At 73.6% G+C, this 113,132-nt stretch carries 93 protein-coding genes and 5 pseudogenes (2 of these 98 cut by a window edge); 47 read left to right on the plus strand and 51 right to left on the minus strand.

Annotation, left to right across the window (positions count from 1 at the left end; genetic code table 11):
- Both ACH4C6_RS18210 and ACH4C6_RS18215 read left to right on the plus strand, forming a co-directional pair.
- Positions 1-2,651, plus strand: the 3' portion of a protein-coding gene (locus ACH4C6_RS18210; RefSeq protein ID WP_398109580.1) for an AAA family ATPase. It extends 202 nt beyond the left edge of the window; 2,651 of the gene's 2,853 nt are visible here — the last part of the coding sequence; its start codon lies beyond the left edge, outside the window; it ends in the stop codon at positions 2,649-2,651.
- Positions 2,652-2,897: 246 nt separating this feature from the next.
- Positions 2,898-3,689 (plus strand): S1 family peptidase, encoded by a 792-nt coding sequence (locus tag ACH4C6_RS18215; protein ID WP_398109581.1) that lies wholly within the window; start codon positions 2,898-2,900, stop codon positions 3,687-3,689.
- Between the two features lie 143 nt (positions 3,690-3,832).
- On the opposite strand, the gene ACH4C6_RS18220 is transcribed toward ACH4C6_RS18215, so the two are convergent.
- Entirely contained in the window at positions 3,833-4,942 is a 1,110-nt protein-coding gene (locus ACH4C6_RS18220; protein ID WP_398109582.1) for a winged helix DNA-binding domain-containing protein, read from the minus strand.
- A gap of 145 nt (positions 4,943-5,087) precedes the next feature.
- Here ACH4C6_RS18220 and ACH4C6_RS18225 point away from each other — a divergent pair, with 145 nt between their 5' ends.
- From ACH4C6_RS18225 to ACH4C6_RS18235, 3 genes are all read left to right on the plus strand, one after another.
- Positions 5,088-6,287 (plus strand): CorA family divalent cation transporter, encoded by a 1,200-nt coding sequence (locus tag ACH4C6_RS18225; protein WP_398109583.1) that lies wholly within the window; start codon positions 5,088-5,090, stop codon positions 6,285-6,287.
- 120 nt (positions 6,288-6,407) lie between these two features.
- A complete protein-coding gene (locus tag ACH4C6_RS18230; RefSeq protein WP_398109584.1) occupies positions 6,408-7,472 on the plus strand; it encodes a Ku protein in 1,065 nt (354 codons plus the stop codon).
- Positions 7,473-7,893: 421 nt separating this feature from the next.
- Entirely contained in the window at positions 7,894-8,664 is a 771-nt protein-coding gene (locus ACH4C6_RS18235) for a phosphodiesterase (protein WP_398109585.1), read from the plus strand.
- A gap of 57 nt (positions 8,665-8,721) precedes the next feature.
- Here ACH4C6_RS18235 and ACH4C6_RS18240 read toward each other — a convergent pair whose 3' ends face one another.
- The 3 genes from ACH4C6_RS18240 to ACH4C6_RS18250 all read right to left on the minus strand — a co-directional run bounded on the left by ACH4C6_RS18240 (position 8,722) and on the right by ACH4C6_RS18250 (position 10,757).
- The gene (locus ACH4C6_RS18240) at positions 8,722-9,261 is read right to left on the minus strand and encodes a DUF1360 domain-containing protein (RefSeq protein WP_398109586.1); all 540 of its coding nucleotides are present in this window, start codon (positions 9,259-9,261) and stop codon (positions 8,722-8,724) included.
- 11 nt (positions 9,262-9,272) lie between these two features.
- Positions 9,273-10,223: a Rieske 2Fe-2S domain-containing protein gene (locus tag ACH4C6_RS18245; protein ID WP_398109587.1), complete on the minus strand. Its 951-nt coding sequence runs from the start codon at positions 10,221-10,223 to the stop codon at positions 9,273-9,275.
- A 75-nt stretch (positions 10,224-10,298) separates the two neighbouring features.
- Positions 10,299-10,757, minus strand: a complete 459-nt coding sequence (locus ACH4C6_RS18250; protein ID WP_398109588.1) for a DUF4383 domain-containing protein — start codon at positions 10,755-10,757, stop codon at positions 10,299-10,301.
- A 134-nt stretch (positions 10,758-10,891) separates the two neighbouring features.
- Here ACH4C6_RS18250 and ACH4C6_RS18255 point away from each other — a divergent pair, with 134 nt between their 5' ends.
- The 5 genes from ACH4C6_RS18255 to argG all read left to right on the plus strand — a co-directional run bounded on the left by ACH4C6_RS18255 (position 10,892) and on the right by argG (position 19,089).
- Entirely contained in the window at positions 10,892-12,163 is a 1,272-nt protein-coding gene (locus ACH4C6_RS18255) for a cytochrome P450 (RefSeq protein ID WP_398109589.1), read from the plus strand.
- Positions 12,164-12,561: 398 nt separating this feature from the next.
- Positions 12,562-14,373 carry a methylmalonyl-CoA mutase family protein gene (locus ACH4C6_RS18260; protein ID WP_398109590.1) on the plus strand — a complete coding sequence of 604 codons (1,812 nt, stop codon included), beginning with the start codon at positions 12,562-12,564 and terminating at the stop codon, positions 14,371-14,373.
- Positions 14,370-16,556, plus strand: a complete 2,187-nt coding sequence (gene scpA, locus ACH4C6_RS18265; protein ID WP_398109591.1) for a methylmalonyl-CoA mutase — start codon at positions 14,370-14,372, stop codon at positions 16,554-16,556. Before ACH4C6_RS18260 ends, scpA begins: the two co-directional genes overlap by 4 nt.
- On the plus strand, positions 16,553-17,548 hold the full coding sequence (meaB, locus tag ACH4C6_RS18270; protein ID WP_398109592.1) for a methylmalonyl Co-A mutase-associated GTPase MeaB: 996 nt from the start codon (positions 16,553-16,555) through the stop codon (positions 17,546-17,548). Before scpA ends, meaB begins: the two co-directional genes overlap by 4 nt.
- Before the next feature lie 86 nt (positions 17,549-17,634).
- Positions 17,635-19,089: an argininosuccinate synthase gene (gene argG, locus ACH4C6_RS18275; protein WP_398109593.1), complete on the plus strand. Its 1,455-nt coding sequence runs from the start codon at positions 17,635-17,637 to the stop codon at positions 19,087-19,089.
- 70 nt (positions 19,090-19,159) lie between these two features.
- Here the strand turns inward: argG and pntB are convergent, their stop codons facing one another.
- On the minus strand, positions 19,160-20,593 hold the full coding sequence (gene pntB, locus ACH4C6_RS18280; protein WP_398109594.1) for a Re/Si-specific NAD(P)(+) transhydrogenase subunit beta: 1,434 nt from the start codon (positions 20,591-20,593) through the stop codon (positions 19,160-19,162).
- 6 nt (positions 20,594-20,599) lie between these two features.
- Positions 20,600-22,156, minus strand: coding sequence for a Re/Si-specific NAD(P)(+) transhydrogenase subunit alpha (locus ACH4C6_RS18285; protein WP_398109927.1), 1,557 nt, complete (start codon positions 22,154-22,156; stop codon positions 20,600-20,602).
- Between the two features lie 295 nt (positions 22,157-22,451).
- Here ACH4C6_RS18285 and ACH4C6_RS18290 point away from each other — a divergent pair, with 295 nt between their 5' ends.
- A complete protein-coding gene (locus ACH4C6_RS18290; RefSeq protein ID WP_398109928.1) occupies positions 22,452-23,981 on the plus strand; it encodes an MFS transporter in 1,530 nt (509 codons plus the stop codon).
- Between the two features lie 39 nt (positions 23,982-24,020).
- Here the strand turns inward: ACH4C6_RS18290 and ACH4C6_RS18295 are convergent, their stop codons facing one another.
- The gene (locus ACH4C6_RS18295) at positions 24,021-24,476 is read right to left on the minus strand and encodes a VOC family protein (RefSeq protein WP_398109595.1); all 456 of its coding nucleotides are present in this window, start codon (positions 24,474-24,476) and stop codon (positions 24,021-24,023) included.
- A gap of 63 nt (positions 24,477-24,539) precedes the next feature.
- The gene (locus ACH4C6_RS18300; protein ID WP_398109596.1) at positions 24,540-25,379 is read right to left on the minus strand and encodes a helix-turn-helix domain-containing protein; all 840 of its coding nucleotides are present in this window, start codon (positions 25,377-25,379) and stop codon (positions 24,540-24,542) included.
- A 68-nt stretch (positions 25,380-25,447) separates the two neighbouring features.
- Between ACH4C6_RS18300 and ACH4C6_RS18305 the strand changes: the two genes are divergently transcribed.
- Positions 25,448-26,374 (plus strand): polysaccharide pyruvyl transferase family protein, encoded by a 927-nt coding sequence (locus ACH4C6_RS18305; RefSeq protein ID WP_398109597.1) that lies wholly within the window; start codon positions 25,448-25,450, stop codon positions 26,372-26,374.
- A 130-nt stretch (positions 26,375-26,504) separates the two neighbouring features.
- Positions 26,505-26,825, plus strand: coding sequence for a DUF3040 domain-containing protein (locus ACH4C6_RS18310; protein WP_398109598.1), 321 nt, complete (start codon positions 26,505-26,507; stop codon positions 26,823-26,825).
- A 49-nt stretch (positions 26,826-26,874) separates the two neighbouring features.
- Here ACH4C6_RS18310 and ACH4C6_RS18315 read toward each other — a convergent pair whose 3' ends face one another.
- Genes ACH4C6_RS18315 through ACH4C6_RS18325 form a run of 3 tightly spaced genes read right to left on the minus strand, consistent with a single transcriptional unit; the run spans position 26,875 to position 29,641 of the window.
- Complete coding sequence (locus ACH4C6_RS18315) at positions 26,875-27,771, minus strand: glycosyltransferase family 2 protein (protein ID WP_398109599.1); 897 nt, start codon at positions 27,769-27,771, stop codon at positions 26,875-26,877.
- Positions 27,768-28,646 (minus strand): glycosyltransferase family 2 protein, encoded by an 879-nt coding sequence (locus tag ACH4C6_RS18320; RefSeq protein WP_398109600.1) that lies wholly within the window; start codon positions 28,644-28,646, stop codon positions 27,768-27,770. The genes ACH4C6_RS18315 and ACH4C6_RS18320 overlap by 4 nt, the downstream gene beginning before the upstream one ends.
- Positions 28,643-29,641: a glycosyltransferase family 9 protein gene (locus ACH4C6_RS18325; RefSeq protein ID WP_398109601.1), complete on the minus strand. Its 999-nt coding sequence runs from the start codon at positions 29,639-29,641 to the stop codon at positions 28,643-28,645. Before ACH4C6_RS18325 ends, ACH4C6_RS18320 begins: the two co-directional genes overlap by 4 nt.
- Positions 29,642-29,781: 140 nt before the next feature.
- Here ACH4C6_RS18325 and ACH4C6_RS18330 point away from each other — a divergent pair, with 140 nt between their 5' ends.
- Together ACH4C6_RS18330 and ACH4C6_RS18335 are read left to right on the plus strand one after the other, a co-directional pair.
- A complete protein-coding gene (locus ACH4C6_RS18330) occupies positions 29,782-30,549 on the plus strand; it encodes a polysaccharide deacetylase family protein (RefSeq protein ID WP_398109929.1) in 768 nt (255 codons plus the stop codon).
- Between the two features lie 95 nt (positions 30,550-30,644).
- Positions 30,645-31,085 (plus strand): SRPBCC family protein, encoded by a 441-nt coding sequence (locus tag ACH4C6_RS18335; RefSeq protein WP_398109602.1) that lies wholly within the window; start codon positions 30,645-30,647, stop codon positions 31,083-31,085.
- Positions 31,086-31,112: 27 nt separating this feature from the next.
- Here the strand turns inward: ACH4C6_RS18335 and ACH4C6_RS18340 are convergent, their stop codons facing one another.
- The 5 genes from ACH4C6_RS18340 to ACH4C6_RS18360 form a co-directional block, all read right to left on the minus strand.
- Positions 31,113-32,264 carry an XdhC family protein gene (locus ACH4C6_RS18340; RefSeq protein ID WP_398109603.1) on the minus strand — a complete coding sequence of 384 codons (1,152 nt, stop codon included), beginning with the start codon at positions 32,262-32,264 and terminating at the stop codon, positions 31,113-31,115.
- 47 nt (positions 32,265-32,311) lie between these two features.
- Positions 32,312-33,769, minus strand: coding sequence for an NCS2 family permease (locus tag ACH4C6_RS18345; RefSeq protein WP_398109604.1), 1,458 nt, complete (start codon positions 33,767-33,769; stop codon positions 32,312-32,314).
- 203 nt (positions 33,770-33,972) lie between these two features.
- Positions 33,973-36,360 carry a xanthine dehydrogenase family protein molybdopterin-binding subunit gene (locus tag ACH4C6_RS18350; protein WP_398109605.1) on the minus strand — a complete coding sequence of 796 codons (2,388 nt, stop codon included), beginning with the start codon at positions 36,358-36,360 and terminating at the stop codon, positions 33,973-33,975.
- A gap of 2 nt (positions 36,361-36,362) precedes the next feature.
- Positions 36,363-36,944 (minus strand): (2Fe-2S)-binding protein, encoded by a 582-nt coding sequence (locus ACH4C6_RS18355; protein WP_398109606.1) that lies wholly within the window; start codon positions 36,942-36,944, stop codon positions 36,363-36,365.
- Entirely contained in the window at positions 36,944-37,834 is an 891-nt protein-coding gene (locus ACH4C6_RS18360; RefSeq protein WP_398109607.1) for an FAD binding domain-containing protein, read from the minus strand. The genes ACH4C6_RS18355 and ACH4C6_RS18360 overlap by 1 nt, the downstream gene beginning before the upstream one ends.
- Positions 37,835-38,213: 379 nt before the next feature.
- Between ACH4C6_RS18360 and ACH4C6_RS18365 the strand changes: the two genes are divergently transcribed.
- Positions 38,214-39,887, plus strand: coding sequence for a PucR family transcriptional regulator (locus ACH4C6_RS18365; protein ID WP_398109608.1), 1,674 nt, complete (start codon positions 38,214-38,216; stop codon positions 39,885-39,887).
- Positions 39,888-40,052: 165 nt separating this feature from the next.
- Positions 40,053-40,817: a hypothetical protein gene (locus ACH4C6_RS18370; protein WP_398109609.1), complete on the plus strand. Its 765-nt coding sequence runs from the start codon at positions 40,053-40,055 to the stop codon at positions 40,815-40,817.
- A 237-nt stretch (positions 40,818-41,054) separates the two neighbouring features.
- On the opposite strand, the gene ACH4C6_RS18375 is transcribed toward ACH4C6_RS18370, so the two are convergent.
- Positions 41,055-41,846 (minus strand): GntR family transcriptional regulator, encoded by a 792-nt coding sequence (locus ACH4C6_RS18375; protein ID WP_398109610.1) that lies wholly within the window; start codon positions 41,844-41,846, stop codon positions 41,055-41,057.
- Between the two features lie 190 nt (positions 41,847-42,036).
- Here ACH4C6_RS18375 and ACH4C6_RS18380 point away from each other — a divergent pair, with 190 nt between their 5' ends.
- Both ACH4C6_RS18380 and ACH4C6_RS18385 read left to right on the plus strand, forming a co-directional pair.
- Positions 42,037-42,888: a (2Fe-2S)-binding protein gene (locus ACH4C6_RS18380; protein WP_398109611.1), complete on the plus strand. Its 852-nt coding sequence runs from the start codon at positions 42,037-42,039 to the stop codon at positions 42,886-42,888.
- A 304-nt stretch (positions 42,889-43,192) separates the two neighbouring features.
- The gene (locus tag ACH4C6_RS18385) at positions 43,193-44,230 is read left to right on the plus strand and encodes a DUF2637 domain-containing protein (RefSeq protein WP_398109612.1); all 1,038 of its coding nucleotides are present in this window, start codon (positions 43,193-43,195) and stop codon (positions 44,228-44,230) included.
- 55 nt (positions 44,231-44,285) lie between these two features.
- On the opposite strand, the gene ACH4C6_RS18390 is transcribed toward ACH4C6_RS18385, so the two are convergent.
- Positions 44,286-44,780: an ATP-binding protein gene (locus ACH4C6_RS18390; protein ID WP_398109930.1), complete on the minus strand. Its 495-nt coding sequence runs from the start codon at positions 44,778-44,780 to the stop codon at positions 44,286-44,288.
- Positions 44,781-45,203: 423 nt separating this feature from the next.
- Positions 45,204-45,827, minus strand: a complete 624-nt coding sequence (locus tag ACH4C6_RS18395) for a hypothetical protein (protein ID WP_398109613.1) — start codon at positions 45,825-45,827, stop codon at positions 45,204-45,206.
- A 232-nt stretch (positions 45,828-46,059) separates the two neighbouring features.
- On the opposite strand from ACH4C6_RS18395, the gene ACH4C6_RS18400 reads away from it, so the two are divergent.
- Complete coding sequence (locus ACH4C6_RS18400) at positions 46,060-47,916, plus strand: helix-turn-helix domain-containing protein (protein ID WP_398109614.1); 1,857 nt, start codon at positions 46,060-46,062, stop codon at positions 47,914-47,916.
- Positions 47,917-47,930: 14 nt separating this feature from the next.
- On the opposite strand, the gene ACH4C6_RS18405 is transcribed toward ACH4C6_RS18400, so the two are convergent.
- Together ACH4C6_RS18405 and ACH4C6_RS18410 are read right to left on the minus strand one after the other, a co-directional pair.
- Positions 47,931-49,673 (minus strand): pyruvate dehydrogenase, encoded by a 1,743-nt coding sequence (locus tag ACH4C6_RS18405; RefSeq protein ID WP_398109615.1) that lies wholly within the window; start codon positions 49,671-49,673, stop codon positions 47,931-47,933.
- Between the two features lie 66 nt (positions 49,674-49,739).
- Complete coding sequence (locus tag ACH4C6_RS18410; RefSeq protein ID WP_398109616.1) at positions 49,740-50,972, minus strand: protein phosphatase 2C domain-containing protein; 1,233 nt, start codon at positions 50,970-50,972, stop codon at positions 49,740-49,742.
- A 1,109-nt stretch (positions 50,973-52,081) separates the two neighbouring features.
- On the opposite strand from ACH4C6_RS18410, the gene ACH4C6_RS18415 reads away from it, so the two are divergent.
- Positions 52,082-52,564: a DUF456 domain-containing protein gene (locus ACH4C6_RS18415; RefSeq protein ID WP_398109617.1), complete on the plus strand. Its 483-nt coding sequence runs from the start codon at positions 52,082-52,084 to the stop codon at positions 52,562-52,564.
- 25 nt (positions 52,565-52,589) lie between these two features.
- Here ACH4C6_RS18415 and ACH4C6_RS18420 read toward each other — a convergent pair whose 3' ends face one another.
- The 6 genes from ACH4C6_RS18420 to ACH4C6_RS18445 form a co-directional block, all read right to left on the minus strand.
- Positions 52,590-53,084, minus strand: coding sequence for a methylated-DNA--[protein]-cysteine S-methyltransferase (locus ACH4C6_RS18420; protein WP_398109618.1), 495 nt, complete (start codon positions 53,082-53,084; stop codon positions 52,590-52,592).
- Positions 53,081-54,493: a DNA-3-methyladenine glycosylase 2 family protein gene (locus ACH4C6_RS18425; RefSeq protein ID WP_398109619.1), complete on the minus strand. Its 1,413-nt coding sequence runs from the start codon at positions 54,491-54,493 to the stop codon at positions 53,081-53,083. The genes ACH4C6_RS18420 and ACH4C6_RS18425 overlap by 4 nt, the downstream gene beginning before the upstream one ends.
- 897 nt (positions 54,494-55,390) lie before the next feature.
- Positions 55,391-56,497 carry a ribosome small subunit-dependent GTPase A gene (gene rsgA, locus ACH4C6_RS18430; RefSeq protein WP_398109620.1) on the minus strand — a complete coding sequence of 369 codons (1,107 nt, stop codon included), beginning with the start codon at positions 56,495-56,497 and terminating at the stop codon, positions 55,391-55,393.
- A gap of 198 nt (positions 56,498-56,695) precedes the next feature.
- Positions 56,696-58,186: a cellulose binding domain-containing protein gene (locus tag ACH4C6_RS18435; RefSeq protein WP_398109621.1), complete on the minus strand. Its 1,491-nt coding sequence runs from the start codon at positions 58,184-58,186 to the stop codon at positions 56,696-56,698.
- A gap of 234 nt (positions 58,187-58,420) precedes the next feature.
- Positions 58,421-59,743 carry a radical SAM protein gene (locus tag ACH4C6_RS18440; protein WP_398109622.1) on the minus strand — a complete coding sequence of 441 codons (1,323 nt, stop codon included), beginning with the start codon at positions 59,741-59,743 and terminating at the stop codon, positions 58,421-58,423.
- 124 nt (positions 59,744-59,867) lie between these two features.
- Positions 59,868-60,875 (minus strand): hydroxyacid dehydrogenase, encoded by a 1,008-nt coding sequence (locus ACH4C6_RS18445; protein WP_398109623.1) that lies wholly within the window; start codon positions 60,873-60,875, stop codon positions 59,868-59,870.
- Positions 60,876-61,057: 182 nt separating this feature from the next.
- Between ACH4C6_RS18445 and ACH4C6_RS18450 the strand changes: the two genes are divergently transcribed.
- Entirely contained in the window at positions 61,058-62,314 is a 1,257-nt protein-coding gene (locus ACH4C6_RS18450) for a D-arabinono-1,4-lactone oxidase (protein WP_398109624.1), read from the plus strand.
- 40 nt (positions 62,315-62,354) lie between these two features.
- On the opposite strand, the gene ACH4C6_RS18455 is transcribed toward ACH4C6_RS18450, so the two are convergent.
- Positions 62,355-62,711 carry a helix-turn-helix transcriptional regulator gene (locus tag ACH4C6_RS18455; RefSeq protein WP_398109625.1) on the minus strand — a complete coding sequence of 119 codons (357 nt, stop codon included), beginning with the start codon at positions 62,709-62,711 and terminating at the stop codon, positions 62,355-62,357.
- A 130-nt stretch (positions 62,712-62,841) separates the two neighbouring features.
- Here ACH4C6_RS18455 and ACH4C6_RS18460 point away from each other — a divergent pair, with 130 nt between their 5' ends.
- The 3 genes from ACH4C6_RS18460 (at position 62,842) to ACH4C6_RS18470 (ending at position 65,418) form a co-directional block, all read left to right on the plus strand.
- Positions 62,842-63,351: an STAS domain-containing protein gene (locus ACH4C6_RS18460; RefSeq protein ID WP_398109626.1), complete on the plus strand. Its 510-nt coding sequence runs from the start codon at positions 62,842-62,844 to the stop codon at positions 63,349-63,351.
- Between the two features lie 124 nt (positions 63,352-63,475).
- The gene (locus ACH4C6_RS18465; protein ID WP_398109627.1) at positions 63,476-64,720 is read left to right on the plus strand and encodes an ROK family transcriptional regulator; all 1,245 of its coding nucleotides are present in this window, start codon (positions 63,476-63,478) and stop codon (positions 64,718-64,720) included.
- Between the two features lie 125 nt (positions 64,721-64,845).
- Positions 64,846-65,418, plus strand: coding sequence for a TetR/AcrR family transcriptional regulator (locus tag ACH4C6_RS18470; protein ID WP_398109628.1), 573 nt, complete (start codon positions 64,846-64,848; stop codon positions 65,416-65,418).
- A 161-nt stretch (positions 65,419-65,579) separates the two neighbouring features.
- Here the strand turns inward: ACH4C6_RS18470 and ACH4C6_RS18475 are convergent.
- Together ACH4C6_RS18475 and ACH4C6_RS18480 are read right to left on the minus strand one after the other, a co-directional pair.
- Positions 65,580-66,672 (minus strand): annotated as a pseudogene (locus ACH4C6_RS18475) (family 43 glycosylhydrolase).
- Positions 66,673-66,883: 211 nt separating this feature from the next.
- The gene (locus ACH4C6_RS18480; RefSeq protein ID WP_398109629.1) at positions 66,884-67,993 is read right to left on the minus strand and encodes an aminoglycoside phosphotransferase; all 1,110 of its coding nucleotides are present in this window, start codon (positions 67,991-67,993) and stop codon (positions 66,884-66,886) included.
- A gap of 66 nt (positions 67,994-68,059) precedes the next feature.
- Between ACH4C6_RS18480 and mmuM the strand changes: the two genes are divergently transcribed.
- Complete coding sequence (gene mmuM, locus ACH4C6_RS18485) at positions 68,060-68,974, plus strand: homocysteine S-methyltransferase (protein ID WP_398109630.1); 915 nt, start codon at positions 68,060-68,062, stop codon at positions 68,972-68,974.
- 172 nt (positions 68,975-69,146) lie between these two features.
- Entirely contained in the window at positions 69,147-70,169 is a 1,023-nt protein-coding gene (locus ACH4C6_RS18490) for a GNAT family N-acetyltransferase (protein WP_398109631.1), read from the plus strand.
- Here the strand turns inward: ACH4C6_RS18490 and ACH4C6_RS18495 are convergent.
- The 7 genes and pseudogenes from ACH4C6_RS18495 to ACH4C6_RS18525 all read right to left on the minus strand — a co-directional run bounded on the left by ACH4C6_RS18495 (position 70,092) and on the right by ACH4C6_RS18525 (position 78,696).
- Positions 70,092-71,699 carry a carboxylesterase/lipase family protein gene (locus ACH4C6_RS18495; protein ID WP_398109632.1) on the minus strand — a complete coding sequence of 536 codons (1,608 nt, stop codon included), beginning with the start codon at positions 71,697-71,699 and terminating at the stop codon, positions 70,092-70,094. The two genes, ACH4C6_RS18490 and ACH4C6_RS18495, sit on opposite strands and share 78 nt — an antisense overlap.
- Before the next feature lie 570 nt (positions 71,700-72,269).
- A pseudogene (locus tag ACH4C6_RS18500) lies at positions 72,270-72,513 on the minus strand (N-acetyltransferase); the annotation flags it as partial.
- Between the two features lie 120 nt (positions 72,514-72,633).
- Positions 72,634-73,182 (minus strand): annotated as a pseudogene (locus ACH4C6_RS18505) (transposase); the annotation flags it as partial.
- A gap of 98 nt (positions 73,183-73,280) precedes the next feature.
- Entirely contained in the window at positions 73,281-73,781 is a 501-nt protein-coding gene (locus tag ACH4C6_RS18510; RefSeq protein ID WP_398109633.1) for a hypothetical protein, read from the minus strand.
- A gap of 577 nt (positions 73,782-74,358) precedes the next feature.
- Positions 74,359-74,874, minus strand: a complete 516-nt coding sequence (locus ACH4C6_RS18515; protein WP_398109634.1) for a hypothetical protein — start codon at positions 74,872-74,874, stop codon at positions 74,359-74,361.
- Entirely contained in the window at positions 74,871-78,569 is a 3,699-nt protein-coding gene (locus ACH4C6_RS18520) for a polymorphic toxin-type HINT domain-containing protein (protein WP_398109635.1), read from the minus strand. The genes ACH4C6_RS18515 and ACH4C6_RS18520 overlap by 4 nt, the downstream gene beginning before the upstream one ends.
- The gene (locus tag ACH4C6_RS18525; protein ID WP_398109636.1) at positions 78,517-78,696 is read right to left on the minus strand and encodes an ALF repeat-containing protein; all 180 of its coding nucleotides are present in this window, start codon (positions 78,694-78,696) and stop codon (positions 78,517-78,519) included. The genes ACH4C6_RS18520 and ACH4C6_RS18525 overlap by 53 nt, the downstream gene beginning before the upstream one ends.
- A 446-nt stretch (positions 78,697-79,142) precedes the next feature.
- Here ACH4C6_RS18525 and ACH4C6_RS18530 point away from each other — a divergent pair, with 446 nt between their 5' ends.
- Together ACH4C6_RS18530 and ACH4C6_RS18535 are read left to right on the plus strand one after the other, a co-directional pair.
- Entirely contained in the window at positions 79,143-79,625 is a 483-nt protein-coding gene (locus ACH4C6_RS18530; RefSeq protein ID WP_398109637.1) for a hypothetical protein, read from the plus strand.
- A 73-nt stretch (positions 79,626-79,698) separates the two neighbouring features.
- Entirely contained in the window at positions 79,699-81,924 is a 2,226-nt protein-coding gene (locus ACH4C6_RS18535; RefSeq protein WP_398109638.1) for a trypsin-like serine protease, read from the plus strand.
- 150 nt (positions 81,925-82,074) lie between these two features.
- On the opposite strand, the gene ACH4C6_RS18540 is transcribed toward ACH4C6_RS18535, so the two are convergent.
- Positions 82,075-82,734 carry a ThuA domain-containing protein gene (locus ACH4C6_RS18540; protein WP_398109639.1) on the minus strand — a complete coding sequence of 220 codons (660 nt, stop codon included), beginning with the start codon at positions 82,732-82,734 and terminating at the stop codon, positions 82,075-82,077.
- A 118-nt stretch (positions 82,735-82,852) separates the two neighbouring features.
- Between ACH4C6_RS18540 and ACH4C6_RS18545 the strand changes: the two genes are divergently transcribed.
- Positions 82,853-83,266: a VOC family protein gene (locus tag ACH4C6_RS18545; protein WP_398109640.1), complete on the plus strand. Its 414-nt coding sequence runs from the start codon at positions 82,853-82,855 to the stop codon at positions 83,264-83,266.
- Here the strand turns inward: ACH4C6_RS18545 and ACH4C6_RS18550 are convergent.
- The 3 genes from ACH4C6_RS18550 to ACH4C6_RS18560 all read right to left on the minus strand — a co-directional run bounded on the left by ACH4C6_RS18550 (position 83,237) and on the right by ACH4C6_RS18560 (position 85,471).
- Positions 83,237-83,926, minus strand: coding sequence for a helix-turn-helix domain-containing protein (locus tag ACH4C6_RS18550; protein ID WP_398109641.1), 690 nt, complete (start codon positions 83,924-83,926; stop codon positions 83,237-83,239). The genes ACH4C6_RS18545 and ACH4C6_RS18550 overlap by 30 nt on opposite strands.
- Before the next feature lie 57 nt (positions 83,927-83,983).
- Positions 83,984-84,187, minus strand: coding sequence for a hypothetical protein (locus ACH4C6_RS18555; protein WP_398109642.1), 204 nt, complete (start codon positions 84,185-84,187; stop codon positions 83,984-83,986).
- Between the two features lie 132 nt (positions 84,188-84,319).
- The gene (locus ACH4C6_RS18560; RefSeq protein ID WP_398109643.1) at positions 84,320-85,471 is read right to left on the minus strand and encodes a YihY/virulence factor BrkB family protein; all 1,152 of its coding nucleotides are present in this window, start codon (positions 85,469-85,471) and stop codon (positions 84,320-84,322) included.
- A gap of 110 nt (positions 85,472-85,581) precedes the next feature.
- Here ACH4C6_RS18560 and ACH4C6_RS18565 point away from each other — a divergent pair, with 110 nt between their 5' ends.
- The 15 genes from ACH4C6_RS18565 to ACH4C6_RS18635 all read left to right on the plus strand — a co-directional run bounded on the left by ACH4C6_RS18565 (position 85,582) and on the right by ACH4C6_RS18635 (position 100,515).
- Positions 85,582-87,216, plus strand: a complete 1,635-nt coding sequence (locus ACH4C6_RS18565; RefSeq protein WP_398109644.1) for an acyl-CoA dehydrogenase family protein — start codon at positions 85,582-85,584, stop codon at positions 87,214-87,216.
- A 261-nt stretch (positions 87,217-87,477) separates the two neighbouring features.
- The gene (locus tag ACH4C6_RS18570) at positions 87,478-88,755 is read left to right on the plus strand and encodes a GAF domain-containing protein (protein ID WP_398109645.1); all 1,278 of its coding nucleotides are present in this window, start codon (positions 87,478-87,480) and stop codon (positions 88,753-88,755) included.
- A 174-nt stretch (positions 88,756-88,929) separates the two neighbouring features.
- Positions 88,930-90,249 (plus strand): hypothetical protein, encoded by a 1,320-nt coding sequence (locus ACH4C6_RS18575; protein ID WP_398109646.1) that lies wholly within the window; start codon positions 88,930-88,932, stop codon positions 90,247-90,249.
- A gap of 53 nt (positions 90,250-90,302) precedes the next feature.
- Positions 90,303-90,875: a GNAT family N-acetyltransferase gene (locus tag ACH4C6_RS18580; protein WP_398109647.1), complete on the plus strand. Its 573-nt coding sequence runs from the start codon at positions 90,303-90,305 to the stop codon at positions 90,873-90,875.
- Between the two features lie 126 nt (positions 90,876-91,001).
- Entirely contained in the window at positions 91,002-91,085 is an 84-nt protein-coding gene (locus ACH4C6_RS18585) for a putative leader peptide (protein ID WP_311241247.1), read from the plus strand.
- A gap of 127 nt (positions 91,086-91,212) precedes the next feature.
- Positions 91,213-92,913 (plus strand): nitrite/sulfite reductase, encoded by a 1,701-nt coding sequence (locus ACH4C6_RS18590; RefSeq protein WP_398109648.1) that lies wholly within the window; start codon positions 91,213-91,215, stop codon positions 92,911-92,913.
- On the plus strand, positions 92,910-93,089 hold the full coding sequence (locus tag ACH4C6_RS18595; RefSeq protein WP_398109649.1) for a hypothetical protein: 180 nt from the start codon (positions 92,910-92,912) through the stop codon (positions 93,087-93,089). The genes ACH4C6_RS18590 and ACH4C6_RS18595 overlap by 4 nt, the downstream gene beginning before the upstream one ends.
- Positions 93,086-93,796, plus strand: a complete 711-nt coding sequence (locus ACH4C6_RS18600) for a phosphoadenylyl-sulfate reductase (protein WP_398109650.1) — start codon at positions 93,086-93,088, stop codon at positions 93,794-93,796. Before ACH4C6_RS18595 ends, ACH4C6_RS18600 begins: the two co-directional genes overlap by 4 nt.
- Positions 93,793-94,380, plus strand: a complete 588-nt coding sequence (gene cysC, locus ACH4C6_RS18605) for an adenylyl-sulfate kinase (protein WP_398109651.1) — start codon at positions 93,793-93,795, stop codon at positions 94,378-94,380. Before ACH4C6_RS18600 ends, cysC begins: the two co-directional genes overlap by 4 nt.
- Before the next feature lie 91 nt (positions 94,381-94,471).
- Positions 94,472-95,407, plus strand: a complete 936-nt coding sequence (cysD, locus tag ACH4C6_RS18610; RefSeq protein WP_398109652.1) for a sulfate adenylyltransferase subunit CysD — start codon at positions 94,472-94,474, stop codon at positions 95,405-95,407.
- Positions 95,408-95,409: 2 nt separating this feature from the next.
- A complete protein-coding gene (locus ACH4C6_RS18615; protein WP_398109653.1) occupies positions 95,410-96,744 on the plus strand; it encodes a sulfate adenylyltransferase subunit 1 in 1,335 nt (444 codons plus the stop codon).
- Positions 96,745-96,961: 217 nt separating this feature from the next.
- Positions 96,962-98,065 (plus strand): aliphatic sulfonate ABC transporter substrate-binding protein, encoded by a 1,104-nt coding sequence (locus tag ACH4C6_RS18620; protein ID WP_398109654.1) that lies wholly within the window; start codon positions 96,962-96,964, stop codon positions 98,063-98,065.
- Positions 98,066-98,100: 35 nt separating this feature from the next.
- Positions 98,101-98,889, plus strand: coding sequence for an ABC transporter ATP-binding protein (locus ACH4C6_RS18625; RefSeq protein WP_398109655.1), 789 nt, complete (start codon positions 98,101-98,103; stop codon positions 98,887-98,889).
- Positions 98,876-99,769, plus strand: coding sequence for an ABC transporter permease (locus tag ACH4C6_RS18630; protein ID WP_398109656.1), 894 nt, complete (start codon positions 98,876-98,878; stop codon positions 99,767-99,769). The genes ACH4C6_RS18625 and ACH4C6_RS18630 overlap by 14 nt, the downstream gene beginning before the upstream one ends.
- Before the next feature lie 5 nt (positions 99,770-99,774).
- A complete protein-coding gene (locus tag ACH4C6_RS18635; protein ID WP_398109657.1) occupies positions 99,775-100,515 on the plus strand; it encodes a sirohydrochlorin chelatase in 741 nt (246 codons plus the stop codon).
- A 79-nt stretch (positions 100,516-100,594) separates the two neighbouring features.
- Here ACH4C6_RS18635 and ACH4C6_RS18640 read toward each other — a convergent pair whose 3' ends face one another.
- The 3 genes from ACH4C6_RS18640 to ACH4C6_RS18650 all read right to left on the minus strand — a co-directional run bounded on the left by ACH4C6_RS18640 (position 100,595) and on the right by ACH4C6_RS18650 (position 102,494).
- Positions 100,595-101,404: a GvpL/GvpF family gas vesicle protein gene (locus tag ACH4C6_RS18640; RefSeq protein ID WP_398109658.1), complete on the minus strand. Its 810-nt coding sequence runs from the start codon at positions 101,402-101,404 to the stop codon at positions 100,595-100,597.
- 174 nt (positions 101,405-101,578) lie between these two features.
- Complete coding sequence (locus ACH4C6_RS18645; protein WP_398109659.1) at positions 101,579-101,953, minus strand: DUF4440 domain-containing protein; 375 nt, start codon at positions 101,951-101,953, stop codon at positions 101,579-101,581.
- Positions 101,946-102,494 (minus strand): DUF1697 domain-containing protein, encoded by a 549-nt coding sequence (locus tag ACH4C6_RS18650; RefSeq protein WP_398109660.1) that lies wholly within the window; start codon positions 102,492-102,494, stop codon positions 101,946-101,948. Before ACH4C6_RS18650 ends, ACH4C6_RS18645 begins: the two co-directional genes overlap by 8 nt.
- Positions 102,495-102,910: 416 nt before the next feature.
- On the opposite strand from ACH4C6_RS18650, the gene ACH4C6_RS18655 reads away from it, so the two are divergent.
- The gene (locus ACH4C6_RS18655) at positions 102,911-105,160 is read left to right on the plus strand and encodes an MMPL family transporter (protein WP_398109661.1); all 2,250 of its coding nucleotides are present in this window, start codon (positions 102,911-102,913) and stop codon (positions 105,158-105,160) included.
- A gap of 93 nt (positions 105,161-105,253) precedes the next feature.
- Here ACH4C6_RS18655 and mgt read toward each other — a convergent pair whose 3' ends face one another.
- From mgt to ACH4C6_RS18680, 5 genes and pseudogenes are all read right to left on the minus strand, one after another.
- Entirely contained in the window at positions 105,254-106,456 is a 1,203-nt protein-coding gene (mgt, locus tag ACH4C6_RS18660; protein WP_398109662.1) for a macrolide-inactivating glycosyltransferase, read from the minus strand.
- Positions 106,457-106,505: 49 nt separating this feature from the next.
- On the minus strand, positions 106,506-107,288 hold the full coding sequence (gene erm / locus ACH4C6_RS18665) for an ErmE/ErmH/ErmO/ErmR family 23S rRNA (adenine(2058)-N(6))-methyltransferase (protein WP_398109663.1): 783 nt from the start codon (positions 107,286-107,288) through the stop codon (positions 106,506-106,508).
- 382 nt (positions 107,289-107,670) lie between these two features.
- Positions 107,671-108,738: pseudogene (locus ACH4C6_RS18670) on the minus strand (ABC transporter substrate-binding protein); the annotation flags it as partial.
- Positions 108,715-109,470 (minus strand): annotated as a pseudogene (locus ACH4C6_RS18675) (carbohydrate ABC transporter permease); the annotation flags it as partial. The pseudogenes ACH4C6_RS18670 and ACH4C6_RS18675, both read right to left, overlap by 24 nt.
- Positions 109,467-110,411: a carbohydrate ABC transporter permease gene (locus ACH4C6_RS18680; protein WP_398109664.1), complete on the minus strand. Its 945-nt coding sequence runs from the start codon at positions 110,409-110,411 to the stop codon at positions 109,467-109,469. The gene ACH4C6_RS18680 and the pseudogene ACH4C6_RS18675, both read right to left, overlap by 4 nt.
- Positions 110,412-110,571: 160 nt before the next feature.
- On the opposite strand from ACH4C6_RS18680, the gene ACH4C6_RS18685 reads away from it, so the two are divergent.
- Positions 110,572-111,435 carry a phosphotransferase enzyme family protein gene (locus ACH4C6_RS18685; protein WP_398109665.1) on the plus strand — a complete coding sequence of 288 codons (864 nt, stop codon included), beginning with the start codon at positions 110,572-110,574 and terminating at the stop codon, positions 111,433-111,435.
- A 17-nt stretch (positions 111,436-111,452) separates the two neighbouring features.
- Here the strand turns inward: ACH4C6_RS18685 and ACH4C6_RS18690 are convergent, their stop codons facing one another.
- Both ACH4C6_RS18690 and ACH4C6_RS18695 read right to left on the minus strand, forming a co-directional pair.
- Positions 111,453-112,175: a 3'-5' exonuclease gene (locus ACH4C6_RS18690; protein ID WP_398109666.1), complete on the minus strand. Its 723-nt coding sequence runs from the start codon at positions 112,173-112,175 to the stop codon at positions 111,453-111,455.
- A 127-nt stretch (positions 112,176-112,302) separates the two neighbouring features.
- On the minus strand, positions 112,303-113,132 hold the 3' portion of the coding sequence (locus ACH4C6_RS18695; RefSeq protein ID WP_398109667.1) for an SAV2148 family HEPN domain-containing protein. 412 nt of this gene lie beyond the right edge of the window; the window shows 830 of its 1,242 coding nt (coding positions 413-1,242); its start codon lies off the right edge, out of view; it ends in the stop codon at positions 112,303-112,305.

Genomic DNA, 113,132 nt, shown 5'->3' on the forward strand with positions numbered 1-113,132 from the left:
GCTGCTCGGCGACCGAGTCGGAATCGCATCTGCCCTTCCTGGCGCTGGCCGATCTGTTCGGGCTCGTGCTCGACGACGTCTCCGGGTCCCTGCCCGCCGCCCAGCGCACCGCCCTGGAGTCGGCGCTGACCGGCCGGGGCGAGTCCACGCTCCAGCGGGACGGGCTCGCGCTGCGCCTGGCCGTGCTGTCGGCGCTGCGGGCGCTGGCCGCCAGGGGCCCGGTGCTCGTGGTGGCCGACGACCTCCAGTGGCTGGACGCCGCCAGCGCGGAACTGCTGGGCTTCGCCGCCCGCCGCCTCGGTGACACACCGGTGCAGATGCTGTGCGCGGTGCGCACCGAGGGCGAGGAGTACGACCGCCACCTGCGCGCGTCCCCGCCCGACACGCTCGCCGTCCGGCTGGGACCGCTCACCCGTACCCAGGTCTCGGCGCTGCTGGACCACCGCGGCTACACCCCGCTGTCCCGTTCCACGGTCCGCGACATCCACCGCACCAGCGGCGGCAACCCCCTGTTCGCCTTGGAGCTGGGCCGTGCCCTGGCCGAGAGCACGGCACGGCCGCGGCCCGGTGAGCCGCTGCCGGTGCCGACCTCCCTGCGGGCGCTGGTGCTGAGCCGGCTGGAGATGCTGTCGGACGAGGCCCGCCGGACCCTGCTGGTGGCCAGTGCCGGTGCCCGTCCCTCGCTGGCGCTGCTGCACGCGGCGGGCCGGGAGCACGCCGAGGCGGAGACGGCCCAGGCGGCGGCCCTGGGGCTGCTGGCCACGGACTCCGAGGCGCCGGCGCTGCGGTTCGCGCACCCCCTGATCTCGGCCGCGCTGTACGCGGAGGCCCCCGCGCAGGAGCGGCGGGCGGTGCACGCGGCGCTGTCCACGGCCGCCTCCGACCCGATCGAGCGTGCCCGGCACCTGGCGCTGGCGACCACCGGCACCGACCCCGAGGTCGCGGCCCGGCTCGCCGAGGCGGCGGCCCTGGCCCGGGACCGCGGCGCGCCGTCGGTGGCGGCCTCGCTCGGACTGCTCGCGGCCCGGCACACCCCGGCCGACAGCACTCCGGGACCGGACGAGCGGCGGCTGCAGGCCGCCGAGGACGCCATCACCGCGGGCGAGGCCGATCTCGCCCGCGACATCGCCCGCGACGTACTGACGCGTGCCACCGTGCCCGCCGAGCGGGTACGGGCCTGGATGGTCGTCATCGAGGCGGCCGGGCAGGCCCTCGGGGACGTCGACGCCGTCTTCCCGCAGGTCCTGGCCGACGCGGGCGACGACCCGGGCCTGCTGGCGCTGGTCCACTACCAGCTGGCCTGGCGCGGCCTGGTGGTGGAGGGGGACTTCGCGGAGGCCCGGCAGGAGGCCGCGCACGCGGCGGAGCTGGCGGCCCGGGGCGGGGACCGGCGCACCGAGCTGATGGCGCTGTCCTTCCAGGCCTCCACCGAGACCCTGATGGGCCACCCGGACGCCCCGGTGACCGTCAAGCGGGCGCTGACGGAGCCGCAGGACCCGTATGTGGCCTGCCATCACAACGGCGCCGGTTCGGCCCGGTTCCGCTGGCTGATCATGAGCGACCAGCTGCCGGAGGCGCGGGCCACGATCACCGCGCTGCTGCGCGAGGTGCGCCGGCGCGGCATGGTCGAGAGCGAGGTGCACTTCCTGCGCTTCCTCGCCGACACCGAACTGCGCTCCGGGCACTGCGGCCGGGCCCTCGACCTGGCCCGCGAGAGTCTGCGGCTGGCCCGCGACTCCGGGATCGGCGAGGGCGCCTCGGCGATGCTCGCCTCCCTCGCGGAGGCCTCCGGCGGGGACGTCGACCGGGCGCTCGCCCTCGCCCGCGAGGCGGCCGACCACGCCGAGGTCGACGGCGACCAGATGTACCTGTCGCGGGCTTTGGCCGCGCTGGGTTACGCCCAGTTGGTGGCCGGGGACCCGGCGGCCGCGGTGCGCTCGCTGCGCCGGGTGCGTGAGCTGGAGCAGGGCCTGGGCATCAACGACCCCGGGCGCGGCCGCTGGCACGGCGACCTCGCCGAGGCGCTGGTGCGCGTCGGCGAACCGGGCGAGGCCCAGGACCTCGTCGACACCACCCGGGTGCACGCGATGCGGCTGGGCCGGCAGAGCGTGCTGGCCGTGCTGGACCGCGCCGAGGCGCTGGTGCGCGCGGCGCGGGGCGACCACGAGGGCGCGCTCGTACGGCTGGCGTCCGTGCAGGACCGGCTGGGCCGGCTCGGGTACGGGCTGGAGGAGGCCCGGGCCGCCTTCGCGCTGGCCCGCCTGCGGGCGCAGAGCACCGCCGCGCGCGGCTCGGCGCCCGCCACCCCGGCTCCGGCGCCCTACGACGAGGCGGCGCGGTTGTTCAGGCGCTGCCGGGCCCTGCCCTGGCTGCGGCAGGTGGACGCGGCCGCCACCGCCGGGTCGGCCGCACCGGTGGCCCCGGCCGCCTCGGCGCCGGCCGTCGCGCTCGACGCGCTGGAGGGACTCGCCTCGATGGAGCGTCAGGTGGCCTCGCTGGTGATGGAGGGGGCGACCAACCGGGAGATCGCGGCCCGTCTGTTCATCAGCGTCAAGACCGTCGAGGCGACCCTCACCCGGGTCTACCGCAAGCTGGGCATCCGCTCCCGGGTGGACATCGTCCGGCTGGCCGCCGGCCGCCGCACCACCTGAGCCGGGACCGCCGGAGCACCCGCACGGCGCCGGGCCATGCGGTCCGACCTGGGTTTACGCGGCCGGACCGAGGGTTTTCCCTGCCCCAACTCCCTTAGGGGGTTCCCTCATTGGGGGCCTCGCCGCACCGGCCCTAGCTTGGGGGCGTGCCGCTCGCCGGGCACACGGAGATCCGAACAACGACGTGAGGGTCACCGTGCACCACCACCCGCGCGACCCCCCACCGGCAACTCCCCGAGGAGACCCATGTTCGGGCTCAACGCTGCCAGAAAGGCCGCCGCCGTAGCCGCGGCGACCGCTGCCGCCGCCACCACCGCGCTGCTCGCCGCCCCCACGGCCGTCGCCGCGCCCCAGCCGATCGTCGGCGGCACCACGACCACCACGTCCGCGTACCCGTACGTCATGCAGATCACGGACGCCTCGCAGAACCAGTTCTGCGGCGGCACCCTGGTCTCGCCCACGAAGGTGGTCACCGCCGCGCACTGCATGGTCGGCGAGACGACGAGCAGCGTGCGCGTCGTCGGCGGCCGCACCTACCTCAACGGCACCAACGGCACCGTGGCCCGGGTCAGCAAAATATGGATCCACCCGAGCTACACCGACGCCACCAACGGCGACGACGTGGCCGTGCTCACGCTGTCGACGTCGATGCCGTACACCACGGCCAAGTACGTCTCCTCCTCCCAGACCTCGGTGTACGCGGCCGGCACCACCGCCCGCATCCTCGGCTGGGGCACCACCTCCGCGGGCGGCAGCTCCTCCAACCAGCTGCGCACCGCGACCGTTCCGACCGTGTCCGACTCCAGCTGCGCGAACTCCTACGGCTCGGACTTCGTGCGCAGCGACATGGTGTGCGCCGGCAGGACGACCGGCGGCGTGGACACCTGCCAGGGCGACAGCGGTGGTCCCCTGCTCATCGGGGGTGTCCTGGCAGGCATCACCTCCTGGGGCGAGGGCTGCGCCCAGGCCGGGTACCCGGGTGTCTACACCCGGCTGACCACCTTCTCCAGCCTCGTCACGGCCCAGGTCAACTCGTGATCTGAGCAGGTTTCCTGAGCGACCCTCAGGTGCGATACCAGGGGGGGGGGGGGGGGGCCCCCCCCGCCCCCCCCCCCCCCCCCCCTCTCCATGTCCGCGTGCCGAGGGCGGCCGCCCGGGGCGATAGGGGGGCGCCGCCCGCCTCACGTCCGTACGGCGCCGAAGCGGATGTCGTACGAGGTCCCCGGGTGCATGGTCCGCAGCATCCGCTCCCCCTCGGCGACGACCTCCTCCCGCGCGGCGCGGGCGAGCCGGCCGAAGGGCTCGATCACCAGGGCGTCCTCGTCCAGGCGCCACAGCCCGGCGAGGAACCCGTCGACGAGCAGGGTGCGGTGGGCGACGTTGCCCTGCCAGGAGCGGCCCCGGTGCTCGGGCGGGACGACCCGCGTGCGGTCGGCGTGCGAGAGCAGCAGGTTGTCGAACTCGGGCAGGAAGCGCGGCGGGGCGGGGGTGTCGGGGTCGGGGCGGGGGGCGTCCGGGAGGTCGAACAGCTCGGTGCCGCCGGCGTCCCGGAAGGTGACGAGCCCGGGGCGCAGCCGCTCGAACGCCGCACGCAGCCGGGTCAGCCCCGCCCAGGTCTGCATGTCCTTCACGGAGGCCGGGCCGAAGGCGGCCAGGTAGCGCAGGACGACCGCCTCCGGCGCGGGGGCCGGTTCCGCGGCACGGCCCAGCCAGTGCCCGGCGGTGGTCAGCCGGACCTGGCCGCTGCGCTCCCACAGCCCGCGCGGGGTCACCTGCACCAGCGGGAGCCGGCACCGGGCGGCGACGGCCAGGGCCTGGGGGTCGGCGTCGGGCCACTGCTGCGCCAGGGCTTCGCGCAGCTCGCCCATGGTGCGCGGTGCCTCCTCGACGAGGTCGCGGGCCAGGGCGGCGAGCCGGTCCAGGTCGACGCCGGCCAGGCCCTTGCGGAAGGCGACCAGTTCGCGGTCGCGTGCGGGCTGCACCAGGGGGCGCAGCGTGAGGCAGTCGTCCGCGGTGTGGGTGTGGATGGTGGAGCGCATGGTGACGATCCGGACGGCCGAGCGGTCGGCCATCAGCCGGGACAGCGCCTCGGGGGTGAAGGCGTCCAGGCGGGCGGCGAGCGCGTAGTAGGGCGGCTTGACGTTCTGCGCCTGGAGGCCGACCAGGTGCTCGACGGCCTCGGCGGCGGACATCCGCGCGGGGCGCAGCAGGAGCTGGCGGTCGAGCGTGGCCCGGTTGAGGGCGCGTGTGCCGAGGACGGGTGCCGTGGCGCTCCGCTTGGTGGTGGTCATGGAGGCACGGTAGCGAGGGTCGCGGACAGGTTCCGTCCGCGATGGCGGAGAGGTCCGCGGCGGATGCGGCCCGTATTCTGCTCGTGTCCCGCCCCCATGCTCCCCCGATCCCCGCGTACGCACCCTCGACCGACAGGCAGCCGCGATGCCCGAGCCACGCGCCGGCTCCGCCGGGAACGACCGGCCTGCCTCCGGGTCCGGGCGGACCGCCGGTTCCGCCCGGCCGGCGGGCCGCGGTGCGCGCAAGTCGGTGTGGCGCCGCGCCGGGCCGCCGGCGCAGCCGCCCGCCGACGGCCCGGCGCAGGCGGAGCGGCCCGCCGAGTCGGCCAGTGTGGTCGAGGCGGCCCTCTACCGCGACGGCGTCCGCGTCTCCTCCCCCGCGACCCTGGCGGACACCTTCCGCGCCCTGCGCGAGCAGCCGGCCGGCATGGCGTGGATCGGGCTCGCCCGCCCCACGGACGAGGAACTGCATGCGCTGGCAGCGGAGTTCGACCTGCACCCGCTCGCCGTCGAGGACGCGATCAAGGCGCATCAGCGGCCGAAGCTGGAGCGTTACGGCGAGACGCTGTTCGTGGTGCTGCGGGCCGCGCTCTACCTGGACGCGCCGGAGGAGGTCGACTTCGGCGAACTGCACGTGTTCGTCGGCCCGGACTTCGTGATCACGGTTCGCCACGGCGCGGCACCGGACCTGTCGGCGGTGCGCCGCCGCATGGAGGCGACGCCCGAACTGCTGCGGCTGGGGCCCGAGGCGGTGCTGTACGCCATCCTCGACGCGGTCGTCGACGGCTACGTGCCGGTGGTGGCGGGCGTGCAGAACGACATCGACGAGATCGAGACCGAGGTGTTCCGCGGCGACCCCGAGGTGTCCCGGCGCATCTACGAACTCTCCCGGGAGATGGTCGAGTTCCAGCGCGCCACCCGCCCTCTGGGCGCCATGCTGCGCGCGCTGACGGCGGGCTTCGCCAAGTACGGGACCGACGAGGAACTGCAGCGCTACCTGCGGGACGTGGCCGACCACGTCACGCACATCAGCGAGCGCGTCGACACCTTCCGCCAGGCCCTCACCGAGATCCTCACGGTGAACGCCACGCTCGTCACGCAGCAGCAGAACGCCGAGATGCGCGCCCTGGCGGAGGCCGGCTTCGAGCAGAACGAGGAGATCAAGAAGATCTCGGCGTGGGCGGCGATCACGTTCGCGCCGACGCTGGTGGGCACGGTGTACGGCATGAACTTCGACCACATGCCGGAGCTGGGCTGGGGCTTCGGGTACCCCTTCGCGATCGCCGCGATGGGCCTGGTCTGCGTCGGGCTGTACGTGGTCTTCAAGCGCCGGGACTGGCTCTGAGGGGACGCCGTTCGGGTGCCCCGCCGGCCGCCCGGCGGGCGGGCCGTCCCGCTCGGTGCGAGCGTGGAGGGGACACCGCGGCGGACGGGCACGCCGGGGACGGACGGGACGGAGCGCGGCATGGCTCGGGCGATCTGGACAGGCGTGATCACCTTCGGCCTGGTCATGGTGCCGGTCGGGCTGTTCACCGCGACCGAGGACCACACCGTCCACTTCCACCAGCTCCAGCGCGGCACCGGGGACCGCATCCGCAACCGGCGTGTCAACGAGCGCACCGGCGAGGAGGTCTCCACGTCCGACATCGTCAAGGGCTACGAGGTGGGCGAGGGCGAGTACGTGATCGTCGAACCGGACGAGCTGGACGAGATCGCGCCGGGCCGGTCCAAGACCATCGAGATCTCCGACTTCGTCGACCTGGACCGGATCGAGCCGGTGTACTTCGCCCGCACCTACTACGTCGCCCCGCGGGGCGAGGAGTACCTCCAGGTCTACGAGTTGCTGCGGGCGGCGCTGGAGAAGACCGGCAAGGCGGGCGTGGCCACGTTCGTCATGCGGAACAAGCAGTATCTGACGGCGCTGCGGGCCGAGGACAAGCTCCTGGTGCTGCAGACCCTGCACTGGGCCGACGAGGTGCGCGACCCGGGCACCGAACTGCCCGACCTGCCCTCCCGCCGGGCCGGGCGCGGCAAGGAACTGGACATGGCGCTGCGGCTGGTGGACGCCCTCAGCGGCCCCTGGGACCCGCACCGGTACCACGACACGTACCAGGAGAAGGTCCGCGAGCTGGTGAAGGCGAAGGCCGAGGGCCAGGAGGTCGCCGTGGCCGAGGGGCCGCCCGAGGCCACCGGCGTCGTCGACCTGATGGCGGTGCTGGAGAACAGCCTCGCCCAGGCCGGCGCCTCCGGCGGCGGCAAGCGCAGCGGGTCCCGGCGGTCCGGGTCCGCCGGGAAGGACTCCCGCCGGGCCGCGTCCGGGTCCTCGCGGTCCTCGCGCCCGGAGCGGGCGCGCGCGCCGAAGGGCCGTGAGCGGAGTGCGAGCCGCAGCGAGCTGCGGCAGTTGACCAAGGCCGAGCTGTACGAGCGGGCCGGCGAACAGGGCGTCGAGGGCCGGTCGAAGATGACCCGCGACCAGCTGGTCGACGCCCTGGCCCGCCCTGGCCGCCGTCGCGCCGGGAGCGCGGCCTGACCACGGGTGACGAAGCCCGCGGCGGGTACCCGGCAGCCCTCTGAGGAGGGAGGCCCCCATTGGGCAGGAGCCCGGTCCCCATGCGCGGCCGTGAGCATCACCGCCGCGCACGGCGTCATGAAACACGCAGGGAGCGGACCGCCGGCGACCCGCCCGCCTCCGCGTCCTGGCCGGTTGCCCTGGTCGAGGACGCGTTTCGCGCGAGCGCCCTACCCGTACGCGGCCGTGAAGAGCGCCGTCACGCACCGCGTCATGAAACACGCGCGGTGAGGACCCCCGGCCACCCGCCCGCCTCCGCATCCCGGCCGGTCGCCCTGGTCCAGGACGCGTTTCGCGCGAGCCCCTCTCCCGGGCGCGGCCGCGAGAACCGCCGCCGCGCACCGCGTCGTGACGGACACCCGCGAGGACGGAGGACCATGTCGTGAGCGTGCGTGACGGGGCCACACCCGGGACCCGGGCCGCCGGCGACCCGCCCGCGTCCGTGTCCCGGCCGGTCGCCCTGGTCGAGGGTGCCTTTCGGGCGCTGGCCCGGGTGCGGCGGGCCCCGGCCCTGCACCCGCGCGGGCTGACCTGCGCGGGTGAGCTGGAGGTGCCGGACGACGGGGCCGGGCCGTGGGGCGTGCCGTGGCTGGACTCGCCCCGGCGGCTGCCGGCGACGGTCCGCCTGTCGCGTGCGGGCGGCCTGCCCCGGCGGCTGCCGGACGGGCTGGGCCTGGCCGTCCGGGTGACGGACGCCGACGGCCCGGGCCGCACCCTCGACCTGCTGATGACCAGCAGCGGCCGCGGCCGCGTCTCCCGGCATCTGCCGCTGCCTCGCGCCGACGCGCTGCGCGGCCCGTACTCCAGCCTGCTGCCCTACCGGGTGGCCGGCCGGTCGTCCCTCCTGGCCGCCTTCCCGCGCCGGACCCGGCAGGCGCCGGTGCCGGGCGGCCCGGAGGGCATCGCCGCCGCGCTGGCCGTCGGGCCGCTGGTGTACGACCTGTGCGCGCAGGGGCGTGCGGGGTCCTGGCGGCGGTTCGCGGTGCTCACGGTGCGGGACGTCCTGCCCGTGGACCCCGGGGACACCGTCGACTTCGACCCCTACCGGCACAGCGTGCGCGCGTTCGCGCCGGGTCCCGCCCTGGCCGCGACGCGCCGTGCCGCGTACCGGGGCTCCCGGCGGGGGCGGGGTGCCCGCGGCGAGGTTCCCTAGCCCGCCACCGGCGGCCGGCGGTCGCCGGTCGGCCCCGGTCCGGCCGCCGGACGCCGGTCAGTCGCCCGTCGTCCTGCCGACCAGTGCGCCGTACGCCAGTTGCAGCGTGTCGGCCCCGGCCAGCGCGGTGAGCGTGCCCATGGCGGTGCGGGTGGCCCGGGGCCAGAGCAGCTGACCGGCCGTGAGCGCCGAGGCGATCCAGACGCTCATGCAGAAGGGGCAGGTCGCCAGCTCGCCGACCGTGTGCCGACCGTCGGGCTGCGCCTCCTCCTCCAGTTCGGCCGGCCCCTGCGGGCCCACGTACCGGGTGAAGGGGGCCCGCAGGGGGCTGGTCACCGAGGCCTTGCTCAGCAGGCGGCTGAGGCGGAACGTGGCGACCGCGGTCAGGGCGACGTCCCACGGCTCGGGGCGCGCCGGGACGGGGCGTCCGCTCAGCCGGACGGCGGTCGCCCAGGCCGTGGTGAACACCGCGAATCCCGCCATGGCGGCGGTGTAGCCGCCGAGCGGCCGGTCGTGGCCGCCGGAGTAGCCCGCATGGGTGCGGCGCAGCAACCCGCGCAGCCTCCGTGCCGGGCGGCTCCCCGCCACTGACGTCATGTTCACGTTCATTACCTGTTCGAGCTGCGCTTTCCTTGTTCGGTGAGGGCACGGTCCGGTGCGGTGTGCCGGCCGCCGTTCTGGTGCCGCAGGCGCACCTCGACCCGGTTGCCGGTGATCCGGGTCTCGAAGGAGGGCTGGGGGGCGGTGGCGGGGCCTGCCACGTTCCAGCCGTCGGAGAGGCGGAAGACGCTGCCGTGCCAGGGGCAGCGCACGCAGCCGTCGGCGACGGTGCCCTCGGCGAGGGGTCCGGCCAGGTGGCTGCACCGTTCGGCCAGGGCGTGGATCTGCCCGCCGGTCTCGCGCACGACCAGCACCGGCACGTCGTCGACCGTGCGCCGCACCGGCTCGCCGGCGGGGAACTCCTCGACGGCGCCGACCGGGTGCCAGCCCTCGGATACGACGTGCGGGACCTCCTCGGCGTGATTGGCGCCGGCGGCCTGCCGGTAGGCCATGTGGCCGCCCAGCAGGCCGCCGACGCCGACCACCGTCAGTCCGAGGAACCCGTAGGTCCGGCCCGCCGTCTCCCGGCCCGTGGCGCGGCAGGCGAGGGAGGTCGCGTACAGCCCGACGGCCGCGATGTTGGACAGGGCGTGCGCCAGGCCGACGCGCTGCTGCTGGCGGTGCAGTTCCGCCCAGTCGACCCAGCCGGCCAGGGCCGCCGGGGCCGCGGCCCCGAGCCCGACGCCGATCAGCAGCCGGGCCTCCCGGGAGCGGCCCGGACGCAGGTCCAGGACCGCCGCCGAGAGCCAGCTGCCGATCGGCACCTGCACCATCAGCGGGTGCACGGGGTGACCCATCCACCGGCCGTGCAGCAGGTCGCGGCCGCGTCCCAGCGGCAGCGCCCGCACGCCCTTGCGGAGGGTGTCGATCACCGCGTCGGCCCCGGACTCGCGCTCCAGGCGGTCCAGCAGCCACAGCATCCGGTTCTGCCGCAGCAGGCGGCGTCGCTTGGTGGTCATGCCCGGCCGGGTCCCCACCGGCCGGGGCGGCAAACAGGGACGCGGGCGCCCGCGCGGAGGCAGCCGCCGCCCATGTCACGCCCTCCGCGTGCCGGTGGCCGGGCCGCGGGTGAGCAGGGCGCCCAGGGCGATCATGCCGATGCCGAGGAAGAAGTGCAGCCAGTCGTCGGCCGTGTTCAGCGGGACGAAGTTGGCGGCGCTGTCGTGGCCGATGATCAGGCCGTACAGCCACAGCACGAGGTAGACGGCGCCGCCGGCCAGCAGGTAGGTGCGGGCGGCCGCGGCGCTGCGGGACATGGCCAGGCCGGCCACGCCGAACGCGAGGTGGACCAGGTTGTGCAGGACGGAGATCTGGAAGACGCCGAGCAGTTCGGCACCGGAGTCGTGCGAGGCGAACTCCATCGAGTCGTATCCGGTGGTGATCCCCGGTATGAAGCCCAGGATGCCGACCAGCAGGAACACTGCTCCCACCAGCAGTGCCGCCGTCTGGACGGGCGTGCGGGCACCGGTCGTCGGCTGCGTTCGTGAGCTCATGGCGGTGGCCTTCCGGCGTGAGGGGCGCGTCACGTCGAGCGCCCGGTGCGCCGCGAGTACCCCCGCTGCACCACCCAACCTCCCCGGTTTCCGGGGGCGTTTCCCGGTGTGGCCCGGGGGGCACTCGCGGCGCCATGGATCGAAGCCGTCGCCCCGTGCTCGCCGACAGTTCGCTCGCCCTGCTGGTCAAGGGCTACACCTGGCTGCCCGACCGCAGGCGCCGCACGGACGCCCCTCTGGTGCGCACCCGCCTCATGGGCCGGCACGCCGTGGCCCTGCACGGCCCGCAGGCGGTGCGCTTCTTCTACGACGAGCGGCACGTCGAGCGCGGTTCGGCCCTGCCCGGCCCGGTGCTGAGCACTCTGTTCGGGCACGGGGCCGTGCACACGCTGGACGGCCCCCTGCACCGCGGCCGCAAGGGCATGTTCCTCTCCCTGCTCACCGGGCCGCGGGCGGTTGCCGGGGTGGTGGACGCCGTCACCGCGGACTGGGACGAGACGGTGCGCTCCTGGCCCGGCCGCCGGATCGTGCTGTTCGACGAGGCGAGCCGCGTGCTCACCCGGGGCGTGTGCCGCTGGGCCGGGATCCCGCTCGAGGACGGTGACGCGGTCGCGGCGGACCTGGTGTCCCTGGTCGACGGTTTCGCCACGGCGGGTCCGCGCCACTGGCGTGCCCGCCGGGCCCGGGCCCGCCTGGAGGGCCGGCTGGGCGCCCTGGTCGGGAGTGTGCGCGCCGGTGGGGCGACCGCCCCGGACGGGTCCGTCCTGGACGTGGTGGCCCGGCACCGGGATGCCGACGGGCGGCTCCTCGACCCGCGCACCGCCGCGGTCGAACTGCTCAACGTCGTCCGCCCCACCGTCGCGGTGTGCTGGTTCGTCGCCTACGCCGGTCACGCGCTGCGCCGCCCGGACGTCCGCGAGGAACTGCGCGGCGGCGACCCGGCCTACGCCGTGGCCTTCGCCCACGAACTGCGGCGCTTCTACCCCTTCGCCCCGTTCGTGGGCGGCCTGGCCGTCACCGACCTGGACTGGCACGGCGAGCCGATCCCCGAGGGCGCGATGGTCCTGCTCGACCTGTACGGGCAGAACCACGACCCGGAACTCTGGGACGAGCCCCACGCCTTCGCGCCGCAGCGCTTCCTCGGGCACCCGCCCGCCCGGGACGAGCTGATCCCCCAGGGCGGCGGCGATCCCGCCACGGGCCACCGCTGCCCCGGCGAGGACATCACGATCGCCCTGCTGGCGGCCCTCGCCCCGCGGCTCGCCGGGCTGGAGTACGAGGTGCCGGAGCAGGACCTGAGGATCCCGCTGAACCGTCTGCCGGCCCGGATCCGCAGCGGCTTCGTCATGGAGTCCGTGCGCGTCCCGGTGCCCACCGGGCAGGCGGCGCCCGTGCACACCGCGTGAGAACCGGCGAGAAGGCCCGCCCCCGGCACGGGGACGGGCACGACCGCTTCCCGCGGGGGCCCCACCGTCTCCCGCCGGGCTTCGCCCGTCGGGCGCGGGACAACCGCCGCCCACTGCCCCGTCCCGGGGGCCGGGACGTGCAGGGCACCGTGGCCGGCGGGGGGCCTCCCCTTGGTGGCCCGGGTGACCCGTGTCGATCTGCCGGGCCATGGCCCGCCCCGCGAGCGCCCGAGTCGTCCGGGCCGCCGGGACCGCGGCACCGGCCTCCGGCCCGCCCCCGGCCGGGTCCACCGGCGTCCCCGCCGGGGGCGGGGAGAGCGGGGTCACAATCTGAGCGAGGGGAAGGTCACAGGCGTCCCCTCTGCTGCCCGTTCGTGTCCGTGACCTAGCATCCGAGCATGACGGTCCTGCCTGACGACGGGCTTGAGCTGGCCGGCGAGTTCCCTGACGTGCCCCACGAGCAGTGGCAGCGCCTAGTGGCGGGTGTGCTGCGCAAGTCGGGCAAGGACGTCGGGGGCGCCGAGGCCGAGGAAGCCCTGTCCACCGCGCTGGAGGACGGGTTGCGCACCCGTCCCCTGTACACCGCCCGCGACGCCGCACCCGAACCGGGGCTGCCCGGCTTCGCCCCGTTCGTGCGGGGTGGCCGCGCCGAGGGCAACACGGTCGGTGGCTGGGACGTACGGCAGCGGCACGCGGCGGCCGACCGCGACGCGCTGCTCGCCGACCTGGAGAACGGCGTCACCTCGCTGTGGCTGACCGTCGGCGACGGCGGTGTCCCGGTGCCCTCCCTGGGCGCGGTCCTCGACGGGGTCTACCTCGACCTGGCCGGGGTGGTGCTCGACGCCGGGCGCGACACGGAGTCCGCCGCGCGGGAGTTGTTCCGGCTGTACGAGGAGCGGGGCGTCGCGCCGGAGGCCGCCCGCGGCAACCTGGGCGCCGACCCGCTCGGGTTCGAGGCCCGTACCGGTGAGCGGCAGGACTTCACGGCGGCGGCCGAGCTGGCGCGACGGTGCGCCGGGGAGTACCCGCAACTGCGGGCGCTGACCGTGGACGCGCTGCCGTACCACGAGGCCGGCGGGTCGGCCGCGCAGGAGCTGGGGGCCTCGCTGGCCACGGCGGTGGCGTACCTGCGGGAGCTGACCGGTGCCGGGCTGAGCGTCGAACAGGCCTGCGGGCAACTGGAGTTCCGGTACGCGGCGACCGCCGACCAGTTCCTGACGATCGCCAAGCTGCGGGCCGCGCGCCGGCTGTGGGCGCGGGTCGCCGAGGTCTGCGGCGCCCCGGCCGCCGGGGCGCAGCGCCAGCACGCGGTCACGTCGCCGGTGATGATGACGCGCCGCGACCCCTGGGTGAACATGCTGCGCACCACCATCGCCACCCTGGCGGCCGGAGCCGGTGGGGCCGACGCGGTCACGGTGCTGCCCTTCGACGACGCACTCGGCCTGCCGGACGCGTTCGCCCGGCGCATCGCCCGCAACACCTCGACCATCCTCATCGAGGAGTCACACCTGGCCAGGGTGATCGACCCGGCGGGCGGCTCCTGGTACGTGGAGCGGCTCACGGACGAACTCGCCCACGCGGGCTGGGAGTTCTTCCAGCGGATCGAACGGCTCGGCGGCATGGCGGCCGCCCTGCGGTCCGGTGACGTCGAGCGGGACCTCGCCGAGACCTGGCGGGAGCGCACCGGACGGCTGGCCGAGCGGCGCGAACCGGTCACCGGTGTCAGCGAGTTCCCGTTCCTGGCGGAGAAGCCGGTGGTGCGCGAGCCCGCGCCCGGGCGGCCGTCGGGCGGGCTGCCGCGGGTGCGCCGCGACGAGGCCTTCGAGGCGCTGCGCGCCCGTTCGGACGCACACCTGGCCGCGACCGGCTCCCGGCCGCGGATCTTCCTCGCCGCGCTCGGCCCGGCCGCCGCCCACACCGCGCGCCTCACCTTCGCCTCCAACCTGTTCCAGGCGGGCGGCATCGAGCCGGTCGCCGAGGGCGACTTCGCGGACAGCGGCGCGCGTGAGGCCGTGCTGTGCTCCAGCGACGCCCTGTACGAGGAGCAGGCGGCGGCCCGGGCCGCGCAGCTCAAGGAGGCCGGTGCCTCGCACGTGTTCCTCGCCGGGCGGCCCGGGGAGTACCCCGGTGTCGACGGCTACGTCTTCGCGGGCTGCGACGCCGTGGCCGTGCTGTCCGCGACCCTCGACCGCATGGGAGTTGCCCGATGACCGCCCCCCGTGGCATCCCCGACTTCTCCGGGATCGAGCTGGGCACCCCGGCCGCCGACGGCACGCCCGACGAGTGGCGCGCGGCGGTCAAGAACGCCTCCGGCGGGGACGACCTGCTGTGGGAGACCCCGGAGGGCATCTCCGTCAAGCCGCTGTACACCGGCCGTGACCTGGAGGGCCTGGACTTCCTGGACACGTACCCGGGAGCGGCGCCGTACCTGCGCGGCCCGTACCCGACGATGTACGTCAACCAGCCCTGGACGATCCGCCAGTACGCGGGGTTCTCCACGGCCGAGGAGTCCAACGCCTTCTACCGGCGCAACCTCGCGGCGGGGCAGAAGGGCCTGTCGGTCGCCTTCGACCTGCCCACGCACCGCGGCTACGACAGCGACCACCCGCGCGTGACGGGCGACGTCGGCATGGCGGGCGTGGCCATCGACTCGATCCTCGACATGCGGCAGCTGTTCGACGGGATCCCGCTGGACCGGATGACCGTGTCGATGACGATGAACGGCGCGGTGCTGCCCGTGCTGGCGCTGTACATCGTGGCGGCGGAGGAGCAGGGCGTACCGCCCGAGAAGCTGGCCGGAACCATTCAGAACGACATTCTGAAGGAGTTCATGGTCCGCAACACCTACATCTACCCGCCGAAGCCGTCGATGCGGATCATCTCCGACATCTTCGCGTACACCTCGCAGCGGATGCCGCGCTACAACTCCATCTCCATCTCCGGCTACCACATCCAGGAGGCGGGTGCGACGGCCGACCTGGAGCTGGCGTACACCCTCGCGGACGGCGTGGAGTACATCCGGGCGGGCCGTGAAGCCGGCCTGGACGTGGACGCGTTCGCGCCGCGTCTGTCGTTCTTCTGGGCGATCGGCATGAACTTCTTCATGGAGGTCGCCAAGCTGCGCGCGGCGCGCCTGCTGTGGGCGAAGCTGGTCAAGCAGTTCGATCCGCAGAACGCCAAGTCCTTGTCGCTGCGCACCCATTCGCAGACCTCCGGCTGGTCGCTGACCGCGCAGGACGTGTTCAACAACGTCACGCGCACCTGCGTCGAGGCGATGGCGGCCACCCAGGGGCACACGCAGTCGCTGCACACCAACGCCCTGGACGAGGCGCTCGCCCTGCCGACCGACTTCTCGGCGCGCATCGCCCGCAACACGCAGCTGCTGCTCCAGCAGGAGTCCGGGACCACGCGGGTCATCGACCCGTGGGGCGGCAGCGCGTACGTGGAGAAGCTGACGTACGACCTGGCGCGGCGGGCCTGGCAGCACATCCAGGAGGTGGAGGCCGCGGGCGGCATGGCCAAGGCCATCGACGCGGGCATCCCGAAGCTGCGCATCGAGGAGGCCGCGGCCCGCACCCAGGCCCGGATCGACTCGGGCCGGCAGCCGGTCATCGGTGTCAACAAGTACCGGGTGGAGACCGACGAGCAGATCGAGGTCCTGAAGGTCGACAACTCCTCGGTGCGCGCCCAGCAGATCGAGAAGCTGCGGCGGCTGCGCGCGGAGCGCGACGAGCAGGCCTGCCGGGACGCGCTGGAGGCGCTGACCAGGGCCGCCGACGGCGAGGGCAACCTGCTGGAGCTGGCCGTGCACGCGGCCCGCGCCAAGGCCACGGTCGGGGAGATCTCCGACGCCCTGGAGAAGGTGTACGGACGGCACGCGAGTCAGATCCGTACGATCACCGGCGTGTACCGCAACGAGACGGGAGAGTCCCCGAGCGTGGACCGCACCCGCACCCTGGTGTCCGCCTTCGAGGAGGCCGAGGGGCGCCGCCCGCGCATCCTGGTCGCCAAGATGGGCCAGGACGGCCACGACCGCGGCCAGAAGGTGATCGCCACCGCCTTCGCCGACCTCGGTTTCGACGTGGACGTCGGCCCGCTGTTCCAGACGCCCGCCGAGGTGGCCCGGCAGGCCGTCGAGGCGGACGTGCACATCGTCGGCGTCTCGTCGCTGGCGGCCGGTCACCTCACCCTCGTCCCGGCGCTGCGCGAGGCGCTGGCGGAGGAGGGGCGCGAGGACATCATGGTCGTCGTCGGCGGGGTCATCCCGCCGCAGGACGTGCCGACGCTGCTGGAGATGGGGGCGGCGGCCGTCTTCCCGCCCGGGACGGTGATCCCGGACGCGGCGTACGACCTGGTGCGGCGGCTGTCGGACGGTCTCGGGCACGAGCTGTGATCGATGTCGACGCGTATGTGAAGGGCGTGCTCGACGGGAAGCGGGCGATCGTCGCGCGCGCCATCACGCTCGTCGAGTCGACCCGCCCCCAGCACCGGGCGCTGGCCCAGGAGCTGCTGACCGCGCTGCTGCCGCACAGCGGCCGGGCCCGGCGGATCGGCGTCAGCGGGGTGCCCGGCGTCGGCAAGTCGACGTTCATCGACGCCTTCGGCACGCTGCTGACCTCGCTCGGGCACCGGGTGGCGGTGCTGGCCGTCGACCCGTCCTCCAGCCGTACGGGCGGCTCCATCCTGGGCGACAAGACCCGGATGGAGCGGCTGGCCGTGGACCCGGCGGCGTTCGTGCGCCCCTCCCCCACGGCGGGCACCCTCGGCGGGGTCGCCAAGGCCACCCGCGAGTCGATCGTGGTGATGGAGGCGGCCGGCTACGACGTGATCCTGGTGGAGACGGTGGGCGTCGGCCAGTCCGAGACGGCCGTGGCGAACATGGTCGACACCTTCCTGCTGCTCACCCTCGCCCGCACCGGCGACCAGCTCCAGGGCATCAAGAAGGGTGTGCTGGAGCTGGCCGACGTGATCGCCGTCAACAAGGCCGACGGACCGCACGAGCGCGACGCCCGGGCCGCCGCGCGGGAACTGGCGGGCGCGCTCAGGCTGATGCACGGCAAGGACGCGTTCTGGACGCCGCCGGTGCTGCACTGCAGCGCCCGCGAGTCGACGGGGCTGGACACGGTGTGGGAGCGCCTGGAGCAGCACCGCACGCTGCTGGACTCCACCGGCCGCCTCACCGCCAAGCGCCGCGACCAGCAGGTCGACTGGACCTGGAGCATGGTCCGCGACGAGCTCCTCGGCCGTCTCCAGGCCGATCCCGCGGTACGGGCGCTGGCGCCCGTGCTGGAGGAGCGGGTCCGGGGCGGCGAACTGACCCCGACCCTGGCCGCCGAACGGATCCTCGGCGCGCTCGGCGGCGGTACCGAGGCCGCGGGAACCTGAGCCGGAAGCAACCGGAACGAGCAACCGGAACGGGGAATGCGCACGCCCGGCTTGCATGACTATGCAAAGTGATACATACTCTTTCTATGTCCAAGGTCCTCACCTCCCTGCCCGCCGGCGAACGCGTCGGCATCGCCTTCTCGGGCGGTCTCGACACCTCCGTCGCGGTCGCGTGGATGCGCGACAAGGGCGCGATCCCCTGCACCTACACCGCCGACATCGGCCAGTACGACGAGCCCGACATCGCCTCGGTGCCCGGCCGTGCCCAGACCTACGGCGCCGAGATCGCGCGCCTGGTCGACTGCCGAGCTGCGCTGGTCGAGGAGGGCCTGGCCGCGCTGACCTGCGGCGCGTTCCACATCCGCTCGGGCGGGCGGGCGTACTTCAACACCACCCCGCTCGGCCGGGCCGTCACCGGCACGCTGCTGGTGCGGGCGATGCTGGAGGACGACGTCCAGATCTGGGGCGACGGCTCGACCTTCAAGGGCAACGACATCGAGCGGTTCTACCGCTACGGTCTCCTCGCCAACCCGCACCTGCGCATCTACAAGCCCTGGCTGGACGCGGCGTTCGTGACCGAGCTCGGCGGCCGCAAGGAGATGTCGGAGTGGCTGCTCGCCCACGGCCTCCCCTACCGCGACAGCACCGAGAAGGCGTACTCCACCGACGCCAACATCTGGGGCGCCACGCACGAGGCCAAGACGCTGGAGCACCTGGACACCGGCATCGAGACGGTCGAGCCCATCATGGGCGTGAAGTTCTGGGACCCGACGGTCGAGATCGCCCCCGAGGACGTGACGATCGGCTTCGACCAGGGCCGCCCGGTGTCGATCAACGGCAAGGAGTTCCCCTCCGCCGTCGACCTGGTGATGGAGGCCAACGCCATCGGCGGCCGGCACGGGCTCGGCATGTCGGACCAGATCGAGAACCGCATCATCGAGGCCAAGAGCCGCGGCATCTACGAGGCCCCGGGCATGGCCCTGCTGCACGCCGCCTACGAGCGCCTCGTCAACGCGATCCACAACGAGGACACCCTCGCCCAGTACCACACCGAGGGCCGGCGCCTCGGCCGGCTGATGTACGAGGGCCGCTGGCTGGACCCGCAGGCCCTGATGATCCGCGAGTCGCTCCAGCGCTGGGTCGGCGCGGCCGTCACCGGCGAGGTGACGCTGCGGCTGCGGCGCGGCGAGGACTACTCGATCCTCGACACGACCGGCCCGGCGTTCAGCTACCACCCGGACAAGTTGTCCATGGAGCGCACCGAGGACTCGGCCTTCGGCCCGGTGGACCGGATCGGCCAGCTCACCATGCGCAACCTGGACATCGCCGACTCGCGCGCCAAGCTGGAGCAGTACGCCGGCATCGGCCTGATCGGCACCGGCAGCCCCACGATCGGCGCCTCCCAGGCCGCCGCGACCGGGTTGATCGGCACCATGCCGGAGCTGCCGCAGGGCGGCGCCGAGGCCATCGCCTCCCGCGGCGAGGTCTCGGAGGAGGACGCCTGGCTGGACCGCGCGGCGATGGAGTCCGGCACGGACTGACCGCACGGAACAACGCGAGGGCCGGCTCGACGGTGTCGAGCCGGCCCTCGTGCGCGAGGTGCCCGTCGGCTCAGCCCGACGTGCCGGCCATCTCGCGGACCGGGCTGTCCAGGGCGTCCAGCCCACGCAGAATGTCCTCGACGCGCTGCTTGGCGTCGCCGAAGAGCATCTGGGTGTTCTCGCGGAAGAACAGCGGGTTCTGCACGCCCGCGTAGCCGGCGGCCATGGACCGCTTGAAGACCACCACGTTCGCCGCCTCCCACACATGCAGCACCGGCATGCCCGCGATGGGGCTCGACGGGTTGTCGGTGGCGGCCGGGTTGACCGTGTCGTTGGCGCCGATGACCAGGACGACCGAGGTGGCGGCGAAGTCGTCGTTGATCTCGTCCATCTCCAGGACGATGTCGTAGGGCACGTTGGCCTCGGCGAGCAGCACGTTCATGTGCCCGGGCAGCCGGCCGGCGACCGGGTGGATGCCGAAGCGGACCTCGACGCCCCGCTCGCGCAGCTTGCGCGCCAGTTCGGCGACCGGGTACTGCGCCTGGGCGACGGCCATGCCGTACCCCGGCGTGATGATCACCGAGGAGGCGTCGCGCAGGAGTTCCGCGGTCTCCTCGGCGCCGATCTCCCGGTGCTCGCCCTGCTCGCCCTCCTCGGCCGCCGCGGCCGGGGTGCCGAAGCCGCCGGCGATCACCGAGATGAAGGACCGGTTCATCGCCTTGCACATGATGTACGACAGGTAGGCACCGGAGGAGCCCACCAGCGCGCCGGTGACGATGAGCAGGTTGTTGGCGAGCAGGAAGCCCGAGGCGGCCGCCGCCCAGCCCGAGTAGCTGTTCAGCATGGAGACCACCACCGGCATGTCACCACCGCCGATGGAGGCGACCAGGTGCGCGCCGAGCGCCAGGGCGACCACGGTGACCGCGATGAGCAGACCCATGTTCGGCCGGGCCACGAACGCGATGGTCAGCCCCACGAAGGCGACCAGCGCGCCGATGTTCAGCACGTGCTTGCCCGGCAGCGTCAGCGGACGGGAGGCGATGCGCGCGGACAGCTTCAGGTAGGCGACGACGGAACCCGTGAAGGTGACGGCGCCGATGAACACCCCGATGAACACCTCGGCGTGGTGGATGCCCAGCAGCGAGCCGGACAGGTCGGCGTCGACGTCGAGGTAGCCGTTCCAGCCGACCAGGGTGGCGGCCAGACCGACGAGGCTGTGCATGATGGCGATCAGCTCGGGCATGCCGGTCATCTCGACGACCCGGGCCCGCCACAGGCCGATGCCGGCCCCGGCCGCCGTGGCGACGGCGATCAGCACCAGCCCGGTGGCGGTGATGCTGCGCGAGGCGAGTCCGACGGTCGCGGCGAGTGCGACGACCATGCCCGCGATGCCCCAGACGACGCCGGAACGCGAGGTCCGGTGCTGGGAGAGTCCGGCGAGGCTGAGGATGAACAGCAGCGCCGCGACGACGTAGGCGGCCTGGGCGGCCGTGTCTGTGGTCATCCCTGATCAGCCCTTCGAGAACATGCCGAGCATGCGGCGGGTCACGGCGAATCCGCCGAAGATGTTGATGCTCGCCAGCAGGATCGCGGCGAACGACAGCACGGTGACGGCGGTGTCCCCCTGCCCGATCTGCAGCAGCGCGCCGACCACGACGATGCCGGAGATGGCGTTGGTGACCGACATCAGCGGGGTGTGCAGCGCGTGGTGCACGTTGCCGATGACGTAGAAGCCGATGACGATCGCCAGGACGAACACCGTGAAGTGGCCGAGGAGTTCGCTCGGGGAGAAGGCCGTCACGAGGAACAGCGCGAGCGCGCCGGCGGCGACGAGGGCGTAGGAGGCCCACGCGGGCCGGGCGGGCTTGGCCGCCGCCTCGGGGGCCGGGGCGGCGGCGTCCTTCGCGGCGGCGGGGGCCGGGGCGGCGGACACCTGCACCGGGGGCGGCGGCCAGGTCTTCTCGCCGTCGCGGACCACGGTCATCGACCGCTGCACCACGTCGTCGAAGTCCAGGACGAGGCGGCCGTCCTTGCCCGGCGTGAGCAGCTTCATCAGGTTGACGAGATTGGTGCCGTACAGCTGCGAGGCCTGGGCCGGGAGCCTGCCGGGCAGGTCGGTGTAGCCGATGATCGTCACGTCGTTGTCGGTGACGACGGCCTTGCCCGCGACCGTGCCCTCGACGTTGCCGCCCTGGGCGGCGGCCATGTCGACGATGACGCTGCCGGGCTTCATGCGCGCGACGTCCTCGGCGGTGATCAGCCGCGGCGCCGGGCGGCCCGGGATGAGGGCGGTGGTGATGATGATGTCGACGTCGGCGGCCTGCTCGGCGTACAGCTGCGCGGCGAGCCGGTCGTAGTCCTCCGAGGTGGCCTTGGCGTAGCCGTCGGTGCTCACCTCCTGCTCGGTGGAGACGGCGAGGAACTCCCCGCCCAGGGAGCGCACCTGCTCGGCGACCTCGGGCCGGGGGTCGGTGGCGCGGACCACGGCGCCGAGGCTGCGGGCGGCGCCGATGGCGGCGAGGCCGGCGACTCCGGCGCCGGCGACCAGGACCTTGGCGGGCGGCACCTTGCCGGCGGCGGTCACCTGGCCGGTGAAGAACCGGCCGAAGGCGTGCGCGGCCTCGACCACGGCCCGGTAGCCGGCGATGTTCGCCATCGAGCTGAGGACGTCCAGGGACTGGGCGCGCGAGATGCGCGGCACGGCGTCCATGGCGAGCACGGTGACGGGCCGCCGGGCCAGCTCCTCGACCAGCTCGGGGTTGAGCGCGGGGCTGATCAGGGCGACCAGGGTCGCCCCGTCGCGCAGCCGGCCGATCTCCTCGTCGGAGGGGCCGTTGACCTTGAGCACGATCTCCGCCTGCCACGGGTCGCCCAGGCGGGCCCCCGCCTCCTCGTAGGCCGGGTCGGAGAAGCGGGACGCGGCTCCCGCTCCCGGTTCGACCACCACGTCGTACCCGAGCGCGACGAGTCTGCCCACGGTGGCCGGTGTGGCCGCCACCCTGGTCTCGCCCGCAGTGGATTCGGCCGGAATGCCGATCCTCTGGGGTTCAGCTTCCGCTGGAACCATCGTCTGCCTCTCCTCGTCCTGGTGCTTGTCCTCCTTGGTGCCCGCATCCTGCACGGTCGACGCGGTATCCGTGGCGGACCACGGTCACATGGCCGGGGAGGCCGTCCTCACACGACCGAGGTATTGCCGTGAGGTCCGTTCAGCGGTATTGCCGTTACGCAAGAGGCGGAAGATGCCCCGTGATGCGGCATGTTTCCGGCGCGCGCAGACTGGACGTGTGACCCATGTGCGCCCGGGGCGCGGGACCGCGTCCCCCTCCCGAACCGTGTCGCAGCAGACTCTGGCGCTGGCGGCGATGATGTTCGCCGTCGCCATGACCTTCATCGACCAGACCATCGTGTCGATCGCGGCTCCGGACATCGTCCGGGAGCTGGGCCTGTCGTCCTCCGGGATGCAGTGGGTGGTCAACGCCTATCTGCTGTCCCTCGCGGCGTTCTTCGCGCTCGGCGGGCGGCTCGCGGACCTGTACGGCCCGCGCCGGGTCGTCGTCATCGGCACGCTGGTCTTCGTCGTCTCGTCGGTGCTGTGCGGCTGCGTCCCCGCGGGCGGCGCCGCGCAGGCCTGGCTGATCGTCTTCCGGGCCACGCAGGGGCTCGGGGCCGCGCTGTTGTTCCCCGCGGCCCTGGCCGTGGTGGTGGCCGTCTTCCCGCTCGAGCGGCGCGGCCGCGCCCTCGCCCTGTTCTTCGGGGTCACCGGCGCGCTGACCGCCATCGGGCCGCTCCTGGGCGGCTGGCTGACCAACTGGACCTGGCGGGCGGTGTTCTGGGTCAACGTTCCGGTGGCGATCGTGGCGCTGGTGCTGACGGCCCTGGCGCACATCTCCGACCGGCGGCGCTCCGGCACGCTGGACGTGCCCGGTGCCGTCCTCATCGCCCTCGGGATGGGTCTGAGCGTGCTCGGCTTCCAGCAGGCGTTCTCCTGGGGCTGGGACAGCTGGGCGACCTGGCTGTGCATCGTGGGCGGCCTCGCGGTGCTGGCCGGGTTCGTCCGCTACGAGCGCGGGGTGGAGCATCCGCTGATCGACCTGCGGGTCTTCCGGGACAAGGCGTTCAGCGTGGACGCGCTGGTGCTGTTCTTCGCGATGCTGGCGTTCGTCCCGCTGTTCTTCTTCGCGTCGGTGTACGCGCAGGTGTCGCTGAGCGCCTCGCCGAACCAGGCCGCGCTGTTCCTGCTGTACTTCTTCGTGGGCTTCGCGATCGCCTCCCAGTGGGGCGGCCGGATCCTCGACAAGAAGGGCGCGCGGCCGGCGCTGAAACTGGGCGGCGTGGTGGGTGCCGTCGGGTTCGCGCTCTGGGCGGGCGAACTGACCAATCTGACCATGCACGACCAGTGGCTCTACGCGGCGCTGGCCGGGGCGGGTGTCGGCTTCATCCTGGCGCCGGCCTCGACGGACGCCGTGAACCGGGCCATCGGCACCTCCTACGGCGAGGTCACCGGCATCACCCAGACGGTGCGCAACTTCGCGGCCAGTGTGGGCATGGCGGTCTACGGCACGATGCTGACGCACGTCACGACGGACAAGGTGACGGACTCCCTGGAGTCGCAGGGCGTGCCCGCCGGAACGGCCGGGAGCGTCGCACGGGACGTCACCGAGTCGGTCACGGGCAACGGCGACGCCCGGCCGCCCACCGGCACCGGCCAGGCCGCCGAGGCGACCCGGGACGCGATGTCCGCGATCCGCATGGACTTCGCCGAGGCCAACCAGTGGGTCTTCTACGGCATGGCCGTCGCCCTGGGCATCGCCTTCCTGTGCGCCCTGCGCCACCCGGGCGGCAAGGTGGACGGGCAAGCCCCGGTCGAGGAGCCGGTCGCGGGCCGCACCTGAGGCGCCGCCGGGGCGGGTGCCGCCGGGGCGGGCGCCGCCTCAGGAGGGGTACAACTCGTCGGTGCGCCGCTGGATCTGATCATGCGTCAGGTCCTCGAGGGGCTGGGAGATCATCCACTGGTGCCCGAACGGGTCGGCCAGCCGTCCGCCGCGCTGCCCGTAGTGCTGGTCGGCCACCGGGTGCACGACGCTCGCCCCGGCGCGCAGCATGGCGACGGCGACGGCGTCGGCGTCGGACACGTCGAGGGCCATGATGACCGGGGTGCCGCCGAGGTCGGGGGGCGCCGGGTCGCCGTCGGCGGCGTCCTTGACGGCGAGGACCGCGTCGCCGAGCCGCAGCATGGCGTGGACGATCCGGCCCTCGGGGCCGGTGTACCGCTCGATCTCCTCGGCGCCCAGCGCGGTGCAGTAGAAGTCGACGGCCCGGGGCCCGTCGGAGACCACGAGCCGGGCGTGGAGCCGGGTGAGGGCGGGCCTGCCGCCTGCGTTCGTCATGCCCCCACGATGACGGGCGGGCGGCGGCCGCGGATTGTAGAGAACCGCCGCCCCGGCGCACCCTCACCCGGGGAGCGGCACGTGGTTGCCCTCACGCGGCGAACGCGGGGCGTACGCACCCGGGGTGATGCCGGCGTGCGCGCGGAACTCGTGGATCAGGTGGGCCTGGTCGTGGTAGCCGCAGTCCACCGCGAGCGCCGCCCAGTCCGGCGGCGGCTGCCCTGCGTTCACCCGTCGCAGCAGCCGCTGGAAGCGCCGCACCCGTGCGTAGCGCTTGGGCGGGACGCCGAGTTCGCCGGCGCAGCGCCGGGCCAGGCGCCGCGGCGTCCCGCCGAGCCGGTCCGCGACCTCGGCGACGGGCACGCCCCGGTCGAGCAGCAGGGCGACGCGGCGGATCGCCGGGTCGGGCGCCGGCGGGGTCCGGGCCCGCTCCAGCAGGACCGTCTCCAGCGTGCGCAGTGCGGCGCGGGGGCCACCGGCGGCCACGGCCTCCAGCAGCCGTTCGCGCAGCACCGCGCCGTCGGCGCCCCACAGGTCGCCGAGCCCGGCCAGTTCGTCGCGCACCTCGCCGACGGGCACGGGCAGGAAGGGGCCCGGCCCCGCGGGACGGAACGCCACCCAGACGACGGCGGCCTGCTGCGCCGGGTCGATCACGGCCGGCCCGGTGAAGGGCCCGAGCACGGCCGCGCCGGGGGTGCTGCGCCGGGCGCAGCGGAGCGGTGTGGAGGTGAGGGCGTCCCGGTCGAGGTTCACCAGCAGCTGGGCCCCGCCCGTCGGCAGAGCCAGTTCGGCGGTGTGCGCGAACCGGGTCGCGGCGTACCCCATCGCCCCGATCAGCAGAGCCAGGGCGGGCGCCGACGGCCGGACCGTGAGGGAGAGCGGCGGCTGCGTCGGGGGGCGCATGGGTCCAGCGTACGACGGTGTGCTTTTTGCCCTGATTGTTCCGGTCTCGGGCGGGGCACTCAGGGCGTGTGCAGACACACGAGGGCATACGACCGCGCAGGGTGCTGCTGACCGGGTGGTTCAGTTTCCCCGACGGGGAGGCGACCGCCGGGGACGTCCTGGCCCTGCGTCGGGTGGAGGACGTCCTGCGGGGCACGGGCATCCCGTACGACATCGCCTGGAGCCCGGGGTTCCGGCCGGAGGCCCTGCATCTGGACCGGCTGCGGCCCGCCGACTACACGCACCTGGTGTTCGTCTGCGGTCCGCTGCACGGACCGCAGGTGGAGGAGCTGCACCGGCGCTTCGCGCACTGTGTGCGGATCGCGGTGGGCACCTCGGTCATCGACCCCGGCAGCCCGGCGGTGACCGGCTTCCACCGGGTGCTCCCGCGGGACGCGCCGGACCGGGAGCCGGTGGAGGACCTGGCGGCCCGCGCCCCGCAGGTGCCGGCGCGGCCGGTGGTCGGCGTGATTCTCACCCACGGCCAGCACGAGTACGGGGCGCTGCGGCGGCACGGCCAGGTCGCCGAGGAGGTGACGCGCTGGCTGGCCGCGAAGGACTGCGCCCGGCTCGAGCTGGAGACCCGGCTCGACACCCACGACTGGCACCTGAGCGCGACACCCGCCCAACTGCAGTCCGTCCTGGCCCGGCTGGACCTCGTCGTCACCGACCGGCTGCACGGGCTGGTCATCGCCCTGCGGGTCGGCACACCGGTGCTGGCCGTGGACCCGGTGCGGGGCGGCGCCAAACTCGGCGCGCAGGCCCGGGCCTGCGGCTGGCCCGCGCTGGTGCCCGCCGAGGCGCTGGGCGTACGGCAGTTGGACCGCTGGTGGGACTGGTGCCTGACCGGCGGGCGGGTGGCCGCGCGGCAGATCCGGGACGGGTTCCGGGAGGGCGCCGCGCCGGACAGCGCGGACCGGCTCGTCGAGGCACTGGCCCGGCCCGTACCCGGTTAGTCCCCGGGACTGCCGGGGCACCCGCTGTACGTCCCCCGTCGCACGCCCGCGCCTGCACGTCCCCGCCTGCCCGTCCCCGCGGCACGTTCCCCGGGAGGCGACGGTCCGGCCGTCCGGAAGGAGAAAGCGCGTGTCCATCGGCCGACTTCCCGAGAACGAGCAGCGCATCCTCGACGAGATGGAACGCGTGCTGCGCCGCGACCGCCGCCTGAACCGCCGGATGCGCACCGGCCGGCTGAACCGCCGTCCCGACGCGACCCGGTTCGTCGCCCGCGTCGGCGCCTACCGCCCCCGCGGGTGGACCGTCCTGCTGCTGCTCGCGGTGTCGGTCACCCTCATGGTGGCCGGGCTCGTCACCGCCGAGCCGGGCGTGATCTGGGCTTTCGCCGCGCTGTGGCCGCTGACGCTGTTCGCCGCCTTCCGGCTCATGTGCCGCTGGTGCGGCGGCTGACGGACCGCGCCGCACGACCGGGAGGGGCCCGCACCCGGCCGGTGCGGGCTCAGCCCGTGTAGCGGCGGGCCTTGGATGCGCGCTGGGCGGGTTCCAGCAGGCGCAGCCGGGACTCGACCTCCTGGGGCAGGACCCGGCGCTCGCGCAGCACCCAGGGCAGGGCCGCGGCGGCCTCGGCGAAGGCGCGCAGCGAGGCCGCGTCCCGCGGCACCGTGCGGGCCAGGTGCACCGTCCGGCGCAGGGCGGGGCCGGCCGGGCGGCGCAGCCAGGTGAACCACAGGGTGTTGCGAATGCCGTGGGTGCGGCGCAGGGTCGCGTCGCGCATCACCGAGGGGTGGTGGTGCACCGTCAGGTGGTCGGCGTACGTCAGCCACCACCCCGCGGCCGCCAGGTCCGCGGCGAGCAGCTCCTCCTCGCCGCCCAGCCACAGTCGCGGGTGGAAGCCGCCCGCGGCGCGGAAGGCGTCGGTGCGCAGCACGGTCGCGGCGGCCAGGAACGAGCCGAGGGCCGGTCCGGGCAGCCAGGGCGGCCCGGTGAGGGGCGAGCGGCGCAGTTCCTCGACGACGGGGTCGTCGACGCCGTCCGGTTCGACGACGATGCGGGCCGTGACCGTGCCGAGGCCCGGATGCTCGTCGAGCAGGTCGGCGGCTCCGGCCAGGGAGCCGGGCGCCCACCAGGAGTCGTCGTCGCAGAAGGCGACGTAGGGCGTGTCGACCTGGCGGACGGCCAGGTTGCGGCCGACGGCGCCGAGGTTGCGGCCCGGCCGCAGCAGCCGGACCTGCGGGTGGTGGCGCGCCACCGCCTCGGCGGTGCCGTCCGCCGAGCCGTTGTCGGTGACGATCACCGGGGGGCGCTCGGGCAGCCGGGCGAGGTGGTCCAGGGTCCGCAGCAGTTCGCGGCGCCGGTTGTGGGTGATGACGACGACGGTCGTCCGGGGGCGGGTCATGCGGCCTCTTCCAGCAGCCGCGCGGCCCGTTCGACGTGCGGCGGCAGGGGCCGCCGTTCGCGCAGGGCGGCCGGCAGCCGGACGAGCGTGGCGCGCAGGGCCTGCCGGGCGTGCTCGTCGTGGCGGGCCTCGGCGGCCAGGGCGCGGGTGCGGGCGAGCGCGTAGGGCACCGGGCGGCGCAGCCAGGCGGTGAGGACCTCGTTGCGCCGCTGGACGACCGGGCGGCCGGTGCGGGGCCCGGTCGCCGGGTGGTGGTGGGCGACGATGTCGGGGCAGTGGGTGACGCCCCAGCCGCGGGCCGCCAGGTCGTAGGCGAGGAGGGTCTCCTCGCCGCCGAAGAACAGCAACCGGTGGAAGCCGCCCGCGTCGAGGTAGGCGCTGCGCCGGACGACGGAGGCGCAGGCGAGGAAGCCCAGGACCTGGGTGCCGGGCAGGTCGGCGGCCGGGCCGAGGGGCGAGCCGGCCAGGACCTCGTTGAGCGGGTCGGGGTGCGCGGCGGGGCCGACGAGCGTGCGGGCGGCGATCAGGCCGAGCCGCGGGTGCGTGTCCATCAGCCGGGCCGCCCGGGGCAGCGCGCCCGGCGCCCACCAGGAGTCGTCGTCGCTGAAGGCCACGTAGGGGGTGTCCAGGGCCCGGGCGCCGTGGGTGCGGGCGAGGGCCCCGTGGTTGAGCGGCAGGGCCAGCAGGTGCACCTCGGGGAAGTCCCGGGCGAGCATGGTGCGCGTGTCGTCGGTGGAGGCGTTGTCCACCACGAGGATCGGGGGCCGCTCGGGCAGGGCGAGCAGCTGGGCGAGGCTCCCGGCGAGGGCGGCGGAGCGGTTGCGCGTGGCGATGACGATGCCCACCCGGCACGCGTCCGGGTCCTGGAGGTTCACGGGTGCCGGGTTCCCTTCCGCCCGGACCGGATTCCGGGCAGTTCGCCGGCGGCCCGCAGCACCTCGTCGGGGGTGATGCGCAGCAGGGCGGGGTCGGGGCGGCGGCCGTGCGGGTCGCCCTCCGGGCCGTGCCAGAGCGCCAGGTGGCGGGGGCCGGGCGGCGGGCCCCAACGGCTGGGCGCGACGGGCCCGAACAGGGTGACGGACGGCGTGCGGTGGGCGACCGCGAGGTGGGCGATGCCGGTGTCGCCGCTGATGACGCAGGACGCGTCGGCGACCAGGGCGGACAGCCGGCCGAAGGGCAGCCCGCCGCCGAACACGTCCGTGTCGGCGAGGTCCGCCTCCTTGGCGAGCCGCGCCACCAGGTCGCCCTCGTCGGCGCCCCCCGTGACGACGACCCGCAGGCCCCCGGCGCGCAGCCCGGCCGCGACGGCCGCGTAGCGCTCGACGGGCCAGCAGCGGGCGGGCGACCCGGCGCCGGGATGCAGGAGGGCCGCGCCGGGCGCCGGGGAGGCGGTGCGCGGCGGGGGCAGCCGCAGGTCGCCGGGGTCGGCGTCGACGCCGTACCACCGCAGCAGCCGGCACCAGCGGTCGCGTTCGTGTTCCTCGGCGTACCAGGGGGGTCCGTCGATCTCCGGTGTGTCCGGGTGGGCGAAGGCGAGCAGCTTCGCCGGGTGCAGGTGCGTCAGCAGCCGGTGGCTGAGCGGTCCGTTGCCGTGCAGGTCGACGGCGATGTCCGGGGGCGGGCCGCTCCAGTCGAGCGACGCGGGCACCTCCCGCCCCGGCGCGGACGCGGGCAGCAGCCGGTCCACGGCTCCCGTCGCCCGTGCGACCGGCGCCAGCCCGGCGGGGGCCGCGAGCACCAGTTCGTGGTGCGGGTGGGCCCGGCGCAGGGCCCGCAGGGCGGGGACGCCGGCGAGGAGGTCGCCGAGGCCCAGGGCGCGCAGGACGAGGAGGCGGGGTGGCGTCGGTGCGGCTGCCGGGTCCGGTGTCATGCCAGCAGCCTGCCGTGCGTCCCGGCGATACGCCTGCGCAGGCGGCCGGAGGGCGCCCGAAACCGCTATACATGCCGTGTATACACCGCATGTATAGTCCCGGCATGCCTTCACCGACCAAGAAGATTCCGACCGGCAAGATGCAGAACACGGGGGCGGGGTTCCGGACGTTCGGGATGCTCGCGGCGACCGCGGCCCTGGCCGCCGTCCTGAGCGGCTGCTCCGGGTCGGACACCACGGCGCCCAGCGCCGTCCGCGCCCAGGGAGCCGCGGGCACCCAGGCGGCCCGCATCGGCGTCGCGGACTGCCGCGAGGTCAAGTGCATCGCCCTGACGTTCGACGCCGGGCCGAGCGAGCACTCGGCCCGGCTGCTGGACATCCTGAAGGAGAAGCAGGTCCCCGCGACCTTCTTCCTCCTCGGCGAGCGGCACATCGAGAAGTACCCGGAGCTGGTGCGGCGCATGGCCGACGAGGGCCACGAGGTGGCCAGCCACACCTGGGACCACAAGATACTGACCGAGCTGAGCCCCGAGCGGATACGCGAGGAACTGCGCCGCCCCAACGAGGAGATAGAGCGCCTCACCGGACGGCGTCCGACCCTGATGCGCCCGCCGCAGGGCCGCACGAACGAGACCGTGCACGAGATCAGCCGCGAACTCGGCCTGTCCGAGGTGCTGTGGAGCGTGACGGCGAAGGACTACACGACGACCGACCCGGCCCTGATCACCCGTCGCGTCCTGGCCCAGTCGTCCCGGGACGGCATCATCCTGCTCCACGACCTCTACGACGGCACGGTGCCGGCCGTGCCGGGGATCATCGACGCCCTGAAGGAACGGGGCTATGTGTTCGTGACGGTCCCCCACCTGCTGGCCCCGGGGAAGGCGGAGCCGGGCGAGGTGTACCGGTGACGGGCGGCCGGACCCGGCGGGCCGGTGGCTGAGCCGACCGGGTGACGGGGGCGCGACCGGCGCGGTGGACGGCGCCGGTTCCCTACGATCGGGGTGTGGCCAACTTCCTGCTCGAGCGCACGGTCCCGCTCCCCCTCGACGAGGCGTGGCGGCGGATCACGCGATGGGAGCGGCACGGCGAGACCGTGCCGCTGACCGTCGTCCGGGTGGTCCCGCCGGGACCGACGCGCGAGGGCACGCGTGTCGTGGCCCGCTCGGGCGCCGGTCCGCTCGGCTTCGACGATCCGATGGAGGTCACGGTGTGGGAGCCGCCCGCGGACGGCGGCCCGGGGAGGTGCCGGCTGGTCAAGCGCGGCCGGGTGGTGCTCGGCTGGGCCGAGCTCGAGGTGCGGCCGGGGCCCGGCGGGCGCACGCGGGTGCTGTGGCGCGAGGAGATCCGCGTCCGGTTCGTGCCGGCCCTGTTCGACGGCGTCCTGCGGCGTTCCGCGCGCCGGGTCTTCGGGCGGACCGTCAACCACCTGCTCCGGCTGCCCTGACGGCACCGGCGCGATCCCCGCCGGGTGTCAGGCCACCGAGCCGATCCGGCCCACCGTGCCCGACTCCGGCGGATGGTGGATCGGGGTGTGCGCCCCGGTCAGCGGCACGCCGCTCCCGCCGCGCCGCCCGGCGACGATCTCGGCCGCGATCGACAGGGCCGTCTCCTCGGGCGTACGGGCGCCGAGGTCCAGCCCGATCGGCGAGTGCAGGCGGCTCAACTCCATTTCGGTGACGCCGACTTCGCGCAGGCGCGCGGTGCGGTCCAGGTGGGTGCGCCGGGAGCCCATGGCCCCGACGTACGCCACCGGCAGGCGCAGTGCCCGTTGCAGCAGGGGCACGTCGAACTTGGCGTCGTGGGTCAGGACGCACAGCACCGTGCGGGCGTCGACCTCCGTGTTCTCCAGGTAGCGGTGGGGCCAGTCGACGACGATCTCGTCGGCCTCGGGGAAGCGGGTGCGGGTGGCGAAGACGGGGCGGGCGTCGCACACCGTGACGTGGTAGCCGAGGAACCTGCCGACGCGGACCAGGGCGGAGGCGAAGTCGATCGCGCCGAAGACGATCATGCGCGGGGCGGGGACCGAGGACTCGACCAGGACCGTGAGCGGTGCCCCGCAGCGCGAGCCCTGCTCCCCGATCTCCAGGGTGCCGGTGCGGCCGGCGTCCAGGAAGGCGGCCGCCTCGGCGGCGACCGTGCGGTCCAGTTCCGGATGGGCGCCGAAGCCCCCGGCGGTCGAGCCGTCGGGGCGGACCAGCAGCGCCCGACCCGTCAGCTCGGCCGGGCCGGAGACGATCCGCGCCACCGCCGCCGCCTCCCCTCCGGCGGCGGCGGTGAGCGCGGCCGCGACCACCGGCCGGACCGGGTCGGCGGCCCGTACCGGGGTGACCAGGACGTCGATGACGCCACCGCAGGTCAGGCCCACGGCGAAGGCGTCGTCGTCGCTGTAGCCGAAGCGCTCCAGGACGGTCTCGCCGTCCCGCAGCGCCTGCTCGCACAGTTCGTAGACCGCGCCTTCCACACAGCCCCCGGAGACCGAGCCGATCGCCGTGCCGTCGGTGTCCACCGCGAGCGCGGCGCCGGGCTGGCGGGGCGCGCTGCCGCCCACGGCCACCACGGTGGCCACGGCGAAGTCACGGCCCTGCTCGACCCACCGGTTCAGCTCCTCGGCGATGTCCAGCATGTGTCTCGGTCTCCTTCGGGCTGTCGTATCGGTGCGGGGGCGGGGCGTCAGTGGACGCCGAGCCAGCTCTCGATCGGGTGGAGGGCGAAGTACACGAGGAACACCGCCGTGAGGATCCACATGAAGGCGCCGATCTCGCGCCACTTGCCCTGGGCGGTCTTGATGGCGACGTAGGAGATGACACCCGCGGCGACACCGGTGGTGATGGTGTACGTGAAGGGCATCAGCACCACCGTCAGGAACACCGGGACGGCGGTGGCCCGGTCGGCCCAGTCCACGTGCCGGGCGTTCATCAGCATCATCGCGCCGATGACCACGAGCGCCGCGGAGGCGACTTCCTGCGGCACGATCGCGGTGAGCGGGGTGAAGAACAGGCAGGCCGCGAAGAACAGGCCGGTGACCACGGAGGCGAGACCCGTGCGGGCGCCCTCGCCGACGCCGGTGGCGGACTCGATGAACACCGTCTGGCCGGAGCCGCCCGCGACACCGCCGATCGCGCCGCCGGCGCCGTCGATGAACAGCGCCTTGGACAGGCCCGGCATCCGGCCCTTGGCGTCGGCGAGCTTGGCCTCGGTGCCGACGCCGATGATGGTGGCCATCGCGTCGAAGAACCCGGCCAGCACCAGCGTGAAGACGATCATGCCGACGGTCATCGCGCCGACCTCGCCCCAGCCGCCGAACTCGACGTCGCCGAAGAGCGAGAAGTCGGGCATGGACACGGCGCTGCCGTGCAGTTCGGGAGCGCCGCCCGCCCACTGCTTGGGGTCGACGACCCCGGCGGCGTTCAGGATCGCGGCGACCACCGTGCCGCTGACGATGCCGATCAGGATGGCGCCCGGCACGTTGCGCGCCTGGAGCATGAAGATCAGCAGCAGCGTGCCGGCGAAGAGCAGCACGGGCCAGCCGGCCAGCTCGCCCGCCGGGCCGAGGGTGACGGGGGTGGCCTCACCCTGGTGCACGAAGCCGGACTTGTAGAAACCGATGAGCGCGATGAACAGGCCGATGCCCATGGTGATGCCGTGCTTGAGGGCGAGGGGGATCGCGTTCATGATCATCTCGCGCAGGCCGGTGACCACCAGCAGCATGATGACGACGCCGTACATGACGCACATGCCCATGGCCTGCGGCCAGGTCATCTCGGGTGCGACCTGGGAGGCGAGGACCCCGGAGACGGAGAGGCCGGCGGCGAGGGCGAGGGGCACCTTGCCGATGAAGCCCATCAGCAGGGTGGTCAGCGCCGCGGCGAACGCGGTCGCGGTGATCAGGGCCTGCTGCCCGAGCGTGCCCCCGGCCGCGTCCTTGCCGGACAGGATCAGGGGGTTGAGCAGGAGGATGTACGCCATCGCCATGAAGGTCGTGATGCCGCCGCGCACTTCGCGGGCGACGGTCGACCCTCTGAGGGATATGTGGAAGTACCGGTCGAGCCAGGACCGGCCGGCCGGGACGCGGGTGCCTTCGCCCGCGTCGTCGGCTGTGGTCCTCGGCTCTACTGACTGCTGGGTCATGTGGGCCTACTCCCAAGGTTCAAAGGGGCACCCGCGGCTCGTCGCGACGACGTACGGGATTTGGGAAGGTGCTTCGGCCGCACGACCCGGGGGACGGCCCGAGACGAACGATCAGACGGGTCCCGGGGACCGCGAGCGGTGCGGTTCCCGGATCTCCGGGCGGCGCGGAAGTGTGACGTTCCGGTGCGCCGCCCGGAGAGCTCTCACGCGGTGCCGGTCAGGTGCTCGGGGCGGACCGGCGTCCTGTTCAGCTCCAGCCCGGTCGCGGCGCGGATCGCCGCGAGCACGGCCGGGGTGGACGACAGGGTGGGTGCCTCGCCGATGCCGCGCAGGCCGTACGGGGCGTGCTCGTCGGCGAGTTCGAGGACGTCGACCGGGATGGTCGGCGTGTCGAGGATGGTCGGGATCAGGTAGTCGGTGAAGGAGGGGTTCTTGACCTTCGCCGTCTTCGGGTCGACGACGATCTCCTCCATCACCGCCACGCCCAGGCCCTGCGTCGTGCCGCCCTGGATCTGGCCGATCACCGACAGCGGGTTGAGGGCCTTGCCGACGTCCTGGGCGCAGGCCAGTTCGACGACCTTCACCAGGCCCAGCTCGGTGTCCACCTCGACGACGGCGCGGTGGGCGGCGAAGGAGTACTGCACGTGCCCGTTGCCCTGCCCGGTGCGCAGGTCGAAGGGCTCGGTCGGCCGGTGCCGCCACTCCGCCTCGATCTCCACGCTCTCGCCCTCCAGCACGTCGACCAGGTCGGCGAGGACCTCGCCGCCGTCGGTGACGACCTTGCCGCCCTCCAGGACCAGTTCGGCCGTCGCCCAGGCCGGGTGGTAGGAGCCGAACTTGCGGCGGCCGATCTCCAGCACCTTCTCGCGGACGAGTTCGCAGGAGTTCTTGACCGCGCCGCCGGTGACGTACGTCTGCCGGGAGGCGGACGTCGAACCGGCGCTGCCCACCTGGGTGTCGGCCGGGTGGATGGTCACCTGGGTGACGCCCAGCTCGGTCCGGGCGATCTGGGCGTGCACGGTGACGCCGCCCTGGCCGACCTCCGCCATGGCGGTGTGCACGGTCGCCACCGGCTCCCCGGCGATGACCTCCATGCGGACCTTGGCGGTGGAGTAGTCGTCGAACCCCTCGGAGAAGCCGACGTTCTTGATGCCGACGGCGTAGCCGACACCGCGGACGACGCCCTCGCCGTGCGTGGTGTTGGACAGGCCGCCCGGCAACTGCCGCACGTCGGCGCCCTCGCTGGACTCCCACTGGCGCTCCGGCGGCATCGGCATGGCCTTGACGCGGCGCAGCAGGTCGGCCACCGGGGCCGGGGAGTCGACGGGCTGGCCCGTCGGCATCAGCGTGCCCTGCTCCATGGCGTTGAGCCGGCGGAACTCCACCGGGTCCATGCCGAGTTTCGCGGCGAGCTTGTCCATCTGCGCCTCGTAGGCGAAGCACGCCTGCACCGCGCCGAAGCCGCGCATGGCGCCGCAGGGCGGGTTGTTGGTGTAGAGGGCGATGGCCTCGATGTCCACGTCGTCGACGACGTACGGGCCGGCCGACAGGGAGGAGGCGTTGCCGACGACCGCCGGGGACGCGGAGGCGTAGGCGCCGCCGTCCAGGACGATCCGGCACTTCATGTGGGTGAGCTTGCCGTCCTTGGTGGCCCCGTGCTCGTAGTACAGCTTGGCGGGGTGGCGGTGGACGTGCCCGAAGAAGGACTCGAAGCGGTTGTAGACGATCTTGACGGGCTTGCCGGTGCGCAGGGCGAGCAGGCAGGCGTGGATCTGCATCGACAGGTCCTCGCGGCCTCCGAAGGCGCCGCCGACGCCGGACAGCGTCATGCGCACCTTGTCCTCGGGCAGGCCGAGCACGGGCGCCATCTGGCGCAGGTCGCTGTGCAGCCACTGGGTGGCGATGTAGAGGTGGACGCCGCCGTCCTCCTCGGGCACGGCGAGGCCGGACTCGGGGCCGAGGAACGCCTGGTCCTGCATGCCGAAGGTGTACTCGCCCTCGACGATCACGTCGGCCCGCTCCCGGGCGGCCGTGACGTCACCGCGGACGATCGGCTGGCGGTGCACGATGTTGGGGTGCGGGACGTGACCGCTGTGGTGGTCGTCGCGGTTCTCGTGGACGAGGATCGCGTCGGGTGCGGTGGCCGAGGCCTCGTCCGTGACGACGGGCAGTTCCCGGTACTCCACCTTGATCTTCGCGGCGGCGCGGCGCGCGGTCTCCGGGTGGTCGGCGGCGACGAGCGCGACCGGCTCGCCGTGGTGGCGGACCTTGCCGTGGGCGAGGACGGGGGTGTCCTGGATCTCCAGGCCGTAGTTCTTCACCTCGGTGGGCAGGTCGTCGTACGTCAGCACGGCGTACACACCGGGGGTGGCCAGGGCCTCGCCGGTGTCGATCGAGACGATCTCGGCGTGGGCGACCGTGGAGCGCAGGATCTGGCCCCAGAGCATGTCCTCGTGCCACATGTCGGACGAGTACGCGAACTCGCCGGTGACCTTGAGGGTGCCGTCGGGGCGCAGCGTGGACTCGCCGATGCCGCCCTTGGTCGGGGTGCCCTGGGTGAGCTTCGTGGGGGTTCCGCTGGGGGATGACACGATCAGACCGCCTCCGACTGCCGGGCGGCCGCCAGGCGGACCGCGTCCATGATCTTCTCGTAGCCGGTGCAGCGGCACAGGTTGCCCGACAGCGCCTCGCGGATGTCCGCGTCGGTCGGGTTGGGGTTGCGCTCCAGCATCTCGTCGGCGGCGACCAGCAGCCCCGGGGTGCAGAAGCCGCACTGGACGGCGCCGGCGTCGATGAACGCCTGCTGGATGGGGGCCAGTTCGCCGCCCTCGCCGGTCTGCGAGTCGGTGCCCCGGGCCTGCCAGCCCTGGGCGTCCTGGAGCGACGTGCCACAGGCGCCGGAGGCGCAGCCGCCCTCGGCGCGCTGCCTGGCGTGGTCGGCGAGGCCCTCGACGGTGACGACCTCGCGGCCCTCCACCTGCCCGGCGGCGACCAGGCACGAGCACACCGGCACGCCGTCCAGGCGGACCGTGCACGAACCGCACTCGCCCTGCTCGCAGGCGTTCTTCGAGCCCGGCAGGCCGAGCCGCTCCCTCAGCACGTACAGCAGGGACTCGCCCTCCCACACGTCGTCGGCTTCCTGCGGACGGCCGTTGACCGTGAAGTTGACGCGCATCACGCAGCTCCCTCGGTGAGGCGGCGTTCGCCGCGGTAGGACTCCCAGGTCCAGGTCAGCGTGCGGCGGGCCATGACGCCGACCGCGTGGCGGCGGTAGCTCGCGGTGCCCCGGACGTCGTCGATGGGGTTGCAGGCGCCCGAGCACAGGTCCGCGAACTGCTTGGCGACCGACGGAGTGATGATCTTGCCGTTGTCCCAGAAGCCGCCCTCCTCCAGCGCGGCGTTCAGGAACTCCTCGGCGGCCTTGGCCCGAACGGGGGTCGGCGCGGCGGAGCCGATGCCGGTGCGCACGGTCCGGGTGGCCGGGTGCAGCGCGAATCCGAAGGCGCACACGGCGATGACCATGGCGTTGCGGGTGCCGACCTTGGAGAACTGCTGCGGCCCGTCCGCCTTCTTGACGTGCACCGCGCGGATCAGCTCGTCGGGCTCCAGCGCGTTGCGCTTCACACCCTTGTAGAACGCGTCGATCGGGATGAGGCGCGTGCCGCGCACCGACTCGACCTCCACCTCGGCGCCCGCGGCCAGCAGGGCCGGGTGGGCGTCCCCGGCCGGGGACGCGGTGCCGAGGTTGCCGCCGACGCCGCCGCGGTTGCGGATCTGCGGGGAGGCCACGGTGTGCGAGGCGAGGGCGAGACCCGGCAGCTCGGCGCGCAGGTTCTCCATGATCTTCGTGTACGGCACGGAGGCGCCCAGGCGCACGCTCTCCTCGCCGACCTCCCACTCGGAGAGGTCGTCGACGCGGTTCAGGTCGAGGAGGTACTCGGGCCGGCGGTGGTCGAAGTTGATCTCGACCATCACGTCGGTGCCACCCGCAATCGGCACAGCGGTGGGATGCTCGGCCTTCGCGGCGAGCGCCTCCTCCCAGCTGGCGGGGCGAAGGAAGTCCATGACCGGCTCTCTTCTTCGTCTTCTCGTGGGGCGTGCAGATTGAGCCAATCCGTGTGCGGCGGTCCCGGCTCGTTCATGTGCTGTTTACGCGTAGTGGGCTCAGTACACAGGCCCGTGCTCCGACGGGGTCAGTCACGGAAACCATGAAGGAGTTGGCTGGCCACGGCAGGCATCTTGTAGATTCGTATGAACGGAGGTCATCCGAAACCTCCTCGTTCTCCTGTGGAAACGCGCGACACCACCGCGTGACCTGGGACACAACCGGGACACGGTTCCCAGGCGGCGAGCCCTGCTCATCCACCCGCCGAACAGGCGTTCTTCGGAGGCGCCTCTTCTGGATCCACCATAGTTTTCGAGACAAAGAACGGCGGCGACGAGAATGCGGCTGCGCGCACTGCTGGAGACGGACGCGCTGGGCCTCAGGCTGCTCGGCGGCCGGGACGAGCTGGACCGCACGGTGCAAGGCGTGATGACCACCGACCTGCGTGACCCCAGCCGCTACCTCTCGGGCGGCGAACTGGTGCTCACCGGTCTGGCCTGGCGCCGGAACGCCGGTGACTCGGAGCCGTTCGTCCGGCTCCTGGTCCAGGCCGGCGTGACGGCCCTGGCCGCCGGCGAGGCCGAGCTCGGGGACGTGCCGGAGGACCTGGTCGCCGCGTGCGCCCGGCACCGCCTGCCGCTCCTGGCCGTCCACGAGTCGGTGGCCTTCGCGACGATCACCGAGCACGTGGTGCGGCAGGTCTCCGGCGAGCGCGCCGGAGACCTGGCGGCGGTGGTCGACCGCCACCGCAGGATGATGACGTCCGGCCCGGCGGGCGGCGGCCCCGACGTGGTCCTGGACCTGCTGGGCTCCGACCTCGACCTGCGTGCCTGGGTCCTCTCCCCCACCGGCCGCCTGATGGCGGGCTCCAAGACCGCCGGGGCCGCCCTGCCGGCCGAGGTGTGCGCCCGGCTCGCGGGCGAGCACCTCACCGCCACCCGCTCCGGCCGCCGCGGTCCCCACCGGGTCGTCCTCGGTGCCACCACCTACTCCCTGTTCCCCGTGCGGTCCACGGGCCGTCCCCCGCAGCCGGTCCGGGACGCCCGCGAGAGCGCGCTGTCCGACTGGCTGCTGGCCGTCGAGGCGGACGCCGGCGACTGGGCCGAGGAGCGCCTGGACCTGCTGCACGGCGTCACCCAGCTGATCGCCGTCGAGCGGGACCGCCGCGACGCGGCCCGGACCGTCCGCCGCCGCCTCGCCCAGGAGGTGCTGGAGCTGGTGCAGACGGGCGCCGCGCCCGGTGAGATCGCCGCCCGGCTGCGCGTGGCCGCCCCCGTGCTGCTGCCCGGCCTGGGAGCGGCGCCGCACTGGCAGGTGGTGGTGGCCCGGGTCGACTGGGACGGCGAGGAGACCGGGACCGGCCCGGTGGCGCAGGCCCTGCTGGAGGAGATCCTCGCCGACCCCGCGGCGGGCGGCCCGGACCCCTCCGACCGCATCGCCGTCGCCCACACGGGCGAGGAGGCCATCGCCCTGGTCCCCCTCCCGGCCGTCACGGCGGAGCACGACGGGCCGGAGACGGGCGTCCTCGCCGACGCCCTCCTGGAGTCGGTCCGCGACCCGCTGACGGCGGGGCTCGACGGCGACGGCCGGCTCACCCTCGGGGTCAGCGCGGCCGTCCACTCGGCGGAGGGCCTGCGCGGCGCACTGGAGGAGGCCCGGCACGCCCGCCGGGTGGCCGCCGCGCGGCCGGGCCGGGTCTGTGCGGCGGGCCACCAGGAACTGGCCTCCCACGTCCTGCTGCTCCCCTTCGTCCCCGACGACGTCCGCCGCGCCTTCACCGCCCGCCTCCTGGATCCCCTGCGCGACTACGACCGCCGCCACCGGGCCGAGCTGATCCCCACCCTGGAGGCGTTCCTCGACTGCGACGGCTCCTGGACCCGCTGTGCCACCCGTCTGCACCTGCACGTCAACACGCTGCGCTACCGCGTCGGCCGGATCGAGCAGTTGACGGGTCGTGACCTTTCCCGGCTGGAGGACAAGCTCGACTTCTTCCTGGCACTGCGGATGAGCTGAGACAAGGGCGCGCACGGCCCGTCCCCCGGGCCCGCGCCGCGTCCCACGACTTTGTGAAATCCTTCACCCGCCCTCTTGGCCCGGCCCGCCGATTCGTGCTGAGATGCCGCCACCACTCAACAGCTCGATGGCGTGCTCGGGGAGGGCAACGTGGCGCATACCGCCATGTCTGGTAACGGAACGACCGCCGGTGACGATCCCCTCCAGACCGCGGTATGGCGGCTGCGCTCGCGCGGGTGCTGGGCCGACGCGGCCGCACTGCTGCCGCCGGCCACCCCGGGGGCGGCGCTGCAGCGCGCGGCGCTGCTGGTCGAACGGTGCCTGTACACCGAGCAGGGCTGGGAGGACGCCGAGGACGCGCTGCGCACGGCCGAGGCGCTGGCCCACGGCGACGAGGAGCGGGGCGCGGCCGCTTGTGAACGCGGGTACTTGGCCTACGCGGCGACGGTGCTCGCGGTGCGCGACCGGGCCGACGAGGCCCGTGCCGCGCTCGGCCGGGCCGCGGCGCTGGTGCCTCCGGGGGCCCCGCAGCGGGCCCTGCTCGACTTCCGCCGCGGACTGGTGGCGGAGAACCTGACCAGCTCGCCCCAGGCCGCACGCGCCGCCTACCGCCGCGCCCACGCCGGGGCGACGGCCCTGGCCGACCCGCTGCTGCTGTCGTTCACCTGGCGCCACATGGCCGGACTGGCCCTGCGCGAGGGCGAGTTGGCGGAGGCCCGGCACGGCTTCGCGGAGTCGCTGCGGATCCGTGAGGAACTGGGCTACCTGGTGGGGACGGCACCCGCGCTGGTGTCCCTGGCCGAGACCGAGACCGAGCCGGAGGCGTCGCGCCTGCGCGAGGAGGCCCGCCGCCTGTTCCGCCTGCTCGGCGGCGTCCCCACCTGGCTGGCCCGCCACCTGACGCCGTTGCCTCCGGCGGCGACGGCCTGACAGGCCCGACACCGCCCTCGGGGCGCGGCCTCCGCGGGCACCGGGCCCTGACCGGCCGGTCGGCACCACCGCAGGGTGCCCCCCCGAGAGGACCCGTCATCCCGTGCCGGGCGCGGGACCCGGCAGCCCGCGGATGAGGCCCGCCATCCCCTGCCGGGCGCGGGGCCCGGCAGCCCGCCGAGAGGACCCGTCATCCTGTGCCGGGCGCGGGACCCGGCAGCCCGCCGAGAGGACCCGTCATCCCGTGCCGGCGGCCCCCGAGAAGTGCTCACTCGCCAGCGCCCGCACGACCTCCAGGTCCCGGGCGATCAGCGCGTCCAGCAGCGCCGTGTGCTCGTGCGCGTCCGCCACCAGGTCGGCCCGGCCCCGCATCCCCGGCCCGCCCCCGACCAGCGGCCACTGCGCCCTGCGGTGCAGGTCCTCCGCGATCTGGACGAGCTGGCGGTTGCCGGCGAGGGACAGCACGGCCCGGTGGAACCCCCGGTCGGACTCCGCGTACGTCGCCCGGCAGCCCGAGGACGCCGCCCGGACCGTCGCCTCGGCGAGGGGACGCAGCTCCGCCCAGCGCTCGGCGGGGACGGTGCGTGCCAGGCGCAGCAGCACCGGCACCTCGATCAGCGCCCGCACCTCGGCCAGTTCCGCCAGTTCCCGGGCCCCGCGCTCGACCACCCGGAAACCGCGGTTGGGCACGACCTCCACGGCTCCTTCCAGGGCCAGCTGCTGCATGGCCTCGCGCACGGGTGTGGCGGAGACCCCGAACCGCTCCCCCAGCACGGGCGCCGAGTACACCTCACCGGGCCGCAGGTCCCCGGCCACCAGCGCGGCGCGCAGCGCGTCGAGGATCTGCCCGCGCACCGAGGTCCGCTGCACGACCGGCCGCTCCCGCGCGGCTTCCGGGGCGGGCGGCTCACTGTGCGTGTGCTCACCGCGCGCCGTCCCGGCCTGGCGCGGCACCCGGGCCTCCCCGGCGGCGGCCGGTCGCGTCCGGGGCAGTCCGGTCCCGGAAGAGCCCTGCGTGCCCTGCTTCACAAGGTCCTCCTCGGGACGTGTCGGTGACGTATCGGTACTTGGGGTCATTACGGCGGGTTGTCACTCAGCCGTCAAGCACCATAAGCGCATCGGCCGCTCGTTCCCCTCCACGGTTCCCTTTCCCGCGATCTTCGGTAAGGTAAGGCTTACCTTCAGGAAGCCTGTTCGACCCAGACGGATCGGTGATCACATGCCCGCGCCCCGCTCGGCCGTCTCCGGCGCCTACGCCCGTCTGGCCGACGTCCTCCCGGGGCTCGCGGTCACGGAGCTCGCGCCCGGGGACGCGCTGCCACGGGGCGCCGGCTGGGCCGCCGCAGCCGACCTCGCGGCGGCCGGCTCCGCGCTCGACGCGTTCCTGGCCTGGGACGAGGACCAGATCCAGCGGGACTACGGACAGCGCGCCCGCCCCGACGTCGTCGCGAGCTTCGGTCTGCACCGCTACGCCTGGCCCGCCTGCCTGCTGATCACCGTCCCCTGGTTCCTCGAGCGCAGGGTCCCCTCCTACCCGGTGACGCACGTCGCGTACGACCGCACCGCCGCGGGCCACCCCCTCGGGCATCTGGCCGTCCGCCCCGCGGGCTTCGCCTGCCTGCCCGGCGACGAGGCGGCCGTCCTGCCCGGGGCCCGTGTCGTGCCCGACGAGGAGGCGCTGCGCGCGGAGGTGCGCTCGGCCGTGGCCGCGCACATGGAACCGGTCCTGGCCGGGTTCGGACCCCGGATGCGGCGCCGCGGCCGGGCCCTGTGGGGCATGGCGACGGACGAGATCGTCGAGGGCGTCTGGTACGTCGCGCAGCAGTTCGGCGAGATCGAGGAGCGGCGGGCGATGCGCGAGCTGGAGATGCTGCTGCCCGGCGCGGTCAAGCCGTACGTCGGCACACCGGCCTTCCGGGAGCTGACCGGGCCGGGCGGCGAGCCCCTGCGCACCCGGGAACGGGCGAGCTGCTGCATGTTCTACACCCTGCGCCCGGAGGACACCTGCGCCACCTGCCCCCGCACCTGCGAGGCGGACCGGGTCGGCAAGCTGCTGGCCACAGCGGGGTGACACGGCGCCGGGCGGGATCACCCCCCGGCGACCCGTAAGATCATCACCACACCGGCCCCCCGCATGCCTCCAGGCGGATCACCGTCTCCTCACGCGTGGCGGGAACTTTCCGGAGAACCACTCGTACGGGTAGTCTTGTTCGAACTCAACTCCCGCCCCTCAAGCGGCAGTTCGAGCAGAACGCCGCCCTGGGCATCCCCTTGCACTTCCTTGGCGGCCTCTTGCCCCGAAACCCCCTGAGGGCTGACGGGATTGGGCCACTATGGCGGGCGTTACGCCCTATCCCACTGCAAGGGACCCCCGAATGAGACTGACCGACATATCGCTGAACTGGCTGCTTCCCGGCGCCGTGCTCCTGCTGGGCATGCTGGCGGCGGTGGCGGTGCTCGCGCGCGGCAAGCGCTCCTCGGTCAAGGACACGAGCGCGGACGACTCCTGGGAGCGCAGCGAGGAGCGCCGCAGGCGCAAGGAAGCGGTCTACGGCACCGTTTCCTACGTCCTGCTCTTCTGCTGCGCGGCCGTCGCCGCCGCGCTCTCCTTCCACGGCCTGGTCGGCTTCGGCGAGCAGAACCTCGGCCTGACGGGCGGCTGGCAGTACCTCGTCCCGTTCGGCCTGGACGGCGCGGCGATGTTCTGCTCGGTGCTGGCGGTGCGCGAGGCCAGCCACGGTGACGCCGCGCTCGGCTCCCGGATACTGGTCTGGACGTTCGCGTTCGCCGCTGCCTGGTTCAACTGGGTGCACGCGCCCCGGGGCGTCGGCCACGCGGGCGCCCCGCACTTCTTCGCCGGCATGTCGCTGTCCGCCGCCGTCCTCTTCGACCGCGCGCTGAAGCAGACCCGCCGCGCCGCCCTGCGCGAGCAGGGCCTGGTGCCGCGCCCGCTGCCGCAGATCCGCATCGTGCGCTGGCTGCGCGCACCCCGGGAGACGTACGGCGCCTGGTCGCTGATGCTGCTGGAAGGCGTGCGCAGCCTCGACGAGGCGGTGGACGAGGTCCGTGACGACAAGCGCAAGAAGGACGAGGCCCGTCAGCGGCGGCGCGACCAGCAGCGCGTGGAGCGCGCGCAGTTGAAGGCGATCAGCCGCGGCAACCGCGGGCACTTCGGCCGCGGTGGCGGCCGGCAGGTGGAGGTGCAGGTGGAGCGCGCCTCCTCGCAGGCCTCCGCGGAGCCTGCCATAGCGCCGGATCCGCTGCCCGTCCGCTCGCGTCCCTCCCTGCAGCCGGTCCGCCAGGGGACTGACCCGGTGACCGTCGACCTGACGGCGGAGGACGACACGCAGGCGCTGCCGCGTCTGGACTCCCTGGAGCGCAAGCTCAAGGACCTGGAGCAGCAGTTCGGCTGACGCAGCGGCACCGAAAAGGGGGCGCGGTCCGGGGGGACCGCGCCCCCTTCGGCGTTCACGCCGCGCGGGCCTGGAGCTCGAACCAGACCGACTTGCCCACCTCGTGCGGCCGTACCCCCCAGTCGTCCGCGAGGGACTCCACCAGGAACAGGCCGCGCCCGCCTGTGCCCTCGTCGGGGACCGGTGTGCGCACCCGGGGCCTGCGGGCCACGAAGTCCCGCACCTCCACGCGCAGTCCGCGGGGTCCGACGGTGGCCGTGAGGACCGCGTCGTGGTCGGTGTGGACGATCGCGTTGGTGACGAGTTCGCTGGTGAGCAGTTCCGCGATGTCGGGGAGGTCGGAGCGTCCGGGCGGCCTGCCCCAGCGCCCGAGCAGTTCCCTCAGGGCCCTGCGGGCTTCCGGGACGGCCCGCAGGTCCGCCCGCCCGAGTCTGCGGCGCAGTTGCGGCTCCGCCTCCCGCTCCGCGACCTCGTCCGTCCCGTCCCCCGCCGTGTCCACCGAGAAGGCCCCCGTCGCCGTGGGACCGCCTCCCCGTGCCTGCCTCTCCATGGCCCCCGCCCGCGCGCCGATGTCGGTTCCCCCTTGCTCGAACACGTTCACGGGGATCCATGCCCCACCGGGCACGCGCCAGTCATGCCCGCTCGCCGACGGCCGGGTGTTCGGCCACGGGAACGGGCACCCGGGCCCGGTGGCGCCCCGCCGGGCGGTACACCGGCCGGGGGCAGGGGGTCAAGGGGATGGCCGGTCAGGGTCTCCGTACGGTTGCTGACCGCCGGAGATCGGACGACGAGCCGTGTGTCGGCTGTCGCCGGACGCGTGCGCGGGGACGGGAGGAGAGGACCGGCCCGCGAAGGGGGCGCTCGCCGGAAGTTGGCCGAAGTACGACGGTTTCCGTCGCCGCGTGCGGCCGGTGCGGGGCCGTCCTCCTCACCCCCGTGGCGGAGGACGGCCCTTGCGCCGGTGACCGCCCGGTCAGTAGAGCTTGTTGACGGCGGTGGTCGTCGTCTTCTTGAAGGCGCTCACCGGGGCGTCGCCGAAGTCGCCCATCTGACCCCACTGCACGACGGTGACGGTCCTGCCGTCACGTCCCACCGACATCAGCGAGACGTCGTTGGCACCCCACGAGGTCTCGGTGTGCAGGCCCCGCACCTGGGCGCCCTCCTCGACCGCCAGCTTGCCGTAGTAGCGGCCCTCTGCCTCGGTGTCGGGGTAGGCCTGCTCGATGCGCTCGCCACAGGTGCGGATCAGGTCGTCGTAGTGCTTCGCCAGCGCCTTGGCCAGGGTGGCCGTGTCCGCCACGACGGTCATCTGCACGGCACTGGTGTCCAGGTCGGTCCGGAACTCGCGGTACCGGTAGTCGTAGGACGGCACGCCCTCCGTGCTGACGCAGGTGCCGAGTCCCTCCGGGAACCCTTCGGTGACCGGGCCGGCCGTCCAGGTGGAGCTCGGGTGCGGCGGCAGCTGGGACGCCGACAGGAACTTCGGTGTGACGGCCTTCGTCGCGGCACCGGCGGCCGGTGCCGTGAGGACCGTGCCCGCCGCGAGGGCCGCGACGGTGAGTGCGGTGAGCGCGCTTGCTCGGATGTGCCTGGGCATGGGTGTTCCCCCGTTGATGTGTACGTGGATGGTCGGTGCCGCCGCGCGGCCGGCCGGTCGGGCAGGACCTGCTCGGTGCGGCACCAGAAGCATCAGCCGTCCCACCGGACGGATGCAACAGCCCGCGCCCGATCCAGCACGGTGGAACCATCCCAGCCCGTCTGACGTGCAGGTACATGGGGTGCCTGGGATGCCGTTCCGGGCCCGGTCGGACCACGAGGACGGGGGAACGGTGTCGGCACGCAAGGACGTGGACGGCGTCGGGGAGTTCGCGGCGCTGCTGAGGGCCCTGAAGGAGCGCACGGACCGCAGCTACGGTTCGCTGGCCCGCCGCCTGGCCATGAACACCTCGACATTGCACCGGTATTGCGCCGGCGACGCGGTCCCGGTCGACTTCGCGCCCGTGGAGCGCTTCGCGGCCCTGTGCGGGGCCACCGCCGACGAGCGCCTGGAACTGCACCGCCGCTGGCTCGTCGCGGTGGCGGCACGGCAACGGCCTCGCGGCGGCACGGGGGGAGGCAGTGCGGCCGCGGGCGGATCGGTGCAGGGCGCGGGCTCCACGGTCGCCGCCGGTGCGGGGCAGGCCGCGGGTGCGGCGGAAGGGCAGCCCGCGGGTGCGGCGGAAGGCGCAGGCGGCCCGAATGGGGTGACGACCGCGGAGGGTGACGGACCGTCAGCGGGCGGGGGCCGGGCGGATGCCGGGGAACCGGCAACCGTAGGCGACAGGGCGGAGGCCGGAGAGCCGGCAGCCGCCGACCATAGGGCGGAGGCCGGAGAGCCGGCAGCCGCCGACCATAGGGCAGAAGCCGGGGAGCCGGCAGCCCCGGGCGACAGGGCAGAAGCCGGGGAGCCGGCAGCCCCGGGCGACAGGGCAGAAGCTGGGGAGCCGGTCGTGGCCGGGGACGCCGGGCCGGATGGGCACGCGGCGCCGGGCCGGGGCGCCCCGCAGGGCGCACACGCGGTGCGGGTCGCCGAAGCGGCGCGGGGCGCGGGCGCGCACCAGGAGGCGGGCGCCCCGTCGAGCGGGCGCGCGGCGGACGCCCCGGCCGGGCCGGACGGGACGTCACGAGAGGCGGACGCCCCGGCGGAAGCGGACCCGGTGACCCTCCCTGCCCCGCACGCCGCCCGTCCCCGCCGCCCCTGGCACCGTCACCGGCGGCTCCTGATCGGTCTCGCCGCCGCCTGCGCGCTGCTGGCGACCCTGGGAGGTCTCGCCGCTCTGCCCGACGGACGGCGGGCAGCCGCCGGCGGCCCCGCCCGTACCGTCGCCCCGGCCGACCCCGGGGCGGACCCGGCCGGACGGCCGGGACGGCACGGCTCCTCCGCGCCGAGTGACTCGCCGACCCCGGAGCCGTCGTCCTCCACCGCCACGGAGAAGGCAAAGGGAGGGAAGAAGGGGAGGAAGCACGGCACGGCCGGCCCCTCGCCGTCCGCCCGGACCGCCGCTCCCCCGCGGGACGGCACGTCCGCCGCCGCACCCCTGACCTGGTCCGCCGACTCCCAGGCGTGGAAGCTGGGTTGCGGACACGACTACGTGATCAGCAAGCCCCCGGGCCGGGTTCCCCCGCCGCCCGTGCCGCAGGACGCGGGCACCTGGGCCGCGACCCAGGGCGCGGTGCACGCGGGCGAGACGCTCGTACGGCTTTCGGTGCAGGGGCGGACCGACACGGCCGTCGTACTGGAGGACCTGCGCGTGCGCGTGGTGGGGCGCACGGCCCCCGTCGAGGGCAACGCCTACGCGATGGACCAGGGCTGCGGCGGTGCCGTCACCCCGCGGTACTTCGAGGTGGACCTGGACAAGGACCGGCCCCTCGCCCGCGCGGTCGCCGGGAACGACGCCGGGACGCCGATACCGGCGGTGCGCATGCCCTACCGGGTCTCCGCGCGAGAGCCCGAGGTGCTGCTTGTGACGGCGGGCACCCGGTCGTGCGACTGCCGGTGGTACCTGGAGCTGGACTGGTCCTCGCAGGGCCGCAGGGGCACGGTCCGGATCGACGACCGGGGCCGGCCCTTCCGCACCAGCGCCCTGGAGGGCCTGCCCCGCTATCGGTACGACACCTCCTCGCGCCGGTGGACGCCGTACGGCTAGACGCCGCGGAACGGCTACGGCCGGGGCATGTTGCGCAGGTTGGAGCGGGCCATCTGCACCATGCGGCCGACGCCGCCGTCCAGCACGATCTTCGAGGCCGACAGGGCGAACCCGGTCACCATCTCGGCCTTGATCTTCGGCGGGATGGACAGCGCGTTGGGGTCGGTGACGACGTCGACGAGGGCCGGGCCCTTGTGCTTGAAGGCGTCCTTCAGGGCCCCCCGAAGGTCCTTGGGCTTCTCGACCCGCACCCCGTAGGCACCGCAGGCACGGGCGACGGCCGCGAAGTCCGGGTTCTTGTTGGCGGTGCCGTGGGACGGCAGGCCGGCGACCAGCATCTCCAACTCGACCATGCCGAGCGAGGAGTTGTTGAAGAGGACGACCTTCACCGGGAGGTCGTACTGCACCAGCGTGAGGAAGTCGCCCATCAGCATGGAGAAGCCGCCGTCGCCGGACATCGACACGACCTGCCGTGTGCGGTCGGTGAACTGCGCGCCGATCGCCATGGGCAGGGCGTTGGCCATCGAGCCGTGCGAGAAGGAACCGATGACGCGGCGGCGGCCGTTGGGCGAGATGTACCGGGCGGCCCAGACGTTGCACATGCCGGTGTCGACGGTGAACACGGCGTCGTCGGAAGCGACTTCGTCGAGCACGGACGCCACGTACTCGGGGTGGATCGGCGTGTGCTTCTCGACGTTTCGGGTGTAGGCCTTCACCACCCCCTCCAGCGCGTCGGCGTGCTTCTTGAGCATCCGGTCCAGGAAACGGCGGTTCTTCTTCTCCTTCACCCGCGGGACGAGGCAGCGCAGCGTCTCCCGTACGTCGCCCCACACCGCGAGGTCCAGCTTCGAGCGGCGGCCGAGGTGCTCGGGCCGCACGTCCACCTGGACGATCTTCACGTCGTCGGGGAGGAACGCGTTGTAGGGGAAGTCGGTGCCGAGCAGGATCAGCAGATCGCACTCGTGGGTGGCCTCGTACGCGGCGCCGTACCCGAGCAGTCCGCTCATGCCGACGTCGAAGGGGTTGTCGTACTGGATCCACTCCTTGCCGCGCAGGGCGTGCCCGACCGGGGCCTTGATCTTCCCGGCGAACTCCATGACCTCCGCGTGCGCTCCGGCCGTGCCGCTGCCGCAGAACAGGGTGACCTTGCCCGCCTCGTCGATCATCTCGACCAGCCGGTCGATCTCGGCGTCGCCGGGGCGCACGCTGGGCCGTGAGGTGACGAGGGCCGTCTCGGCGGCCTGTTCCGGGGCGGGCCGGTCGGCGATGTCCCCGGGCAGGGTGACGACGCTGACGCCGCTGCGTCCGACGGCGTTCTGGATGGCGGTCTGCAGCAGCCGCGGCATCTGCTGCGGGCTGGAGATCATCTCGCTGTAGTGGCTGCACTCGGTGAACAGCCGGTCGGGGTGGGTCTCCTGGAAGTAGCCGAGGCCGATCTCGCTGGAGGGGATGTGCGAGGCCAGGGCGAGGACCGGCGCCATGGAGCGGTGGGCGTCGTAGAGGCCGTTGATGAGGTGGAGGTTGCCGGGACCGCAGGATCCGGCGCACGCGGCGAGCGAACCGGTGATCTGGGCCTCGGCACTGGCGGCGAAGGCGGCGGTCTCCTCGTGCCGTACGTGGATCCAGTCGATGGCGGAGTTGCGGCGGACGGCGTCGACGACGGGGTTGAGACTGTCGCCGACGACCCCGTAGAGGCGCTTCACCCCGGCGCGGGTGAGGATGTCGACGAACTGTTCCGCGACGTTCTGTTTGGCCATGGTTCTCGTCTGCCCCTTCGGTCTGCCGGGATCCCTCCGGGTTCCATCACCTCACAGGCCGCGTGCTCACGCCTCCCACACCGCCGCGGCCGTACGGTCGTCCGCGTACCCCTTGACCCGGACCTGGGAGTCCGCGAGGAACGCGGCCAGGCCGGGTGCCTCCGGGAGGGACCACCGCTCGGCGAGGTACTCGCCCAGCTCGGGTTCGCCCCGCAGCGGGTCGGCGAGACCGCTGCTGCACATCAGGAGCGTGTCACCCGGGCGGGCGACGGAGGTGCGGAAGCGGAAGGGCTCGCGGGGCGGCTCCGGGGCCGGTTCGTAGGGGCTCGGCGGGGCGGGGATGCCGAGGTCCATGGTGAGCCGGTCGCCCTCGGGGGTCTCGGAGGGCGGCGACCCGAAGCCGAGGACCGCCTCGCCCCGGACGTCCGCCACCCGGGGCTCGATGTCCTGCCACTCCCCCTCCCGCAGCCGGAACAGCCCGCCGGGGCCGACGCCGAAGAACACGCGGGTCCGGCAGGCCGGGTCGGCGGGCAGCAGCAGGCAGCGCAGGCTCGCCGCGTACTCCTGCGGGGTGATGCCCTGTTCGCTCGCGCTGGCCCGGAGCCTGCCGAGACTGCGGTCGGTGAGCCGGTGCAGCCCGGACTTGAGGTCGCCCCGGCGGCCGCCCCTGATGTCCTCCACCAGGCGTGCGTGGCTGCGCCCCACCGCACGGCCGATCCAGTGACACGCCTCGGCGGCGGCCCGGTGCGCGCCCGGCGTGGCGCGGGCCCCGGTCGCCATCGCCACCAGCAGCAGCGCCCGTTCGCCCGTCCCGAATCGCGCGGTGAGCAGGGAGTCGCGCCGCGGCTCACCCCGGTACCGGGCCGAGTCGCCCCGCACGGACACGGCCCGCAGGGTGCAGGACCCGTACCGGGCGCCGTCGAGGACCGTGTCCGCGACGAGGTCGCCGAGGTCGTCCGGATCGGCGGCGGGCAGGGCGGTGGGTTCGGCGTCGTAGGTGGGCGGCCGGGAGCCGACGTGGCCCCGGGGCCCCGGTTCCCCGGCGGGCCGCTCGATCCGGGACGCGGGCTGCTCCACCACCGGTTCCGGCGGCGGCCCGGCGGGCAGCGGCGGCACGGCGACGGTCCCGACCGCGTGGTGGGGCTCCGCCGGGGAGCCGGACCCCGGACTCTCCGGCTGCGCCGACGGTGGATCGACGGGCGGGGGCGGGGCGGAGGGCACCTCCGCCCCGGCCGGCGTGCGGCCGGCCCCGCCCGGCCAGGACGGGGGCGAGACCGGGGGCGGCGGCACGGAGGGCATCCCCGGGACGGGAGGCGCGACCGCGGGGGGATGCTCCGGGGGTGCGGGGGATCTCGGGGCCGGGGGTACGGGTCCCGTTCCGGGTGCGGGCGCCGTTGGCGGTGCGGGGGCGGGTTCCGTTCCCGGCGCGGGCTCGGGCGCGTGTCCGGAGGCAGGGGCGGGCGCCGGTCCGGCCTCGGCCGGGAACCCGGGTCCGGAGGCCGGTCCGGGTGCGGGCCCGGGCGTGGGCGTGGGCTGTGTTCCCGGCGCGGGCTCGGGCGCGGGTCCGGGGGCAGGTACCGACCCGGGCTCGGGCGCGGGTCCGGCCTCGGGCGGCCATCCAGGTCCGCACGCCGGTCCGGGTGCCGGGGTGGGCTGCGTTTCCGGCAGGGTCCCGGGCGCGGCTCCGGGAGCAGGTACCGACCCGGGCTCGGGAGCGGGTCCGGGGACGGGTCCGGCCTCGGGTGCAGGGCCGGGCGCGGGCGCAGAATCCTGTCCCGGCGCGCGCCCCGGTGCGGGCTCCGCTGCGGGCGCACGCCCCGGTGCGGGCTCGGGTGGGAGGGGGCCCGGGCGGTGGTCCGGGGCCGGCCGTGCGGTCCGGGGGTGGTCGTCTGCGGGGGCGTCGGGTCCCTGTCCGGTGGGATCCTGAGGCTGTCTCGCCGCCGGGAAGGTGACCGGGCCGGGCGGACGGGACGGCGGTGGCTCCCACGGGGCCCGCGGCGGCGGAGCCGGGAGGTCGTCGGCGCCCGCCCGGGGCGACGGTACAACGGGCCGCCCGGTCACCGTCCCCGCCGCCGAGGCGAAGCGGTCGTCCAGGGAATCGGGGGCCGGTGCCGGGCCCGTGTCGTCGGTGGAGTCCTCGTACAACTGCCTCCACCAGTCGTCCTCGTGACCGGTGGGCCTTCCCCCCTGCTGGCTCATGCCCCCGATTGTCACCGCACGAGCCGGATGAAAACGGGGCTTGTGGAAAAAACCGGCCCGCCACCCCGCGGTGATCGACACGTCGGGTGACCCCTGGAACAGCCGTGCGATCCTGGGCGACGGTGCCGCCCGGGCGGCTGACCTGCGGGTGTGGCCCACCGTCGCCCTGCTGACCTGCGCGTTCTCCCGGCTTCCGGCAGTCTGGTCAGATGGGAGTGTGGGACCTCCTGCTGGTCGGGCTGGTCATCCTGCTCGGACTGTGCGGCGTGCTGCTGCCCGCCATGCCCGGCTCGTGGCTGGTGTGGGCCGCGGTCCTGTGGTGGGCGCTGAAGGACCCGCAGCCGGTCGCCTGGTGGGTCCTGGTGGGGGCGACGGGCCTGCTCCTGCTCTCCCAGGCGGTGCGCTGGACGCTGCCGCCCCGCCGGCTGCGCTCCGACGCCACCACCCGCCGCATGCTGGCCTACGCCGGCACCGGCTCCCTCCTCGGTTTCGTCCTCGTCCCGGTCCTGGGCGCGATCCCCGGCTTCCTCGCCGGGATCTACCTCTTCGAACGCCGCAGGCTCGGCCGGCACGCCGACGCGGTCGCCGCCGTGCGCACGGTGCTGCGCTCGGGCGGCTCCGCCGTCCTGGCCGAGCTGTTCACCTGCCAGCTCATCGCCGCGGCCTGGGTGGGCGCGGTGGTCTGGGGCTGAACCGGCGCGCCGCCCAGGAGGGCGGTCAGGCCGGGAGGACTCCCTCGTGCGTCAGCAGCCGCACCTTGCGGTCCAGGCCGCCCGCGTACCCGGTCAGCGCGCCGCCCGCCCCGATCACCCGGTGGCAGGGCCGCACGACGAGCAGCGGGTTGGCGCCGATCGCCCCGCCCACGGCACGGACCGCGGCCCGGGGCGCCCCGATGCGCGCGGCGATCTCCCCGTAGGTGACGGTGGCGCCGTAGGGGATGGCGTCCAGCGCGGCCCAGACCTTCTCCCGGAACGGTGAGCCCTCGGTGCGCAGGGGCAGGCTGAACTCCTTCAGGTCCCCGGCGAAGTAGGCCGCGAGCTGCTCCTCGGCCTCGCGGAAGGGCCCGGCGTCACGCCGCCAGTCGTCACGCACCTCCCGGCCGCCCTTCTGCCCGGGCACGGACAGCGAGGTCAGCTCGCCGGAGGGGGCGGCGGTCAGGAGCAGCGGCCCGAGCGGGCTCGCCACGCTCGTCCAGTAGGCCAACGGGTTCATCGGATCTCCCACTCCCCTGCTGCGCGCAGGTGGTTCAGGGCGTACGAGCGCCAGGGGCGCCAGGTGTCGGGGACGTCGAGCCCGGGCGGGGCGGCGTCGGGGTCGCCGAGGGCGCGGGCGCGGATCTCGGCGAGGGTACGGGCGTCCAGTCCGGGCACGGCCCGCAGGGCGTCCTGCGCGGCGTCCCGGTCGGCGCCCGGGTCGAGGCGTACGGCGTGGTCGGCGAGGGCCGCGGTGAGGGCGCCGAGGGTACCGCCGGGTTCCGCCCCGGCGAGGACCGGGGGTTCGGGGAAGAGGTGGGTGAGACTCCCGCAGGGGGCGTCGAGGGCCTTGCCGTACCGCCGGACCAGCCGTTCCGCCTCCGCGCGCCCCACCAGTGCGCGTACCGCGAGTTCCTCGGGGTCGGCTGCACCCGGGGACCGCAGGCCGGGCCGTGCGGCGACCAGGGGGGCGAGCCGCGGGTCGGCGCCGAGGCGGCCGTCGACGGCGTAGGGGTCGGCGTCCAGGTCGAACAGCCGCCGCAGCCGCTGGACGGCGGTGGTCAGGTCGCGGAGGTCGGTGAGGTGCAGCCGGGCCTCGAGCCAGCCGCCGGGGTGGGCGCCGGAGGTGGTCCGGGCGGCACCGGTGCGTTCGGTGACGGCGACGATGCCGGTGCCGTACGGCAGGCGGAGGGTGCGCCGGTAGGTGCGGGCACCGGGCGCGCCGCAGATCTCCTCGATGCCGGGCACGGCCTCGTATTGCAGCAGGTCGAAGACCGGGCCGGACTGGTACGGGCCGCGGTGGGCCAGGCGCAGCGGGATGCCGGCGTCGGGGGCGGCGGTGCTCCGGCCGTGGCCGCCGCGCGGAGCTGCTGCGCGCAGGTCGCTCGGGGTCGTGGCGTACACGGCCCGGATCGTGTCGTTGAACTGGCGCACGCTGGAGAAGCCGGCGGCGAACGCGATCTCGGTGATCGGCAGTCCGGTCGTCTGCACCAGCACGCGCGCGGTGTGGGCCCGCTGGGCCCGGGCCAGGGCGACGGGGCCGGCGCCGAGTTCGGCGGTGAGCTGGCGCTGCACCTGCCGTGGGCTGTAGCCGAGGCGGGCGGCGAGTCCGGTGACGCCCTCCCGGTCCACCACCCCGTCCGCGATCAGCCGCACGGCCCGGGCCACGACGTCCGCGCGTACGTTCCATTCGGCGGAGCCGGGCACGGCGTCCGGGCGGCAGCGCCGGCAGGCACGGAATCCGGAGCCCTGCGCGGCGGCGGCGGTGGCGAAGAACCGCACGTTCGCCCGCTTCGGGGTGACGGCCGGGCAGCTCGGCCGGCAGTAGATGCCGGTCGTCTCGACGGCGAAGAAGAACACGCCGTCGAACCGCGCGTCACGGCTGCGCACGGCCGCGTACCTGGTGTCCTCGTCCGTCCTCTGGTCCATCACCCGTCCAGTCTCCGCCGCCGCGCCACCCGCCGCTGGCGGAAATCGGACATGACACCGGCTTCCGGGCCGCACCGGGTCCGGGGTGACTTCCGGGCCACACCGGGTCCGGGGTGAGCGGTGCACGCCCAGCCCGACGGCTACCGAACGGCGGCCGCCGGGGCCGGGCCCGGCCCGACGGCCGGGCATGCCGGGCGGGTGGTCGGCCGCGCCGGGTCGGGGGCGAACGGTGCGCGCCCGGCCCGGCAGCTGCCGAACGGCGGCCGCAGGGGCCGGGCCCGGCCCGACGGCCGGGCGTGCGGGGCCGGTTGGTCAGCCGAGCCAGCGCGGGTCTGCACCGGCTCCCGGGCCGAGCCGGGGCCGGGGCGAGCGGTGCACAGCCCGCCCGACGGCTACCGAACAGCGGCCGCCGGGCCAGGCGCGGCGGGCCGGGCGTGCAGGGCGGACAGGCATGCGGGGGCCCGGCCTGCGGGCCGGTGGTCAGCCAGGCCATTGCGGCCCACACCGGCTTCCGGGCCGCGCCGAGTCCGGGCGAGCGGTGTACTCCCAGCCCCACGGCTACCGAACGGCGGCCGCCGGGCCAGGCCCGGCGCGGCGAGCCGGGCCTGCGGGGTAGGCCCGGCGGGCGGGGTGGCTGGTCGGCCGCGCCAGCCCGCACCGGCTCCGGGGCCACACCGGGCCCGGGGCGAGCGGTGCACGCCCCGGCACGGCGGGCCTGGACGAGCGGGGGCGAGCCCGGCCTGCGGGGCCGGTGGTCAGCCGAGCCAGCGCGGGCCCGCACCGACTCCCCGGCCATACCGGCCCCGGGGCAAGCGGTACACACCCCGCCCGACGGCTACCGAACAGCAGCCGCCGGGCCAGACCTACCCGGGGGGACCCGGCCCACAAGGCCGGTGGTCAGCCGCGCCAGTGAGGGCCGCGCTTGGCCTCCATCGCCGCCTTGCCCATCGCCCCCTTCCGCTTCCAGTCCTTGCGGATCTCGGCCCGCAGCCGGGCGTCGGTCTTGGCGACGATGCGCTGGTTCTCCCGCAGCAGCTTGCAGTAGCTGTGCAGGCGCCGTTCGGGCAGGTCGCCGTCGTCCACGGCGGCCAGCACCGCGCAGCCCGGCTCCGCCTCGTGGGCACAGTCGTGGAAGCGGCACCGTTCGGCCAGTTCCTCGATCTCGGAGAAGACCTGCCCGACCCCCGTCCCGGCGTCCCAGAGGCCGACGCCCCGCAGTCCGGGGGTGTCGATGAGGACGCCTCCGCCGGGCATGACCAGCAGGTTGCGGGTCGTGGTGGTGTGCCGGCCCTTGCCGTCGACGTCGCGCGTGGCCTGGACGGCCATGACGTCGGCGCCGAGCAGCGCGTTGGCGAGGGTGGACTTGCCGGCGCCGGACTGGCCGAGCAGCACGGACGTGCCGCCGCCGACCAGGGCGGCGACGACGTCGAGCCCTTCGCCGTCCAGGGCGCTGACGGGCACCACGGGCACGCCGGGCGCGCTGGTCTCGACGTCCTGCACGAGGTGGGACAGCGTGACGGGGTCGGGCACGAGGTCGGCCTTGGTGAGGACGACGACGGGCTGGGCGCCCGACTCCCAGGCGAGTGCGAGGAAGCGCTCGATGCGGCCGAGGTCGAGCTCGACCGCGAGGGACACGGCGACGATGGCGTGGTCGACGTTGGCCGCGAGGATCTGGCCCTCGGACCGCTTGGAGGAGGTGGAGCGGACGAACGCGGTGCGCCGCTCCAGGAGTGTGCGGACGTAGCGCGGGTTGCCGCCGGGTTCGACGGCGACCCAGTCACCGGTGCACACGACGCGCAGCGGGTCGTGCGGGGTGACGAACGCGGTGTCGGCGCGCAGCACACCGCCGGAGGTGACGACGTCGCACTGCCCGCGGTCGACGCGGATCACGCGTCCGGGCAGCAGCCCTTCGGCGGCGTGGGGGGCGAACTCGTCCGCCCACGCGTCGTCCCAGCCGTAGGGGGCGAGCGCGGAGGAAACGGAGGAGGCGGAGCTGGAAGTCAAGGGTGACCCTTTCGAGGCCGGCCCCGGCGCGACGGATGGGTCGGATCAGCCGGTGGCCGTGGAGGTGGACGTGACGAACTGGATGCGGGCAGCGCTCATCGCAATGACAGCCATCGGTCGACACCTCCTCGTTCCTCGATCGGTCGTGCGCCTGCGGCAGCGACCGGCGTCACCGTATCCCGTGCCGGCCCGGCCGCGTCAACCGCTTTTCGCGCAGGCGTGGCCGTTCAGCGTGAAGCCGTACGGCGGGGAGTTGGTGCCGGTCCAGGAGGCGAGGAAGCCGAAGCTCAGCTCGCCGCCCGCGGGCACGGACTTGTTGTAGTCGGCGGCGGTGGCGGTGACGCGGTTCCCGGCCTGGGAGACGGAGGCGTCCCACATCTGGCCGGCCTGCTGGCCGTCGCGGAAGGACCAGGACACCCGCCAATTGTCCAGGGGCCGGCTGCTGGTGACGGTGACGGTGGCCTGGAAGCCGTCGGGCCACTGGTTGACCAGGTCGTACTCCACCCGGCAGGCGGGGGCGGCGCTCCGCCCGGGCCGGGGTTCGGCGCGCTCGGTGGGCGAGGCGGTGCCCTGCGGCCCGGTGTGCCGGTCGCGGCTCTTCGACGAGCGGGGCGTCGCCGGCTCGCGCGTGCGCTCGGTGGCCGGGCCGGACGGCCGGCCGGTCGCGGGTGGCGACGGCGAGGGGGCGGAGGGCAGGGACGGACGGGGGTCCGCCACCGGCTCGCGCCCGCCGTCGCCCCGGGCGGTGAGGTCGTCGCCGGAGCCGCCGAACGGCATCAGCGTCACCCCGAGTGCCAGGGCGGACACCAGGACGGCGGCGACGAGCAGCCCGTTGCGCGCGACCCGCGCCTTCTGCGCCCCGTCCTGCGGGTCGGTGTCGGGCAGAGTGGGGCGGCCGGCCCCGAGGCGCACCTCGGCCGCGCGGCGGCGGCGTTCCAGGTAGGCGAGGCCGCCCCAGCCGATCACCCCGCCGGCCAGTGCCCCGGGCAGCCCTCCGCCGTGCAGGCGCAGGCAGGCGGCGGCCTCGGCGCACTGCACGCAGGTGGCCAGGTGCCGGGAGAGGTCGCCGGGGGTCTCGGCGCCGGAGCGGGTGACGGCGTCCAGCAGCCGGGCGTAGCTGCGGCAGCGGGCGTCCATCGGGGTGTCGAGGTGGTTGCGGTGGCAGCGGTCCCGGAAGAGGGTGCGCACCTGCTGGAGTTCCTCGGCGGCGGAGGCCGGGTCGAGGTCGAGGCGGCGGGCCGCCGTGGGCAGCGGGAGCGCCTCCGCCTCGGCGAGCCACAGCAGTTCGGCGTCCGCCTGCTGGAGGTCGCGCAGGGCACGCAGGGCGAGCGGGCGTTGCAGGGGCGGTCCGGTGTAGCGGGCCGCCTTGTCGGAGTTCAGCCACAGCCGCAGGTCGGGATCGAGCTTGTGGCCCTGCCCGGCCTGCTCCCAGGCCGCGGCGGTGGTGCGGACGGCGGTCAGCAGCAGGGGGATGCGGGGCAGCCGGGCGTGGCGGCGGCCGGTGCCGCGGGCCGGTCCGGCTTCGGCCTCCCGGGCCTCGCGGATGCCCAGCGCGAACGCCTCCCGGGCCAGTTGCGCGGCGGCGGTGGAGCCGGACGTGCACAGGTCGGCGTAGGCGAGGACCGCGTCCCAGCACTCGGAGAACCACGCGGCCTCGGTCGCGTCCTGAGGGGTCGGCAGGTCGGGCATGTGTCTCCTGCATCCACAAGCGAGAACAACTCACCACGTCGGCAGAGGAGTTGGGGGAACCCTCGCGGCAGGGCCCGAGCTTTTCACGCGCCCCGCACAACTGACAAGCGCCCTGTTCAGATGTGAGAACAGGGCGGCCGCGCCCCCACGGCTCCGTCTCGAAGATGCCGTACGTGCGCGTCCGCCCTGTCGACTCACCGCCGCCTCGCCCGGAGGGGCGGCGTCACCGAAGTGTCAGGGAACGGCGGTCGGTTCGTCCGCCGGGAGGCTGTCCATGAAGGAGCTGACCGAGAACACCGCGTTGCCGGCGCCGGGCGGGCCGTAGCCGGGGGGCGAGGAGAGCCCGAAGTCCTCCATGGTCTGCCGGTACGCCTGGAGCAGCCGGATGTGGTACTCCAGCGGCGCTCCTTGCGGGTTGGCCTTGCCGAGCGGGGTCGTGGGCTCGGGGCACCAGGTGGTGAAGCGGGGCGTGATGCCCTGCGACATGAAGAAGCGCAGGCCCTCGGTGGTGGAGGCGATGGCCTCGTCGACCGTCTTGAAGCCGAAGGGCTCGGCCATCTCCACGCCGGCCACGAAGTTGGGGATGACGTTGCGCGCGCCGAAGATCTCCGCCGAGTCCAGGATGCGCTTGTGCCACTCGTCGCGGCCGACGTAGCGCTCCTTGCCGGGGCAGTACATCTTGAACAGGTACTCGTCCCACACCTCGTAGTTGGGGTGGTAGATCTGCACACCGTAGTCCTTGAAGCGCTGGACGTCGTCGCGCGGCAGCGCCTGGGCCACGACCTTGCCGATCCAGCGGCCGGGGAAGCGCTCCTCGATGGCCTTGGCGTAGTGGCCGTAGAAGTCGGCCTCGTCGCGGCCGGAGACCGTCTTGGTGATGGCGCCGCCGGTGAGGGTGTAGGCGGTGGACTGCTTCGCGGTGTCGTACCGGTCGATGATCTCCAGCGCCTCCAGCACCTCCTCGACGTCCTTCACGCCCGTGTAGGGGCGGCCGGCCGCCTTGTGCTGGCGCCAGTTGTGGTTGATGTCGCAGTACTGGCACTCCTCCTTGGCGCCGAAGTACTGGCAGACGCGGAAGACGGTCAGATAGATGAGGTAGCCCCACTGGATGGTGGGGGCGACCTCCATGACGGACTTCCCGTTGGATAGCTTGTGCCGGTAGTACTCGGGCATCGGCGGCACGCCGACGTCGGAGATGCGCCTGCCGTCGAGGTAGAGGCCGAGCACGCCGTCCTCGCTCGCCGCGACGCGGTAGGGCGAGGCGGGGTTCACCCGCACCGAGACGACCGTGCGGCGCAGGTCGTACGGGCCGCCGGTGAGGATGATCTCCTCGGGCGGGCGGCGCAGCGCGGCCTCGCCCAGCTCGGGCAGGGTTCCGTGGTCGAAGGAGAAGATGAAGTACGACTTCGGCTTCACCTCGCCGCCCTCGTTGTCGCTGAGCGCGGAGGGGTCGAAGGCCACACCGCCGCGCAGCAGGTCCTCCTTGAAGACGGCTTCCCGCGGCACGTGCGGGAACCGCTCCATCAGATCCTCGACCAGCGCGGTTCGGCTGCCCATCCCGTCTCTCCTCCCGGTGCGGACGTACGACTCCTCACGGTATGCCCCTCGGTGCGCGGGCCCGGTACCGGGTCCCCCCGAACCGGGCGGATGCCCTTTTCATCCGTTTTGCACGTGGGCTGCGTCAGGCCTCGCGTTCCAGTGTCGCCCAGTCGACCGCGTACGCCGGCTTCTCCCCGGCCGCCAGCCGTTCGGCCTCCTCGGCGACCACCCGGCCGAGCCGGGCCAGCTCGTTGCCCTGGGAGCCGGCGAGGTGCGGGGTGACGAAGACTCCGGGCAGGTCGTACAGGGGCGAGTCGGCGGGGAGCGGCTCGGGGTCGGTGACGTCGAGGACCGCGGTCAGGCGTCCGGCACGCACCCGCTCCACCAGGGCGTCGTGGTCGACCAGCGCCCCGCGCGCGGTGTTGATCAGGACGGCCCCGTCGGGCATCAGGTCCAGCTCGCGGCGGCCGAGCATGCGGTGGGTCTCGGGGGTGGCCGGGGCGTGCACGGTGACGATGGCGCAGGTGCGCAGCAGCTCGTCCAGCGGCAGCAGGGGCACGCCGAGCGCGGCGGCCTCCTCCTCGCCGACGTAGGGGTCGGTCAGGGCCGGCCGCAGATCGAAGGGGCGCAGCAGGTCCAGGACGCGGCGGCCGGTGCGCGAGGCGCCGATGACCCCGACGCGGCGGCCGTGGTTGCCGATGCCGGGCACCACGCCCCCGCCCGAGGAGGGACGGTCCGTCCGCAGGCGCTCACGGGCGGCGAGGGCGCCCTTCCCGGCGAGCAGGATCATCGCCAGGGTGTACTCGGCCACGGGCACCGCGTTGGCGGCGGCGGCCGTGGAGACACTGATGCCGCGCTCGCCCAGGCCCGGGGTGACGAGGGCCTTCACCGAGCCGGCGGCGTGCAGCACCGCGCGCAGCCGGGGGGCGGCGGCGAGGACCTCCTCGTCGAGCGGGGGGCAGCCCCAGCCGGTGACGAGGATCTCGGTCCGCGCCAGCACCTCCCGCACCCGCGTGCCGGTGAAGTCCCGTGCGACGAGGGCCGGGTCGACGTCGACGGCCGCCCGCAGCCGCGCCAGCACCTCGGGCGGGAAGAGCAGCGGCACGTTCTGCGGCGTCATGGCGAACAGTGCCTGGGCGCGCTCGTGCACGGGCCTGACCTTCCGGCTCGGGGGCGTCGCGTCCGCGGCCGTCCGGGAGCCGGGGCGGAAACCGCTTCCTGCGGGGTGACCACGGTAGGGCCGGCCGGGGGCGGCGGCAATCGGACGCGCGTCCGGGGTAGGTTCCGGCGGGGGCTTCCCGGCCCCCTGCTGCCTCGGGGAAGGACGACGCGATGAACGGGACCGTGACCAACTGGGCGGGCAACATCACCTACGCGGCGCAGGAGCTGCACCGGCCGGGGTCGCTCGACGCGCTGCGGGCGCTGGTCGCGGACAGCGACCGGGTGCGGGTGCTGGGCAGCGGGCACTCGTTCAACCGGATCGCCGAGCCGGGCGCCGACGGCGTGCTGCTGTCGCTCGCCGCCCTGCCGCCGGAGGTGGACGTCGACACCGCGGCCCGCACCGTCCGCGTCGGCGGCGGCGTGCGCTACGCCGAACTGGCCCGTCGCGTGCACGGGCACGGACTCGCCCTGCCCAACATGGCGTCCCTGCCGCACATCTCCGTGGCCGGGTCGGTCGCCACCGGCACCCACGGCTCGGGGGTGCTCAACGGCCCGCTCTCCGCGCCCGTGCGGGAGGTGGAGCTGGTCACCGCCGACGGCTCGGCGGTGACCATAGGCCGGGACGAGGAGCGCTTCGGCGGCGCGGTCACCTCACTGGGGGCGCTCGGGGTCGTCACCGCGCTCACCCTGGACCTGGAACCGGCCTACGAGGTGGAGCAGCACGTCTTCACCGAACTGCCGTTCCGGGGCATGGACGCGGGCACCTTCGAGACGGTGATGGCGACGGGGTACAGCGTCAGCCTCTTCACCGACTGGCGGGAGCCGGGCTTTCGCCAGGTGTGGCTCAAGCGGCGCACCGACCAGCCGCTGCCCGCGTTCCCGTGGGCCGCGCCCGCGACCGCGAAGATGCACCCGGTGCCGGGCATGCCGGCGGTCAACTGCACCGAGCAGTTCGGCACGCCGGGGCCGTGGCACGAGCGACTGCCGCACTTCCGGGCCGAGTTCATGCCGAGCAGCGGGGCGGAGCTGCAGTCGGAGTACCTGCTGCCGCGCGGGCACGCCGTGGAGATGCTGCACGCGCTCGACGCGATCCGGGAGGGCGTCGCGCCGGTGCTGCAGACCTGCGAGGTGCGCACGGTCGCCGGGGACGACCAGTGGCTGAGCCCCTCCCACGGCCGGGACACGGTGGCGGTCCACTTCACCTGGGTCGACGACAACCCGGCGGTGCTGCCGGTGGTGCGGCGCGTGGAGGAGGCGCTGGCCCCCTTCGCGGCGCGGCCGCACTGGGGGAAGGTGTTCACCCTTCCCACGTCCGCCCTGAGCGGGCTGTACCCGCGGATGGCCGACTTCCGGGCCCTGGCCCACGAGCTGGACCCGCGGGGGACGTTCGCCAACGCCTTCGTACGGGAGGTGCTCGCCGGGGACTAGAACCCCGCGGTCCGAGCGAGGCCGGCCGTGGGGCTCCGGCTCAGGCGGTGGCGTGCGGGCGGTCGCCGGAGGCCGGGACCGTGCCGCGGTCGGCCTCGTCCTGGACCAGCAGGGACAGCAGCGAGGCCACGGTCACGCCCAGGCCCGCCTCGGCCGGGTGGCGCAGCCTCTTGGCGGGGTCGATCCGGTACGTGTTGGTGCGCCCCTCCCGGGTGTGGGAGAGGTATCCGTCCTGTTCCAGGTCGGCGATGATCTTCTGCACGGCCCGCTCGGTGAGTCGGCAATGGGCCGCTATGTCCCGGATGCGGGCGCTGTGGTTGTCGGCGATGGCCGCCAGCACACGCGCATGGTTGGTGAGGAACGTCCATCCGGTGTGAGGCTCGGGCACTCCATCCATGCTCCTACTCTAGCGACCGGACATTCACGCACTCAAAAACACGCACTGCGTTTCATGTATTGGTTGACGCATGTGCCGCGACGGGGCACCCTGTCGGCGGAGACGAGGCGAGCGGAAGGGAGAACGGGCCATGCCGGAACCTGCGTACGCCGTGCGACCCCCTACCCGGCCGGCCGTCGCGGAGGCGGCGGACGCCGGCGCGCGGGCGACCCTCCCCGCCTGCGCGGCGGACCTGGCCGTCACCGTGGACGGCGACCGGACGACCGTGAGCCTGCGCGGCGAGCTGGACCTGGGCGCCCACCGGCTCCTGCCCGAGCTGACCGGCGTGCTCGACGTCTCGGGCAGCGGAATCGACCTGCGGCTGGAGGCCGTCGGGTTCATCGACTGCGCCGGGCTGTACGTGCTCCAGGTCCTGCGCGAGCGCGCGCGGGAACAGGGCCGGACGGTGACCGTCCGCTCCAGCAGCCCCGCGGTCGAGCGACTGCTCACCCTGACGGGCACCCGCCCCCTGTTCGCCGGCCCGGAGCGGGACGCGGACCGCCCCGCACCCCTGCCGCGGATCGTCCGGCCGGCGGACGGCGCCCTGCGGCCGGCGCAGCCGGTGCGGTCCGCCGGCGAGCTGACCGCGACCTCCGCCTGACCTCCGGCCCGACTTCGTCAAGCCTCTTTCCGAAGCCCTTGTCGAACGTCATCGCACGCCCATAGCCTTGCGCCGCGCCGGTGCCGATCCGACCCGCCCGGCCCGGAGGGGGTGGGGCAACCCGGTGAAGCGCACGTCACGCGACATCCGCACCGCGAACCGCTGCGAAGTGCTGCGCCGGATCATCGCCGACTCGCCCACCTCCCGCCAGGAGCTGGCCGCCGTCACGGGGCTGAGCCTGGCCACGGTCGCCACCCTCGTCGGCGAGCTGCTCGACCTCCGCATGATCACCGAGGTCGGGTTCGAGGACTCGGCGGGCGGCCGCCCCCGGGGCCTGGTCGCGGTCGACACCTCGGGCGGGGCGCTCGTCGGCGTCGACGTCGCCGAGACGTACGTCCGCGTCGAGCTGTTCGACCTGGGACTGAACGTGCTGGCCCGGGCCGAGGAGGACGTCCGGCCCGGTGAGACCCGGCCCGAGCAGGTGGTCGCCCGGATGGCCGCCGCCGTCGGCTCGGTGGTCGCCCGGGCCGGGGTGGAGGACACCCGCGTGCTCGGGGCCGGGGTGAGCGTCCCGGGGCAGGTGGACCCGGCCACCGGCGTCTGCGGGTACGCGCCCGACTGGGACTGGCACGACGTACCGCTGCGCGACCTGCTCTCCGAGCGCCTGGCGTACCCGCTCCACCTGGACAACCCGCTGCGGGCCGGCGCGGTGGCCGAACTGTGGTCCGGGGCCGCACGCGGACGCGGGAACGCCGTGGTGGTCGGTCTCGGTACCGGCGTGGGCGCGGGTCTCGTCCTGGGCGGCGGGCTGCACCGGGGCGTGAGCAACAGCGCCGGCGAGTGGGGCCACACCACGATGGTCCTGGACGGGCGCCGGTGCCGGTGCGGCGACCGCGGCTGCGTCGAGGCGTACGTGGGCGCCCGGGGCATCATGCTGCACCTGCGCGAACTCGCCCCGGACAGCCCGCTGCTGCACCCCGGGGACCAGACCGCGACCATCGACGCGCTGGCCCGCGGACTCGCCTCGGGCGATCCGGTGGCACTCCGGGTCGTCGCGGAGACCGCCCGCTACCTGGGCGCCGGAGTCGCCGATCTGGTGAACCTGTTCAACCCGGAGGTCGTCGTGCTGAGCAGCTGGGTGGCCCGCACGCTGGGCGAACCGCTGCTGCACGCGGTGCGCGAGGCGGTGACCCGGCACGCGCTGCCGCGGCCGCTGGCGTCCACCAGGATCGTCCTCTCCCCGATCCCGACGGACCCGGTGTGCCTGGGCGCGGCGACGTTCGCCCTCGAAGGGGCGCTGGAGACGGCGGGGCAGCGGCACCACCGCCGGTCGCTTCCCGGTAGCCGCAGCGCCGCCCCGTCACCGTAGAGGCGTCGGCGGCGCCCGGGGGGCGGCCGCCCGCCCGCCGAGCGCGCCGGCCGCGTACTACGCTCGTCCCCCGGCTGCGCCCGCAGCCGCCGAGGACCGCCCCGAGAGGTCATCCCGACACGCCCATGCCCAGAGCCGGCCTCACCCCCGACCGCCTCGTCGCGGCCGCAGCCGACCTCGCCGACGAGGCGGGCTTCGAGCACGTCACCCTCTCCGCGCTGGCCCGCCGCTTCGGGGTGCGGGACGCGAGCCTGTACACCCACGTGCGGAGCCTCAAGGACCTGCGCGTCCGCATGGCGCTCCTGGCCGGCGGCGAGATGATCGACCGCATCGCGGCGGCCGTCGAGGGGCGCGAGCCCGGCCGCGACACCCTCGGCGCCTTCGCCGCCGCCTACCGCGCGTACGCCCTGCACCACCCCGGGCGCTACGCGGCCACCCAGATCGCCCTCGACCCCGAACTCGTCGCCGACTCCCCCGCGATGCGCCGCACGGCCGACGTCACCTACGGCATGCTCCGCGCCTACGGCCTGCGGGAGCCCGACCTCACCGACGCCGTACGTCTGCTGCGCAGCACCTTCCACGGCTACTGCGCCCTGGAGTCCACCGGGGCCTTCGGCGCGCCCCGGGACGTCCAGGCCTCCTGGGACCGCGCGATCGACGCCCTGCACGTCCTGCTCGGCAACTGGCCCCGCGCCTGAGGTCCGCAGGCCCGGTCGCCCGTGCACGGGGCGGGGCCTGGGGCGCCCCGGTTCCGGTCGGGGCGCCCCAGGGGCTCGATCCACCGGCCCGGGTTCCCCCGTTGCGGGGCCCTACTCCCTTTGCGGCCAACGCAGTTGACGGCAGCGCGGGGCGTGGCCGCTCAGCCGTCCGCCGCGGCCGTGTCGGCGACGGGGATGCCGAAGTCGGGTGTGCCGTCCGCCTTCCAGCCGAGCCGCTGGATGCGGGTGTGGCGGTTGGGGTCGTTCAGCGGGTCGCCCTCGATCTCCTTGTACTGGCGGGCGTGGTAGACGAGGACGTCGGTGCGGCCGTCCTCGGCGACGGTGAAGCAGTTGTGGCCCGGGCCGTACTGCTTCGTCGTGTCGTTGCTGGTGAAGACCGGGACGGGCGACTTGGACCAGCTCGCGGGGTCCAGGAGGTCGCTGCGGGCGTCGGCGGTCAGCAGCCCCACGCAGTAGTGCGAGTCCGTGGCGCTGGCCGAATAGGTCAGGAACAGGCGGCCGTTGCGCCGGAGGACGTAGGGGCCCTCGTTGACCTTGAAGCCGATGCACTCCCAGTCGTACTCGGGGGTGGACAGGCGCACCTGCGGCCCTTCGAGGGTCCAGGGGTTCGCCATCGCCGACAGGAAGACGCCGGTGTTGCTGTCCGTGCCGGGTTCGTGCTGGGCCCAGGCCAGGTAGCGCCGGCCCCGGTGGGTGAAGGTGGTGGCGTCCAGGGAGAACGTCTCCCAGGCGGTCCTCAGCTGCCCCTTCTCCACCCAGGTGCCCTGGAAGGGGTCGGCGTGGGCGTTCTCCAGCACCCAGATGCGGATGGCCCACACGTCCTCGGCGGGGGCGGAGGCGAAGTAGATGTACCACCTGCCGCCGATGCGGTGCAGTTCGGGCGCCCAGATGTGGGCGCCCATGGGGCCGGTGGGGTGGGCGCGCCACAGGACCGACTCGGCGGCGGTGCCCAGTCCGGCCAGGGTGCGGGAGCGGCGCAGGACGATGCGGTCGTACTCGGGCACGGTGGCGGTGAAGTAGTAGGAGCCGTCGGTGTGCCGGTGGACGTGCGGGTCGGCGCGGTGGCGGACGAGGGGGTTGGCGAAGGGCGCGGGCTTCGGCTCGGGCCGGGGCGGCCGCGGCGGTGCCGGGAAGGACGGGTACGGCGGCCAGGGCACCGGCGGCCGCGGCGCCCAGCAGCAGGCTTCTGCGGCTGGGGGGTTCGGGCAGAGCGTGGTCGCGTGCGCGGCTCATGTGGGGGTCTGCCTCTCGCTGGGGGGACCGGCGCGACGGCCGCACGACACGGCGCCGCACCAGAGCGGTGTTCGGTGTTCGGTGGATCGAACAGCATCTGTCATGCCGAACGAGGGAAAGGTAAGGGGACGACCCGAGCAGGTCAACGCTTCCGACGAGACGAACCGGGACGGGCCCCGAGGTGACCGTCACCGCGTGGGGCCCCTCGGGGTCAGCGGCCGCTGGGGGCCTGGGGGAATCCGAGCTGTGGCGCCAGGATGCGGGCCTCGGCCGCCTGTTCGGCCACGTGCGCGAGGACCAGGCTCAGTTCACGGTGACCCGGGCGGGGCGCGGCCGGGCGGGGGTCGCCGTCGTCCGCCCGGGCGGCGTCCGTCCGCGTCAGCAGGGCCGCGGCGAGCCCTTCGTACCGCACCACCGACGCGCACACACCGAGCCGGACGAGGTGTTCGTCGCCCCGCCAGCCGCTGGTGCGCAGACCGTGCAGGTAGGCGTCGTACGCCGTCTTGGCCAGTCCCGGGAGTCCGGCGGCGGGCAGGCTCAGGCCGAGGACGCACTCGGGCAGGTAGGTGCCGAGGTCCTCGCCCAGGGCGCCGTCGCCGGCGAAGGACCAGTCCAGCAGGACGCTCGCGCCGGCGCCGTCCCCGGCCAGGTGCGCCGGCCGGTGGTCGAGGTGGGAGAACGCGCGGGGCAGCGACTCCATGACGGTGAGGAACCACGCACGGTCGTGCCGCAGGCGGACCAGGTCCTCGCGCAGACCGGGCGTGACGTGCTCCCGGACCAGGGGGTGCCGCCACGCCTCGTCGTCGAGCAGTGCCCCGCCGGCCGCCGGGTCCGACGTGTGGTCGCGCAGGCAGCGCTGCGACAGCCAGGGGGCGTCCTCCCCCGCACCCACCGCTCCCTGGGCCACCCCGAGACGGTGGGCGTGGTCGGCGTGCCGGGCCGGGGACCAGGCCGTCGCGGGCTCCCCGCGGACGTCCTCCAGCCACAACGCGACGTCGCCGTCCGGGCGTTCGACGCACTCCAGCAGCCGTGGCGCCCGGACGCCGTACGGCTGCCAGACGCGGACGAGGCCGGAGCGGTGCAGCCAGGCCTCGCGGCGCCAGAAGTGCCGGTGCCGGGGGTCGTTCGACGCGGACCAGGCGACGCCCGTCTCCCGCGTCCGGCTCAGCACCTTCAGCAGCGCCGACCGCTCGCCCCCGGTGACCCGCCACACCGTGGCCCCGGCCCCGTCGCGCCGGGTGAGCGGTTCGAACACCGCCCGGTCGGCGGAGACTCCCAGGACCTCGCGTACTTCGGCATGTGCGGCAGCGACCTCGGGCATCCCCCGATGCTATGCCGCCGCCTCCGCCGCGTCCCCGCCTCCCCTCGGTGGACTACCGTCGTCCGCATGAGCGTCTCCCCCACCCTGGCCGAAGCCCTCGCCGACGGGACGGTGGTGCTCGACGGCGGCCTGTCCAACCAGCTGGAGTCGGCCGGGCACGACCTGGGCGACGAGCTGTGGTCGGCCCGGCTGCTCGCCGAGCGCCCCGAGGCGGTCACCGAGGCGCACCTGGCCTACTTCCGGGCCGGCGCGGACGTGGCGATCACCTCCAGTTACCAGGCGACGTTCGAGGGCTTCGCCCGGCGCGGGATCGATCGTGACCGGGCGGCCGGGCTCATGACGCTGAGCGTGGAGGCGGCCCGGGAGGCGGCCCGCCGGACGGACGCCGCCCGCCCGCTGTGGGTGGCGGCCTCGGCCGGCCCGTACGGGGCGATGCTGGCCGACGGCTCCGAGTACCGGGGCCGGTACGGCCTCACGGTCGACGCGCTGGAGCGCTTCCACCGCCCGCGCCTGGAGGTCCTGGCCGCGGCGGGCCCGGACGTGCTGGCACTGGAGACCGTCCCGGACACGGACGAGGCCGCGGCCCTGCTGCGGGCGGTGCGCGGCCTCGGGGTGCCGGCCTGGCTGACGTACTCCGTCGCGGGTGGGCGCACCCGGGCCGGCCAGTCGCTGGAGCGGGCCTTCGCCCTGGCCGCGGACGCGGACGAGGTGATCGCGGTGGGGGTGAACTGCTGCGCGCCGCAGGACGTGGAGGCCGCCGCCACGACCGCGGCCCGGGTCACCGGAAAGCCGGTCGTCGTCTACCCCAACAGCGGCGAGACGTGGGACGCCGGGGCCCGCGCCTGGACCGGCCGTGCCACGTTCACCTTGGAGCGGGTGCGGTCCTGGCGGCGGGCGGGCGCCCGTCTGATCGGCGGCTGCTGCCGCGTGGGCCCGCAGGCGATCGCGGGGATCGCCGAGGCGGCGCGGGCACCGGCCTGACCGGGACCCCCACCGGCCGGGCCCTCACCGGCCGGGGCGGCTGACCTGCGTGTTCACGGTGCTGCCGCGCCTGTGGAGGCACGCGCCCGGCGGACTCGCCGGCAGGACGGGCCGGGGACGGCGGACCGGCGCCCTGTCGACAGGGCGGCACGGGCGGCGCAGGATGCGGTACGTGTCCGATCTTCCGCCCGCGGGGCCGCCCGCTTCCGTGGAACTGCCCGCCGGCTACCGGGGCCGACCGGTGGCCGCGGGTGACGCCGCCGCGATCCACGCCCTGGTGACCGGCTGTGAGCGCGCCCTCTACGGCCACGCCGGCACCGGTGCCCTCCCCGCCGATCCGGCCCGGCCCGGTCCGGACCCGCTCCGCGACACCCTGCTCGTGCGGGACGCGACGGGGGCACCGGCCGGCTGGGGGTGGGTGCACGGCGGGCTTCGCAGTGGCGTCGACGTGCACCCCGGCCACCGCGGGCGGGGGCTGGGCAGCGCCCTGCTCTCCTGGGCCGAGGCCCGGGCCCGCGCGTCGGGCGGCGCCCGCCTGGTGCAGTCGCTGCCCGACGCCGACACGGCGGCGGCGCGGCTGCTGCGGTCCCGCGGATACGCGCCCTTCGTCACCGAGTGGCTGCTGCAGATCGCGCTGCCCACCGAACCCGAGGTGCCCGAGGCGCCGGCGGGCGTCACCGTACGGCCGTTCCGGCCCGGTGACGAGCGGGCGGCGCACCGGCTCACCGAGGACGCCTTCGCCGCGTGGCAGAAGCGGCGCAAGCCGTACGCCGAGTGGGCCCGGCTCACCGTGGACCGCACGGACTTCGCCCCGGCCCTGTCCTGCGTGGCGCACGCCGGCGGCCGGCTGGTCGGGGTGGTGCTGGCGCTGGACGTCCCCGGCTCCGGCGAGGGCTACATCGACCGGGTCGCCGTCCGGCGGGACCACCGGGGCCGTGGCCTCGCGCGCGTGCTGCTGCGGGAGTCGTTCCGCGCGATGCACCGGCGGGGCGCGCGCTCCTGCGTCCTGTGGACCCACTCGGCGGCGGGCGCCCTGCCGCTGTACGAACACCTGGGCATGACGGTCCGCCGCAGTTCCACGGTCTACGGCGTGCACCTCACCGAGGAGGCGGCGGGGTCAGCCGTGGCGCCGCAGCGCCCCGGTCCGGCGCAACCGCCTGACGACGGCCCGCAGTTCGGCGCGGCGCGCGGGTGACACGTCGGCGGTCTCCGGGGCGGCCGGGGGTCCGGCGGGGGGCGTGGCGGCGTCGCGCGCCCACAGCGCCAGCTCGCGGTCGCGCCGGCCGTGCGCGGTGTAGGCCACGGAGTCGGCCGCCTCCGGTGCGCCGTCCCCGAACACCCGCACCGGGTGCGCGGGGTTCCAGCGCTCCCACCCCGGGTCGCCCTGCGCGGCGAACCGCACCCACGCCCCGTGCATCGCGTCGGCCAGTGCCTGCGGTGCGCTGTCGCCCGCCAGTTTCCGGGACTCGGGGACGTCCCCGGTGTCGAAGACGAAGCCGAGTTCCAGGGCGTGGCAGGCGCCGAGCCCGGGCAGGGACGAGGGCCAGGCGAACTCGTAGACGAACGACGGCTCCGGGCGGGCGTCGGCCAGGTGGTGCAGGGGGATGCGCAGCAAGTGGTCGGTGACGAGCTGGCCGACGATCTCCGCCGCCCCCGCGCGAGGGTGCAGGGCACGGTAACCGCGGGGCACCTCGCTGCCGCAATGGCAGCGGGCCATGGCTCCGGCGAGGGCGACCGTGCCGAGCCGGTCGACACGTTCGAGCAGGCCGCCCGGGACCAGCCAGAGCCGGTACTCGTCGCGGGTCCAGCCCATCAGGAGTCCGACGCCCGGTGCGGCGCCGTCGAGGAGCGCTTCCCTCGGGTCGCGCGGGACGACGTCGCCGTCGACGACGAGACCGAACGCGGGGCCGCCGATCACGGGGCTGCTGAGCCGGCCCACCTCGGCCTGGGTGCGCAGCAGCAGGTCGCGGTCGACGGCGGCGAACGCGGCGGCGGTGGCGGGGATCTTCAGCCGGGTGGCCATCCGGCGCACCATCCGCCGGACCTTGGCGCGGTCGGACACCTCGGGGGGCCCGCTCTGCAGGATCGCCCGCCGGACCAGGCCCTGGGTCTGCGGGGCGGCGAGGAGGGCGCCGACGCTGATCGCGCCCGCGGACTGGCCGGCCAGGGTGATGCGGCCGGGGTCGCCGCCGAAGGCCTCGATGGTGTCGTGCACCCAGGTCAGGGCGGCGATCTGGTCGCGCAGGCCGGGGTTCGGGGGCGCGTCGGGGAAGAGCCCGTAGCCCTCGATGCCGAGGCGGTAGTTGACGGACACGAGGACGACGCCGTCGCGGGCGAAGGCGTGGCCGTCGTAGACGGGGACCGCGGAGGAGCCCCGGGTCAGGGCGCCGCCGTGCAGCCAGACGAGGACGGGCAGACGCGCAGCGGGGGACGGGTCGGGCGTCCACACGTTGAGGTTGAGGCAGTCGTCGCCGGGGATCACCGGGTCGGCCAGGTACTGGGCGAAGGCGTCGGAGTACGGCGGTTTCGGCGCGGTGGGGCCGAAGGCGCCGGCGTCGCGGACACCCTCCCACGGCGGGGCGGGGGCGGGGGGCAGGAAACGGCGGGGGCCGACGGGCGCCGCCGCGTACGGGATGCCGCGGAACACCGCGACTCCGCGCTCGAACCGCCCTCGCACGGCCCCGCCGGGGGTACGCACCACGGGATCGGACCGGACTGCCGTCATGGGTGAACCAGCCTCCTCACCGCGCTCCTGTGCACCGTGAAGATCAGAGCACCTCATTGTCGTCCGGTATTCCGGCGCCCGGGGTGGTGGGGTGGGCCGTTCGGGTGAGGCAGCGTATTCGATGGAGCGCGCCACGAGGCCCTCCGAGAGGTAGGAGGGCCTCGCCGAACCGCTAAGCGAAGTCCGCCAGCCATTCCCAGTCACCAGGCCTGGACCGCAAGCGACTGATCACCTGCTCGAGGCACTCACTCAGGCCGGAAGACTCAGCGCGGATGAGTCCCTGCTCACCCAGTCCGGGGCCCGACATCACCAGCGTCCAGGGCTCGGTTCCTTCTGCCGTCCTCTCGTGGTCCACCTTCATCAAGATCCTCGCAGCGCCGCACGGCGACACCAGGGCCTCCTGATGCTCGGTGATTCGATACCAGCGAGCTGTTCAGGAGGTCCTCCTCGCATGCACCGAGCACCCGACGACTTCCCATTCGAGGCGCCTGTTCGATCACCAAGTCCCAAGAGCATGACGACAGCAGCTGCTTACGCGTCGGGATGTTCCGGCAGGGCGAGCCAGGCCGACCAGGAGATCTCGCCGTCGGCGCCGGCCCTCTCCGGCGGGTCGATGTAGACGCAGCCGAGCAGAGCCGTCTCCGCCGCGTCGAACAGCGCATAGTTGAAAGACTGGTGTGCGGCGATCTCCTTCTCGTGCCGCAGCCGGACAGTCGAGCGGGGTGTCCGCCTCCCGGATCGGCCGCAGGTGATGACCACCGCCCGGCAGCGGTACCAGGACGGGGTGGACGAAGTCATCGGGAAGCCAGTTCACGGCGCCCTGCCCGTACCGCCAAGCCCTGCTCTCATGCCGGGCAGGGCCCGCGATCAACCGATCGGGACTCCCGCTCGATCGACGGACCCCGTGATCGGTATGGCAAACGGCTTCTCAGCCCTCGGCGACATCGTCCTCGGGTCCGAGACGGACGGCGTCCAGGAGCTGGCACCAGCACCAGGACGTCCGGCCCGATTCGAGGGCGGCAACGAAGGAGTACGGCCAGCCGGGGATGAACTGGTCCGAGGACCGTCCGCTGCGGCCGTAGACGTGGCAGAACAGGCGGTCCGCGCTGGTCGGCGCGTCGGGGCGGAGCCAGTTGCTGACGTCGACGGCGAGGACCGGACGCCCGTCGGCAGCCCGTGGCATCGGCAGACCGGCCAGCACCTGCCGCAGCCGGGGCACGTCCACGTTCCCATGGTTCGGCGCCTCGTACATCGCGCCGTGCCCGCGCCGGTGCTCGGCCACCAGCGTCAGATCCACGGGCGAGGTCACCGGACCGTCCGCGCACAGCAACGCGTCCACGAGCTCGAACAGTTCGTCCCCGCGTGCGGTCAGGCAGTCGAATAAGTCCTCCCGGAAGCGTGACGCTTGCGCGAACGCCTCCGCCGGAACAGCATCAGGCAGCAGACTCACCTTTACGGCCTTCGTACTGGTCAAGTGCCTCATTGGCCGGAGCACATGATCGTGCGGAGGCCGCCCGCACGTCCGCCAAACAGCGGAAGCAGAGATCAAGTTCGAGTGACGTTCGGACGCTGGTAAGCAGGTCAGGCGGCAACCAGGGAGGCATGGATCCGGCTGATGGCACGCAGGATCTCGTCTCGGTTCTTCGCTCTCTTGATCCATACCGGAAGACGGGCCACCAAGGTCATCTTCTGTCCGGTGTCGTACCAGGGCGCTCGTTCCCGCAGCGACGCCTGGACGAAACGACGGATCAAGTCGAGATGTTCCAGATTGTACGCCCACAACCACCCGTGCCGGGTCTCGACCTGGAGCCACAGCGGCATACCGAAGTACGGATCCGTCGCTGGTTGAGCTGTGCCGGCAGAGAGCGTGACAAGGCGGCCGCTCCACACCCGCGACAGTCCGCAGCCATGACAGACCAGGCGCCGCGGCGTGAACAGAATCCGCCCCCCAGGACTGGCGTCTTCGGGCGCCGGAACGACACGAGCGGCCTTCTCACAACCGGGGCACCGCACCATGATCAAGGCGATGAAGTCGTACTCGGTGCTGCGCGGGTCTTGGAACCGAGCAGAGAACGTGGCCATGCGGTGAGTATGCAACTGCCGTGCACAACAGCGCATCCCGATTCGACCGCTCATGCTCAGGGCCCGCCAGCCACCCTGCCAGGGCCAGACGGGGGTTGAAGAGCAAGCTCAGCCGAGCCTCTCGGCCCCCAGGCCATCTTCGGGCGGCCGAAGCCGATGCCCTCACCCGGCCAAACGACTCCTCACCCAACGTCACGATGGCTGCATGAGCGGGGTGCGGTGCGGGCCCGCTCGGGCCGACTGGCGGGTGTTCGGCTTCTGAGTCCAGGAGGCCTCCGCCAGGGGCAACCCCGGCATGGCCGTTTGCGTGTACGGACCGGACGGACAGGCCTTCTGGAGTGACCGTGCTGGTCGCAGCATCAACGACCGGCTGTGACCGACAGCGCCCCGCCGGGCGTGGGTGGGCTTGCGCCCCAATCGGTGCCCGTCATCAGCGGCTCACGTGTGGATGTGGCCTGCGGGCCGAACGGCTCCGTTTCGAAGAACTCGCCTCGTTCGGCGCAGGCAGTCCCGGCGAGGGAGGAATAAGCAAAGCGGCTCGCCAAGAAGAGACCTTGGCGAGCCGCTTTCTGCGCCGCTATGCGGTACCGGTGGTAGCCGATTGCAGCAACGTGCAGTCTGAGTTCCACGACGGTAGATCATGCCGGACCTGATCGAGGTCGTGTCCGGGATAGCTGGGTGGCGCTGCGGGAATTCCGTGGGCCTCCAGGAGATAGAACTCCGCACTCATTCCGCTGATGGAAGCTTCGCCGTCCGGGAAGAACTCCACTTCCATTCGGAATGCGCCGTTGTCGACCCTGAAGGGTCGGCTGGACGTGACCGAGAACGCCATCAGATTTTTATCCTGAGGTGTTCCACTCCAGCGGAACGACTGTAGTCCGCGCACCACGAGGAGTGCAGCGTTACCCGTGGGGTAGAACAACGCACCGCGCATGTCGAAAAGGAGCGCCGCTCGGTTCGCAGTCGGGCACACTCTGCAGTCGAGCAGTTGGGCGTCGTCCAGAGCGTCGGGTTCCTTCAGCGGGTCCCAGCCAATGGGCTCCGGGGCCCGTTGGTATCTCTGGGACGTGAAAAGTTCTTCTGTCTGTGTCATGGGATCGGTATGTGCCAGTAGGGGTCGGACTTGGTGGGAGTCTTGCCGGTCATGGGATGGATCACCTGGCCGGCTTCGTTCAGATAGCTGATGTATCCGTTGGGGTACGGGTGTGGACCGCTGGTCACCGGGTCCATGACTCGAACGTATTTGACAGACTTGTGGAAGCCGGCAGCTACGGCCTCGGTGGGCTTGATGTCATAGATCCATCCCTTGAGGTTGTTGGCCGTTGCCACGGCCTTTCGCCCCTTCGGGAGCCAGAGCTTTTCGCCCTGAGGGCCGACGATGTCGGCGATCAGGCACCTGCTGTTGTGGACCAGGACCGGGGTGTCCCCCGCGAGGACATAGTACGAGTGCAGGTCCGCGACAGTGAGGTTGTACGTCCGCGCGTGATGGTAGAAGGACCGGTTCGAGTGCACGGTGACCGTGTCGCCGACGTCGGTCCTGAGTGTCATGCCCGGCTCGAGGATGGCTGCCTCGAGCCACTTGCCCGCAGACGGCGACCAGAACGGGTGGTCGACGGTCGCGGTCAGCTTCTGCTCGCCACGCGATGTCGAGACGGTCAGTTCGGAGAAGTACTTGTCGTCGTCAGTGACGATGAGGTCGGTGACCTTGCGGGGACCTGTCCGCTGTGTCACAGGGTCCGTGGCCAGTACCTCGTCGCCGACCTGGAGGGACTCGATGAGCTTCACCGAATTGTCGGCCATCAGGACCTTGGTGCCTGCCAGGAAGCACTCGGCGCACTTCTGAGCCGCGCGCGCGGCGCGGCTGCTGTCGACCGCTCCCTCGACGCCCTCGAGACTCTTCTTGAGCAGCTTGAGCTTGCCGACGGGCAGGAAGCTCATGGCGGCAACGACGCACTTGCCCAGGGTGGGGTTCTTCGCGCAGTCCTTGGCGTCGTTCAGGCCGAGGACCTCCCAGGCGGCTTCCTTGATGGTGGGGTCGATCGTGGGGAACACGAGTTCATGGCCGGCCATGGCGCACGGAGGGAGACTGTCCCGGTTCATCGGGATGTAGCACTTGGGCTTGCTCTCCCGTTCCTTCTTGCGCTTCTCCGCGGCAATGCGACGGGCTTCGGCCTCTTCCGCCTCACGCTTTTCGACCACGTCGTCCCAGGCCGCTGCCGCGTCCTTCTTGGCCTCGCTGGCGCTCTTGCCCGCAGCCAGTGCATCGGCGTGCGCCCGGTCGCTGGCCTCTTTGGCCTGGTAGGCGGACGTGCGCGCGTACGCGGCGGAGAACTCCGCCTGGGCCGCTGACTCCTCGGCAGCTGCGGAATCCTGGTTTGCGCGGTCAGCGGCAGCGCGTGCGGTGGTAGCGGAGGCCTTGGCGCGTTTGGCGCTGGTCTCGGCCCGGTCGGCGGCAGCGTCAGCGTCGGTGGCGTACTCCGACGCCTGCTTGGCGCTGTCCGCGGCGTCCTTCTTGGCCTTCTCGGCGTCCTCGGCTGCATCCTTGGCCTCAGCAGCAGCTTGCGCTGCCAGGGCAGCGTTCTTGCGCGCTGTGGCGGCTGTCTTCTGCCCTTCGGCGATGAGCCGTTCGACTTGGGCGACATGAACGTGCGCGAGCGCGTCCTTTTGTGCGGCCATGTACTGGCCTGCCTCGACGAAGCGGTGAACTTCGTCGGCGGGTCCGGCCAGCGCAATCTTTGCTGCCGACCTGACCTCAGGGCCACCCTCGTTGAACAGCTGTGTGGTGGTCACTCGTTCGTCGGCCTGCTGGGCGGTATAGCGCCCCTTGCTCAGGAAGCCGACGAGGGCTTGAGGGCTACCGTCTTCCAGTGCCTTCCTTGCGTCTTCCTTGACGCCGGGCCCACCGTCGTTGGCCAGCTTGGTGACGGCGACGCGGTAGTCGGCGTTGGCAGCCTGGTGCTGACCAGTGGTGTAGAAGTCGCGAATCTGCTGGTCGGTCCCCTTGAGGGCCTCGGTAGCGGCTGTGCGCACGGCCTCATAGGGACTGTTGGAAGCGAGGTCAGCGACCTGTTGGCGGGTTTCATCGGTCACGGCCTGGTTCCAGCCGGTGCGCAGATAGTCGATGACATCGGCGTCCGTACCAGACAGAGCTTGGGCGGCCGCGCTCTGGCGCCAGGAGCCGAAGTACGACATCGTCCTCAAGGCGACCGCACGGCCTTGAGCGGCGAGTGCAGCTTGGTCCACGTCTGGTTTGTCGACCGTGGCTGCCAGGGCTTGAGTGTCGTCCACGATCGCCTGGCCCTCGACCACCGACCGGGATATGTCGACGGTGAAGGTGTCGGCGCTGGCCTTCTTGGTCATGGCGGCCTCGACGCCGGCGTTCGTGCGGGTGGTGAGGTCTTCGGTCTCCACTTCCCGCGCGATGGTGAAGGTCTTCTTCGCTGTCGCCACTGCCTTGGTGGCGGTGTCGGCAGCGGCCTTGGCGGCTGCGGCCTGCTTGGTGGCTTCAGCTGCCTGATCGGCGGCTTCGCCGGCGTTGTCGGCGGCGGATTCGGCTGCTATCGCCGCGTTCTTGGCATGAGTGGCGGCTGAGTTGGCCGCGTCACGGGCTTCTCGTGCGGCCGCGGCTGAGGTGCGCGCCAGAGATTCGGCCGCGTTGGCGGCGCGGTTGGCCTCGGCGGCATGCCGGCGGGTCTCGGCAGCGGCTGCTCGTGCCTCGGCGGCGGAACCTCCCGCAGCGACAGCGTAGTCAGCTGCCTGATCCGCAGCTGCAGCCGCCTTATTGGCGTTTCCCGTTGCGCTGCGGGAAGCAGCCACGGCATCTGCAGCCGCGATCGACGCCTTGGCAGCCTGCTCCGCGGCCTGGGCAGATTTCTTGGCGAGTTCGCCGGCCTTGGTCGCTTCGGCGGCGCGATCGCGGGCTGCCTGCGCCTTGCTGCGGTCCTTGCTCGCCGCGTACGCCGCGTTCGAAGCGCGGCTCGCCGCTTCTGCCGCTGCCGCTGCCGCGTTGGCGGTCTGGGCCGCAGCCAGCGATGCCCTGCGAGCAGAGCGGTTGGCCGCATTGGCTGCACCGATAGCCTGCTGTGCCGCTTCAGCAGCGGCCCGGGCCGCGTTGGCGGCCTGCTTTGCCTTCAGCGAGGCGCGGTCGGCGTCGTTCTTCGCCGCTTGCGTCTCTTTGGCTGCCTTCTCGGCAGCCTGCTGGGCCAGCTCGGCGGCGGCAATGGCCTTACCTGACGCTTCCTCGGCCTTATCAGTCGCGTCTTCGGCCTGCTTGCCGGCCTTTTCGGCCTGCTTGACCAACTGTTCGATCGTGGCATGTTCCTGGTCGCGGTTACGCGCCACGAACTGGCCGACTTCAAGGAACTCGACGAGGTCGTCGGGAGTGCCCTGCAACGCCAGCTTGGCGGCGGCCTTGACGTTGGGGCCACCAGAGTTGTAGAGCTTGGTGACTTCGACCCGGTCGTCTGCCTGCTGCGCTTTGTACTGACCCACTTCCAGGAACTGTTTGACGTCCGCGGAGGTGCCTTGCAGCGCCACTTTGCCTGCGTCCTGGACGCCGGGGCCACCGAAGTTCACGACGCGGGCAGCCTCGACACGCTGGTCCTGTGCGTGCGCTGCCTTCCAGCCCTCGTCCAGGAACGCCTCGACATCGGCCGGTGTGCCTGCCAGCGCCGTCTTGGCAGCCTGGCGTACGCCTGGTCCGCCAGCGTTGACTACGCGGGACAGGTCTACCCGGTCATCGACTTTCCTGGATGGCGGGCGCGTCGGTGAGAAACTGCCGGATGTCATCGTCGCTCCCCAGAAGGGCCTTCTCGGCCGCTTCCTTGATACCGGCACCGCCGTTGAGCCAGTAACCGACTACGAGGCCCCGGTTGGCGGGCGATGTCTCGGTGTCCGCAGCAGTGGCCGGGGACATGCCCAGGAGAGTGGCCGTCAAAGTGGCGGACATCACGATGGCACAGGCGACTTGTCGGCCGGACCGACGCGCCCTTCCATTCGGCTGAGAGTTGGAACTTCGCCCCGGTCGTATGGAGCGCGGTGTTCGTTTCACCTAAGGGGTCCTTCGTCGATCAAAACCGCACGCCAGCGAAGTGCCGCTTGCAAATCACAAGGGCACACGGTGCCATTTCACGGTTCATCATGGGATCTGCGCCGCAGCGGGCTCAGTGGATGTCGAGAGGTCAACTCAACTGCTGGACAGCGCCCTTACCGGCCCGTAGCGATCTGAGTAGCTTGCAGCGGTTGATCTTACATGTGCTTTACTTCCGCTCTACGCAGCGGACACTTCTCCTTCACTTGTGTGATCCGCAACACTCCATCCGAGAGGCATCCATGGCCATATCCCCTGCCCGAAGGACACTCATGGGTGGCCTGACTGCGGCCCTCGTCGCCGGCCTCGGCGCCGCCGCCCTGGTCTTTGCGCAGTCCGCGCCCGCCGCCCCCGGCGACACCACCACCGATATCCCGAGCCTGGTCGAGGACTTCGACCATCCCGGTGCCGCCCGGGCGCAGCAGGAGCGCGGCGTCACGTTGAAGCGTGGGGACGGTCACATCTGGCTGACCGACGTGACCGACCTGGGCCAGTGCAGCGATGCCTCGAACATCGCGATCGAGACCCGCAGCGGCGTCTTCTGCTTCAAGACGAACGCCAAGTCGGGCTACCTGACTCTGCAACTGCCCGACACCTTCAGCATCTGGACCCAGGAACGCCCGGTGAAGGCCACGTTGACCGCCGAGGGCAAGGACACCGTGGTGAACGCGCCCGCCAACGAGTTGACCCCGGTCGGAGAGTCCGGCGACAGCGGCCAGCGGTCGGTCCTGGTCGAGCTTCGCGTCACCGGCTGACGCCGGCAGCCCCCGAGCATCACACGTGTGCGCACCGCCGGTGTGCACCACCGAACCTTCAGGAACCCTCAACGTGTCTCACATACGCCCCCGCGTCGCCGCGACGAGCGCCCTGGTCGCAGCCGGCGTCGTGTCCGGTGCGCTCACCGGCACCCCCGCACATGCCGTCACCGGTGATCGCGTTCCAGCAACGGCCTACGCCTACACCGCCCAGATCACCGTCGGCGACCACGACCGCGGCTGCTCCGCCGTTCTCGTCGACGCTGAATGGCTGATGACGGCCGGCAGTTGCTTCTCCGACTCCGGCTCCGCAGTGCCCTCCGGCGCTCCGAGCACCAAGACCACTGCCGTCGTCGGCCCCTCCGAGCTGTCCAGCAGTCACATCCCGGACACCCGGCGCCAGGTCGTCGAACTGGTACCGCGGACCGACCGCGACGTGGTCCTGGCCCGACTGAGCCGGCCCGTCACGAAGGCCACCCCGATCGCTCTGGCCTCCACGGCGCCGGTGGCCGGTGAAGAGCTGAGGTTCGCAGGATACGGGCGTACCGCAGCCGAGTGGTCTCCGCTCAGCCTGCACACCGGCGTCTACACGGTGAACTCCGCGAACGTCACCACTGCCGGCGTCACCGGAAAGGCCGGCGCGTCCGCGTGTGCGGGCGACGCGGGCGGCCCGGTCGTACGCGAAGCGGGCGGCACGGCCACCCTCGTCGGACTCAGCAGCCAGTCCTACCAGGGCGGTTGCTTCGGAGCCGACCCGGCCGAGAGCCGCACCGACGGTGTCGTCGCCCGTGTCGACGATCTGGGCACATGGGTGACCTCCACCGTCAGTGCTCCCCGCATCACTGACTTCAACTGCGACGGCACCGAGGACATCGCCATCGCGGACCCCAAGGCTGCAGTCGGCGGCGTCGACGGCGCGGGGGCCGTTCGAGTCGTCTACGGCGGGAGCAAGGGCACGGCCTCCATCGACCAGAACCTGGACTGGGTGCCCGGCGATGCCGAGGCCGGTGACTGGTTCGGCGAGACCCTGGAAACCACCGACCACAATCAGGACGGCTGCACCGACCTGGTCATCGGCACCCCGTCGGAAGACATCGGCAACAAGGCCGACGCAGGCGTCGTCGATGTCGTCTACGGCGGCCCGCGCGGCCTGGGCACCAACTCGGTGAAGAACACCCGCTTCGAGCAGAACACCGGCTCCGGCTCCCTCGGTGCCTCCACTCCGGAAACGGGTGACCGCATGGGCCAGGCACTGGCGGCAGGGGCCACCGCCTCCGGGGAACCGTTCCTGGTGATCGGCGCGCCCGGTGAGGCCATCGGTTCCGTGCAGAAGGCCGGCATGGTCTTCTACGTCCGGGACAGCACCAGTATCGGCATCACGACCGCCAACGTCGGCATCGACCAGGACAGCACGGGCGTGCCCGGCTCCGTGGAGGCCAACGACGGCTTCGGTGGCGCCGTCGCGGCCGACGCCAACCGCATCGCCATCGGCGCCCCCGGGGAAGCCATCGGCGATGACGCCAACGCCGGCAACGTGGCGGTCTTCTCCCACAAGCTCACCAGCGAGAAGCGGCCCACGCCGCTGTTCGGTCTCGACCAGGACCTGGACAAGGTCTCCGGCGGATCCGAAGCAGGTGACCAGTTCGGCAAGTCACTCGCCCTGGTCCCCTACCGCCCCTCCGGAGCGGCTGCGGCAACCGACTCCATTCTCGCCGTCGGAGCGCCGGGCGAGGACTTGGACATCGACGGCACCAACAAGACCGACGCCGGCAACGTGATCACGTTCCGGCTCCCCGCAGCCGGCGGCTACAGCCAGCTGAACGTGTACAGCTCGGGCACCGCCTCGGACGACATCACCGGCACCTCGGAGAGCGGTGACCGCTTCGGCCAGACCCTGACCGCCGTCAACACCTCCCCTCGCACGGTAGGCACCGCAGCGACCATGAAGCTGGCGGTCGGCGCGCCCGGTGAGGCCGTCGGCACCGCCGCCAAGGCCGGCGCCATCACCACGTTCTCGCTCCTCGGCGCACCCGGCTCCAGCGACCGGTGGGTCGAGGCGGGCACCTCCGGCATCCCCGGACCGGCAGGCAGTGACCAGCAGCTCGGCGCCAGCATCCACTTCACCCCGAGCACGCTCTACGTCGGCATGCCCTACGGCCCGAAGGCCAAGGGCCTGCTCCACGTCCTGCCCCTGTCGAACGTGATCGCCGGCGGCAGCAACACCGCCGTCACCACCCACGAGCCCGGCCAGGGCGGGCTGCCCGCCACCGGCTCACGCTTCGGCTACGCCGCCCGCTGACACACCCGCACACAGCCGAGCATGAACAACGTCCCGAAGGGCCGGCCCCTTCGGGACGTTGCTGCATCTCGAGTACCTCGAAGTGCCGTTTGACGAATCTGTCCCAACCGGCCGAACAGCGCGCCTGCCGACGCCACAGCACGCCGGGGGTCAGCCCGTCCCGGGCCCCAGCCGGGCCGCCCAGGTGAGGCCGCCCCTGAGGTGGGCGCGGAAGGCCGGATCGTCGTAGATCTCGGCGGCGTGGCCGAGGGCCGTGTAGAAGACGCGGCCGCGGCCGTGGGCGTGGCACCAGGCCAGGGGGTGGTCGGCGCCCATGCCGCCGCCCTCGTAGGAGGACTCGTCGGCGGACAGCAGGACGTGGACGCGGCCGCGCGGGTTGGTGCGGAAGTCGTACCACTCGTCGGTGACGTCCCAGACGGCGGGCAGGTGCCGGGTCGCCGGGTGGTCGCGGTCCTCGACCACGGCCCGGCCGGGCTGGTACCGGGGGTGGCGGGCGAACCTGGCGCCCAGCAACTCGCCGTACCGGGGCCACCCGTACTCCGTGCAGGCCGCCGCGTGCACGCCCACGAAGGCGCCTCCCGACCGGACGTACGCGGCCAGTGCCCGCCGGCCGGCGGGGGTGAGGATGTCGCCGCTGGTGGAGAGGAAGACGACGGCCGCGTAGGCGTCCAGCGGCTGTTCGAGGGCGGCCGGGTCCTCGGTGGCGTGGACCTCGAAGCCGCCGAGGGCGCGCAGGGCGGCGACGCCGGCCGGGATGGAGTCGTGCCGGTAGTCGGTGGTGCGGGTGTGGACGAGCAGTCGGGGGGCCATGGCACCCGAACCTAGAAGACGCGGGGGCGTCCGCGCACGGCGTGGGAGCGGCCGGGGCGCGCCGGGCGGTGTCCGTTTCCTTCAAGACCGCCGTCGCGGGCCTGCCTACGGTGGGCCCATGACTGCACGATTCGACGCCATCGGGATGGTGGTCTCCGACCTGGCCGCTTCCGTCGCCTTCTACCGCCGGCTCGGGTTCGCCTTCCCGCCGGACGCGGACGGCCGGCCGCACACCGAGGCCGAACTGCCGGGCGGGCTGCGCCTGATGCTCGACACCGAGGAGACGGTCCGCTCGTTCCTGCCCGGGTGGCGACCGCCCACGGGCGGGGGCCGCACGTCGCTGGCCCTGCGCTGTGAGGCGCCCGGCGAGGTGGACGCGCTGTTCGAGGAGCTGACCGGCGCCGGGTACCACGGCGAGCTCGAGCCCTGGGACGCCTTCTGGGGCCAGCGGTACGCCGTCGTGCTCGACCCGGACGGCAACGGCGTGGACCTGTTCGCGCCGCTACCCGCCGCCGGCGAGCAGCGCGCCTAGCGGCAGGCCCGTGAACTCCCGGACATCACGCGCCAGATGGGCCTGGTCGGCGTAGCCGGCCCGGGCGGCCGTGTCCGCGAAGGGCACCCCTCCCCGGGCCAGTGCCAGGGCGCGGCGCAACCGCAGGATGCGGGCCAGGGTCTTGGGACCGTAGCCGAAGGCCGCGAGCGAGCGGCGGTGCAACCGCCGGGCCCCGATGCCGAGTTCGTCGGCGGTGGCGGCGACGGGACGGCCCGCGGCCAGGGCGGCGACGACCTGCCGCAGCAGCGGGTCCGGGGGGCCGGCGTGGGCCGCGCGGGCCAGGGCCGCCTCCTCCAGGCCGCTCGCCGGGTCCGCGGCGGCGTTCACCAGGTCCGTGAGGTGCCGTACCCGCGGAGCCGGCCACAATTCGGCGAGGGCCACCCGGCGGTCGCGCACCTCGTGTGCGGGCACCCCCAGGAGCGCGGGCGCAGTGCCCGGGTGGAAGCGGACGCCCGCCCAGCCGCCGGGTTCGCCGGCGGTGAGGTGCGCACGGGTGTCCGGACCGGCGACCAGCAGCCGCCCGTCGTGCCAGAGCAGGTCCATGCATCCGTCGGGCAGGACGCGCGTCGTACCGCCGGCGGCCGGGGTGTTCGTCCACACCACCGCTCCGACGAGCCGGGAGGGGCGCTCGGCGTACACGCGACGAGCCTACGCGCCGCCGTCCGCGCGGGCAGCGGCGTATCGGCCGCAGTCCTCCTAGTCGCCGTCGCCGTCGTCGCCGGAGCTGCGGCTGCCGCCTCCCCGGCTGCTCTTCCCTGCGCTGTGCAGCAGTTCGCCCGCGCCGCGCGTCAGGGCCGCCACCACTCGGACCCAGCGGGGTCCTCCCCGCTCGGCCCACACCACGCACACGCACCCGCCGACGACGAGCACCAGCACTCCCAGGAGTACCGCCACGGCCATGCCCCCCACCCCATTCCTCAGATGATCAACTGATCATTCCAGAGCGGGGGCATCGCTTCACCCGTCCCGGCGGCCAGGTCCCCGGCGCGGCCACGGCGATGTGTGCCTTCCGGCACCGTCACCCGTCACCCGTCACCCGTCCCCCGGCTCGCGGTCCTCCGCGGGGTTCCGGCCGTTCTTCGCGTGGGTGCTCCGGGCGTGCGTGCGCAGGCGGGACGAGACGTCCTCGGGGGGCAGGAACCGGGACCAGCGCTCGGGGAACTCGGAGGGCATGTCCGGGTCGGCCTCGCCGTGGGCGGTCGCGCGGGCCACGTACTCGGCGACCTGCGCCTGCCGCAGGCGCTCGTTGGCCTCGCGGGCCGCGGCCGTCGCGGCGGCGGGCCAGACGCGGTCGATGGCGGCGTTCACCGCGGCCCCGACGAGCACGGCGAACGCGGACACACCGATCCACAGCAGCACGGCGACGGGCGCGGCGAGGGAACCGTAGATCGTGGGGCCCTCGACCGTGCTGGTCAGGTAGATGCGCAGCAGGAAGCTGCCGAGGACCCACATGCCGAGGGCGACGAGCGCGCCGGGCACGTCCTCGATCCACGGGGAGCGCACCGGGACGGACACGTGGTACAGCGTGGTCAGGAACGCGATGGACAGCAGGATGACCACCGGCCAGTACAGGACCTGCACGACCGTCGTCGACCACGGCACGATCCGCACGACCGCGTCCGGCCCGGCCACCATGAGCGGCAGCGCCACGGAGCCGATCAGCAGGGCCACGATGAACAGCAGGAAGGCCATGAGACGCGTCTTGACGATGCCCCGGACGCCGTCGAGGCCGTACATGACGGTGATCGTGTCGATGAAGACGTTCACCGCGCGGGAACCGGACCACAGGGCGAACAGGAAGCCGATGGAGATGACGTCGGGCCGGCCGCCCTTGGTCACGTCGTGCAGGATCGGCTCCGCGATCTCCCGCACGCCGCGGTCGGACAGGACCGTGCGGGCGGCGTTCAGCAGGTTGTCCTGCAGACTCTGGATGGTGTCGGCACCCGTCCAGGCGTCGACGTAGCCGAGCAGTCCGATCATGCTCAGCAGCAGCGGCGGCACCGACAGCAGGGTGAAGAACGCGGCCTCCGCCGCCAGGCCGAGGATGCGGTACTCGATGCACGAGTTGACGGTGTCCTTCAGCAGCAGCCAGGCGGTCCTGCGCTTGGAGACGTTCCGGTACAGGGCACGCGCCCTGTGGAGACGCCCGGGGGGCGTGTCGGGGGTTTCACTTGCTGGCTGCACCCCCTAACGGTATCCGTCACGCCCGGCCCCACTCACCCACAGGCCGGGTCCGTGCGGACCGGACCCGCTGCGCCGGTGAGCGGCGCCGGGGCACGGGGTACGTTCGCAGCATGGCAGGCAGCACGCACACCGTGACGAACCAGGTCCCGCCCCTGGTCGGGTACGACGTCTTCTCCGCCGACCGGGCCCTGGCCGCCGCGGTCGAACGGCACGTGGCACCGGGCCTGCGCGAGGAGGTGCTCGGCGAACTGTCGGCCCTCGGGCGCACCTCCGGCTCGGCCCAGGTGCAGGAGTGGGGGGTCCTCGCCAACGACAACCCGCCGCGGCTGCGCACCCACGACCGCTACGGCAACCGGATCGACGAGGTCGAGTTCCACCCCTCCTGGCACCGCCTGCTCGGCAAGGGCGTCTCGGCCGGCCTGACGGCCGCCTGGGACCGGCCGGCCGGTCACGTGCGGCGGGCCGCCGCGTTCGTGGTGTGGACGCAGGTGGAGGCCGGCAACGGCTGCCCGCTGTCGATGACCCACGCGGCCGTGCCCGCCCTGCGCGCGGACCCGGAGCTGGCCGCCGAGTGGGAGCCCCGGCTGACGTCCATGGTCTACGACCGTGAGCTGCGGCCCGCGCACCTGAAGGCGGGGGCGCTGTTCGGGATGGGCATGACGGAGAAGCAGGGGGGCAGCGACGTTCGGGCGAACACCACCTCCGCACGGCCCCTCGCGGAGGCGGGGACGTACGAGCTGACCGGGCACAAGTGGTTCTGCTCGGCGCCGATGTCCGACGGTTTCCTGGTGCTGGCGCAGGCCCCGGGAGGGCTCACCTGCTTCCTGGTGCCGCGGGTGCTGCGGGACGGCACGCGCAACGTGTTCCTGATCCAGCGGCTGAAGGACAAGCTGGGCAACCGGTCGAACGCCTCGGCGGAGGTGGAGTTCGACGGCACCTGGGCGCGCCGGGTGGGTGAGGAGGGGCGCGGGGTGCGCACCATCATCGGGATGGTCGCAGCGACCCGGCTCGACTGCGTGCTGGGCTCGGCCGGGCTGATGCGCCAGGCCGTGGCGCAGGCCGTGCACCACTGCTCCCACCGGGAGGCGTTCGGCTCGAAGCTCACCGACAAGCCGCTGATGCGCAACGTCCTGGCCGATCTGGCGCTGGAGTCGGAGGCGGCGACGACGCTGGCGCTGCGGCTGGCGGCGGCCTGTGACGACGGCGGCGAGCGAGAGCGGGCGCTGCTGCGGATCGCGGTGCCGGCCGCCAAGTACTGGGTGACCAAGCGCTGCCCGGCGGTGGCGGTGGAGGCGGCGGAGTGCCTGGGCGGCAACGGGTACGTCGAGGAGTCCGGGATGCCCCGGCTGGTGCGTGAGTCGCCGCTCAACTCGATCTGGGAGGGCGCGGGCAACGTGCAGGCCCTCGACGTGCTGCGGGCGCTGCGGCGAGAGCCCGCCGCGCTGGACGCCTACCTGCGGGAGGTCGGGCAGTCGCGCGGCGCCGACCACCGGCTGGACAAGGCCGTCAAGGACCTGCTGACCGAGCTGGCCGACCTGGACGGCGTGGAGGGGCGGGCGCGGCGGCTGGTGGAGCGGCTCGCCCTGGTGCTCCAGGGATCGCTGCTGGTCCGGTTCGCGCCACCGCAGGTGGCCGACGCCTTCTGCGCGTCCCGCCTGGGCGGTGACGGCGGCGCGGCCTTCGGGACGCTGCCGCACACGCTGGATCTGGCCTCCGTGGTGGACCGCGCCCGGCCGGAGTCCTGACCGGACGTTCAGCACCGCGCGACGTGCGAAGCGGGGGTGGTGCTGCGCCGACACGGCACCACCCCCGCCGCACAGGCCCGTTCGAGCCGTGAACGCCGCTCGGGACGGCGCAGATCAAGTTTCGGACACGGCGGGGGCCGTCCACCAGGGTTGCAAGGGGTTGCAACTTGCTGCCGACTGTGTGCGGACCGTGCACGATCCCCTCCGGCAGGCGGCACCATGGGACACACAGTCAGCCACGATCCCGGGGGGCGCACGCGTATGGACGTCACGCATCTGGCCGCCGTGGACACCTCGCGTGCGGCCCGGGTCCTCGAGCAGGTCCGTTCGGCCCGGCTCTCGGGCCGGCCCGCTCCCGTCGCACCGCGCCCCGTCATCGAGCAGTCCTGGGACCGGATGCTGCGCGGGGGTGTCGATCCGGACCACGACGTCCGGGCCGACCCGCTGTCCCGCGAGGAGGTGCAGCGGCGGCGCGAGACCTCGGTGCTGCGGCACGTCCTGCCGGTGCTGCGGGACGGGCTGCTGGCGGCCGCGGACGTCGCGCACCACATCATGGTCGTGGCCGACGACGAGGGCCGGGTGCTGTGGCGCGAGGGCAGCGCGCCGGTGCTGCGCAAGGCCGACGGGCTGGGCTTCGCGCTCGGCGCGGACTGGCGCGAGGACGTCGTGGGCACGAACGGCGTGGGCACCCCGGCCGTGGTGCGCCGGCCCGTGCAGGTCTTCGCCTCCGAGCACTTCGTGCGGTCCCAGGCCGAGTGGACGTGCGCGGGCGCCCCGCTGACGGACCCGCGGGACGGCCGGCTGATCGGCGTGGTCGACGTCAGCGGTCCGCTGGAGACCATGCACCCGGCCACGCTCGCCTGGGTGGACTCGGTGGCCAAGCTCGCCGAGGCCCGGCTGCGCGAGATGCACACGGAGTCGCTGGAGCGGCTGCGGGCGGTGGCGGCGCCGGTGCTGGCCCGGCTGCCCGGGCGGGCCCTGGCGGTCGACCGGGACGGCTGGACGGCCGCGGTGGGCGGGATGCCGTACACCCGGCGGGTGGCGCTGCCGAAGGCCATGTCCCCGGGCCACCGGTGGATCCCGGCGCTCGGGCTGTGCGCGGTGGAGCCGCTGGCCGGCGGCTGGCTGCTGCGGCCGGCCGCCGACGGGCCGGGGCCGCGGGGGTCGGCGAGGATCGTGCTGGATCTCAGCCGGGCGCGCCGCTGGTCGGTGGAGGTGTCCGGCGGTGCGGGATCCTGGGCGCGCGAACTGAGCCCGCGGCACGCGGAGTTGCTGTTCCTCCTGGCCGTGCACCGGTCCGGCCGCAGCGCCTCCGGCCTGGCCGGGGACGTCTTCGGCGATCCGGGCCGCACGGTGACGGTCCGGGCCGAGATGTCGCGGGTGCGGCGCTACCTGGGCGCGTTCCTCCAGCACCGGCCGTACCGGTTCGCCGAGGACGTGCAGGTGGAGGTGCTGCTGCCGGACGACCCGCGCGATCTGCTGGCGCACTCGGCCGCACCGGCCGTCAGCCGGCACCGCAGGTCCGCAGCGGCGCCCTGAGCTTCACCGGCGGTACGCGCCGGACCGCCCCCAGGGGTGCATCTTGCGCATGTTTGCAGGGTCTTCGCCCCTCGGGCCCGCCCCTGCCGTAGCATCCGTGTACGGGCCACCCCACCTGCTCCTGCGCCAACGTACGGATCACAGGGCGCAGTTGGCCCGTCTAGGGAGGACGGTATGAAGCATCGCGGCAGACACCGGCGGCGCAGACGGGGCAGGGCGCTGCGCGCGACCCTGGCCGGGACGGCTCTCTCGCTCACCGCCGCCGCCACGTTGATCAGCGCCTCGCAGGCCACCGTCGCGGAGACCCCCGGGGCACTGCGGACCGTCTCGGCGTCCTCCGGAGCCGGGCGGCTGCCGCTGACCGAGCACCGGGTGCCCGAGCGGTGGCTGGACCGGCTCGCGGCCGGCATGGGCCGGCCCGTCGGGGTGGGCGCGGTGCTGAAGGACGCCGACCTGCCCCTGCGGCGGGCGGCGCACTGCCCGGCCGGGGACCGGCGCGACCTGCCCCTCGCACCCGTGGCGAGCCGGGCGTACTGCTTCGGCGCCACCGAGACGAGCGGCTGGCGGCCCGGCGCGGTGACCACCTCGGGCGACGCGGACGACGACGGCCGCTGGGGCGAACACCGCGTCGTCCTCTCCGGCTGGACCCGCGGCGGCGCGGGCGGCTCCCTGGACGGGCCGTCCCCCGAGCAGGGGCTGGCCAAGGTCGCCTTCGTCGACGCGGACGACCCGGCACGGGCCCGCTACGCCTGGGCCCTGCTGGCCGTCCCGGTCGACGGCGGCCGGGACTACCGCGGCCTGGTCTCCCCGCTGTCGGGGATGACGTGGTACCAGGACAAGCTGCTGGTGACGGCCCGCGAGGGCGACCGGCGGGCGCTGTACGTGTACGACCTGGACCGCATCCAGCGCGCGAGTGTCGCCTCCGGCGCGGTCGGCCGGGTGCGCGGCGGCTGGTCGGCGCACGGCTCCCGGTTCGTGCTGCCCGCCGTCGCCTCCTACAGCCTGCCCGCGGGCGGCCCGCGCCCGGCCGCCGTCTCCCTGGACCGCAGCACCTCCCCCGACAGTCTGGTCGCCGGCGAGTGGGTGCCCGCGGACGGCGAGCGGCGCACCCGGCTGTGGCGGTACGCCCTGAGCCGGGACCCGGCCCGTTCGGGACTGCTGTCCACCGGCGTCTCGGGGCGGGCGGAGCCGGTGGCTGCGTACGAGTCCGAGGCGGCCGACGTGCGGGGCGTGCTGGCGCACGGCCCGGACTGGTACCTGGACCGGGCGGCGGACGAGCCGGGATCGCACGGCACGCTGTGGCGCCAGGACACCGAGGGTGCGGGCGCCGCGGCGTGCGGGCCGGACGAGTCGCGCCACTGCTGGAGCGGCGGCTCGGGCTCGCTGTCGTACGGGCAGGACACCGGTGAGGTGTGGTCCCAGTCCGGGCGGATGCTGTTCGCCGTGCCGCTGGCGTCGCTCGAGCGTGCCGTGGAGCGCTCCTCGGACCGGTAGGCGGACGGGGCCGGCGTCGACAGACCGGCCGGACGGATGATTTTCTGGCCCACATGACCACCATCGCCGTGACCACCTGGTCCCTGGAGCAGACCGCCCCGACCGACCTGCTGCCGGCCGTGGCGCCGGACGGGGACGTCCGGGTCGTCCGCTCCGAGGTGCCCTCGCCCGAGTTCAGCCGGTTCCTGTACGCCTCGGTCGGCGGCGACATCCGCTGGACGGACCGGCTGAGCTGGTCGTACGCGCGCTGGCTGGAGCACCTGCGGCGGCCCGGGGTGGAGACGTGGGTGGCCTACGACCGGGGCACACCGGCCGGATATGTGGAGTTGGAGGCGCAGGACGACGCCGTCGTGGAGATCGTCTACTTCGGGCTGCTCCCGGCGTTCCGCGGCCGGCGCATCGGCGGGCACCTGCTGTCCTACGGCACGGCACGGGCCTGGGATCTCGCGGACCGCTGGGCGGGACTGGCGCCGACGAAGCGCGTGTGGCTGCACACCTGCAGCAAGGACGGCGAGCACGCGATGGACAACTACCAGCGGCGCGGATTCAAGCTCTTCGACACCAAGGTCGAGGAGGAGGCGGACGCCGCCACTCCGGGACCGTGGCCTGGGGCGTTCCCCGCCTGACCTGGCCGGACACGGCCGCCGGCCCGCATGTGACCCAGGACACCCTTGTCTTGCTCTGCGAGACAAGGGTGTCCGCATCTCGGACAATGCTGGACTGTGTCCAGATCGCCGTGACACGCTTCCGTCATGTCTGGAACTGGAATCGCCTTGGTGAGTCGACGGCACGTCGACCTCGGCCGCATGTCCAGCGCCATCTGTCCGGCGCACTGAGAGCACTCAGCACGCGCCGCACATCCCTCTTCTCCTGACTCTCGCCCGCGCAAGGACGCGCAGGTGCACCCATGCGCGCACGCGCAGGTCAGAGCAGCATTCCCGCCTGTCCGAAGGACGTATCCCCATGGCCGCCACCCCGCAGAAGCCTGCCGCCGCGACTCCCCGCCGCAAGGTGAGCCGTCACCGCGGTGAAGGCCAGTGGGCCGCGGGGCACTTCACCCCGCTGAACGGCAACGAGCAGTTCAAGAAGGACGACGACGGTCTCAATGTGCGGACACGCATTGAGACGATCTACTCGAAGCGGGGCTTCGCCTCGATCGACCCGAACGACCTGCGCGGCCGGATGCGCTGGTGGGGTCTGTACACCCAGCGCAAGCCCGGGATCGACGGCGGCAAGACGGCGATCCTGGAGCCGGAGGAGCTGGACGACGAGTACTTCATGCTGCGCGTGCGGATCGACGGCGGGGCGCTGACCACGCGGCAGCTGAGGGTCATCGGCGAGATCTCCCAGGAGTTCGCGCGCGGCACCGCGGACATCACCGACCGGCAGAACGTGCAGTACCACTGGATCCGGATCGAGGACGTGCCCGAGATCTGGAACCGGCTGGAGGGCGTGGGGCTGTCCACCGTCACCGCCTGCGGCGACACCCCGCGGGTGATGATCGGCTCCCCGGTGGCGGGCATCGCCGCCGACGAGATCATCGACGCCACCCCGGCCCTGGAGGAGATGAAGCGCCGGGTGCTCAACAACCCGGCGTACTCGAACCTGCCGCGGAAGTTCAAGACGGCCATCTCGGGTTCGCCCCTGCTGGACGTCGTGCACGAGATCAACGACGTCGCGTTCGTCGGCGTGGAGCACCCCGAGCACGGCCCCGGTTTCGACGTGTGGGTCGGTGGCGGCCTGTCCACCAACCCCAAGCTCGGCGTGCGGCTGGGCGCCTGGGTGCCCCTCGAGGACGTCCCGGACGTCTACGAGGGTGTCATCTCCATCTTCCGCGACTACGGCTACCGCCGGCTGCGCAACCGCGCCCGGCTGAAGTTCCTGGTCGCCGACTGGGGTGCGGAGAAGTTCCGCCAGGTGCTGGAGGACGAGTACCTCGGCGGGCGGAAGCTGACCGACGGTCCGGCTCCCGCGCAGCCGTCGCAGCAGTGGCGCGACCACATCGGGGTGCACCGGCAGCAGGACGGCCGCTTCTACGTCGGCTTCGCGCCCCGCGTGGGACGCGTCGACGGTGCGACGCTGACCAAGGTCGCCGACCTCGCCGAGGCCCACGGCTCGGGCCGGGTGCGCACCACCGTCGAGCAGAAGATGATCGTCCTGGACGTCGAGGAGGACCAGGTCGACTCGCTCGTGGAGGCCCTGGAGGCGCTCGACCTGACCGCGCGGCCGTCCACCTTCCGGCGCGGCACCATGGCCTGCACCGGCATCGAGTTCTGCAAGCTCGCCATCGTCGAGACCAAGCAGCGCGGCTCGCAGCTCATCGACGAACTGGAGCGCCGCCTGCCGGAGTTCGACGAGCCGCTCACCATCAACCTCAACGGCTGCCCCAACGCCTGCGCCCGCATCCAGGTCGCGGACATCGGTCTCAAGGGGCAACTGGTCCTGAACGACCGGGGCGAGCAGGTCGAGGGCTACCAGGTGCACCTGGGCGGGGCGCTGGGCCTGGAGGCCGGGTTCGGCCGCAAGGTGCGCGGCCTGAAGGTCACCTCCGACGAGCTGCCCGACTACATCGAGCGTGTGCTGAAGCGGTTCCAGGCCGAGCGCGCCGACGGCGAGCGGTTCGCGGCCTGGGTGTCCCGGGCCGACGAGGAGGCCCTGTCGTGAGCGAGCGGATGGCGCCGTTCTACTGCCCCTACTGCGGGGACGAGGACCTGCGGCCGAGCGAGGAGGGGCACGGCGCGTGGGAGTGCGCGGCGTGCAGCCGGGCCTTCCGGCTGAAGTTCCTCGGGCTGCTGTCCCAGGGATCGAGGACATCCGACTCCGGAGGGGAACGCATATGACGACCACTCAGGAAGAGCGCGGCACGGAGGAGTTGAAGGCGCTCGCCGAGCAGGCGGGGCGCGACCTGGAGGACGCCTCCGCGCTGGAGATCCTCACCTGGGCGGCCCGGACGTTCGGCAAGCGCTTCTGCGTGACGTCCTCGATGGAGGACGCCGTGGTCGCCCACCTCGCCTCCCGCGCGATGCCCGGCGTCGACGTCGTCTTCCTCGACACCGGCTACCACTTCGAGGAGACCATCGGCACCCGCGACGCGGTCGACGCCGTGATGGACGTCAACGTCATCACGCTGACCCCGCGGCAGACGGTCGCCGAGCAGGACGCCGAGTACGGCCCGAAGCTGCACGACCGGAACCCCGACCTGTGCTGCGCGCTGCGCAAGGTGCGGCCGCTGGAGCAGGGCCTGAAGGAGTACCAGGCCTGGGCAACGGGTCTGCGCCGCGACGAGTCCCCGACCCGGGCGAACACCCCCGTGGTCGGCTGGGACGACAAGCGGCAGAAGGTCAAGATCTCCCCCATCGCCCGCTGGACGCAGGACGACGTGGACGCCTACGTCGCCGAGCACGGCGTCCTGACGAACCCGCTGCTGACGGATGGCTACGCCTCCGTCGGCTGCGCCCCCTGCACCCGCCGGGTCCTGGCGGGCGAGGACGCGCGCGCCGGCCGCTGGGCGGGCCGCGCCAAGACCGAGTGCGGGCTGCACGGATGACGGCGCCTCAGACGATCCAGACAATACAGACGATCCAGGAGACACACGTGACGACCGGAGCCACCGTCTGGCTCACGGGTCTGCCGAGTGCGGGCAAGACCACCATCGCCCACGAACTGGCCGGCCGGCTGCGCGAGCAGGGCCACCGGGTCGAGGTGCTCGACGGCGACGAGATCCGCGAGTTCCTCTCGGCGGGACTCGGCTTCACCCGCGAGGACCGGCACACCAACGTGCAGCGCATCGGCTTCGTCGCCGAACTGCTCGCCCGCAACGGCGTGCTGGCCCTGGTCCCGGTGATCGCCCCGTACCAGGACAGCCGCGAGGCCGTCCGCAAGCGCCACCAGGCGAACGGGACGGCGTACGTCGAGGTGCACGTGGCCACGCCGGTCGACGTGTGCAGCGAGCGGGACGTGAAGGGGCTGTACGCCAAGCAGGCCGCCGGCGAGCTCACCGGACTCACCGGCGTCGACGACCCGTACGAGGAGCCCGCCTCGCCCGATCTGCGGATCGAGTCGCAGCACCAGACCGTGCAGGAATCCGCGGCGTCGGTGTACGCCCTGCTGACCGAAAGGGGACTCCAGTGAGCGGCGCACGCGCGGCCGCTCGGCCGCAGACGACCACGAAAGCCGCGCCTCTGCGCCGCGCGGGCGGAGAAGCGAACGAAAGGGGCACAGCATGACGACCGTCGCCACCGTGTCCGGGCAGACCGGCAGCCCGTACGCGCTGTCGCACCTGGACGCCCTCGAGTCCGAGGCGGTGCACATCTTCCGCGAGGTGGCGGGTGAGTTCGAGCGGCCGGTGATCCTGTTCTCCGGCGGCAAGGACTCCATCGTCATGCTGCACCTGGCGCTGAAGGCGTTCCGCCCGGCGGCGGTGCCCTTCTCCCTGCTGCACGTGGACACCGGGCACAACTTCCCCGAGGTCCTCGACTACCGCGACCGCACGGTCGCCCGGCACGGGCTGCGGCTGCACGTCGCGTCCGTGCAGGACTACATCGACCGCGGGGTGCTCAAGGAGCGCCCGGACGGCACCCGCAACCCGCTGCAGACCCTGCCGCTGACCGAGAAGATCCAGGCCGAGCGGTTCGACGCCGTCTTCGGCGGCGGGCGGCGCGACGAGGAGAAGGCCCGGGCCAAGGAGCGGGTGTTCTCGCTGCGCGACGAGTTCTCCCAGTGGGACCCGCGCCGCCAGCGCCCGGAGCTGTGGAACCTGTACAACGGCCGGCACGCCCCGGGCGAGCACGTGCGCGTCTTCCCGCTGTCCAACTGGACCGAGCTGGACGTGTGGCAGTACATCGCCCGCGAGGGCATCGAGCTGCCGGAGATCTACTACGCGCACGAGCGCGAGGTGTTCCGGCGCAGCGGCATGTGGCTGACCGCCGGCGAGTGGGGCGGGCCGAAGGACGGCGAGAGCGTCGAGAAGCGGCTCGTGCGCTACCGGACCGTCGGTGACATGTCCTGCACCGGCGCGGTGGACTCCGACGCCGACACGATCGAGAAGGTGATCGTGGAGATCGCCGCCTCCCGCCTCACCGAGCGCGGCGCCACCCGCGCCGACGACAAGATGTCCGAGGCCGCGATGGAAGACCGCAAGCGCGAGGGGTACTTCTAGAGATGAGCACGATCACCACCGAGGAACTCGCGGACACCACCCTGCTGCGCTTCGCCACCGCGGGTTCCGTCGACGACGGCAAGTCCACGCTGGTGGGCCGGCTGCTGCACGACTCCAAGTCGGTCCTCACCGATCAGCTGGAGGCCGTGGAGCGCGCCTCCGCGAGCCGCGGCCAGGACGTGCCCGACCTCGCGCTGCTGACCGACGGACTGCGCGCCGAGCGCGAGCAGGGCATCACCATCGACGTGGCCTACCGCTACTTCGCCACGCCCCGGCGGCGGTTCATCCTGGCCGACACCCCCGGCCACGTGCAGTACACGCGGAACATGGTCACCGGCGCCTCCACGGCCGAGCTGACCGTCGTCCTCGTCGACGCCCGCAACGGCGTCGTGGAGCAGACCCGCCGGCACGCCGCCATCGCCGCCCTGCTGCGCGTGCCGCACGTGGTCCTCGCGGTCAACAAGATGGACCTCGTCGGCTACGAGGAGAAGGTGTTCGCGGCCATCGCCGAGGAGTTCACGGCGTACGCCACCGAGCTCGGCGTGCCGGAGGTCACCGCCATCCCGATCTCGGCCCTGGTCGGCGACAACGTCGTGGACCCGTCCTCGCACATGGACTGGTACGGCGGGCCGACCGTGCTGGAGCACCTGGAGACGGTGCCGGTCAGCCACGACCTGAGCCACTGCCACGCCCGGCTGCCCGTGCAGTACGTGATCCGGCCGCAGAGCGCGGACCACCCCGACTACCGGGGCTACGCCGGCCAGATCGCGGCCGGTTCGTTCCGCGTGGGCGAGTCCGTGACCGTGCTGCCGTCGGGCCGTGCCTCGAAGATCTCCGGCATCGACCTGCTGGGCGAGCCGGTCGACGTCGCCTGGACGACGCAGTCGGTGACCCTCCGGCTGGAGGACGACATCGACATCTCGCGCGGCGACCTGATCGTGCCGAGCAAGGACGCGCCCGCGACCACGCAGGACATCGAGGCGACCGTCTGCCACGTCGCGGACGCGCCGCTGACCGTCGGCCACCGGGTGCTGCTCAAGCACGGCACGCGCACGGTCAAGGCGATCGTCAAGGACATCCCGTCGCGGCTGACGCTGGCCGACCTGTCGCTGCACCCGCACCCGGGGCAGCTCGTCGCCAACGACATCGGCCGGGTGAAGGTGCGCACCGCCGAACCGCTGCCGGTAGACTCCTACGCCGACTCGCGCCGCACCGGCTCGTTCATCCTCATCGACCCGAACGACGGCACCACCCTCACCGCCGGCATGGTCGGGGAGTCCTTCGCCGCCCCCGAGCCCGTCAAGGACGAGGCCGAGGACGACGGGTGGGACTTCTGACATGAGCGCTCCCGACTTCTACTCCATGTTCGCCAAGGAGGGCGGCCGCATCGGCAGCGGCGTACTCGGCAGCGGGCAGGGCGGAGTGGCGCGATGTGCGCGCTGACGCACGCGCACCGCTCGCGCGCCCTCGCCCCCCACCGCCGAAAACCCGCCGACCTCCCGGCCGCGACCTGACAGACCGTGACCGCCGGGCCCTACGAGAGGACCACCTCCCGTGCCTGCATCATCCGCCCTGCGCCGCGGCCTCGCGGTCCTGGCCGCGCTGCCCCTGCTCACCCTGGCCGCCTGCGGCTACGGCTCGCAGGCCAAGGACGACGGTGCCGCCCAGGTCGCCGCCGGGGCGCAGCTGATCGACGGTCTCGACAGCGTCAAGATCGGCTACTTCGGCAACCTCACCCACGGCACCGCCCTGGTCGGGATGCAGAAGGGGTTCTTCCAGAAGGAACTGGGCGCCACCCGGGCCGAGCCGGCCGTCTTCAACGCCGGGCCCTCCGAGATCGAGGCGCTCAACTCCGGGTCCATCGACATCGGCTGGATCGGCCCCTCCCCCGCCATCAACGGTTACACCAAGTCGGCCGGCAAGAACCTGCGCATCATCGGCGGTTCCGCCTCCGGCGGGGTGAAGCTCGTGGTGAACCCGGACGAGGTCAAGAGCCTGAAGGACGTCGAGGGCAAGCGGATCGCCACCCCGCAGCTGGGCAACACACAGGACGTGGCGTTCCTCAACTGGGTCGCCGAGCAGGGCTGGAAGGTCGACCCGCAGAGCGGCACAGGGGACGTCACGGTCGTCCGCAGCGACAACAAGGTCACCCCGGACGCCTTCCGGTCCGGGTCGGTGGACGGCGCGTGGGTGCCCGAGCCGACGGCGTCGAAGCTCGTCGCCGAGGGCGGCCGGGTGCTGCTGGACGAGTCGAGCCTGTGGCCGGGCGGGAAGTTCGTGATCACGAACATCATCGTGCGGCAGGACTTCCTGGAGAAGCACCCGAAGGTGGTCGAGGCCGTGCTCCGGGGCTCGGTGGCGACCAACAAGTGGATCAACGCCCATCCGGACGCGGCGAAGAAGGCGGCGAACGAGCGGCTCGCCCGGGACTCCGGAAAGGCCCTGCCCGCCGATGTGCTGGACCCGGCGTGGAAGTCCATCCGGTTCACCGACGACCCGCTGGCCTCCACCCTCGGCACCGAGGCGGAACACGCCGTCAAGGCGGGCCTGTTGGAGAAGCCGGACCTGAAGGGCATCTACGACCTCGCGCCGCTGAACGAGGTCCTTCGGGCCGAGGGCGCGCCCACGGTCGACGACGCCGGTCTCGGCGCGAGCTGACCCGTATCCCGCAACGTATCCAGGAGGTGACGACCATGGCCACGACTCTCGCCAAGGCCGCCGAAGGCACCGAGGCGGCCACCCACGCCGCACGGATCGAGCACGTCTCGAAGTCCTTCGCCGGCCCCGCCGGACAGCAGCTCGTCCTCGACGACATCACCCTCGACGTCGCGCCCGGGGAGTTCGTCACCCTCCTGGGTGCCTCCGGCTGCGGCAAGTCCACGCTGCTCAACCTGGTGGCGGGCCTGGACCGGCCCACCGCCGGCGAGATCGTCACGGACGGCCGCCCGGCGCTGATGTTCCAGGAGCACGCGCTGTTCCCGTGGCTGACCGCGGGCAAGAACATCGAACTCGCCCTGAAGCTGCGGGGCGTGGCGAAGGCCGAGCGCCGGGAGCGGGCCGAGGAACTGCTTCAGCTCGTCCGGCTGAAGGGCGCGTACGGCAAGCGTGTCCACGAGCTGTCCGGCGGGATGCGGCAGCGGGTCGCGCTGGCCCGGGCGCTCGCCCAGGAGAGCAGGCTGCTGCTGATGGACGAGCCGTTCGCGGCGCTGGACGCCATCACGCGGGACGTGCTGCACGACGAGCTGACCCGCATCTGGCGCGAGACGCAGCTGTCGGTACTGTTCGTCACGCACAACGTGCGCGAGGCGGTCCGGCTCGCGCAGCGCGTGGTGCTGCTGTCCTCCCGCCCTGGGCGGATCGCCCGCGAGTGGACGGTGGGCATCCCGCATCCGCGCCGCATCGAGGACACCGCCGTCGCGGAACTGTCCGTCGAGATCACCGAAGAACTGCGTGGGGAGATCCGCCGCCATGGCCAGCACTGATCAGACGACCGTCACCAAGGACGGCAGCGATCTCGCCGGACTGGAGGCGGGCCTGGACGCACTGGAGACGGTGCAGACCGGCCGCAGGCCGTTCCGGCAGACCCTGACCGAGAAGATCCTGCCGCCGGTGCTCGCCGTGGCGCTGGTGCTGGCGGTCTGGCAGGCCCTGGTCTCGTTCAAGATCGTCGACGATCCGACCAAGCTGCCCGCGCCGTCCGCGGTGTGGGACGTGGTGCACACCGCGTGGCTCGAGGGCGAACTGCTCGGCTACATCTGGACCAGCGTCTCGCGCGGCCTGCTCGGCTTCTGCCTGGCCCTGGTGATCGGCACACCGCTGGGCCTGCTCGTCGCCCGGGTGAAGTTCGTCCGCGCGGCCATCGGGCCGATCCTGTCCGGCCTGCAGTCCCTGCCCTCGGTCGCCTGGGTCCCGCCGGCGGTGATCTGGCTGGGGCTGAACAACTCGATGATGTACGCGGTGATCCTGCTCGGCGCGGTCCCGTCGATCGCCAACGGCCTGGTGTCGGGCGTGGACCAGGTGCCGCCGCTGTTCCTGCGCGCGGGCCGCACGCTCGGCGCGACCGGGCTGAAAGGCACCTGGCACATCGTCCTGCCCGCGGCGCTGCCCGGGTACGTGGCGGGCCTGAAGCAGGGCTGGGCATTCTCCTGGCGCTCGCTGATGGCGGCCGAGATCATCGCCTCCTTCCCCGACCTGGGCGTCGGGCTGGGCCAGTTGCTGGAGAACGGCCGCAACGCCAGCGACATGGCCATGGTGTTCGAGGCCATCCTGCTCATCCTGATCGTCGGCATCGCCATCGACCTGCTGATCTTCAGTCCGCTGGAGCGGTGGGTGCTGCGCAGCCGCGGCCTGCTCGTGAAGTGAGTGACATGATCCAGCCGCCCGTTCTCCTCGTCATCGCCCACGGCAGCCGCGACCCGCGGCACGCCGCGACCGTGCACGCCCTCGTGCGCCGGGTGCGCGCGCTGCGTCCCGGCGTGCGGGTGGAGACCGGCTTCCTGGACTTCAACGTGCCGTCCGTGGGGGGCGTGCTGGAGTCCCTGGCGGTCCAGGGCGTCCGGGACGTCGTGGCGCTGCCGCTGCTGCTCACCCGGGCCTTCCACGCCAAGGCGGACATCCCGGCGGTCCTGGCGGACGCCCCCGCGCGGCTGCGCATCCGCCAGGCGGAGGTCCTCGGCCCCTCGCCGCTGCTCCTCTCGGCCCTGGAGCGGCGGCTGTACGAGGCGGGTCTGACACCCGCCGACAAGTCCTCGACCGGGGTCGTACTGGCCTCGGCGGGGTCCTCCGACCCGGAGGCGAACGCGGTGATCGCAGCAATCGCGCGGGAGTGGCGGCACACCGGCTGGTGCGCCGTGCGGCCCGCGTTCGCCTCCGCCTCCCTTCCGCGCACGCAGGACGCGGTGCGCGAACTCCGCGCCCTCGGCTGCGCCCGGGTGGCCGTCGCCCCGTACGTCCTGGCCCCCGGCTTCCTGCCCGACCGGATCGCCCGGGGCGCGGCGGACGCGGACGTCCTCGCGGACGTCCTGGGTCCCGCGCCCGAGGTGGCGCGGGTGGTGCTGGAGCGCTACGAGGCGGCGCGCGTTCCGGCGCTGCGGGCCGCGAGCGCCTGAGCGCCCGCGGCGAGCGGCGTCACGGCGAGCGGCGTCACGGCTCGCGGCGTCACGTCTGGCAGCGTCACGTCTGGCAGCGTCACGGCGCGGGCTCGGGCTGGAGGGCGAAGGAGTACGGGGCCCAGGGCCCGGTGACCTCCACGCGCAGTCCCGGGATGCCGCGCGCGACGGCGAGGACGCCCGTGCGGAAGGCGTCGACGCGGTCCCTGGGGACCAGGTAGGCGTCGTTGCCCAGGGCGGTGCCCGAGCCCGCCGGGCCGGTGCGTTCGGGGGTGTGGGCGACACGGTCGACGGACAGGGCGCCGGCGGTCCGGGTGAGCCGGGCGGCGCCCTCGGCGACCACGCGCCAGGTTTCCTCCGTCCGGCGCTGCCTGCGGCGACGGATGGCCTGGTAGGCGCGGCCGACCCCGAGCCCCGGCGCCGGCTCGTGGGTGCTGTCGGGGCCCGTCCCCGGCGGCAGGACTTCCGGGGCGGCGTGGATCCTGACGCCGAGTTCCACGTGCCCGGTGAGGCGGGTCAGCAGGGAGAGGAAGTAGTCGTGGCGGGTGTCGAGGGCCTGGCGGGCGCTGTGCTCGTCGGGGTAGACCGTGGCCAGGCGCAGGGGGAGCACGGCCGCGCCGGAGGCGACCAGGCCCGCGACCACGGTGTGGTGGGAGCGGACGGTGGACTCCAGCCAGTCCAGGTCGTCCAGATGGGCCTCGAGGGGCGCCTCGCCGTAGTCCTCGGGCGGGACCGGGCCGACGGCGAAGGCCAGGGGCGGGGCGGCGGTGGCCGGGTCCACCAGACGGACCGGTTCCCCGGCGACGCCGCGCAGGTGTGCCGCCGCGGCGGCGGCCTCGGGGGTGCGGCGCAGGACCGCGTAGGCGTAGACGAGGTGGGTGTCGGTCATGCTGCGGGCTCCTGTCGCCGGCCGTGCGCTCCCTCTGGCGAGACTCCGTGTCCGTACCGTCCGTCGCCCGTAGGTACGGCCCCCGTGACCGAGCTGTTCACGCGGTCGGCGGCGGGGGCGGCACGGCCCTGCGACAGGACGGCCCTGCGACAGGAGGGAGCGCCGCCCGCCGGGTCACCCGGCGGGCGCGCCGAACGGGGTCGCCTGGTGGAAGTAGAGCCGCCACACGCCGTCCGTCCGCCGCCACAGTGAACTGCGGTGCGCGCGGCGGCCGTCGAGCTCCGTGTCGTAGACGAGGTGGACGACGTCCGGGGCGAGCCGCACCCCGCGCATGCCGGTCGTGACGGCGGGCCGGTCGCCGGCGTCGGCGGTCCCGGTCAGCAGGGCGACGATCCCGGCCCGGTCCCAGTGCCGTCCGGAGGCGCCGAACTCCTGGAAGTCCGGGTGCAGCAGCGCCTCCACCGTGCCCGGTGAGCGGCCGGTGCGCGGGTCGAGCAGGGCCAGTTCGCCCTCGACGGCCGCCCGGACGTCGCGGCCGTCCTCAGTCATCCGTCAGCTCCACGAGTTTGAGGACGGTGTTCCAGTTGCGGGTCGTGGCGATCAGGCCGCGGGTGATGCGCGGCTTGGCCAGTTGTTCGGCCAGCTTGGAGCGGCCGAGGCCGTCCGGGGCGTAGAGGTACAGGGCGCGGTCGCCGATCCGGAACTCCTCCGGCAGGTGCGCGCTCCGGTCGATCCCGGCGAAGCGGTCGGGGGTGACGGGTGCGGAGAAGTAGGTGACGTGGAGCTGTTTCGGCTCCAGGCCGGCGGCCGGGAAGGGGCAGCTCTCCGCGATCGCCTTCAGGTAGGCGTGGTGGCGCACGATCACGTCGACGCCGAAACCGAAGTGCTGCTCGATCGCCGCCGTGATCCCAGCCGCCAGCGACTCCTCGTCCCCCTGCCCGGAGGAGAACACGGCCTGGCCGCTCTGGAGGTGGGTGCGTACGTCGCCGTGCCCGAGATCCGTCAGGAGCGCGCGCAGTTCGGCCATCGGGACCTTCCGGCTGCCGCCCACGTTGATCCCGCGCAGCAGGGCCGCGTAAGTCGTCGTCATCCGCTCACCCTAAGGGCTGCCGCCAGGTCGGGCCGGCGGGAACGCCCGCGTCCGCCGGGTGGTACCGGCCCGGTCCGCACGGGGGCCCCGAGCCGGCCGTCGTGCCCCGTGGGGGCGGGCACGACGGCCGGGCGGGCAGCTGCCCGGTCCCCGAAATTACTCACGGGTCACCACGCGGCACAACCGTCTGCCCAGGATCCACACACCCCGGCAGCCCGGAATGTCTGCCGATAGGTGTAAGGGACCACAGTCGGTGCGGGTCCTCCCCAGTGGGGAGGGGGCTCGGTCCACGGGGAGGAGACCGGGCGCGCCACTTCACCGGTCAGCACGACGAGATGGACGTCCCCGGCCCCTAGTTTCGACACGGAGGGGGGCGGCAGGGGGCCGCCGCCGAGGCACGAGGGGGCAGACCCGCCATGGGGAACGGAGAAGCACGGGTACGGGGGCTCGCCGCCCGGGCCGGCGGCTGGAGCGCCCGGCACCGATGGGCCGCCGTCGGCATCTGGGTCCTGTTCGTCGTCCTGGCCATGGGGCTCGGTTCGGCGGCCGGCCGGGTCGACGTCAAGGACAGCGACCAGTTGAAGGGCGAGACGCACACCGCCGCGCGGATCGTCGAGGACGCCGGGATCGAGGAACCGGCCGGCGAGACCGTCCTGATCCAGGCCAGAGGCGGTGATCTGAAGGCGACGGACGCCGAGTTCCGCGACGCCGTCACGGCGGTCGTCACGGCCGTGGAGGGCACCGGCCGGGTCACCGACGTGACCTCCCCGTACGAGGCGAAGACGATCTCCAGGGACGGGCGCAGCGCACTCGTCCAGTTCGACATGCGCGGCCCGTCCGACACCGCCGGTGAGCGGGTCGAGCCGGTGCTGAAGGCCGTCGAGGGGGTGCAGGAGGACCACGCGGCGGTGCGGATCGAGGAGATCGGCGGCGCCAGCATGATGAAGACGTTCGACGACGCGTTCGGCGACGACTTCAAGAAGGCCGAGTACTCGGCGGTGCCGGTCGCGCTCGGCATCCTGCTGATCGCGTTCGGGGCGCTGGTCGCCGCGCTGCTGCCGGTGGCGCTCGCCGTCACCGCGATCATGGCGACGATGGGCCTGATGGGCGTCGTCAGCCACGTGATGCCGATGAGCGAGACCGCCAACTCCGTGATGCTGCTGGTCGGCATGGCGGTCGGCGTCGACTACTGCCTGTTCTACCTGCGCCGGGAGCGCGAGGAACGCGAGGCCGGGCGGGACGCGCAGACGGCGCTGCGGATCGCCGCCGCGACCAGCGGCCGGGCGATCGTGGTCTCGGGCGTCACGGTGTGCGTGGCGATGGCGGGCATGCTGTTCACCGGACTCGCCGAGTTCGAGGCGATGGGCCTCGCCTCGCTGATGGTGGTCGCCGTGGCCATGGTCGGGTCCGTGACCGTGCTGCCGGCCCTGCTGTCGCTGCTCGGCGAGCGGGTGGAGAAGGGCCGCCTCCCGTTCCTGCGCCGGCGCAGGCGGGGCGCCCGCGGGGACAGCAGGTTCTGGACGGCCGTGCTGCGGCGCGTCCTGGCCCGTCCGGTGGTCGCCGTGGCGGTGGCGGCCGGTGCGCTGCTGGCCATCGCGGCCCCCGCCCTCGGCATGAAGACGCAACAGCTCACGCTGGACCAGGAGTTCGGCGACTCCCTGCCGATCGTGCAGACGTACAACCGGCTCAACGAGGCCTTCCCGGGCGGTTCGGAACCGGCCGAGGTGGTCGTCAAGGCGCACGACATCAACGCGCCGGAGGTGAAGGCGGCGCTGGCCGGCTTCCGTGACCGGGCGATCAGTTCGGGTGCCTCCCGCGGCCCGGTGGAGATCAAGCTGCACGACGCGCAGAACGTGGCGTTCGTCTACGTCCCGCTGGTGGGCGGCTCCGACCTGGACAAGGCGGGGGTGAGTCTGGACAAGCTGCGCGACGAGGTGCGTCCGGCCACGCTCGGCAAGGTGGAGGGGCTGGAGGCGCCGATCACCGGGCAGGTGGCCGGGTCGAAGGACTTCAACGACCAGCTGGCCGGCGCGGTCGTGCCTGTGTTCGCCTTCGTGGTGGTGTTCGCCTTCGCGCTGATGCTGCTGTCGTTCCGCTCGCTGACGATCGCGCTGACGTCGATCGTGCTGAACCTGCTGTCGGTGGGCGCCGCGTACGGCATCCTCGTGGCGGTCTTCCAGCACGGCTGGGGCGCGTCGCTGGTCGGTGCGGAGGGCGTCGGCGCGATCATCACCTGGCTGCCGCTGTTCCTGTTCGTGATCCTGTTCGGCCTGTCGATGGACTACCACGTGTTCGTGGTGTCCCGGATCCGTGAGGCGCGGCTGCGCGGGCTGACGACGAAGGACGCGATCCGGCACGGTGTGGTCACCACGGCCGGGGTCGTCACGAGTGCCGCGGTCATCATGGTCGCCGTGTTCGCCATCTTCGGGACGCTGTCCATGCAGTCCATGAAGCAGATGGGCGTGGGTCTCGCGGCGGCGGTCCTCATCGACGCGACGATCATCCGGGGCGTGCTGCTCCCGGCGGTGATGGCCCTGCTCGGGGAGCGCAACTGGTACCTGCCGAAGTGGCTGCACCGGATGCCCGACCTCACGCACGACGAGGCGCCGCAGGCGGTCGCGCGGGCGGCGGCACGCGACGACGAGGGCGAACCGCTCAGGGTGTGAGGCGGAACCCGGCTGCGCGGCGGGTCCGGCCGGTTCGGAGAACCGGCCGGACCCGCTTCGGCGAACCGGCCGGACCCACTTCGGCGTGATCCGTCAGGCGTGACGTGCGCGCAGTTCGGCCTCGATCAGATCCGCCGCGCGCCGCGTGCCGCCCTCCCGGGCCGTTTCCGCCTGGATCTCCTTCAGGCGCCGGGCGACCTCCGGGTCGCCGACGAGGGCGAGGGCCGCTTCGCGCAACGCCTCGCCGGTCGCCTGCTCGGTCGGCAGGTACCGGGCGACGCCCAGCGCCTGGAGCATCTCGGCGTTGCCGAACTGGTCCACGGCCTGCGGTACGGCGATCATCGGCGTGGCCGTGGCCAGGCCCTCCTGGCTGCCGCCCGCACCGGCGTGCGTGACGAACAGGTCCGCCTGCCTCAGCACGGCCAGTTGCGGCACCCAGGAGTGCACCTCGACGTTCGCGGGGACGTCCCCGAGGACGGCAGGGTCGATGTGCCTGCCGATGGACAGGACCAGGTGCCAGTCCGGCAGGCCGCCGAAGGCCCGCACGCACTCCCGGTAGAAACCGGCCTGCTTGGTGAAGGCGGACCCGAGCGAGACCAGCGCGACCTTCCCGGCCCCGGCCGGCCGCCGCCAGTCGCCCTCGGCGGTGCGGTCGCCCTGGCAGGCGCCGACGAAGGAGTACACGCGCTCGTCGACCCGGTCCGCGTTCGGCTGGAGCGCCTTGGGGATCAGGACGATCGACCGGTCGGGCCGGCCCGCGAACGCGTCGGGGTGCAGCGCGATGCCGTTCTCCTCCAGCCAGGCGCCGAAACGGGCGTAGTAGGCGCGGCCGCGCTCGGTCTTCCTCGGCTCCTCCCACAGGGGCTCGGCGACCTCCTGCTCGTACCCCTCCCAGGCGACCATGGCCGGGGAGAGGGAGATCGCGGGCACGCCCCAGCGGTGGGCGAGCACCCGGCCCGGGTACGAGGCGATGTCGTGCAGGACCAGATCCGGCTCGTCGCCCTCGTACGCCTCGGCCAGCTGCGGGAGGGCCTGGATCGCGTCGTCGAGGAACGGCTCCACGTTGTCCAGCAGGGTGCTCCCCCACGCCTCGGGGTCGTCGTCGGGCGAGGGCAGCGTCGAGGTCCAGGGCTTCACCTCGGCACCGGTTTCGGCGACTTTCCCGGCGAACACCGGCGGGATCGCGTAGGTCACCCGGTGCCCGCGGGCCACGAGTTCGCGGATCACCTCCAGGCTGGGGTTCACGTGGCCGTGGGCGGCGATGGAGAACATGGCGATGTGCGCGCGACGGGTCATACCGGAGACCCTAGGCGAGACGATACGTCTCGTGCAACCTGGTTTCCGCTCACGGGAGCAGCACCTCGTGCAGCCGCAGCCACCGCGCCGGGTCCACCTCGCCCACCAGCACACCCCGGTCCAGACCCGCCGCCCGGAAGGCGGCGTCGACCCGGCGTCGCGGATGGGTCCGGCGCAGCGACGCGTGCAGGGAGCCGCCGACCCCCGAGAAGCCGAGTTCGACCAGCGAGCGCCAGCCGGGCAGGGCGCCGGCGTCGAGCAGCGGGGCCACCCGCCGCTCGATGCGCAGCACCCCGGCGTCCACACGCGGCACCGGCCGGAAACTACGCCGGCCGATCCGGCCGAGCAGCCGCCAGGAGTGGCGGGGCCAGCTGCGGACCGTCAGCAGCGTCCAGCTGCCGTAGTCACCGGTGCGCCGGCGGGCGTACTCGAGCTGGGTGAGGAGCGTGGCGTCGGTCAGGGCGGGGGCGCGCAGGCACCAGTCGACGACCTCGGCGGTCCGGGAGAACGGCACGTTCCCGGCGACCGAGAAGTCCGTACGCGGCGGCCGCACGGCCAGGAAGTCCCCGGCGACGACGTGGACGCCCGGGCTGCCGGAGAACCGGGCGCGCAGCCCCGGCACGAGCCGCGCGTCGATCTCGTACGCGCGCAGCTCGCCGCAGCGACGGGCGAGGGGAGCGGTCAACGCGCCCTTGCCCGCGCCGACTTCGAGCAGGAGCGGGACGGTTCCGGCGCGCGGGACGGCGAGCCGGGCGAAGCGTTCGGCGGCGGCGCGGTCGGCGAGGAAGTTCTGCGAGAGCGCGCGGGAGGACGGGATGAGGGGGCGGCCCATGGGCTGCGGTCCTTGTCTTCCGGAGGGAGAAGGGCGGACGAGGGCCCTGGCCGGAAGAAAGGTGGGAGGGAGAGATCGCGCGGCGCCGGGATCGGCGGCTCAGCGGCGGTCGGTGCTGCTCCCCGGGCCGGTCAGGGCTCCGGGGCGGCGGCGCGTCCTGGTGGCGTGCGCACAGCCCCGGCCGTGACCGGTGAGGTGGATGGCGTTGATACCCACGGACAGCACGCTAGGCCGGGCTCGGTGGGCGGACAACGGGTTTTCGCGGCAGGGGGAGGTGACCACCCGCCGGGAGCCGCCGGGACCGGGCGGCGGGGCGGCGGGGCGGCACCCGCCGCCGGAGGGCTCCCGCCGGGCAGCGGGACGGGGCTCGCCGGGGCCGGGGTCAGCGCTGGTACCGGGCGAGGACCAGGTTGCCGTCCCTCTCCAGCCGTCTGCGCACCTCGCCGAGGCCGATGGCCCCGCTGTAGTACTCCTGGAGTGCCGGTGTCGCCACCTTGTCCTTCCACTCCGGGTAGCCCCGGACCGTCTGCGCGGGAGCCGGGCGCAGGTGCCCGGCGAGGGCAGTGCCGGTGGCCCAGCCGTGCCGGGTGGTGCGCAGCGCCGGGTGCCGCAGGGCCTCGGTGCCGGTCGGCAGCATCCAGTCGCCGAGGGCGAGACGGACCATGTTGTCCGGGCGCAGCAGGAAGTCCAGGAACGCGGCGGCCTCGCGCTTGTGCGGGCAGTCCTCGGCGATGGACAGGGTCTGGGGACTGACGCCCTGGGTGAGTCCGTCGGCGCCGGCCGGGGCGGGCAGCACCCGCCACGCGAAGCCCTTCGGTGCCTGCTGGACGATCTGCTGCCGGTAGGAGAAGCCCAGCGGGACCATGGCGTGGCGGCCGCCGAAGAAGCCGGGCAGGGTGTCCGAGCCGCCGCTGCCCAGGGTGGTCGGCGAGGCGCTGCGGTCGGTGTTCACCTGCTCGTGCACGGTGCGCGGCACGACCTGGTCGGCCTGGTCGAAGCGGACGGTGACCTTGCCGTCGGGCCCGCGGTGGAAGAGCCGGCCGCCCTCCGACAGCGAGAGGTTGAGCGTGGCGGAGACGGGCTCCTTGAGCGGCCAGGCGACGCCGTACTTCCCCGGGCCGCTCAGGCGCGCGGTGATCCGGCGGAACTCGGCCCAGCTCCACGGCCGTTCGGGCGTCGGGATGCGCACCCCCGCCCGCTCCAGCCACGCCGAGTTCGCGATCAGCACGCGCGGTTCCTGGAGGAACGGCACGCCGTAGACGCCGTCCCCGAACGTGGTGGTCGCCCAGCTGCGCCGCGGGATGTCCTCGGTGAGCCGGGCGGGCAGCAGACCGGTGAGGTCGGCCAGGTGGCCGCCGTAGGCGAAGTCCGCGAGGTCGTCGGAGGCGTCGTGGATGATGTCGGGCGCCTCGCCGCCCTCGAAGGCGGTGAGGAGCTGGTCGTGGGCGGCCAGCGGCCCGAGGTCGGCGACGCCCTCCGCGCCGATGAAGTGGGTGAGCACGACCGGCAGCGTCTGCTTCTCCGGTGTCTTGAGCAGCACCAGCGCGAAGAAGAACTCGTTCCACGCGGTGATGAAGGCGAACAGCCCGGTCGCCACGATGCCCGGCGCGAGCAGGGGCGCGGTGACCGAGACCAGGGTCCGCATTCGGCCCGCCCCGTCGACGGCGGCGGCCTCCTCCAGCTCGGGCGGCACGGCCCGGACGTACCCGGTGAGCATCCACAGCGCGAAGGGCAGGGCCCACACCACGTACACCAGCACCAGCCCCGCCGCGGAGTCGATCAGCCGGAGGTTCTTCAGCACCAGGAACAGCGGGATGATCAGCAGCACGAACGGGAAGGCCTGGCTGACCACCACCCAGCCCGTCACCGCCCGGGCGAGCCGGGTGCGGCGCCGGGCGAGCACGTAGGCCATGGGCGTGGCGATCACGACGGCGACGACCGCCGCCGATGCCGCGGCCAGCAGGGAGTTGAGGGCGGCGTGCAGCAGCGGCTGCTCGTCGAAGGCCTGGCGGAAGTTGTCCAGGGTGGGGTCGCGCGGGATCCAGGTGGGGTGCAGGCTGCCCAGCTCGCGCGGCGGCTTGAACGCGGTGGAGACGAGCCACAGGAACGGGAAGGCCAGGAAGACGAGGTAGGCGAGCAGCGCGGTGTACTGGCCGGCGCGGGCCGGGGTGCTGGTCCTCACGTGCCGTCCCCCGCCCTCAGGCGCCCGGCCAGGAACACCGCCAGCGCGATCGAGACGAGGGCCACCATCACGCAGCCCATCGCCGCCGCGTAGCCGAACTGCCCGTAGCGGAAGGCCTCCTCGTAGGCGAACAGCATCGGCAGGCGGGTCCGCCCGCCCGGGCCGCCGCTGGTGAGGACGTAGACCAGCGCGAAGGAGTTGAAGTTCCAGATGAGGTTGAGGGCCGTGACGGCCAGGGCGACGGGTCTCAGGGCGGGCCAGGTGACCGTGCGGAAGCGGCGCCAGGCGCCCGCGCCGTCGACCGCCGCGGCCTCGTGGAGTTCGCGCGGGGTGTTCTGCAGTCCCGCGAGCAGGGCGACCGTCGTCTGCGGCATGCCCGCCCAGACGCCCACGAGGATCACCGCGGGCAGGGCGGTGGCCAGGCCGCTGAGCCAGTCCCGTCCGCCGCCCAGCCCGACGTCGCGCAGGGTCTCGTTCAGCACTCCCGCGTCGGGGTGGTAGACCAGCCGCCACATGACGCCGACGACCACCTCGGGCATGGCCCAGGGGACGATCGCCAGGGCGCGGGCCAGCCAGCGGAGCCTGAGGTCCTGGTCGAGCAGCAGGGCGAGCCCCAGGGCGAGCAGGAACTGCGGCACGGTCACCCCGACCGCCCAGACCAGCCCGATCCGGAACGACTCCCAGAACAAGGTGTCGTGCAGCAGGTCGCGGAAGTTGAGGGCGCCGATCCACTGCGTGGCGCGGGTGCGGCCCGACTGGGCGTCGGTGAAGGCCAGCAGCACGCCGTACAGCAGGGGGCCGACGCTCAGGACGAGGATGGGGATCAGGGCGGGCAGCACCAGGAACCAGGCACCGTGGTCGACGGCCCGCCGGGACGGCGCCCGGCCGGGCCCGGGGCCCGCCTGCCGGCCCGGGGGCCGCGCCTCGGTCACGGACGTCACGGAATCAGCCCCTCTGTGCGGCTCGGCCGGCCCGCTCATGGTCGTGAAGGCCGTCCACCTCGTCAAGGGAGCGCACATGCCCTGTGACCTGTACCGATGCGACACTGTCGACGGCGGTGGCCGGAAAGGGCGGCCCCGGCACGGACGACGGAGGCGGACGATGGACGAGGCACGAGCGCGGGACGTACTGGCCGGGGCCGGGGTGCTGCCCGGCACGGCACGCGAGGCGCGGCTGCTGGCCCTGGGCGAGAACGCGGTGTTCGCCGCGGGTGACCTGGTCGTCAAGGTCGGCCGGGACACCGAGCTGCTGGACCGGGCCCGCCACGAGCTGGAGGTCGCGGCATGGCTGGCCGGGGCCGGTGTGCCGGCGGTGCGGGCGGCCGAGCCGGAGGCGCTGCTCGTCGACGGGCACCCGGTGACGGTCTGGCACCGGCTGCCGGACGCCGTACGGCCCGCCGAGCCGCGGGATCTGGCCGAACTGCTGCGGATCGTGCACGCCACGCCTCTTCCTCCTTTCACGCTGCCGGCCCGGGACCTGCTGGGCGGGGTGGAGCGGTGGCTGCGGCTCGCCGGGGACGCGGTCGACCCGGCGGACGCGGCCTACCTGCGGGCCCGGCGGGACGGGTTCGCCGCGCAGGCCGCCGCCCTGACACCGCAGCTGCCCCCCGGGCCGATCCACGGGGACGCCCTGCCGCGCAACGTCCACGTCGGGCCGGACGGCCCGGTCCTGGTGGACCTGGAGACGGTCTCCGCCGACCTGCGCGAGCACGACCTGGTGGTGATGGCGCTGTCCCACGACCGGTACGGGCTGCCGGACGCGGACTACGCGTCGTTCACCCGCGCCTACGGCTGGGACGTGCGCGAATGGGAGGGCTGTTCGGTGCTGCGCGGGGCGCGGGAGACGGCCAGTTGCGCATGGGTCGCGCAGCACGCGCCCGGCAACCCGAAGGCACGCGCCGAGTTCGAGCGGCGCGTGACGTCGCTGCGCGAGGGGGACGAGACCGTGCGGTGGTATCCGTTCTGAACGAGCCGCCCGGCCGCTCAGACCGGTTCGCCGGCCAACTCCCGCAGGGGCCACGCCCCGTCGACGCGGGCCGCCGGGTCGCCCTTGGCGCGCAGGAAGTCCTGGAAGTCCGCCGCCCACTGCGCGTGCCACTCGATCTGGCGGTGGTGCAGGTCCGCCGGGCCGAGCATCGCGATCTTGGGGTGGCGGTCGGCTATCGCGCCCGCCAGACGGGCCGCGGCCAGGGCGTCCGCCAGGGCGTCGTGCGCCGCGTCCAGGACGACGCCGTACTCCGCGCAGACCGCTTCGAGGTTGCGCTTGCCGCGGCGGTAGCGGTCGACCCGGCGGTCGATGGTGTACGGGTCGATGACCGGGGCCGGGTCGGCGCCGCCCAGCCGCTCGCGCAGGGACGGCAGGCCGTGGCGTCTCAACTCGGCGGAGAGCAGGGTGAGATCGAAGGTCGCGTTGTAGGCGACGACCGGCACGCCCGCCTTCCAGTAGGAGGTGAGGACGTCCGCGAGGGCGTCCGCCACCCGGTCGGCCGGTCTGCCCTCGGCGGCCGCCCGCTCGCTGCTGATGCCGTGCACCGCCACCGCGTCCTCGGGGATCGGCACCCCCGGGTCGGCGAGCCACTCGCGGCGGCCCCCCGGCTCCCCGCCCCGGACCTCGATCACGGCCCCCGTGACGATGCGCGCCTCGCGCGGATCCGTGCCCGTCGTCTCCAGGTCGAAGCCGATCAGCAGCTCCCGGTGCCAGCCCATGGACGGGCCCCCCTTCTTGTGGTGCGTTCCCCCAGTGGTCCCCACCTTCCCACGCACCACTGACAATCGAAGGACCGCGCTCCGCTTCCGCGGGGCCCCACGGGCGGCCGCCTGACGCCCGGGGGGTTCACGACACGGGTCGCGAATCCGCCCACATCACCTCGAACTCCTCGCGATAGGTGGGGAAGAGTCCGCTTTCGTCGCTCTCACCCGGCTTGACCACCCTGCCGCTGTTGCGCAGCACGAACACGGGCGCCTCCATGCCCCGGGTGCGGCGCAGGTAGTTCTGCACGACCGCGATGCCGTCCGCCCCGTCGCCGTCGACGAGGTAGGCGGTGAAGCGGGGCGTCTCGTCGAAGACCTGGATCTCGAAGGCCCCCGGGTCGCGCAGCCGCGCGCGCACCCGGCGCATGTGCAGGATGTTCATCTCCACGGCCCGGCCGAGCTCGCCGCGCTTGATGCCGAGCTCCCGCTCGCGCCGCTTGACCGCGCTGGAGGCCGGGTTGAGGAACAGCAGCCGGACGCGGCAGCCGGACTCGGCCAGCCGCACCAGGCGCCGGCCGGAGAAGTTCTGCACGAGCAGGTTGAGGCCGATGCCGATGGCGTCGAGGCGGCGGGCGCCGCCGAAGATGTCCTCGGCCGGGAACTGCCGCATCAGCCGCACCCGGTCCGAGTGGACGGCCACGACGTCGGCGTAGCGGTCGCCGACCAGGTCCTCGACGGCGTCGACGGGCAGCCGCCGGGCGGAGGGCACGTCACCGCCCGCGCCGAGCATCTCCAGCAGGCGGGCCGAGGCGCGCTCGGCCTGGTTCAGCACCGCCTCGGACAGGGCCCGGTTGCGGGAGACGACGTTGCGGGTCACCTCGAGCTCGTCCAGGGCGAGTTCGACGTCGCGCCGGTCGTCGAAGTAGGGCTCGAAGCAGGGCCAGTGCTGCACCATCAGCTCGCGCAGCTGGG

The organism is Streptomyces sp. NPDC017943, from assembly GCF_044328425.1.
GTDB lineage: Bacteria > Actinomycetota > Actinomycetes > Streptomycetales > Streptomycetaceae > Streptomyces > Streptomyces djakartensis_A.

Bases quoted from the DNA above. Each gene is read 5' to 3' on its own strand.
- ACH4C6_RS18215 (WP_398109581.1), top strand. From the start codon at position 2,898: ATGTTCGGGCTCAACGCTGCCAGAAAGGCCGCCGCCGTAGCCGCGGCG.
- ACH4C6_RS18220 (WP_398109582.1), bottom strand. From the start codon at position 4,942: ATGACCACCACCAAGCGGAGCGCCACGGCACCCGTCCTCGGCACACGC.
- ACH4C6_RS18225 (WP_398109583.1), top strand. From the start codon at position 5,088: ATGCCCGAGCCACGCGCCGGCTCCGCCGGGAACGACCGGCCTGCCTCC.
- ACH4C6_RS18230 (WP_398109584.1), top strand. From the start codon at position 6,408: ATGGCTCGGGCGATCTGGACAGGCGTGATCACCTTCGGCCTGGTCATG.
- ACH4C6_RS18240 (WP_398109586.1), bottom strand. From the start codon at position 9,261: ATGACGTCAGTGGCGGGGAGCCGCCCGGCACGGAGGCTGCGCGGGTTG.
- ACH4C6_RS18245 (WP_398109587.1), bottom strand. From the start codon at position 10,223: ATGACCACCAAGCGACGCCGCCTGCTGCGGCAGAACCGGATGCTGTGG.
- ACH4C6_RS18250 (WP_398109588.1), bottom strand. From the start codon at position 10,757: ATGAGCTCACGAACGCAGCCGACGACCGGTGCCCGCACGCCCGTCCAG.
- ACH4C6_RS18255 (WP_398109589.1), top strand. From the start codon at position 10,892: ATGGATCGAAGCCGTCGCCCCGTGCTCGCCGACAGTTCGCTCGCCCTG.
- ACH4C6_RS18260 (WP_398109590.1), top strand. From the start codon at position 12,562: ATGACGGTCCTGCCTGACGACGGGCTTGAGCTGGCCGGCGAGTTCCCT.
- scpA (WP_398109591.1), top strand. From the start codon at position 14,370: ATGACCGCCCCCCGTGGCATCCCCGACTTCTCCGGGATCGAGCTGGGC.
- argG (WP_398109593.1), top strand. From the start codon at position 17,635: ATGTCCAAGGTCCTCACCTCCCTGCCCGCCGGCGAACGCGTCGGCATC.
- pntB (WP_398109594.1), bottom strand. From the start codon at position 20,593: ATGACCACAGACACGGCCGCCCAGGCCGCCTACGTCGTCGCGGCGCTG.
- ACH4C6_RS18285 (WP_398109927.1), bottom strand. From the start codon at position 22,156: ATGGTTCCAGCGGAAGCTGAACCCCAGAGGATCGGCATTCCGGCCGAA.
- ACH4C6_RS18290 (WP_398109928.1), top strand. From the start codon at position 22,452: ATGATGTTCGCCGTCGCCATGACCTTCATCGACCAGACCATCGTGTCG.
- ACH4C6_RS18295 (WP_398109595.1), bottom strand. From the start codon at position 24,476: ATGACGAACGCAGGCGGCAGGCCCGCCCTCACCCGGCTCCACGCCCGG.
- ACH4C6_RS18300 (WP_398109596.1), bottom strand. From the start codon at position 25,379: ATGCGCCCCCCGACGCAGCCGCCGCTCTCCCTCACGGTCCGGCCGTCG.
- ACH4C6_RS18315 (WP_398109599.1), bottom strand. From the start codon at position 27,771: ATGACCCGCCCCCGGACGACCGTCGTCGTCATCACCCACAACCGGCGC.
- ACH4C6_RS18325 (WP_398109601.1), bottom strand. From the start codon at position 29,641: ATGACACCGGACCCGGCAGCCGCACCGACGCCACCCCGCCTCCTCGTC.
- ACH4C6_RS18330 (WP_398109929.1), top strand. From the start codon at position 29,782: ATGCAGAACACGGGGGCGGGGTTCCGGACGTTCGGGATGCTCGCGGCG.
- ACH4C6_RS18340 (WP_398109603.1), bottom strand. From the start codon at position 32,264: ATGCTGGACATCGCCGAGGAGCTGAACCGGTGGGTCGAGCAGGGCCGT.
- ACH4C6_RS18345 (WP_398109604.1), bottom strand. From the start codon at position 33,769: ATGACCCAGCAGTCAGTAGAGCCGAGGACCACAGCCGACGACGCGGGC.
- ACH4C6_RS18355 (WP_398109606.1), bottom strand. From the start codon at position 36,944: ATGCGCGTCAACTTCACGGTCAACGGCCGTCCGCAGGAAGCCGACGAC.
- ACH4C6_RS18360 (WP_398109607.1), bottom strand. From the start codon at position 37,834: ATGGACTTCCTTCGCCCCGCCAGCTGGGAGGAGGCGCTCGCCGCGAAG.
- ACH4C6_RS18365 (WP_398109608.1), top strand. From the start codon at position 38,214: ATGCGGCTGCGCGCACTGCTGGAGACGGACGCGCTGGGCCTCAGGCTG.
- ACH4C6_RS18370 (WP_398109609.1), top strand. From the start codon at position 40,053: ATGTCTGGTAACGGAACGACCGCCGGTGACGATCCCCTCCAGACCGCG.
- ACH4C6_RS18380 (WP_398109611.1), top strand. From the start codon at position 42,037: ATGCCCGCGCCCCGCTCGGCCGTCTCCGGCGCCTACGCCCGTCTGGCC.
- ACH4C6_RS18385 (WP_398109612.1), top strand. From the start codon at position 43,193: ATGAGACTGACCGACATATCGCTGAACTGGCTGCTTCCCGGCGCCGTG.
- ACH4C6_RS18390 (WP_398109930.1), bottom strand. From the start codon at position 44,780: ATGGAGAGGCAGGCACGGGGAGGCGGTCCCACGGCGACGGGGGCCTTC.
- ACH4C6_RS18395 (WP_398109613.1), bottom strand. From the start codon at position 45,827: ATGCCCAGGCACATCCGAGCAAGCGCGCTCACCGCACTCACCGTCGCG.
- ACH4C6_RS18405 (WP_398109615.1), bottom strand. From the start codon at position 49,673: ATGGCCAAACAGAACGTCGCGGAACAGTTCGTCGACATCCTCACCCGC.
- ACH4C6_RS18410 (WP_398109616.1), bottom strand. From the start codon at position 50,972: ATGCCCTCCGTGCCGCCGCCCCCGGTCTCGCCCCCGTCCTGGCCGGGC.
- ACH4C6_RS18415 (WP_398109617.1), top strand. From the start codon at position 52,082: ATGGGAGTGTGGGACCTCCTGCTGGTCGGGCTGGTCATCCTGCTCGGA.
- ACH4C6_RS18420 (WP_398109618.1), bottom strand. From the start codon at position 53,084: ATGAACCCGTTGGCCTACTGGACGAGCGTGGCGAGCCCGCTCGGGCCG.
- ACH4C6_RS18425 (WP_398109619.1), bottom strand. From the start codon at position 54,493: ATGGACCAGAGGACGGACGAGGACACCAGGTACGCGGCCGTGCGCAGC.
- ACH4C6_RS18435 (WP_398109621.1), bottom strand. From the start codon at position 58,186: ATGCCCGACCTGCCGACCCCTCAGGACGCGACCGAGGCCGCGTGGTTC.
- ACH4C6_RS18440 (WP_398109622.1), bottom strand. From the start codon at position 59,743: ATGGGCAGCCGAACCGCGCTGGTCGAGGATCTGATGGAGCGGTTCCCG.
- ACH4C6_RS18450 (WP_398109624.1), top strand. From the start codon at position 61,058: ATGAACGGGACCGTGACCAACTGGGCGGGCAACATCACCTACGCGGCG.
- ACH4C6_RS18455 (WP_398109625.1), bottom strand. From the start codon at position 62,711: ATGGATGGAGTGCCCGAGCCTCACACCGGATGGACGTTCCTCACCAAC.
- ACH4C6_RS18460 (WP_398109626.1), top strand. From the start codon at position 62,842: ATGCCGGAACCTGCGTACGCCGTGCGACCCCCTACCCGGCCGGCCGTC.
- ACH4C6_RS18470 (WP_398109628.1), top strand. From the start codon at position 64,846: ATGCCCAGAGCCGGCCTCACCCCCGACCGCCTCGTCGCGGCCGCAGCC.
- ACH4C6_RS18480 (WP_398109629.1), bottom strand. From the start codon at position 67,993: ATGCCCGAGGTCGCTGCCGCACATGCCGAAGTACGCGAGGTCCTGGGA.
- mmuM (WP_398109630.1), top strand. From the start codon at position 68,060: ATGAGCGTCTCCCCCACCCTGGCCGAAGCCCTCGCCGACGGGACGGTG.
- ACH4C6_RS18495 (WP_398109632.1), bottom strand. From the start codon at position 71,699: ATGACGGCAGTCCGGTCCGATCCCGTGGTGCGTACCCCCGGCGGGGCC.
- ACH4C6_RS18510 (WP_398109633.1), bottom strand. From the start codon at position 73,781: ATGGCCACGTTCTCTGCTCGGTTCCAAGACCCGCGCAGCACCGAGTAC.
- ACH4C6_RS18515 (WP_398109634.1), bottom strand. From the start codon at position 74,874: ATGACACAGACAGAAGAACTTTTCACGTCCCAGAGATACCAACGGGCC.
- ACH4C6_RS18520 (WP_398109635.1), bottom strand. From the start codon at position 78,569: ATGACATCCGGCAGTTTCTCACCGACGCGCCCGCCATCCAGGAAAGTC.
- ACH4C6_RS18525 (WP_398109636.1), bottom strand. From the start codon at position 78,696: ATGTCCCCGGCCACTGCTGCGGACACCGAGACATCGCCCGCCAACCGG.
- ACH4C6_RS18530 (WP_398109637.1), top strand. From the start codon at position 79,143: ATGGGTGGCCTGACTGCGGCCCTCGTCGCCGGCCTCGGCGCCGCCGCC.
- ACH4C6_RS18540 (WP_398109639.1), bottom strand. From the start codon at position 82,734: ATGGCCCCCCGACTGCTCGTCCACACCCGCACCACCGACTACCGGCAC.
- ACH4C6_RS18545 (WP_398109640.1), top strand. From the start codon at position 82,853: ATGACTGCACGATTCGACGCCATCGGGATGGTGGTCTCCGACCTGGCC.
- ACH4C6_RS18555 (WP_398109642.1), bottom strand. From the start codon at position 84,187: ATGGCCGTGGCGGTACTCCTGGGAGTGCTGGTGCTCGTCGTCGGCGGG.
- ACH4C6_RS18565 (WP_398109644.1), top strand. From the start codon at position 85,582: ATGGCAGGCAGCACGCACACCGTGACGAACCAGGTCCCGCCCCTGGTC.
- ACH4C6_RS18570 (WP_398109645.1), top strand. From the start codon at position 87,478: ATGGACGTCACGCATCTGGCCGCCGTGGACACCTCGCGTGCGGCCCGG.
- ACH4C6_RS18575 (WP_398109646.1), top strand. From the start codon at position 88,930: ATGAAGCATCGCGGCAGACACCGGCGGCGCAGACGGGGCAGGGCGCTG.
- ACH4C6_RS18580 (WP_398109647.1), top strand. From the start codon at position 90,303: ATGACCACCATCGCCGTGACCACCTGGTCCCTGGAGCAGACCGCCCCG.
- ACH4C6_RS18585 (WP_311241247.1), top strand. From the start codon at position 91,002: ATGTCTGGAACTGGAATCGCCTTGGTGAGTCGACGGCACGTCGACCTC.
- ACH4C6_RS18590 (WP_398109648.1), top strand. From the start codon at position 91,213: ATGGCCGCCACCCCGCAGAAGCCTGCCGCCGCGACTCCCCGCCGCAAG.
- ACH4C6_RS18600 (WP_398109650.1), top strand. From the start codon at position 93,086: ATGACGACCACTCAGGAAGAGCGCGGCACGGAGGAGTTGAAGGCGCTC.
- cysC (WP_398109651.1), top strand. From the start codon at position 93,793: ATGACGGCGCCTCAGACGATCCAGACAATACAGACGATCCAGGAGACA.
- cysD (WP_398109652.1), top strand. From the start codon at position 94,472: ATGACGACCGTCGCCACCGTGTCCGGGCAGACCGGCAGCCCGTACGCG.
- ACH4C6_RS18615 (WP_398109653.1), top strand. From the start codon at position 95,410: ATGAGCACGATCACCACCGAGGAACTCGCGGACACCACCCTGCTGCGC.
- ACH4C6_RS18625 (WP_398109655.1), top strand. From the start codon at position 98,101: ATGGCCACGACTCTCGCCAAGGCCGCCGAAGGCACCGAGGCGGCCACC.
- ACH4C6_RS18630 (WP_398109656.1), top strand. From the start codon at position 98,876: ATGGCCAGCACTGATCAGACGACCGTCACCAAGGACGGCAGCGATCTC.
- ACH4C6_RS18635 (WP_398109657.1), top strand. From the start codon at position 99,775: ATGATCCAGCCGCCCGTTCTCCTCGTCATCGCCCACGGCAGCCGCGAC.
- ACH4C6_RS18640 (WP_398109658.1), bottom strand. From the start codon at position 101,404: ATGACCGACACCCACCTCGTCTACGCCTACGCGGTCCTGCGCCGCACC.
- ACH4C6_RS18645 (WP_398109659.1), bottom strand. From the start codon at position 101,953: ATGACTGAGGACGGCCGCGACGTCCGGGCGGCCGTCGAGGGCGAACTG.
- ACH4C6_RS18650 (WP_398109660.1), bottom strand. From the start codon at position 102,494: ATGACGACGACTTACGCGGCCCTGCTGCGCGGGATCAACGTGGGCGGC.
- ACH4C6_RS18655 (WP_398109661.1), top strand. From the start codon at position 102,911: ATGGGGAACGGAGAAGCACGGGTACGGGGGCTCGCCGCCCGGGCCGGC.
- mgt (WP_398109662.1), bottom strand. From the start codon at position 106,456: ATGACCCGTCGCGCGCACATCGCCATGTTCTCCATCGCCGCCCACGGC.
- erm (WP_398109663.1), bottom strand. From the start codon at position 107,288: ATGGGCCGCCCCCTCATCCCGTCCTCCCGCGCGCTCTCGCAGAACTTC.
- ACH4C6_RS18685 (WP_398109665.1), top strand. From the start codon at position 110,572: ATGGACGAGGCACGAGCGCGGGACGTACTGGCCGGGGCCGGGGTGCTG.
- ACH4C6_RS18690 (WP_398109666.1), bottom strand. From the start codon at position 112,175: ATGGGCTGGCACCGGGAGCTGCTGATCGGCTTCGACCTGGAGACGACG.